Here is a 115,343-nt window from a genome sequence, read left to right as displayed (position 1 = left end):
CTACAGTTGGGCCTTACAGTGGATCATCATGGGCTTTTTTGGGCTCCTCTTCTTTGTCCCTGCCTGGTTTTGGATGCCGGCGCCAGATAGAACATCAAATAAGCATTTTGATACCGTCAAACAGCCATCAAAGCGCTGGATGAATTTGATGATTGCAGCCTATTCCTGTGCGGGGGTAGGGTATGTGATCAGCGCCACCTTTATTGTCGCGATACTTGAAAACATGCCAGAGCTTCGAGGCAAAGGCGATTGGATATGGGTAGTTTTAGGTATCGCCGCTGTGCCTTCATGCATTGTCTGGGATAAAATTTCGACACGAATAGGTGAGGTGAAAGCACTTATTTTGAGTTACGGCCTGTTATTACTTTCAATTGTAATTCCAGCTACCAGTTCGACACTAAGCCTGAATATTATTGGCGCTTTGTTGTTCGGGGCAACATTTGCTGGCATTGTCAGTATGATGTTGGTCTACATGGGCCATAAATTTCCTGCAAACCCGGCCAAAGCGATGGCAAAGCTGACGATCTGCTATGGCATTGCACAAATTATTGCGCCGGCTGTTGCCGCACAGATTTCCAAAATTACACACACGTACACTGGCGCGCTGTGGTTAGCCGCCATAACAGTATTGTTAGGTATGGTATTACTCGGGTTTATTTACAAAGAAGAAACCCAAAGAGGTGTAAGCTGACTTGTCTTCAGTAAAAGCGCTTGAATCAGTGCTTATAAGCTCCGTGTGCTTCTCGTGCTAATAATTGTCGCTTTCGTTCCATGCCCCAACGGTAACCGGAAAGTGAACCATTTTTCCTAATAACCCGATGACAGGGAATAATGGCCGCCAATTTGTTAGCCGCACAAGCATTGGCAACAGCTCTGACCGCATGCGGTGAGTCAATTTGTTGCGCTATTTCAGTGTACGTAGCGGTTTTGCCTGGTGGAATATTCTGTAAGGCTTGCCAGACATGTTGTTGGAATTTTGTCCCGTGAATATCCAGTGACAGGTCATGCTTAGTATAAGGATCTTCAATGAGACTAATGACTTCTGAGGCAATACGCTCTTGGTCTTCACCTGCAGCAATTAATTCAGCTTGGGGAAACTGACTTTTAAGCTCTAAAATCAGCGGTTCAACTTCATCGCCAAGCAGTACTGCACATATGCCTAATTTCGATTGCGCGATCAGCACATGCCCGAGAGAACATTGTTTTAGCGTGAAAAATAACGTCATTTATTATCTCCATTAAGGCCTGCCATTTTGATTATAGGCGTTATTATGCCGTCTGTAATATGTCAAAAAATATCAGTTAGCAGTGTGTCGTAATACTACATAATGGCCATGACTTTATTGAAAATTTTCGCCACGTTGACATTGGTCTGTTTGTTTATAGCTAATTCAATGTAGCATTTTTGACATTGAATTTATTGCGATAAGGATGGCGCTAGGTCATATGACCTTCACTGAACTAAGCCTGTGCGTGTCTGCCAGCAGGGCAATAGTCGGGGCCCGGCTGGTCTGTAAGTCATTTAATGTAATGTTTCTTTACGTAGCTAGTGATTATTTTTACCGCTTCTTCAACGCTTAATAAGTCAGTATCAATGATGATTTCGGCATGTTTGGGTTCTTCATATACATCGCTTATCCCAGTGAAATTAGGGTATTCACCTGCAAGCGCTTTGTCATAATTTCCGTGAGTATCTCGTTTTTTACAGGTTTCAATATCTGCCTTGATATACACAACAATGTTGTTGTGTACCATTTTTCTTAATGCTTTTCTCGACTCACGATAGGGGCTGATGAAAGAGGCAACAGTCGAAATCGAATTATTTTGTAGTGTTTGAATCAGATGTCCGACTCTTTTTAGATGACGATTTCGTTCTTCTCTGGAATAACCAATATTCGGTATTAAATCGCGTATATCTTTCGAGTCTATTCGCTCAAGTGGGATGTGTAGCTTTTCTAATTCGACAAATACTGCATCGGCGATGGTTGTTTTGCCTGATGATGGCAGTCCTGTAAACCATAAGTTAAAAGGCGAAATTCTTTTTCGTCCCCATCTTATTTTATGCCATCCACGTTCATGGGCCCAATATAATGCTACTTTCAGTACGCTCTCAAGAATACCTGCAGCAATAGCGAGATCTAATCTTCCGAAAAACACATAGACTATAATTACTGTAGTCGTAGTGGCGAGTACTCTCCATGTGATTCCTTTAACGATCGAGCGGCTGTTTGTTTCTCTGAACATGTGTTTTTTAACTTTATGAATGTTTCAAATTAAGTTTGTAATAGCGATGGGCTGATGACATTTAGCAGATTACCAGCTGATGAAAATCTTGCCGTAGTGTAAACCATCAACCTGCTGCACGAACAGATTGGCTAACCTTAACATTTATGAGTGCCATCGATAATTCGATGCAAATTTTTTATTTGTTTTGAGAAAACACTTTATTATAGTTGGCTGCAGATAAGTAAATAGATGTTTTACTTAACAAAGCTTTTTACAGCATCAGATGTCTGGAAAAATATTTTCCCCGGTGATAGGTCGCTTACAAAATTTATTTTTTCAAGTATTTCTAAAACAGGCCCTTTCACCTCTGCCAGATTAAGCGTTGTGCCTTGCTGTTTTAAATTGGATATTAATTGGCGGAAATAGCTAACAGCCGTTGTATCAATATAGCTCACAGATGAAAATATCAGCACGATTTGTTTCGGACTGTACAGTTGATATTCATGTTCAATAAATTCAGAAATATAGTTGATATTGGCAAACGTGATATTTTCATCTATCCGTATCAATAGTAAGTCTTCCCATGTCTGCACTTTATGTCGTTTGATATTACGAAAATGGTCGGTGTCGTGAATTTTGCCAACGACTGCAATATGAGGTTTACTTGTTCTTCTCATATAGCTGAAGATAGTGGCTACAACGCCAAGCACAATGCCTTCTTCAATACCGAGAATTAACACGCCAAGTAACGTAACTAACTGACTGATACCGTCCGCTTTATCCGACTTCCATGTACTTATGATGGCCTTCACCTTAATAAGGGGGGCCACCGCAATAATGATGATGGAAGCGAGCACAGCTTTAGGAATAGATTCTAAAGTTTGTGAGACGCTCAGTAAGGCTGCTGCCAGCACAATAACAGCAATCAGCATTGCCATTTGCGATTGAGCGCCCGCCGCGTAATTGACCATGGTTCGGCTAAAACCACCGGCAACGGGCATACCGCCTGTAAAAGACGAGGCCAAGTTCGCTGCACCAAGACCAACTAGCTCTTGGTTTGTATCTAGCTTTTCATTTCTGACTGAAGCAATAAATTTAGCTATTGCGACACTTTCAACATAAGCAATTAAACTGATAAAAAACGCACTGGGCAAAAGGGCCAGCATATGCGCCAGTGATACATTTAGAAATTCAATGCTCGGAGTTGGCAGCCCTTGAGGAATTTCGCCCACAATCGCCACCTGATGCTCAATATCTAATGAGAATTGTGTCACCAGAATGATGCCTAGGCTAATGGATAAAAGCGGTGCCGATTTGGTGATAGCTGTAGCAATGGTTTTTTTGACTTTCAGTTTACTTAACAAGAAGTTGAGCGGTGAGCCCATTAAAAATAGTAGGGCAACTGCTAGCAGCCCCAATCCCATGGTTGCAGTATTGATTTGTATGCTTGGATCTATAAAGCATGCCTGTAGCGATTCACAGCTCGTTAGATCCAGGCCTAGCATTTTGGGTAACTGACTAAAGACAATAATGATGGCTGCGCCCGTAGTAAATCCGGTTAAAACGGGTTGACTGATGTAGTGCACGAGTCCGCCCATTCTAAGCATCGACATAAGACAGAGGATTAGACCGCCTTCAAGCGCTAAGATCATGGCATTTTGGACTGGTGTCCCTATCGCCACTACCTCGGGTGAGGCTAATGCGCTGGCAACCATAATAGCTGCGATAGATACCGGACCGACCGAAAGTACACGGCTGGTGCCAAGAACGACATAAAGCAAGGCGGGTAAAAGACTTGAGTATATACCGACCTCTGCGGGTAAGCCTGCGAGAAAGGCATAAGCAATACCTTGAGGGATCAATAAAATCGCCGTGATAATGCCCGCAAATATATCACTGTGGAACAGTTGTAGATTATATGTCTTAATCCAGTCCAAAACAGGGAGCCCATTTTTGAGTCTCTGTAATAAGGAAAGGGCAGGTGCTTCTTTTAGCATATGTCTTTAGTCTTATTATTACGATAAAGGTAGCCACGAAGGCTCTGAACTATCCACATGAATAAGTTGGCACCTGAATTAAGTTAATGTTTAATCTACGTATTTTTTTGCATAGCTGGCCTTGCTAGGTAAATCGAGACGACGCCCTTTGAGCATGATGTCCCAATACAACCAAGGGAGACCAATACGTTTTACCAACCACCAGATATAACGATTCTTTCGTGGATCCAGCATGGGGAAAGAAGGCGTGACCTCACCACCATAGGAAAACTCAGCCAGCATCACAGTCGAAAGTGAGGTGGTCAGAGGGCAAGAGCCATAGCCGGTGTATTTAGCGCTGAGCTGGTGTTTGTCGATAAGGTTGAGAATATTGTCGACAACAACGGGCACTTGTTTTCTGACAGCAGCAGCTGTTTTTGCATTAGTGGTACCAATCACATCGCCTAAACCAAATACATTGTCGTACTGAGTATGTTGCAGGGTTTCCGGACTCACATCGAGCCAGCCAGCCTCATTACTCAAGGGGCATTGTTTAATAAAATCAGGTGCACTTTGTGGTGGTGTCACATGAATCATATCGAAGTGTTCATCAACGAGCTGTGTATTTCCTAGGGAATCCTTAACTTCAAAAGTCGCTTTTTTGGCTGGACCATCAATTTCAACTAAATTAGAGGTGAAATGCGTTTTGATTCCATAGCCTGCCACGACCTTTTCAAGCTCCTTGGCAAAAAATGGCACGCCAAACATTCCGGGGCCAGCGTTGAAAAACTCCACACTGATATTCTTAAGACAACCATTTTTCTTGAAATTATCTGCCGCCAGATACATCGCCTTCTGCGGCGCCCCAGCACATTTTATTGGCATCGGCGGTTGTGTAAACAAGGCTCTTCCTGAGGTGATTTTTTGAACCATTTGCCAAGTGTATTCGACATGCTTGGGTGAGTAATTACAGCAAACACCATTCTGGCCTAAAGTACTTTCGAGACCTTTAATTTTGTGGAAGTCTAGTTGTAGACCAGGGCAAACAACTAAATAGTCATAGCTGATTTCACACTCTGTATCTAAATAGACTTTATTTTCATCAGGTGAAAAAGAAGCAGCATAATTTTTATGCCATGTCACACCCTCAGGGAGCAGATCTTTTTGCTGACGAAGCGTATTTTCAAACTTGTAAGCACCGCCACCTACCAAAGTAAACGCAGGCTGATAATAGTGCTCACTGGAAGGTTCGATAAGCGCAATATCTAAGGATGAATTTTGTTTTTTTAAGTCATTGACGACTGACGTTCCTGCTGCGCCACCGCCAACAACGACAACGTTATAATGGTTATTTTTCATATTTATCTCTCTCCCGTTAATTGTTTATAAAGCAGGATTTGATTCTTTCCAGGCTTCATAACCGCCACTCATTGACAAAACGTTTCTGAACCCCATTTTGGTCAAACTTGCTGCGGCTAGAGCAGAACGGTTTCCCGAACGACAGTACAAGATGATTTTGTTTTGGGGGTTTAACACTTTTTCAAGCTCTAGGATTTTGAATTCAAGCACGCCACGAGGTAAAAAGTGAGCATTAGGAATAGCACTCTCCTCGTACTCATTGGGTTCACGAATATCGATAAGGATCACGTCATCCTGATTCAACATACTTTCGACGTCAGAAGGCGTGATTTCTGAGATTTCAGTTTTTATTTGTGCCACTAACTGATTTGAGGTTAATAGTCTGCCGGTGTTAATACTTAAATTCACATCAGAAGCTTGTATTGCATCGTCTTCGTCGATACCACAGTAGCGATTAGCGGGAACAGCAATATCAATCAGTCTCGGCTTCGGCAGGTCTAAATTATTCATCATGGTGATGAACTCTTCGCGTGAGTTAGTCGATAGGCGAGGGTTGAGCTGCTTTTCCTGAAGTATTGAGCTAACTCTAAAGCCTTTATAGTCGTGACCTGGGTAAACCAGTGTTTCATCTGGCAGGCTAAATAGCTTTTGTGTGATGCTGTCATACAGCGTACCGGCGTCACCACCTTGAAAGTCTGTTCGGCCACAGCCATTGATTAACAAACTATCACCGGTAAAGAGCTTGTCACGCCATATGAAAGACATGCTGCCTGCGGTATGTCCCGGAGTCGCAATGGCTGTAATGGTTTCATTGTCACCCAGCCGAAACTTGTCACACTCTCGTATTTGGATATCGGCCAGTTTGGCATCACAAGCGTGACTGACACCAGTTTGGCAGTTCAAACGTTGTCGCAGTAAACCACTCGCAGTAATATGATCCGCGTGTACATGTGTTTCTAGAGAAAACTTCAAGCTGAGTCCATATTCAGCGAGCAAGGTTATATAGGTTTCTATTTCACTTTTAACGGGGTCAATAATCGCCGCTTCTGATGATTTTAAGTCAGCAATAACATACGTTAATGTACTGCTTTCTTTATCAAATAGTTGTCTGAAAAACATATGTATATCCTAGGTTGAGCCTTCAATATTTGTGTCGTAGTTAGTTAGATATCAGTGGTTGGATATCTTCGACGTTCCATTCCCTTGGTCCCATCGCTTTGTAAACCACATTACCTTCCGGATCGACTAAGTAACTCATAGGCAGAACGGGTATATCCCAGCCTTTTAAACTGGTATCCGGATCGCTGACAATAGGGAAACTAATACCAAAGTGCTTCACAAACTGTGCTGCCTCCGAATTGTACGGGCCAGCATGAATTGCGATGATTTCAAACTGTGTTTTGTCTGATTCGTCATACAGTTTCTGCATGTCCGGAAATTCTTTGATGCAGGGTGAGCACCAATGTGCCCAGAAGTTAACCAGCACATATTTACCGGAATAATCCGATAGGCTGATAGTCGCGCCAGAAGGAGACTCAAGTGTAAAGTTCTTAGCTTGTTCATTCGGCGTTACCGCAGTCATTATCATGTCATTGGCTGCAAACACGGATGTCGAGAGTAATAAAGTTGAGAGAATAAGTTTCATCATATGAGCCTCTGACTTAGTTTTTTGAGTGATCGCCAATCGGTGTGGCAAAGGAGTCTGAAATGATTTCGGCCACATTATCGCCATTCAGTGATTTTAAAAATGCCACCAGATCTTCCATCTCAGCACTAGTCAGGTTTAGTGGTTGAATGAGTGGAGATTGGATTTCATTTTTGATGCCGCCCTCATTATAAAAAGTGACAACCTCTTCCAATGTACCTAGGGATCCATCATGCATATAGGGAGCAGTGAGAGCGACATTGCGTAAACTTGGGGTGCGGTATTTCCAACGATCTGCCGGGTCTTGCGTAACTTCATAATGACCCAGATCACCTTCTTGTTGGTTACCAACGGATTTAATAATGTCATTTTTAACATTCACATAACGACCAGGCGCCACTTGAACGCGTTGTGATTCAGGATCTTTTCTCATCGCTCTTTCCCAACCGATGCCTGTGTTATGCAGACTGTTATCGGTAAAGAGAGCATGTTTTTCGGTAACGGTATGACAGGCGATGCACTGTGCTTTGCCGGCAAACAGATCAAAACCCCGAATGGCGGATGGCGGCATCGCATCCTTTTCCTTACCGTAATACCAGCGATCGAAAGGTGAATTAGCTGAGTTTAATGTTCTCTCATACGATGCAATCGCTTTAGGAATGGTTTCAAAACTGGCTTGTTGCCCATCAAATGCCGCTTCAAATAATCCGACATAATCTTCTAGATTGCGTAGTTTTTCGATCACCACTCCAAATGAGGGGTTGGCCATTTCATTTCGCGCCAGCATGGGCTGCCATACCTGATGCTCCAATGATGTTTCACGACCATCATGAAATAACTTTTTGAAATAAGCCGTGTTATAGATAGTGGGTGCATTTCGCTTTACTGAGCGGCCTTCAAAACCTACCGCAGTCAATATTTCATGATTGGTAAAGCCTTGCTCCGGAACATGACAAATTGCACAGGAAATCGTGTTATTAAGTGACAAGCGTCGGTCAAAGAATAACTTTTTACCCAGTTTGATTTTGGCTTCGGTCACTGGGTTATCTGCCGGTACCGGCACTTCAGGTAAACCCAGAGGTGGGTTTTCTACAAATTTGAGTAGGTCGGTTTCTTTACCTTGACGGTTTTGAATGCTCAGCGAATTAGTAATGTAGTTTTTACTTTCATAACCCGCTTTGGAGTCTCCTGCACCAATACGAATATTTTGCAGGTGCTGGTTCTGAGCGTTACTTTCATCGACACCGTATTCCATCATCAAGGTTTTAAGATCATTAATGATGATGTCTGGGTGGAGAAATGACACGCTGTAAATATTGCGTATTTTCAGATCCGGATCGATTAAAAATACTCGTAAGATGTGTGAGAAATTACCGTCATCGTCACCGGCGTCATCTGACTTGGGAATCACTGATTGACCATAGTCATCCAAAATCGGGAACAGCTCTTCTTCAGAGTGTGTGGTGAGATATTTCCAGTTTACGGTGTCAGTTTCTGGCTCATGATGCATTTGGTGATCACCATGCTGCATATCATGACCGTCATGACCCGAGGAATGGTCCATATCCATATGTTGATCATGTAAACCACTCTCAAGTTTTTTTAAGTGCTCAGGAGTGTCATAGGTCGGGTCAAAACTCATGCTCAGCATTTGTAAGTTTTGAGCGACAGTAGGGTCTTGCTTGGCAAGCTCCTTAATTCGGCTGAAAACGACATGGGTCAATGGACAGCCATTTAAATCGTCACAGCGGGTATACATAAAGTTCAGTAGCGTGTATTTGCCTCTGAACATTTCGTGATAAGACACGGTTTCATTATTGGTATCAATGACTTTTGCATTTTTGGCATAGCCCAGTACAGGTAGCTTATAGCTACCTGCACGGGGTGCCTCAAAGTCTAATTCACCATAACCGGGTGCAGGCAATATGGTCTGTGGGCCTGCAGCCCCATCAAACGATTGAACATTAGTCGAGAGGCTTATACTGAAAAAAATGCCTAATGTTATTTTCTTTAGATGTGTCATGGTGAACTATCCTTGAACTACTTCTCTTGGGTCAATGCTAATTGAGCGTCAGCATCACTTTCATGTTTGGCTTGTTTGCCATACAGTGAATACGCGCCAAAACGCATTTGATGAGCTCTACCTAATTTCTCTTTATAGAAATCAATATGGAATTGCTCTTCCATTGTTTTGGTTTCTGGATCCCAATGCATCAGTTTCATGAACTGAACATCTTTTTCACCTTTATGGTCCCAGTTAGCCAAAAGCGAAGTGGTGTAGTACAAACGTTTGTTATCCCAGCTTGATGAGACCATATTGATTTGCTCACCAATATACTGCTCATGGGCCAGTTTTGGATTGTGAGGATCGGTAATGTCGTAACCGCGAGTTGTACCGTCCATGAATGTATTTACCCAAATCATGGAATCATCACTCGAGATTGAGAAATCAACTGGCAATGGTACATCTGAAGGGTTAGCTACAGTGCCAACAACCTCTGCTTTCCAGCCACCTTTGTCATCTTCTTCAATCAAGACAATTTCAGCTGTTAAGGCAGTGATAGTGAAGCAGTAGTTATTTTCTGCACCCCAAGCACATCTGATTTCCAATGGTGCGCCTTCAACATCAAGAACCTGTTTAGGCTGACGTGTGTGTAAGTCCCAAACCACCATGGTGTTACCAAAACGTTTCATGGCTTCTTTGTCTTGCAGCATTTGACCAAAGTCCATCATGTAGTTTGACCAGCCGGTGAACGACGAAGTCAGCATCATGTTACGACGTGGTAATACCTGGATGTCATAACCGTAACCATCCGCATACTGGCCTGTTTTTTCAGCACCTTGCAGGTTGTCATCGGTAGGAATCCAATAGGTATCGACGTACTCGCCTTCATTGGTGTATTCAACCAATGCGGTACGACCACCATGGTCTTGGTTGTTTGATAATGCAGTCCACAGCATACGACCAGGTAGAGCGTAAGGAGTATGTGGGCCTACAACACCACCTGTTTTACTAACAAAGTCATCGATAGTTTTGACCAATGTTGGTTTTGCAGGATCTGAGTAAACATCAAAAATAAAGATTTTATTGGTATCTAAACCGCCAGCCCACAGGTATTTACGATCATCAGTAAAACCTGAGTGATGCGCTTCGTTTCGACCACCAACTGAGGTAACGTGACGAACTTTACCGTAATCATCAGCTTCTGGGTTTACGGATACTGTCACCAATTTATCCTGGCCATCGCCCAGACCTTCAACACCTAAAGTCCAAACATAAACAAAATCTTCCTGACCGGAAATTTTAGCCATGTAAGGGGACATACAGGTTTCGTCAGCACTAACTGTCGGTGCTGCCATAAAGAGTACAGAGCTAGCTAGAATAGGACTTAATATTCGTAGTGTTGGTTTTAGCTTTTTCTTAAGAAATTGAGTAACTTTCATTTTTCTCTCCTGTTATCTAATTACGAGTTAAATAATTTTTAACAACTTCGATGAAATTGAGGGGTAAGTTAGATAGATTTTTAGATAGTTATTTTTACTGTTGATTGATGATTTAGTCTTCTGGTTGATATTGATTAAATCGATATGAAGGTTTTCAGTTTAACTATTGGAAGACCACCACATTAACCACAGCTTGATAACGGATTCTCATTAATTGCTTATGTCTTCCCTCCATTCAGATATCAGCAAAACATATAAGAAAATCTTAAATCTATATATGACTTGCGATTTCTAGTTTAGTGTTTTTGTCATTGTGAGTATTTAGGTATATATACCTATATAGTTTTATCTATATATATAAATATAGTATCGATATTATTGTTGCTGTTACGAAACCAGTTAAACTAAGCCTGCAGCACCAAAACAACCATAATATATGCATGTAGCAGGTCTTTCCCTCTTTACAGGGTTCAGTTTCAAATAAAATTATATATTAGTATAAAGGATATACATATATAAATATCTATCAATAAAAGCTTAAAGAAGTAGTCATCATCAGATTAAAAGCTGTATCGATCTAAAATTTAAGGATCAGTCGTATTTAAAGAGGCCTGCATAAGCTTCCAAAACAACCAACCAATCTGATACGAGCCATGACAAAACCTAACAGCGAAACGCCCATCAAGATCATGTCTTTCAAGTCAATAAAATTTTTAAACGCATAAACAATAAGGTGAGTAGATAATTATGAGTGAAGTGGACAACCCCGCTAAGGCGGATATTGGTTTAGTTGGCCTTGCAGTAATGGGTCAGAATTTGGTGCTTAACATGAACGATAACGGGTTTACCGTATCGGTCTTCAACCGCACAACCAGCAAAGTCGATGAGTTTCTCGACGGCCCTGCAAAAGGGACAAATATTCTCGGATTTCACGAGCTGAAAGCCTTTGTCGAGAGCTTAAAAGCCCCCCGTAGAATCATGCTGATGGTGAAAGCGGGCCCCGTTGTGGACGCGTTTATCGAACAACTCGTGCCTTACCTCGACAAAGGTGACATTATTATTGATGGCGGTAACTCGCTGTATAACGACAGTGACCGTCGCACTCATGAACTGCACAAAAAAGGCATTCTATTTATTGGTAGTGGCGTCTCCGGTGGTGAAGAAGGTGCCCGTCACGGACCATCACTGATGCCTGGTGGTAATCATGCTGCCTGGCCTCATATCAAACCCATCTTCCAATCTATTGCTGCCCATGTTGATGGTGAACCCTGTTGTGACTGGGTGGGCAATGATGGCGCCGGTCACTATGTCAAAATGGTGCACAACGGCATTGAATACGGCGATATGCAGTTGATCTGCGAAGCCTATCAAATGATGCGCGAAGGCCTGGGCATGACGGGAGATGAAATTCAGCAAGTGTTTGCTGAATGGAACGAAGGCGTGCTCGACTCTTACCTGATTGAAATTACCCGCGATATTTTGGCTGTACGTGATGACGATGGTGAATTACTGATTGACCATATCCTCGACACGGCTGGTCAAAAGGGCACCGGTAAATGGACCGGCATGAATGCCTTAGATCTGGGTATTCCTTTGACATTGATTGGCGAAGCCGTGTTTGCCCGCTGTCTGTCAGCCCGTAAAGAAGAACGTGTTCGTGCCTCAAAAGTCTTACCCGATATTTCAGCGACCTTTGACGGTGACAAAAAAGAGATGGTCGATGCCATTCGTGATGCGCTCTATGCATCAAAAATCATTTCTTACGCCCAAGGTTACATGCTGATGCGTGAAGCGGCCGAGATTTATGGTTGGGAACTCAACTATGGTGGGATTGCGTTGATGTGGCGCGGCGGTTGTATTATCCGTAGCCAGTTCTTAAGCAAAATCCGAGATGCCTTTGATGTAAACCCGACACTTGAAAACCTGCTGTTGGATGACTTCTTTATCGGCGCTATTACCCAGGCTTTACCCGGCTGGCGTAAAGCGGTGGGAACGGCAGTAGCGTTAGGTGTGCCCGCGCCGACATTCAGTAGTGCATTGTCATTTTATGATGGCTACCGTAGCGAACGTTTGCCCGCAAACTTATTGCAGGCACAACGTGATTACTTTGGTGCTCATACCTATGAGCGACTAGATAAACCTCGTGGTGAGTTCTTCCATACTAATTGGACGGGGCGGGGTGGAGATGTGTCTGCGTCGACGTATGACGTGTGAGGGAAATTATTACTACAAATAAACAATTAATAAACAATATCTTACAATAATATTGTAATGTATTTTATATAAATTATTGCTGATAAAGTTTTTAGCAGTAACAGCGTTAATATAGGGGGCGCAGCCACTTTTACCTCACCGTAGATGCGGTGCAGCCCCCTTAAATAATGTATCTAGGCTTTGTCCCGAAAAAACTGCTGATATATCGAGGCGGTTAGGCTTCACTCGTTCTCGCTTGAATGGCCGCTTGTGTTAGGTGGGGAGCAAAACACTCAATAAAAGCATAAGTATAGGCACGTAAATGACCACCTTTGCGAAAACCGAGTAGAGTTGTACTTGGTCTAAATAAATGGCTTGCATCAAGACCAACTAAAGGGGTGTCTTTTTTCGTGTTAAACGCCATGCTGGCAATAATACCGATCCCCATCCCCAGCCCCACATACGTTTTAATGACATCTGCATCCGTTGCAGTAAATATCACATTAGGTTCTAGTCCTCTTTCCTTGAATGAGGCATCTTGTAATGCTCTGCCTGTGTAATCCATCATATAGGTCAAAATCGGGTATTTTGATACCGCTTCCAGTGTCAGTATCTTTTCTTTAGTTAATGGATGATTCTTTGGCACCACAATGGTTCTGTTCCAGTCATAGCAAGGGAAAGTGTGGAGAGCTGAATTGTGTTCTAAAGCTTCAGTCGCGATGGCGATATCTATCTCGCCTTCTGCAGCTAACTCAGAGATTTCTCTTGGCGTACCTTGCAGCATATTAAGGTGTACGTTGGGATAACGCTCTGAAAAAGTTTTGATCGCAGACGGGAGTGCATATAAGGCCTGCGTCAATGTGGTGCCTATCGATAAGGTGCCGCTCGCTTCATTGTGATTATCTGATGCAAGACAATGAATATTGTTGACGTCTTTTAATATCCTCTCGGCGATTTCAACGATGGTTTCTTTAAGCGGGGTAACAGCAACCAGTCTTTTGCCGCGACGCTCAAATATTTTTAATTTGAGCTCTTGCTCTAATTGCTGAAGCTGACTGCTAACGCTCGGTTGGGATGTTTTTAATACTTTTGCGGCCTCAGAAATACTCAAATTGTTTTTTACTATTTCCCGTACATACCTTAGCTGATGAAGTTGCATTGCTGATTAGCCTCTTATTTATTTTCCTGATATAGCTATAAGTTAATTTTAGCATAAAGAATAAGCAAGTTTGTTGTGCCGGTGTACAAGAAATTCACATAAAACAAGGATTTTTTAGCTGAGGCAGATACGTATATACATCTTGTCTGTCCCTATATAGTGTAAGTATATAGTGAAGGAACTTATAACTTTATCAGGGTGGAAAATAATCATGTTTGGGCTGGAACTCATTAAGTTTAAACGAGAACTCACACAAAACTTCTCTGATTGTTTTGCGACACTCAAAGATGAATTAGGTAACGTGCCTATAGAGATACAAAACGATGCATTTATTAATGGTGCCATTGTCGGGGTATGTGATGCTTATCTTGACCAGCAGCAGGTTCACAAAAAATCATCTAGAGCCCTTATACTCGATGCCGTATTTGAAGAAATATACCGACGCGAATCTGTACAAGTTCAAACAAAAGTAGATGACTGGTTTCAACAACAAGACAGTGCTTTTTTTGAAGGGCATAAGCAAGCATCTACTGGTATAGAACATAGTGCCCGGTTGAAGTGGTTATCAGAATTTGCTCAACAAAATTTTGAGTCAGCTAATAACTTGATTTTGTAGTTTGATTTACATTACAAACCACAACAGGGAGTAGAAGCCATGTTTGGATTATCAGTCATAAAACACAAGCGGATTTTAAAGCAAGCATTTTCAGACTGTTTTTTCCCCGTCACCGATGATCTGGGAAATGTGCCCGTTAGCATGCAGACAAGCAAAGCTATTACAGCCTCAATTATTGGTGTATGTCGCGGATATGGGGAAAGTCGAATTCCCCATGAACCGGACTTTGAGCTTATTGTTGATGCTGTATTTGAAGAAATATTCCGTCGAGAATCTGTACAAGTACAAACTTTGACTGAATCATGGCTACACGCTAGCGATGATGAATTTATGAAGTATTACTATCAAGCTAAGCATAAAGCCAAAAGAAGCGGGGATCTAAAATGGCTGCAGAAATTGGCATTGGCATCTTTTAAACCAGCACAGACGGTGGCTTTCCCACTATAAGCTCGGCTTTACGGTCGAGATTAAAACACCGTATCAATCATTTCATGCAAGAGAGTTTTGGTGTCATCATCATCGGTAATGGCATCGGCGATCCCACACTTGCAGGCCATATTTGGCTCAAACCCACGGTAAATTAGTTTCGCTGTATGCACCAATAAGCGCGTACTGGCGCCTTCCTCTAAACCATTGCCGACCAGGTTACGAGTCATATTGGCTAATTTAACCAAGAGTTCACATTGCTTTAAGTCTAGTTTTGACTCTTCATGGACAATAACACTCTCAATATCTTCAGCAGGGTAGCTAAAATCAATGGAGATAAAACGCTGTCGTGTGCTGGGTTTAAGATCTTTAACGGCGCTTTGATAGCCCGGGTTGTATGACATCGTCAGACAAAAGTCAGGTGAGGCTTTCAATAGTTGTCCTAATTTCTCTAAGGGTAAAATTCGCCTATCATCACAGAGTGGATGAATCACCACTGTTGTGTCCTTGCGAGCCTCTACAATCTCATCTAAATAACAGATACAGCCATTACGCACAGCGGTAGTTAATGGGCCATCTTGCCAGACGGTACTGCTATCTTTAATTAGATAACGTCCAACCAAATCGGATGTAGTTAAGTCGTCATGACAAGAAACGGCTATCAGTGGTCGCTTATGGTACCAACTCATATACTCCATAAATCGTGTCTTGCCACAGCCTGTTGGTCCCTTAAGCAGAACGGGGATATTTTCAGCTAAAGCAGTATTAAATATTTCTATTTCATTGGAAGAGGGCTGGTAATAAGGCTCTTTTTCAATAAAATACTCGGCGTTATTAATCGTTTTATTATCAGTATTCATGGGCTTCATGTCGTTAATTGCTTATAAATAGTAGAAATCTGGACTGGCAACATAGCGATGTCGGAAATTAACCGGTAACGGTTTTTGCCAAGCATATGTGGCAGGTAGTCAATGCACGCCTGATCAAAGGTTAATACGAATGGGTTCAAATAAAGCGCCTTGGCTTCATTGAATGCACGTCGTGTATCTTCTACCCCATAGTGGCCGCGGTAACTGTCAATATCGTCCGGTCTGCCATCGGTCAGAACAAATAAAATTTTTGTTTTAGCTTCGGCCTGATTCAATATTTTGCTCAAGTGACGAATCGCCGCCCCCATACGCGTATATTGTTTGGCTGAGAGATTAGCTATTCGCTGTTTGATGGTAGGACTGTATTTTTCTTTAAACTCTTTAACTGGATAGATATCGCATTGTTCACGTCCCGAACCAGAGAAGGCATAGATCGCAAATTGATCGTCTAACTTTGACAATGTTCGCGATAACAGCCAGGTCGATTGCTGAATAATTTCATTCTTCCAGCCTGCTGTTGAGCCGCTTATATCAACAGCAAACATAATCGCCACGCTACGGCTATTTTTATTGTTCCGTACGTAAACGTTTTGAAAGTCATCAGCATGTTTTGTTTTGTTCGATTTTGCCTCGACCCACGCATCAATATCAATCTCATCGCCGTCACTTTGATAGCGAATAAAGCGCTGCGTGTTGATGATCATGTCTAGGGTCTTTTTAATTTTATACTCAGAAAACCGGAGATCGGTTTTGTCCAGCGCATGAGTAGCATTCTCGTTATCGGAGATAGCTATTTCCTCAACGCGACACCAATCCTGACGGTACTGATTGAGTGATGTGTCCCACTCAGGATAATAATAAACACGCTTATTACTTTCTTCCTCGCGGCGCTTTTCTGCTTCTTGCTGATGTTGGGCTACTGTTTCATTGAGTTGCTCCCAAATATCTTGATGTTTGTCGGGCAAATTAGCTAAAGCTTCGGCGTTTGCGTTGTGTTTTATAGAAATGCGATCTGCCAGCTTATCTTCTGTCAGCGCATCCTCACCTGCATCAATATTGTTATTCATCAGGTTCATCAATACCGACTGGTTTTCACTATTCTCCACCTGATTAAGAATGAGTTTTTCTGGTGAAAAATCACCCTGATAGGGGAGTGAGTCAGATGAAAATGATGCAAAATCTGATTGTTCCATTATTGCCAAGGTATTGAAAACTGTGGTTTTTTCATCACCTTCGAAAAGCGACTCAGGGTAGTTCTCTACCGCTAACTTTTTGTGTATATCAACGATCTTTCGCCAAACCCCTGGAAACGTATATTTCAAATAATGGTTAATTCTTACTGTTTCGATAAAGGAAAACTGCTGCAGAAAGTCATTACCGTGATCCGCGATTCCTGACTGAAGAGGCTTGATAGCTAACAGGCTTTCACATTGAAGCTGCCCCAGCAGTTGAAACGTGATGACTTTATAGAGTGAAAAATTATCAGCGTAATTGTCGAAAGAACTAATAGATGCCGGTAAATAAAGCTGTTTACCATCCGTATATGCCTGTTGTTTAGATGATATATCCAAATGGCCAATCGTTAGCGTGTCTTGTGAGATGGTCGAAATAAGCTTTTCCAGTAGCTCTGCAACCTCTGAAAGTTGAACGGTGGTTTTATCTAGATTTGAAACAAAGTCACCGTATCCATTAATGAGGATTTCAGCATGTTCAAATTTTTGCTCCGACAGTGCTTGCTTAATCGTCTCAAGCCAATAACTGTGTTCCGATGTACTCATTGCATTTAATGCTGGTGCATAGGTCAATAATAATGCGTAAGCGTGACTAGCTGATAACTCAGCTACGCTGGCCAGCTGCGTAAGAAACTCCGACTGCAAAGCATGGCTAAGTGCTGCTATGCCTGTAACGGGCTCGATAATCTGCCGAGTATCGACACCATCAAGAATCAACTCGATACGAATTTTCAATTCTGTAGTACTCATTCCACCACAAGAGCCTGTCTGCTTTGACTCGAGAGAAAGCTGCTTTGTATTCCTTTGTGGCCCCAGCCAAGTTTTTAGCAGGGTTCGAATGAAACTCATGAGAAATGTCCGCCGTATAAAACCTATATATCAAAGGATAAAGGCATGTTTGTAGCAACGTGATAGGTATTTGTACTTACAGCCATAACACGACAAACAGACCATTATCTGTGTCAGGCGATACCGAATAGGCGTTTAAACAGAGGAGGAAAGTAGCGTCACATATGCAGTAGGGATATATACGTATATCAATAACAAATATAGAAACTTAAAGTTTTAGACAGTTGGAAATTTCAACTACTGCAATATGAAGGTAGTAACCCAACAAATAGAGAGAGTTTAATAAAAGCAGAAGGTGGAGGGAGTAAAGAATGAAGAAACTATTAATCAATATTCGTTATTTTATGGCGCCGATACTCATTTTAGTGAGTATGTTTGGTGTCATTTTGGGTGGTCCATATGTTTGGGCTGGTGTCGTGTTATTTGGTGTGGGCATTCTACTTGACACACTGAGTATGCCAATGCACACCAAAGGCGCAGGTTTTGATGAAGATGGTGAAACAAATGGCATTCCTGGATTACAGAATGCGGTTATGTACATCATGCTACCTGTGTTTGCACTTTTGCAGGTTGCCATGGCATGGCGGGTTTTCCAATATGTGAATGGTGTACCGATTGAGCCAGGCATGTTTATGGGGATTCCAATTCAAATGGGGATCTCTGGAGCAGAACTGATTGGCGCAACACTATCTACAGGTATCTTTGCAGGTATCGGTATCATCTATGGTCATGAGCTTGCTCATACTAAAGGCTTTAGTTTCGTCATCTCTCGTCTGATGATGGGCTTAAGTGGTTCAGCACATTTCTGTTATGCACATGTTTACAACCATCACTTGGAACTGGCTCATCAAGATGATCCAGCAACCTCACCCCGTGGACGTAGTATCTATCGCCACTTCTGGTTGTCACACATGGGTCAATCTAAGTTCCTGTACAAAATGGAACAAGCTCGCCTGAAAAAACTCGGTAAACCGTTTATCTCTCTGGATAACCGTTGGATCCGTGGTTACTTCATGAGCTTGCCAACTATGATTTTGTTTGCCTGGGCCGGTGGTTTGGTTGGTGTGGCATGTATGTTCGTTATCTGGACAGTGTCTAACTTTGAACTTGAAGCACTTAACTACATGGAACATTACGGTCTTATCCGTGAGAAAGGTCAGCCTATTGACTACCGTCACTCATGGGACAACGACAATATGTTCACTAGCTGGTTCTTCATCGAAATCGGTCGTCAAGGTGATCACCATGATCGTGGTGAAACACACTTCTGGGAACTGGATGAAGTTGGCTCACCTAACCCTGGCTGGGGCTACTTTACTGAATTCACCATGGCATTAGTACCACCTGTGTGGCATTCGGTTTACAAGAAAAAACTGGCTACATGGGATAGAGATTTTGCTTCAGAAGGTGAACGCGCAATTGCTGCACGTATCAACGCTGAAGTGGGCTATGAGGTCGAAGACCAACCAGGCTCTTACGCAAAAATCTAAAGCAAAACAGTTTGACTGGTTGGGGCTGAAAAGCCCCAGCCAAACAAACTAAACCTCTAGGAGACAAGTTCATGAGTGATGAAAGTTTATATGACAGATTGGGTGCTCACGAAGGGATATCCGCATTAGCAAGAACGGTTTTTAACAACCACTGCAGCAACGAAGTCATTAAAAACCGCTATGTCAAAAGTGACCCAGAAAATGTTGTACAAAAAGTCACCGAGTTCATGTGTGCAGGTTTCGGCGGTAAAGAAGAATACACCGGCGAAGATATGTTGACAGCACATACAGGCATGAACATTTCTGACGAAGAGTTCAATGCAGTTGTTGAAGATGTCATGAAAGCACTCGACACGCATGAAGCCGGCCAAAGAGAGAAAGATGAGATTTTGGCAGCTTTATGGTCAATGCGCGGCGAAATCGTACACGTTTAATCAACTGAAAAAGGTTAACAAATGAAAGTTAATTGGGATCAAAACGTATGTCAGCACGCCGGAGTATGCGTCACAAAATACCCATCGCTTTACAAAATCGAGGATGGTCAGTTTGTGATTACTATCGAAAATGCTTCCGACGAGTTGATTAGAGAAAGTGTTGAAAAGTGTCCATCTGGTGCACTGACAATCGAAGACTAAAACATTTTTAAACCTAACTATATAAAAAAATAGGAGAGAGAAAATGGCAATAGGTGATCATTTAGCAGACGTAAAAGTTCTATATGGTGTAGCAGGATGTGCAAACACAAGTAAATGTTTGTTCACGGCAGCTGAAAAAGGAATCGATATCGATGGACGCTCTGTAGATATCAATTCCGAAACTGAAATGGCAGAAATCTTCAAGATGTCTCCTTTTGGCACATTACCGGTATTAAAAGATGTTGATTTCTATGTCTACGGTATTGAAGCCATTCTGTCTTATTTAGATGACAAAGGCTTTGGTAACTCGCTGGTTCCTCGTAATGGCGTTGCAAGAGCACAACAGTATCAATGGGCACATATCGCTCAACATGTCTTTTCACCAGCAGTAAAAGCAATCAGTGAAGGCAGTGCTGACTCAGCAGCACTTGAGGCTGTCAAAGATGTACTTCAGAAACTGGATGATCAACTCAGTACACGTGGGAAGCGTGGTGATTACATCGTTGGTGATCTAAGCCTGGCAGATATTCATTGGGCACCTTATATCCATAACTGCTGTTTGTATGGTCATGAAGCACTTATCGATGCCTATCCAGCTGTGAAAACCTGGTGGTCGCATATGAAAGTGAGAAAAAGTACCAGCAAAGAAAATTATGTGGCGTACACCGTATTGCCATCGATTGACGAAATTCACAGTAACAAAATGCGTTCCGTCAGTATCAATGTCTAACGCATGCACGCACAACGTTCCATTTAACTAAAAGAAGACACAATCATGTTTGGATTTTTCAAAAATAAAAAGCAAGACTACGAAGCAAAAATTAATTCCGTAGACACGCTTATTGTTCGAGCTGGCGATAATCTGCTCAAAGCAGCGTTAGAGTCAGATATCGCATGGCCTCATGATTGCCGAGTTGGTAGTTGTGGAAAGTGTAAATGCAAGCTTGTAGACGGAAAAATTAAACCACTCGCAGACTTTAGTTATGTATTGGAAGGCGAGGACATCAGGGATGGATACATCCTCGCCTGCCAAACGCAGTTAAAGTCAGATGTTTCAATTGATGTTGAATTACTCAGCGATAGTGAAAAGCAGAGTCATTGGGAAGCCGATGCCGTTATTACCAAAATCAATGAACTTACTCACGATATCAAAGAGGTCATTGTAGAGATTGATGCGGCTGATCTGCCTCAGGGTGTAGAGCTCTATAAAGCAGGTCAGTACGCAGATCTCAAGGTAGAAGAGGTTGAGTCTGGCAGAAACTATTCCTTTGCTGCTGCTCCACAACCTGGTCAGAACGAATTCCGCTTTTATATCAGAGAAGTACCTGGTGGTGAATTCACAGGTTGGTTGTTCAAGCAAGACCGCACCGGTCAATCCTTAAAAATGTCAGGTCCTTATGGTTTGTTTGGATTAAAAACAGACCCTGTACCTATGACTTGTGTGGCAGGTGGTAGCGGGATGAGTGCCATCATCAGCGTGCTTGAACAAGCATTAGAGTCGGGTGTGAAACGAGATGTGCGATTCCTGTTTGGCGCGAGAACTCAAGACGATCTTTACTGTGAAGATCTGATTCAGCAAATCGCAACAGACTGGGAAAAACAAAATCTTGGTTCATTTCAATATATTCCATGCCTATCACGAGAACCAGAAGATAGTTCATGGCAGGGAAGAAGAGGCTCCTGTATCGAGTTTATTGTCGAGGATGGCGTTGAACTCACAGGCCAAGCCTATCTTTGTGGACCCCCAGGGATGATTGATGCAGCAATAGAAGTGTTTGAAAACAATGGCATAGCGAATGATGAAATATTCTTTGATAAGTTCCTTGATAAGAGTAATACCCATCCTGTCGCGAGTGCTAAAGCGTAAGACTTAGAACAGTAACCCTTAGGAGGGATTAGATATGGCTTCATTTAAAGCAATTGTAGTTATGGCTATCTGGACTGCCTTAATTGGCTATGGTTTGTACAGTGTTGGTGCTCACGAAAATTTCCGTGAACCACTCTGGGCACTTGGTATCGGAACAGCCTTACTAGTGACACATATGGTGAATATGGCGATTTATTTCAAAGTAGCAGGAGAAAAACCGTTCCAATGGGCTAGTTAATAAAACTATTAGCTAATGCGACATCAACACTAAATAACAGATGATCATTAGCGTAAAACTACACGGAGAGAGAGAATGAATAATAAGAAATATTTAGCAACACTGATCGGAATGCTAACGACATCTTCATTTGCATTCGCCGGCACATTTGGTACAGATCTAAATAATAATATGTTGCCAGCAACAGGTGGTATGGGTGGGGCAAGTGTTGCCCGAACTGTGGAACCTGCAGCTGCCGTATTTGGTAACCCAGCAACATTGACGGAGTATAACAAAGGCACCAGTTTCACCTTCGGCGCTACATTTTTTGATCCCACTCTAGAAGCTGATCACAGCGGTGGCGTTAGGGATATACCAGGTTCCGAAGCAATCATTCCTGCTTGGAAAGGGTCATCAAATGCAGATAAGTATTTGGTACCAACAGTGGCCATCACACATGCCTTCACCCCCAAACTTGTCGCAGGCCTAGGGCTAACGGCACAATCTGGTGTTGGTTCAGACTTTAGGGGGGTACAAGGAAGTCAGAATCCAACCGGTGAACTTCTTGTATTTAATGCCAATGTAGGTCTTGGTTTTCAAGTAACAGACAATCTCTCGCTTGGCGCAATGGCAACGATAGGTAACGGTTACTTCCAGGCCAGTCTGTCCCAAGATACCGGCTCTGCACATGGTTTTGGTATCCGCGGAACCGTTGGCGCGAAATATGATATCGGTGCAACCAGTCTTGGTGCTTATTACAGAAGTGAGCTAAACATTCAATATGATGAATACATCTCCCGCGGTGACGGTACGTTTTGGGATGATGATGTGGCACAACCACAAGAATTTGCCATAGGGATTGCTAATAACTCTCTAATGGGTGGCAACCTGCAAATTAACGCCGACGTTATTCATAAAGCTTGGTCAGATGCTAATTTCTATGAAGACTTCTATCGCGATCAAACCGTGTTTGCATTAGGTGCTCAGTTGTCCACAGGAAAGGCACAGTGGCGAATTGGTTATAGCCATGCTAGGGATCCAATCAAACGAAATCTGCCATTGGGTCAAGACATAGGGATTGGTGGTAATAGCCCAATAGGATGTGCTGACTGCGGTGGCCAACTACCTGTAACTGCTGGGGTAGTAGAGTACTTCCAGGCTACTAATGCGGCCGCTATATGGGAAGACACCATCACTGCTGGTTTTGGTTATCAACTAACCCCTGAAATAAAAGTTGATATCCACGCTGCTTACACATTGGATGAAAGTCAGCAGATTGGTAACACTAAAGTCGATATTGATGCCTGGCAGGCAGGTGCCGGTCTTACATGGCACTTTGAGTAATAGTATCAGGAGAATTAATGATGAAATCTACATTTAAAACATTACTGGCATCTGCCATTTTGACAACACCTATGCTGTTTGGCTCAGTACAGGCTCATGATGCAGAAGAGGCGAGTTTATTCAACCGTCTGGGTGGCCCTGACAAGATACGAGTAATCGTTGAAGACACCTATCATAATCATGTGACTAACCCGATCATTAGAGACAGGTTTGTCGATAGTGACCATGCCGCGGTTAAACAAAAAGTCTATGAAATCTTTGCAGCCGCCACCGGTTCTGAAGAGATTGAATATACCGGCAGGGATATGAAAACGACCCACCGCACGATGAATATCAACGAAATGGAATTCAATGCGGTTGTTGATGATGTGATGGCTGCACTGGAGAAAAATGGTGTAGGTCAACAAGAAAAAAATGAAGTTCTGGCCATTCTATGGTCGGTTCGTGGCGATATTGTTAATCCAAATATCACTACGCAAGCACTGACTGATTCTGAAAGTTCTGAATAAACGAAGCGATCAATGCCTCGCTCTGACGGGGCATTGATTATTAGTCGTTAAAGCAAATAGCTGTTTGAATCTTAATTTTAATAATCAACAAATAAGAGGGTGACGATGCCTAAATTTATCATTGAAAGAGAAATACCTGGCGCTGGTGATTTAACAAAAGAAGACCTGACTGGTATCTCTCAAAAATCATGCTCAATTTTGAAAGATATGGGTCCACAAATTCAATGGGTTCATAGTTATGTCACTGAAGATAAAGTCTACTGCGTCTACAATGCACCTGATGAAAAAACCATTATGGATCACGCTGAGACGGGTGGATTTCCGGCAAATAAAATCACGCAAGTTAGAAATATGATTGATCCCACCACTGCTGAATCTTAGCCGTCATTATTTAACAACATGTTTAAAACACGGTTCACCGATCTCGTTGGAATTCAGTGGCCTATAGTACAAGCGCCTATGATTGGAGGCTTTAGTAGCCCAGAAATGGTTGCTACAGTCTCCAATCTTGGTTGCTTAGGCACCTTAGCGTTGGGTAACTCATCACCTGATGATATTGAACAACTTTATACAGCCACGCGAAAACTCACCAAGAAACCTTTTGCTGTTAATTTATTTGTTAGTAACGATATAAAACTACCGACGCATGAGGAAAAATCAAAATCGGTTAAAGCGCTTCAGCCATCCTATGATGAGCTTGGTATTGATCCGTCCTATCTGCATCACAAATCATTAACGTTACCCATCGATTTAAATACACAAATTGAAACGATTTTACGTCTCAATGTACCTATCGTCAGTTTTACCTTCGGGATTCCCAGTACTCAGATTATTAGCAAGCTGAAACAAAAAGGCATCATCATAGTTGGTACTGCTACCAACCAAACTGAAGCCATGCGTGTTCAGCAAAAAGGCTTTGATGCAGTCATCCTGCAGGGAATAGAAGCGGGGGGCCATCGCGCTTCATTTTTAAGTGATGGTACAAGTGGTCCTTCTACGACCTTATTAAATCAGCAAACGTCAGAATCGATAACGATCCCCAAAATCTTGACAGGTGGGATCATGACAGGACAGCAGATAGCAGGCCATATCGGTCAGGGCGCTGATGCGTGTCAATTAGGCAGTGCCTATTTATTCACCGATGAAGCAAAGCTCGATAAGGCTTACCTGGACACACTGCTAGCTGGTGAATCACAAACCTGCCTGAGCAAAGGTTTCACAGGAAAGTATGCACGAGTGGTCAGCAGTAAGTTTACCGATGCAATGAAAAATAAAGCAGTGTTAGCGTTTCCGTTCCAAGGGCAGTTAACTATGGATATGCGAACTAAAGCCACAGCAATAAATGAGAATGACTTTGTTCCTTTCTGGGCTGGTGAATCAGCCTCTATCGGGCAGCGCCAATCAACTGCCAGCCTGACCCATAAATTGATCAGTGATTTTCGTACTAAAGTTCCAGACATGTAATGTTTTGAAGAGTATTCAAACAGGTGTGAGGCTGTAACAACCTCATACCATTACAAAAACCTAACTCAGATTCAAAAATGACCGACTTAATACTTCATAAAAATAAACAATACATCGACGAAGATTTGGCATATTATTTTTCGGGACAGCGTGATGTTAATAATCAGATTCGTCCCCAGGAAAGTATCTATAGTCTTTCACCTGATTCGCAGCACTTTAATACCGATTTTAACGATGGCCAAGTAGGGAGCTTATTCTTCCCCATTGCTGCTTATTCGATTGATCGAATTTATATCGGAATCAGCTTCCCCTTATTTGCCAATAATTGGGGAGCTGCATTTTTACGATATCTGATGACACGCGTGAAACCTGGCGGTTGTGTCATTTTACCAGTCTATCCAGAAATGCAGGCATCAGAGAAGAACTACTGGTCGAGAAGTATCTTAGAAAATACCTTTCTCAGTCGTAGCCGCTGGAAAGGAACCAGTAATATATGGGCAGAAAATGATGGTGTGATGTCCATGCGCATTGGCAGAAAGTTTCCGGCAGAAATGAACAGCACGGCCTCATTCTTTTTTGAAGAATCTGGTAACAGTATACTCCGGCGAAGCCTACAAGCACCTTCCCACAACACGTCGAATCAGCAACAACTTTTCGAACTGGGACAGCACTATTGGAATACCGCAAACACCTATTCAATTGTCGAGAGAATTATTCTTGATTATTTTGGTATGCAACAGACGGTAACTCTCTGCGATATCAGTGATAGCAATGGCTTAATGGCCATAGAGTGTTTATTCAGTAGAGAAATCAATCTGACTCAGGCGGTGAGTTTTATGACAGATAAAACGCACATCAATGACACCTCGCTTTTGTCTAAGCGCTATCACTCTGTTATAAAAAATCGTTTCAAGTCTATTGATACCAGCATTACTGACACACTCAATGACCTCGCAAACTATAAAGTCATTTGTTTGATCAACACGACAACAAACGGCGCCACGTCAGACAAAACAAATGAAGTCATCGCCAATGCCTTAGATAAGCTCATGCCAGGCGGTATTTTGATTGTGCACGAGTCTCAGGGACTATCTGATGATGTTTTACAGTTACTCGACAACTATCCAATGACAAGCTACTACTCATCAATCGTTGCATCAAAATTACAAAATGGTGATGCCATATCACATTACAGCTCGATAATAGAAACAGAGCTAGTCAGTGAAAATAACAACCGAAAATATGCCTACATCGTTATACAAAAGCATCATTGACGCTAGTTTGTGTTTAATTTGTTTGGCTCCACAAAAGTCGACACCTTAAGTTGACTCTTTGTTTATGTTGCAAGCTACTGATAAATAGTAAATTAACAATCACGTCCTACCTATTTACCAAAAACAGTCCGTCACGCCTTTATACTTATAGTATATATACGTATTTGTAAATCTAATATAAAAGTTAAACTGTAAGCGTAAAAAGTGGTTTCAGCTTCACCACTGCCAGAGCCAATACCTTCTCTCGAAATCGTATGACGACCCCTCTCTGGCAGTGGTTTTTTTTCATTCCAAATAGCCAACCATCTATACCATTTCATGCGTATTAAGTGTCAATATTTTCCTAGCGAATCAATCAGGAAAATAGGTATACAAGGCAAAATCCAGACAGAATTTCAAAAACTATACGTAAAAATACGAGTTAGTAATTCAGGCCATATAGCGTTTACTTGAATTAAGCATCAATAAACGATTTTTTATACCAAACGGCACGGAATACGAGGCAAGAAAATGACATCCAATACCTATTACACAGCAGCACAACACGGTGAGTTTGAGGTGTATGAACTTGGTGATTTAGTATTGGAGCAAGGTGCAACGTTGAGAGGCGCACAGCTCGCCTACACCTGCTACGGTAAATTAAATGAGCAGGGGGATAACGCCATTGTGTTTCCCGTTATGTTTTCAGGTACTCACTCAGCCATGGCTCCCTATGTCGGTGAAGGTTTAGCACTGGATCCCAGCAAATACTTTATCGTCATTCCCAATCAATTAGGCGGTGGCTTATCATCATCTCCTCATAACTATGCAGCACCTTACCAAGCGAATTATTTTCCTGAACTCACCATCGGTGATGATGTAAGAGCACAACACCAACTACTAACACATCTGGGCGTTACAAAACTCAAATTGGTAACCGGCTGGTCTATGGGCGCACAACAAACCTATGAATGGGCGGTACGATACCCTGATATGGTTGAAAGAGCGGCACCGATAAGTGGAACCGCCAAAACGACGCCACATTGCATGCTCTATGTGGATGTATTCTGTGAGGCACTAACATCAGATCCCGCATGGAATAATGGCCGCTATGACAACTCAGAAGACGTTGAGCAAGGTTTACGCCGTATGGCTCATGTATTCGCGATGATGGGGGCAAGCCAAGGTTTATATAACAACGCATTGTGGCAAAACGTGGGTTTTTCTTCACAACAAGATTTCTTAAAAGGATTATGGGAAAACTGGTTTTTGCCTATGGATCCAAATAATCTGCTTTGTATGGCGCAAAAGTGGCGTTCAGGAGATGTCAGCTTACATACAGACGGTGATCTCGCTGCAGCATTAGGGAGAATTTCTGCCAAAGTATTTGTCATTTCATTTGAAAAAGATATGTTTATTTCCCCTGACGACTGTCTACACGAACAGCAAATGATTGCCGGTAGTGAACTGGTTTCTATCCCTTCCGCCTGGGGCCACTTCACGATGCTGGGCATAGCACCGGAAGATTTTCAGATGATCAATGACACGCTGAAAAAGTTATTGAATACGTCGGTATAGGACTGTTTGATTAGAAGTCAATTTTTAAGAAGCATGAGAATAAATGAAGCCTGTCATCCTAAATAAACCAATAACAACGATGAAAAGACGACATAAAGGTCAAAGATATTCTAAAGTAGTAAATAGTTTTCGGAATGTGGGTTTAGTAAATGTACTCAGAGATATCTAAGGTTTTTGAAATAACTGAAGAAGTCAGTAAATCAGTTATTGCTAAAAATACGGTACATACGGATAAGTATGCTGAATGGCCAGAGGAAGGTATTCGAGCCTTGCAACAGGCCGGACTGGGTGGACTGACAATTCCACTTGAGTTTGGTGGCATGGGACATGGCACAGAAACACTAGCAAAAGTCTGTGAAATTATTGGACAGTCTTGTGCCAGCACGTCTATTTGCTACGGCATGCATTGTGTCGGTAGTGCTGTTATCGCTTCAAAAGTCACGGATTTTCAACAGGATAATTACCTGACACCAATCTGTGAAGGTCGACATATCACCTCTCTGTCTTTAAGTGAGCTGGGTTCTGGCTCTCACTTTTACCTGCCTCGTACCAAGATGACTAATACCCATAACGGGGATTATATAATTGAAGGTGAAAAGTCATTTGCTACCAATGGTGGCAGAGCTGACTCCTACGTCGTTTCGGCAGTGACAGAAGAGACCAACCAACCTACAGGAAAATTTAACTGCATAATCGTACCAGGAAACAGTGAAGGTATAGAGTGGGGGCCTGCTTGGGCTGGATTGGGATTAAGAGGAAATAGCTCACGCAACTTATCTCTTAACAAAGTGGCAGTTTCTGAAGAGCACATTTTAGGTAATGAAGGAGATCAAATCTGGTATATCTTTAATGTCATTACCCCTTATTTTCTCACCGCCATTGCTGGGGCATACCTTGGCTTAGCCCGTGCTGTGATTGAAGAAGTCAAATCCCACATCATGAAACGCACTTTCTCCTTCAATGGCAAAAGCATTGCCTCATCATCTGTTACTCAGCACCAAGTGGGTTGTTTGTGGGCAAAATATGCCCGTACCCGAGCCCTGCTGTATTGGGCGACGCAATGTTATGACAATGGAATAGAGGGCAGTCAGCTAGATTTATTTTCCGCCAAGGCAGAAATCGCAGACACCGTCATTGATATCGTTAATGAAGGCATGACGCTGTGTGGCGGAAGCGCCTATCGAGAGGACTCTAACTTAAACAGGATGATGCGTGATGCACGGGCTGCACACATTATGTCACCCACCACTGACATGCTGAGAGTCTGGACCGGTCGCTCTATTCTTGAACAGCCTTTACTCACTGATACCTGATGAGTAGCCGAATTGCTTTATTCCTGGACGACGATGCTGAGTTATTAGATTATTTAAATTCACACCTTAGCGCCGGTGTCATGCTCGGGTACGTCACATCAGCGGACGAGCTATATACCAGGCTGGAGGACAAGCTTGGTGTCCCAGACATTCTCGTGCTGGGACTCAATGTACAAGAGCCAATTCGGATAGCAGAACACACGCTTGTTTTACATAAAGGCATAAAAGTCATCATCTTCTGCGATGACAACCAAAAAGAAACCATACGAAAGTCGATACTTTTTTCACCTTTTTTAAGCTCTGATGTTACGACCTATATCTATGACAACAAAGATAACTTTCTCGATTTGTTGCAACAAAAGGTCGACGTCATTGAAAACCAACGTAATTACGCCACTACCATGGCTGAAGTTGAGAGGGAACGCTTAGCTTCGATGACCGGACAACCGCTTGTCACGAATTACTTGGACAGGCTGCTTGATAGAGTGCCGATTGGCATCTTGAATCTGGATTCTAAAGGTAAGATTTTAAACCTCAATCCCTGTGCACAGAGACTGCTCAAATATAGTGAACGGGATCTGGTCAGCACCTATTTCTATGCGGTTTTCCCCGATACCCATGAGAGCCAAATCAAGGATATGATTGCCGCCGCGCTGAGTACTCAAGACCGTGGGCATAGTGGCAATCAGACGGTGAGTTTTTATGGCCCGAAAGGAAAGTGTTATTTTGATATGACAATTTCCTCTTTGGCGAAATCGGCATCCGAACCTATTCTTACCGTTATCTTGCAAGAGGTTACATTAAAGGTTCAAGAAGAAAATAAACGCCGCAAAATTGAGCAGGCTTTGCACCAAAGCGAGCAGCAACTACTGTTGGTCATTAATGCCATTCCTGAGTTGATAGCCTATGTGGATAAAGAGCTTCGCTATCAGTTTAATAACAAAGCATTTGAAAAGTGGTTTGGTCTGTCACGTCAGGCAATCTGTGGACGAGTAATCTGGGATGTGATTGGTGAGCCTTCATATCGGATTGTTGAAAAATATGTCAGACAGGCTATGGCTGGTAACACCGTCACTTTTGAGGAAAGACTCAGCTACCCGAACTCAGGTGTGGTTTATATTCGCAGTACCTATGTACCGAACTTCTCTGAAACCGGTGAGGTACAGGGCTTTGTGGTACTGACATCTGATATCACGCAATCGAAAAGTGATGAAGAGTTAGAAAAGAAACATTTACTTGAGTTGGCGCATACCTCACGAATGATAACCATTGGTGAAATGAGCTCGCAGCTTGCACATGAGTTATCACAACCACTCACCTCAATTGAAGCGTACAGTAGGGCATGTATAACCCTGATTCAGAAAGATAAAACGACTAAAGAAGAAATTCTCAGTGCTTTGGAAAATGTCTCTAGTCAGGCCATCCGCGCTCAGGAAATAATGCATGAGCTCAGAAATTTTGTGAAAAAGGACGATTCCAGAAAAACGGTTTGCGTCAATACGCTGATTAATTCAGCCATTAAATTACTCAGGCTGGAGTTTCAGGAGCAAGATCCTGAAGTAGAGCTAAAGTTGTCAGAAGATTTACCTCACGTATTTGCTGATCGTATATTGATTGAACAGATCCTGATTAACCTGATTAAAAATGCCATTGAAGCAATGCGGGTGCTCGTGGCAGAAGAGAGGCAGTTGATTATCGAGTCACACAACCAGAGTGAGGAAGTTTTGGTGTCTGTGCATGACAGTGGCCCCGGACTTTCTGAGTATGAAATCAACAAAATTTTTGAACCATTTTATACAACTAAACCAGAAGGCATGGGAATGGGGCTGGCAATTACTCGCTCAATTATTTATTCACACGGGGGGCGCTTGCTCGTTGAGAAAAATACATATGGCGGAACAACGTTTAAATTTACCTTACCAGTCGAAGATATCGAATTTATCGAGGCTTAAAATATGAATAACATATACATAGTTGACGATGATGATGCTGTCAGGGGCTCTTTATCAATGTTATTACGCTCTGAGGACTTTGAGGTGGTTGCCTTTGGCAATCCAGCAGAGTTCGTCGCAAATGTAGAAGAATTAGAAGAAGGATGCGTCATCCTAGATTTATGCATGCCTGAAATGTCTGGTATGGAAGTCATGGAAGAGTTACAAAAGCGAGAGTTAAAAATGCCCGTTATTTGTATCACTGGCCACGGCGATATCCCCACAGCAGTGAAGGCACTCAAGGTCGGCGCATATGACTTTCTCGAGAAACCGTTTGACTCGACCATGTTGATTGGCATCATTAAAGAATGCATTGCCGACAGAAAAGATAAACAGCAAATTGAGCTATTTGAAGCGACAGCCAAGGAAGCCGTGGCCAGTCTGACACCGAGGGAACACGAAGTACTGAAAGGCATGGTTGATGGGCTAAGAAATAAGCAGATAGCTTTTGATATGGACATCAGCATCCGAACGGTTGAGCTGCATCGAGTACATGTTATGGAAAAATTAGATGCGAAATCGCTGTCCGATGTCTTAAAAATAGCGATAGCAGCAGGTTTTGATTACGTTGATTTATCCGCATTCAAAGAGCCCTAATCCATGGAAAGCATTTATAATCAGGGATGAAATAGTAAACAAATATAATATAATCAAGTGATTATAATTATTTGTTAGTGCCAAGTGATTCTTTAATTTACAACCCCCCATCATTAAAATCTATTTTTGTAATATTCATATTTGTTATTTATATATGAATAATTACGTACATATATTTCCACAAAAATTAGTTATTGTTTTTCTAACTAAGAACTCACTTATGCGCCAGACCCGAAATGGGTCACTGTAAAGCGCATCGAAGTCGAGACGGTTTAGAGCATTACAAAGACTAATATCAACAGAGGTGGAATGATGGGCTTATTCAGTTGGAAAAAAGACAAGAGTAGTCAAGAGATAACATTGCTTGGGGTGAAAGGGCAAATTGCCACCATGAAATGTCTGCTTATGGCAGGAATCAAAGAAATTTCATTAAAAACAACATTGGCAACGCCTGAGACTGAGATAGATCACATCAACAGCTATCAATACATCGAGGGAACACAAAAAGTACCCACTTTAACGCAAGGTGACTTCTCAGTATCCGGTGCACGAGCAATTTTGACCTACCTCGATGTGCGAGGTAAGGGCACTTCATTAATCCCCAAAAAAGCCAGAACTCTAGGGCTGCAAAATTATTGGGTTGATGTTTGTTATCAAGCATTAGCTCCCGCCACAGAAGCGATGATCCACGGCAACATGACTGTGGAAGATAAAATCGCTCTAGAAAGAGTGTTATCTAGCTTGAATAAAATCTTAGCGGATAACCAATTCATTGTGGGGCAATTGAGTTTTGCCGATCCGCATGCTGCTGCTTATATCTATGTTCTTAAATGCGGTGGCTATGACATAAGCCAGCACCCCAATATAGAAAAGTGGATTACCCGTATAGAAGAAAAAATGTCTGGACCACTGAATATCGAGTACTTACCGATGCAGACTGGGTCAAGTAACAGTCAAGTGGCATAAGACAGACACACTGAATTTAGAGGAAAAAGCAATGGATATATTCGATCAAAAAGCGCCAATGGATCTAGATGGTAATTACGGCAGTACCGGCGAAATGAAAAAAGCACAATACATGCTCCAGTTACTGGGTACCCCCTGGGATGCCGATACACTCAAATGTATTATCACTGCGGCAGAGCAGGGTATGGAAATGAGAACAGGCTATCTGGACACTCTAAACGCTGAACAAAATTCGCCTGAATACCAGGACATTTTTGAGTTTGGTACATACCCCGGTTTAAAAGAAGCCGATTATAATGTCGCTGGTGCAAATGCCATCATGGCCTTTATTAATGCTAGAGGCTTGGGCTATTCGTTAGTTCCTAAAAATGTTACCGAAGCAGCGACACAAGACTTTTGGGTTGATATTGCGGTCACAGAAGCTACGCCTAATGTCGATATTTTAGTTCAAGAACAGTTGTTGAAACCAATGACTGACACCGACTACACGGCAAACGCTGAAGCATGTGAAAAAGCCAAAGCCAATCTGAATCGCGTGTTAGATCTACTTGAAAAGCAATTGACTGGTAACGCCTATATCGTCAACAAGTACTCATTTGCAGATGTCCATTGGACAGCCGTTATTCATTTGTTAATGCAGACTGAAGAAGCCAGCTTGGTGAGACAACGGCCACAGATCTCACGCTGGTATGATGCGCTGGCGACACGTAAAAGTAATTGTGGACAAGACATTGTTTCATTCTCGCTGCTGCCCAATAAAGACGATATCAAGCAACAAGAACTATCGTCAGTCGTTATTGATGATTATTAATTTGTCGAGAAAGTGAAATAAAGCAAGACTGCTTTTATTTCAAATAAATAATAAGCCGTAGTTCAGCATGAACTACGGCTTATTTTTTGATTTAAAGGCGTCTTAATGAGTGATGACAAGGTGCATGAATACATCCAAAATTTCATGCTCTTGCTAAAAAGACTTACTCCTGAGTACTGACATCAGTAGTGTCACTGGCCACTTGCCAGCCCCCTCCGAGTGCCTTATAGATTCCAATCAGATTGAGTACCGACGCAATTTCACTGTTGGCAAGTGTATCTTCCGTTTCCAGCAAAGTGCGTTCGGCATCGAGCACATCAAGAAAGTCATCATAACCCTCATCAAAACGTTGCTTTGCAAGATCACCCGAATGTTTAGCTGATTGTGCCGCTAGTTGCAAAGTGGCACGTCGTTCTTCTTCACGAGCAAAATTACTGAGTGCGGTCTGCGTTTCTTCGAGTGCAGCTAACACTGTTTTGTCATAAGTCGCCAACTGTGCTTGACTGCGCGCATCGGCTTGATCAATTCGGGCACGCACACTATCACGGTTAAATACTTGCCACTCAACTGACGGACCGAGCGAACCAGCCAGAGCCGAAGTGCCAAAGCTACTGAGATTGGTTGCTACAAAGCCTAATGAGCCTAACAGCCTGACCGTTGGGAATAAGTCAGCGGTGGCCACATTGTAAGCCGATACAGACGCTGCCAACGTTCTCTCTGCAGCGCGTATATCTGGCCGTCTTTTAAGCAACGATTCAGCATCACCTACAGCCACGGTTACCGGTAATTCTGGCAATGGTGCTTTATCAGATAACTGATTTCTCAAGGTATCAGGCACCTGTCCGGTTAGTACCGACAAACGATTGATGGCAGCGGTCATTTGCGCTTCGAGGGGAGGGATAGTGGCTGCCGTCAGTGTCATTTGTGTCTTCGCTCTGGCAACATCTAATGCCGTGGCACGACCGCCGTCTAACAAAACCTGAGTCAACTCATGCGTTTCTGCCTGATTTTTCTGATTCCGCACAGCGATATCTAAGCGGTGTTGCGCACCGCGTAACTCAACATATGTTCTGGCTACTTCAGCCGCGATAGTCACATACATATATTGCAAATTGGCCTCGGCAGACTCTGCCAGTGCCGCCTGCGTTTCAATTTGAGAAGAGACTCGGTTGAATAAATCTAATTCCCAGCTGGCATCAAAACCAGCCTGGTAATTGTTGTTCGTTCTGGGTAACGCTTGGCCACTCTCGGTTTCCTGAGAATTTAGGTTCCGTGAATAATCAGCACTGGCATCGACTGAGGGGTAACGGTCATAACCCGCTTCTCGGCTAAGTGCACGCGCTTCCTGCAGGTTACTAAAGGCAATGCGAATGTCGGGGTTCGCTGCCATTGCGGCTTCAACCAGTTGGGTCAAAGCAGGGTCCGTGAATTCTCGCCACCAGTCAGCAACGGGTTGGCTCGCCGACTTAAAGCGACTGTCATCAGACTGCTCGAACTCAATACGCTCCACAGTCTCCGGTGCACTAGGCGCTGTATAGTCTCGAAATGAAGCGCAAGCTGAGGTGGTAAGCGCAACACAGATTAACGTCGTAATCAAACGTGGTTTCATATTAAACAGTCTCCGAAGACAGGGATTGCGAGTCTTTTTTAGTTCGAATTAAAGCAAGCTTACGACACAGAACGTAGAAAACGGGTGTAAATATCAAGCCAAAGGCAGTCACACCTAACATACCGGAGAATACCGCTACACCCAGCGCTTGACGCATTTCAGCCCCAGCACCTTCGGCAATCACCATCGGCACGACACCCAGAATGAAAGCAAATGAGGTCATTAATATAGGGCGTAATCGTAAGCGGGCAGCTTCAACTGCAGCTTCCCATATATCACGTCCTTGATCTTCAAGTTCTCTGGCGAACTCCACAATCAGAATCGCATTTTTGGAGGCCAAACCTACCAGCACCACAAGACCAATCTGGGTCAGGATATTGTTATCCATGCCGGCAATATAAACGCCGGTGATCGCAGAAAGAAGACACATTGGTACGATAAGAATGATCGACAATGGCAGAGTCCAACTTTCATATTGTGCTGCTAACAGCAGAAACACGAATACCACTGCCAGCACAAACGCCAGTATCGCGGTGTCACCTGTGGATTTTTGCTGATAAGCGATTTCGGTCCACTCGTAACCAACACCATCAGGTAATATTTGGTCTGCTAGTTGTTCCATTGTGTCGAGCGCTTCACCTGAACTGAATCCGGCACTGGCACTACCCATGACACTCGCAGCAGGATACAAGTTATAACGTGGTACACGTGATGGACCAGAGGTGTTCTGTACCGTGGCAAAGGAGCCGATCGGCACCATATCACCGTTATTGTTACGCACGCGGATCCGCATCGCATCATCAATGCTCAGACGCTCTTCTGCTTCAGCCTGAGCAGTAACACGAAATGTACGCCCTAAGTAGTTGAAGTCATTAACATAAACAGAACCAATAAAGACTTCCAATGCATCAAACACATTGTCCACCGGCACACCCAAACGTTCCGCTTTATTACGATCAATATCCAGATACAACTGTGGGTTGTTCGTACTGAAGAAGGTAAAAGCAGAGGTCGTTGCTGGGTTGTCAGGACTATTCGCCGCTGCAGCCATGTCGATGGCGGCTTGTTCCAGTACTTTGGCGCCACGCCCACCTTGATCCTGCAACATCATTTTGAAACCACCAGCACTACCGATACCCGGCACTGGAGGACGCTCAAACACCGCTATTTGGGCGTTTTTAAATGAGGCGCCGACAGCTCGCATATCACTCAGAATCGTTTGATACTCAATCCCTTCTGCGATACGTTTATCAAACGACTCTAATGGTGTGAAAAGTACTGCTGAGTTTGACTGTAGTGTGCGGGTAGCACCAGAAAAACCGGTAAAGCCAACTGTGTTTGCCAAACCCGGAACCTCAAGCATTTGACGCGTGACTTCCTGCACGACTTTATCGGTTTCATTCAGTGATGCACCTTCAGGCAAGGTAATCGCAACAATGAGTGAACCCTGATCCTGTGATGGAATAAAACCCGTCGGCACCCGGTCAAACTGAAATGCCGTGAAGGTCATCAGTCCACCATAAATCAACAACATAATGGTCGTCATGCGTATCGTTTTACCGACAAACCAGCCATAGCGTTCTGACAGCCCCTCCATGCCCTTATTAAAACCATTGAAAAAGGCTTTTACTGGCGATTTGTACCATATCACCGGTTTATCGTGATTCGGGTCCACTTTCATCAAAATGGCAGCGAGGGCAGGTGATAGGGTCAGAGAAACTGCAACAGAAATGATAGTCGCAACAGCAACAGTCAAACCGAAGGCTTGGTAGAACTTGCCAGAAATACCACCAAGGAACATTGTCGGCAAGAACACTGCTACCAGTACTAGCCCCATTGCGATAAGCGCTGTACCTACTTCATCCATGGTTTTTCGGGCGGATTCACGAGGCGATAGCCCTTTACGCAGGTTACGCTCCATATTTTCAACAATAACGATCGCATCATCGACCACGATACCAATGGCCAATACCAGGCCAAACAAGGTCAAATTATTAAGCGAAAAGCCCAGTGCCGACATCACGGCAAAAGTACCAATAAGCGAGACGGGAATAGCCACGATCGGGATGATCGCTGCCCGCCAGGTTTGCAGAAACACTAGAATGACGATGACCACCAAAAACACAGCCTCGTATACGGTGAATTCGACCGCTTCAACAGACTGCTCAATAAATTCCGTCGGATTATAGGCAAACTCATATTCGATACCGGGTGGGAAGTCGGCCGCGATATCTTCCATTTCCGCCATTAATGCCTTTGTGGTCGCAATCGCATTGGAACCGGGTCGCTGGAATATAGGTAGCGCAACAGCAGGCTTTTCACCCAAGTAACCTTTTGTGACGTATTCCTGAGCACCGAGTTCGATCCTGGCAACGTCTTTCAAACGAACGATACGACCTTCACTGGCTTTTACAATGACTTCACCAAATTGTTCAGGTGTTTCCAGTCGGCCCTGAGTTTGGACAATGTACTCGTAGTAGTTTTGCTCGGTTTGTGGCGCGCTGTTAAGGGTACCACTGGCTACCTGAATGTTCTGAGAGCGTAACGCTGTAAGGATGTCGCCGGCAGCAATACCATAAGACTGAAGCAGGTCAGGCTTCAGCCAGATCCGCATTGCGTAATCTGCCGCGCCAAATACACGTACTTCACCCACACCTTCAATACGGCGCAGACGATCACGCACATTGAGTACACCATAATTCGCCAGATAATTCTGATCATAGGTACCGTCCGGAGAGGACATATTCACCACAAGCATCAGATCCGGGGTATTTTTACGTGTCGTTACACCCATGCTGCGAACCACCTCAGGAAGGCGTGGTTCAGCAATCGCAACACGGTTTTGTACCAAAACCTGAGCCGTATCCAGATCGGTCCCTAACTCGAAGGTAATGGATAAGGTCATGCTGCCATCAGATGACGCCTGCGAAAACATATAGAGCATGCCTTCAACGCCGTTCACTTCCTGCTCAATTGGTGTTGCAACGGTCTCTGCTACTGTTTCAGCGGTCGCACCCGGGTAACTTGCTGATACTTGGATGGTGGGGGGCGCGACAGAAGGGTATTGCTCAATAGGCAAGGTCAGAAATGCCATGGCCCCGACAATCACCGTGATAATCGAGATCACGGTGGCAAAAATAGGTCTGTCGATAAAAAACTTGGGAAACTGCATGGTCAGCGATCCTTATTGTTGCTCTGCGACTTGGACAGCCGCAGGTTGAGCGTTTGACTGGACTAAGGTTTCAATTTCGCGCCATTCCAGCTGTGTCATGTTAGGAGTGACGGGCTGACTAGCCTGACGAATACGCTGAATGCCATTAACCACAACACGCTCATCACCAGACAAACCGCTGCTAATTACAATAAAATCGTTATCGAGCAGGGTACCTACGCTGACATATCGACGCTGAACCTTGTCATCATCATTAACGATGTAAACAAACTTCTTGTCCTGATCCGTGTTGATAGCATTTTCAGGTACTAGCACCGCTTCATAGTTTGCACGGCCCATTAAGCGAGCACGACCAAACAGCCCCGGATAGATAAGGCCTGTATCGTTGTTTAGAATGGCTGTGGCCTCAATCGTGCCGGTAGAGTTGTCTACCGCATTATCAACGAAGTGCATTTGGCCTTGATGATAGAACTTATCTTCATCAAGTAATTTGATATAAATAGGGTTAGGTGCAGTGTCACTGCTAGGTCGCTGACCTGCACGGTCGAGTCTCAGATATTTCAATAATTCACTCTGTGACCCTTCAAAACGGAAATGGACAGGGTTGGTGCTGACAATACGCGTCAACACAGTATTGTTTTCTTCAACCATATTACCGACATCCACATAGCTATCACTGACTTTGCCATCAATAGGTGACGTCACCTCGGTAAAACGCATTTGTAAACGGGCGTCCTCAAGTGAGGCTTTAGAAATCTGCAATTCCTGGAAACGACGATCGACTTCTTCTTGTGAAATAGCCTTTGATTGACGCAGATTTTGGGCACGTTCCCACTCTTTTTGGGCGAGTTGATGCTGGGCTTCAATGCGTTGCAATTCATAGCGAAAAGGGCGCTGATCGATAATGAACAGTACATCACCTTGTTTTACAAACTGACCATCTTTAAATTTTTTCTCAACCAAATAGCCCGTTACTCTGGCACGCAGTTGAACATCGTTGATGGCTTCAAAGCGACCTGTAAACTCATCCCATTCAGTCAGAACTTGTTTAAGTGGTGCAGCCACATCCACTTCTGCTGGGGCTGCTGCTACCGTTGGACTAGTTTTTGTGTCTGTCTCGGTACAGGCGGTAGTGGCGATGGTAAGAATAAAAACGAATACAAAAAATGATGAACGCATGTTCAAACTCCATAAATAGGTCAGGCTAATGTACACACAGAAAGGTTAAAGCTCGGTTAAATAAACGGTCATAACGAAGAAAAAACACAATTCATGTCTAATAAAAAAACGAACGTTGAAACGACAATGTGCAGGTAGTTAACTATCCCGCCGCTTTCGTAATAAATTTCAGCCATGTTTTACTACGTGGCATGGTGTTATCTCTCACAACATACCCATTAAATAAACAGCCTCTCTGCCATCTCTGAAGCCATCAAAGAATAAAGGCAAACCATCTATAATAGAAATGTTATTTTAATATGGCAGCTATACACATTTCTTATAGGTCATAAGGTAATACTTAGATGGACATCAAAACTCTTAAAAGCTTCATAAGCGTGGCTGAGCATCAAAGTTTTTCAGCGGCGGCAAAACAGCTTCATACTGTGCAACCAGCCGTAAGCCGGCATATTGCTCAACTCGAAGAATCATTGGGCGTTTCGCTGTTTAATCGAAATTCACGAGAAGTTATTATCACCTCAGCTGGTAAGCAATTATTAATAGACGGTCACGCCATACTGGAACAGATAGAAGCGGCGAGCCTTCGCGTTAAACGGGCAGAGCAGGGTGAAATAGGGAGATTGAGGGTGGCACATATGCCATCCGCCTGCTTACCGTTTATGGCAAAACTCATTAATCGATACACAAATCACTACCCCGGAGTAAATATCAGCCTGTACGAAATGGCTGTGACCCAACAACTTGAAGCATTTAAAAACAAACAAATAGACATCGGCTTTTCTCGGGCCATGCCCACAGCCTTATCGCACGATTATTCAAGTCACACCATTTATAATGACCAACTAGTGGTAGTGGTGAATCAAAAACACACACTCGCAAACAGACAGTCGGTGAAGCTTGAAGAACTACAAAGTGAAGCAGTCATACTATTCAATCGCGATGAAGCGGTGGACTTGTTTGATGACATTATTGCGATGTTTAAGAAAGCAGGATTTTCACCAAATATCGTCAGTCAACCACGACATATGCAAACATTACTGACAGAGGTTGCTGCAGGCTTAGGGGTAGCGATTGCACCATACTGCATCCGTAAGCAATACTCGGCTGGCTGCCACTTTCTGACCATCGACGGCCTAAACAAAATCATTCCTACGCAGTTACATGTCAATAAAAGCAATCAAGCGGCCACTGTTGCTCCCTTTGTTGAACTCACCATCGCAATGAAGCAAGAAATCGAACAAAGCATGTCTGAGTGACCATACATAAATAGAATCCTCCAAAAAGCGTTAGCATTAAATGCAAACTGGGTTTTTTAATTAATATACGGAAGCACGTATTCTCCCAGCTCTTGTATCATTTCTTGGGCGGGGCGCTTGCCATATTTGAGATTGATCGCCACATGATTCGCACCAATGAGTTTTAAGTGATGTAAATAGTTGATTAGCGCCTTACGACCTGTGCGAATCCCCAGATGAATTGGCGAGGGTAGCGTATCTACGTCCTCAGTTAAATCCACATAAAGTGACTGAGCAAAAGGCTTAAACGCTTGATTAACATCCGCTACGGTTTGGTGCCAGCCTTTAACAAAGCGATCATGATGTGGCAGTTTTCTGGGGTAGGTGATCCAGCCATCAGCATGCTCAGCAATCCACTCAAGACTTTGCTGGCTATGGCCGGTAACCAGAAGCGGGATAATGGCTTCTGGTTTAGGCAAGCTGTCAGCCTCTCCCGCCAACGTTCCATACCGATTGTCATAACGAGGAAAGTCTTCGTAAAGCAGTTTTCGTAAGGTTTCAAAGTGTTCTTTAAACAGTTGCCCGCGGTTTTCACGATCAACACCGAAAGCCGGAAACTCAACGGGACGGTCACCTGACGCAACACCGGCGACGATACGACCGCCAGAGAGTGCATTCAATGACGCTAATGATTTTGCCAAATGAATGGGGTGGCGTAACGGTAGTATCAGTGAGCCCGTAACTAAGGTGATCTTTTGGGTATGCGCTGCAATCCAACTCATGTAAGTAATAGGGTCATAGATCTGGCCGACATCACCAAACATTGGATCACGAAGAGGCACATCTCTGAACCAAAGCGCTGAAAAACCAATGTCTTCAGCCAATTTAGCCAGCGATTCCTGATCTTTCATCGTCGGCATATCACCTTGATAGGACTCAAGAGGAAAGCTCAGTCCGAGACTAAGCTTTCCTTCAGAAAATAAGTTGTGATAACCGACGTTGAATTTATGTTTCATTACTTACCTTGAGAGCGGAGAAGCCCAGCCAAACACAGCGAAGTAACAGGATCGCTGTCGGAGTCGTCACCGTTATTTGATTTCATATTTATCATTAGTGCGAATATAGAGCGTAACTTCAGAGCTATCCGGCACAGCCAGTGTATGATTGAATTCGCCTTCGGAGCTAAAATAACTACCTGCAGTCAGGTTTTTATCGCCATCAACTTTGGCTGAGCTGTAGACTATCGATCCCTCTATCACGATGGCTCTGAACTCACTCGCTGACGATACTACCTGTCCTTGAAAACCGGCAGGCAATTTCACCAGCGATCCATTCAGCTGTCCTATATCAGTGCTTCCCCAGAGAAAAGTTGACTGAACACCAGCAGCCGTAAGTCTGTGACTATCAGTGTTATCCAGCCATACCATATTAGAGCGATGTAAGTTCAGCGGGCGTTCACCGTTATCAAAGGCTTGAACAGAGGGCTGTACTAAATAGGGACCACTGTCAATTTCAAGGTAAATCAGATTGGATTCACCCTTTGCCGCAGTAATATGATCTTCACCGGCCGGTTGTGTCCAGAACGATCCCGTCGGTAACCACATCTCAGCTGCATCCGGGTCATCATTGTGCATCTGGCCATTGATAACAATACCTTTGTAAGTGATGTTGTGAATATGTGGGGGCGATGAGAAACCAGCATTGAAGCGCACTAACATACCTGTCGCACCATCTTTTGTACGGTCACCCCAAAGATCGGCAGCACCGGGACTAGCGTCACCGCGAAGCGGGTTTAAATAGCCCCACTCAATGTCCTCGGCAGAGACAACCTCGGCAACCATTGGTTCGGCCATAGCGTGTGAAGCGAACAGGCACGTTGCGGCAAAGAGTGTAGCTTTCGTGAAAGACATCTTAAGGTTCCCATCGTTGATGATTTGATAAACCAGAAGTTTAGTCCTGATGCATCTGAAGAAAAATACGCTAATAGGGAAAACAGTTTATAGCTAATGTTGATAATAAGTATTTTCTGCTCGCAAAACTTGCCTAAAAAGGAATAAGTAGCATTGCCTGTGGAACTTGCTCGATAACACCATCTGTACCAAATTTATTTCGCGCGTAAGCATATTCGATACCGGCATAAATTTGATGATCATGTTGCCAGTAATGGCCTATATCGAGTAATAGCTGCGGTTGTGCCGATAGACTAGGTTTATTACCTGTGGCCTTTGCACTTTGCCATTCGATAAAACCTTTAAACCAAAAACGGTGTTTGCCCATATTGAACTTCATGCTCCAGACAGGTGAAACCTGAATGCCAGTAGTATTCGCATTCTCGGACTTAAACGCCATCACATCTAGGCTTAGGTTCTCCATAGCCGGCGCTTTGAACTTAACACCTAGTCCAAGTAGATATGCTTTAAAGGGATCATTGCGAGGCAGGTTGCCGATGTTGATACCAGCCACCACAGAAAAGTCATCCAATAACTTAACGGGTGAGGGCTTGCCTGTGATCGCTTTCCAGGTCATACGTGGATAAAACTCGGCATAAAACTCCGTACCTACATCGCGGCGATTAAAAATGTTCGAGAAAAAATAACTCTGCCCCATGCTCCATGAACTGGCGTGTTCAATCGTGATTGACTCACGCGTTTGTGGCCCCAATTCGTATTGATTACCATGCAGAAACTGAATATTGGTTGAACGCCAAGATGGCGATTCGGCGATAGCGGGTAGTGCAAACAAACACACTGCTGCCATCAGGAATGTTTTTAAGATGGACATACCAGACTCCCATATAGTTAGTGACTCGTATCAGAGTCGAGAAGTCTAGTGGTTGGGCAAGTGCTGAAAAAGTAGCGAACAGCGAAAACAGTTTATCGATAATGTTAATAATAAAGCATTTTAATGCAGTATTATTTATCTTTTAAATAGTCCCAGTAGGGTTCCGGTCCAAACTGCTGAATCAGGTATTCAATAAATACACTGACTTTAGGCGCAAGCAGTCGTGAGCTAGGGTAAACAGCCCAAATAGCGGTATTGCAAACTAATGGAAAGTCTTCAAGCACTTTAACCAGTTCACCTTGGCTAAGCAGTTCATAGGCACTCCAGGTTGAATTGATGGTGAGCCCCAAGCCATGAGCACAGGCATCACGAACCGCTTCACCATTATCGACACGAATTTGACTGTCAGGTTTAACCGAGACCTGACCGGTAGGCGTGTGGAAATGCCAAGTATCCAAGCCTGTTAGCGTGATGCAGTGATGGTCTTTTAAGTCATCTGGTGTGACCGGTTCGCCATATTTAGCCAGGTATTCAGGTGACGCACAGAGCACGCGACTATCCGGTGCAAGTTTGCGGGCAATCAGATTTGAATCTTTCAGCTCTGCGTTACGAATCGCCACATCAAAACCGCCTTCGACCATGTCCACAATGGTATCGGAAAGACGAAGATCCAGCTTCAGTTCAGGATAACGCTCAGTGAAATCTTTCAATACCGGAATCAGATGCATATGTGCAAATGAGGCTGGCGCAGCGATACGCAAAGTACCCGAAGGAATCGATTCACCCGCTCCCACAGATGACCGTGCGGCTTCAACGCTCTCCAGCACCTCTCGGGCATGAGGTAAAAAAGCCTTTCCCTCTTCAGTCAACGATACTTGTCTAGTAGTCCGGTGAACCAGTCGCACGCCAAGGCTTTTTTCTAACTTATTAATGTAGGAGCTCGCCACTGCCGGTGATAAGCCAATTTCATTGCCAGCAGCACTGATATTCTCGGTGACCGCAATACGGGTGAAGAGTTTGAGGTGATCGACATTCATACTATTTTCAACGAAAACTATAAACAGATTGTTCTTATTGCCTGATTATCAATCAGATTCAAAACAAATACAATCTGTCTCGTAGCTCGGCAATCGCTGAGAAGTTATTTAGATAACGCTTTTTTTCGAGGATATACCAATGAAAGCCATGATTCTTAATGCATTTGGTGGTTCAGATAAGTTTGAAACCGCTGATATTAGTAAGCCAGAAGTACAAGCCGGCCAAGTGCTGGTGCGTATCGCTGCCAGCAGTGTCAATACCGTAGATACTATGATCCGTGAAATGGGGCCTGAGTTGCCGCTTTCTCCAGCATTACCCGCTGTGTTGGGTATGGACTTCGCCGGCACCGTTGAAGCAGTAGGTGAGGGTGTCTCAGCGTATGCCGTAGGAGATGAAGTATATGGTTGCGCCGGTGGTTTGGGCGAACTACAAGGTACATTGGCAGAGTACATCGCTGCCGATATACGCTTGATTGCACACAAACCTAAAAACTTGTCCATGCGTGAAGCAGCAGCTTTACCTTTGGTGGGTATCACGGCCTATGAAGGTTTAATTCGTGCCGGTATCAAAGCAGGTCAGACTGTGTTGGTGCACGGTGGCTCCGGCGGCGTTGGTCATGTGGCACTGCAACTCGCCAATCACTTCGGTGCAAAAGTCTATGCAACAGGCGGTGGTGATAAACAGTTAGCACTAATTGAAACATTGGGTGCGAAAGGCATCAATTATAAAACCGAAACCGTCGCTGACTATGTTGAAAAATACACTGGTGGCGCAGGGTTTGATGTGGTCTTCGACTCTGTAGGCGGCGAAAACATGCTGAACTCGTTTGAAGCTGCTGCGTTAAATGGCCAGGTTGCCTCAACAGTCTCGATGGTGGAGCTTGATTTATCTGTGGCGCACTTCAAAGGTTTGTCATTGCATGTTGTGTTCATGCTGATCCCAATGATTCATAACTATAAGCGTGAACAACACGCCGACATCCTAGCGGCATTAGCCAAAATTGCTGAGCAGGGTGCACTCAAGCCGATTCTTGATGAAAAACAATTTTCCCTGGAAGAGGTTGGCCAAGCGCATGATCGTCTAGCAAGTGGTCAGGGCATGGGGAAAGTGGTTGTAGACAACGGATAGTCAACTGGAAATAACGATCTTTTAAGACCTAAGTGGCGTTTGCAACGCCAACGCTTCAACCAATATATCAATAGTCACTGTTATCGGCATTAGACAATAGCAGTCACGTAAAAATGATGGATTACCCATCAACAACCGAGGAAGAAAACAATGAAATACTATTCTGTTATATCTGTAACACCGACAAATGAAGACTGGATTCCTGCTTACCTAGAGGTTGTGGTTGGCCTAGTTGCCAAGCAAGGTGGTCAGTTCTTGGCTCGTACTCCCAACCATGAACAGTTGGAAGGTGAAAAGCAGGACGCAGCACTGCGCATCATTATTGAGTGGCCTTCAAGACAAGCCGCTTTGGACTTTAGTAACGATGCGGACTACCAGCCACATCTGGAAGCTCGACTGGCCGGATCAGTCAGCCAACATTTCCTGATTGAAGGTAAAGACCAATTAGCCTGAGATCAACATCACTGAGATCTATCTGTAATTTCTTTTATTTGGAGAAAGTTATGAAAAAATTATTTAACATTCTAGCTGTTATCGGTTTTATTGCTACTGGCGCAGCGAGTTCAGCTATGGCTGACGATACAGATGCCACTGTGGTATTGAATACCGTTAATGCAACTTGGAACGATACTTTTAATAGCGGCGACAGTAATGCTCTTGCGGCACTTTATGCCGAAGATGCGACTTTATCGCCAGGTAACGGTACGGTTTTGGAAGGGCGCGAAGCGATTGCATCATTGTTTAAAAGCTTTGTTGATAGTGGCGTTCATAATCACACTATCGAAACCATCAATGCCTATCATCAGCAGGATCAGATCGTACAAATTGGTAAATGGCAAGCTCAGGGTACTAATGAGCAGCAAGAAATCATCACGTTTGGTGGTGTGCTAATGACTGTCATTGAGAAAAATGCCGATGGTCAATGGATCACACAGTCTCATATTTGGAATATGGGCCAATAAAGCAAACGTGGTCACCATATAGAAGAAGCCGTAATGCTGAGTGCATTACGGCTTTTTTTTACAAACACCGTTATAAATAATTAAATCAGATGTTTAGTGTCGTTACTTTAGGTTTTAAGTTAACGACCTACTCAATACCTACGCATCTAATTCAAAGCGATCCGTACTATTGAATAGTCGCATTGATTACGACGCAGAGTTAAGAAACCACGATGCATGAACAGCACCGCGGTGTAAGCCGATAAAAAATTGACTGTAATCATTAAACTGAAAGCTGGGCATTAACGATATTATCTGCAAAGCTTTGGTATGCCGTCTCAAATTGTTTCGCCAGCTCGTCTGGGAATAAAAGAAATTCACCAGCTTGTAATGCCTCAATAATGCCTTCCGATACTTTCGTTGCTGCTGGTGCACCTTCAAATCCTGCTTCAGCACCCATATCGGTATCGATGGGTCCGGGATGAACACTCAGAACCGTTACCCCTTTTTCACCTAGCTTTTCTTTTAAGCCTTGTGTCAGCGCATAGGATGCTGCTTTCGATGCACAGTACGAAGAAATATCCCCAAATGTTTTGAGTGAAGCAATTGAGTTGAGTTGAACTAAAGCACCTTTATTCGTGGTTAAAATATCAGCAAAAGCATTAGCGACACGTAATAAGCCGAAGGCATTGATGTCCAATTCGTTTGCCAAAGCCGCTTCGATATCCTCACTGAGTGGTGATGCAAACCGCATGATTCCCGCGTTATTCACCACAATATCAACATCATTCGCTTTTTCAGCTAACTGTTTAATAGACTCTGTATTTGATACGTCTGCTCGCAGTGTACTGACTTTATCACCGTACTTTTCTTCAAGTTCCTTTGTAGTGGCGGGGTTACGTACTGCCAAATAGACTTTTATAACGCCGTTTTCAATAAACGACTCTACGATAGCTTTACCGATACCACGGTTTGCGCCGGTAATTAATGCAACTTTGTTTTTTACTGAAAATGACATTTTTTATCCTAAAAAAATTGACCATAACTTATGTACCATTCGGTACAGTTGATACAATTTATACCGATAGGTACAATATGTCAAAGTAAACTATTGCGTTAATAAGGTTTTGTGCTTATGAGTGGCGGAAGAAAAAAAGATTTCGATATTGAGGTGGCACTTCAATCTGCGATGCAGGTCTTTTGGGAAAAGGGCTACATCGGTGCGTCTATGGCCAACCTGACAGAACGAATGGGGATCAACAAACCCAGCCTCTACAGTACATTTGGCAATAAAGAAGCCTTATTTTTACAAGCAACAAAACAATATTGTGATAATAAAATTGAATCACTGGCTATGTTGTTAACAGCAGACGGCCTGTCATTACAGCAACGTTTGCGAAACTACATGATGGCTGTGCTATCAGTACAATGTGAGTCGGAACAAGGTAAAGGCTGCTATGTCGTGCAATGCCAATCAGAAGTGGCAAGTGGTGAAATACCGGAAAAGGCCAGCATGCTTTTAACGCAAGCGGGGGAGGCCGTTAAAGATTTACTCATTGCGACACTCACCAACGACCAAGAGGCCAAGACGTTAGGGCTAAGTGACGATGCAGAAAAAAATGCATTATGTTTATCAGCAACACTTAGAGGAACCGCAACACTGGCACGATGTGGATATTTGATGTCTGACCTGGAATCTGTCATTGAGCATAGCCTGAAAGGTATTGGTGTTGACCATCGCGAGAAAGAACGATTAGTACTTATGCAAGCGCAATTAATCGCAGAGACTGATAATGACAAACGTTGTTAATAAAGTGTTACTTTACACACGCCGACTGGCCATTAATCTGATTACATATGGGGAAGGGCATAGCGTTCCGGCCCATATTGATAATGTTGAAACAGGGCAATATTACAAACTCAATGTTGTTATTGTGAAGCCAAAAGAGGGCGGAGTCTTTCAAACTGACGGGCTCATCTTTTCGGTGATGAACCGCATATTCTTATTTCGACCTGATTTATATAGCCATAACGTGACACAAATAAAACACGGGAAACGCGTTGTACTCAGCTTCGCTTTACATTTGAATGCCTGATAATGACTGATTACTACATCATAGGCACCTCCTTAAGACAAACAATGCATGGAACTAAAAAATGCAACTAGGTAATTCGATCTATTTAGATTATCAAGCAACGACGCCTGTTGATCCCCGAGTTAAAGAAGAAATGGCGGCATATGATGACTTTTTTGCTAACCCACACTCTGTTGGACATTTTTTGGGCCAACAAGCGGCCATGGCCGTTGACTCTGCAAAAGCAGATGTAGAGTCATACATCGGTTCTGCCAAAGACGAAGTCATTTTTACTTCAGGGGCCACTGAAGCAAACAATCAGGCTATAGCAAGTGTTTTATTTGCAAACAAAACCGCCCGTACAAAAATACTTGTGGGTGCACTAGAGCATAAATGTATTAAAAATGCTGCCACCTATTTTGCAACCTATCTTGGTTATTCGGTGGAAGAGGTTCCTGTTTTACCGTCAGGGCTAATTGACCTGGAAGCCTATAAAAACATGCTCTCAGAAGAAGTTTTGTTAGTGTGTGTTATGTCAGTAAATAATGAAATTGGGACTATCCAAGATATTAAACAACTATCCGAGTTAGCCCATGAGTATGGTGCGCTATTCCATTGTGATGCAGCGCAAGCCCCTGAGGCCACAAATATTGATGTCCGAGATTGGGATGTTGATATGCTGAGTCTGTCAGCACATAAGGCATATGGCCCCAAAGGTATTGGTGCTTTGTATATTAAGAATTCATTACAAGCCCAGCTTCCACCGCTCATGCATGGTGGGGGGCAACAGTTTGGTATGCGCTCAGGCACACTGCCAACTGGTTTATGCGTCGGGTTTGCTAAGGCGCTCACTATTTCCAAAGAAGAATTAGCACAAACCAGATCGAGACTACTGTCTCTTAAACAACGCTTTCTTGAGAATCTTTCAAAATCAGATACTGAATTTTTGATTAATGGTGACTCAATACGTCGCCACCCTGGCAATATCAACCTACAATTTGTTGGTCGTAACGCCACATCCTTATTATCTTCTTTACAGCCGGAAATATCGGCATCGACGGGCTCAGCCTGTAATAGTGAAATGATTCTTGCTTCTCATGTTCTAAAGGCTATTGGACTTAGCGACGATCAGGCGATGTCTTCTCTTCGATTCAGTCTTGGTCGTTTCACGGACGAGAAACAAATTGATCAGGCAACGGAAATAATCAGACGCGAATTGCATGCGTCTGTTTGAATGAGAAAGGGCCTGAAGAAAAGGCTGGAATCTTCGGTAAGATAAATAACGTTTACCCTTGATAGCTCAGTTTCCGTTGAATCATTCCCCACCAAATTGTTGTCACTGCGACTAAAAAAATAAACGGTAACATAGCAAGGTTAAGTGCTTCCCAACCTAGCCAATAAACGAGTTGTCCCGACATCAGGGAGCCAATGGCAACGAAAGAGAAAATAATCAGATCATTTATTCCCTGAACCTTTCCACGCTCCGCCTCTGTATGAGTCGTGGAAAGCAGGGCACTGCCTCCCACAAATAAGAAATTCCAACCTACACCCAGCAAAACAAGGGCTACCAAGAAGTGAGCCAAGCTATGTCCCGAATTTGCAAAAAGTGCCGAGCCAACCATTAAAGTGCAACCTGAAAGCAGAACATAACCCGTACCAAATCGTGCAATCAAACTACCCGTGATAAAAGACGGCAGGAACATGCCCAGCACATGCCATTGCATAATGAAAGCAATCTGCTTCATATCAAAGCCAAGTGCACTCATCGCCAAAGGCGTCGCGGACATGACCAATATCATAATGGCATAGCCGACCGCCGCTGCGATAACGGCAAGTACGACACTAGGCTGTTTCATGATCTCCCGCATTGGACGGGCATAACTGCCTGGTTGTGGCTCACCACTGGCAGGTACTTTTAGCTGTGACAACAGGCCAATAACGATCAGTGACTGTATTGCCAGCATCAGGTATGGGCCGCCCATCGGAATGGCTTCAATTAAATTGCTCAGTTCGCTGGCATTCCAGGGGCCAAGGAAAGCCGCCACAACACCACCGACCATTACCAGTGAAATGGCTCGACTGCGAAACGCCGGGCTGGCAACATCAACGGCAGCAAACCTATAGTACATGGCAAATCCCTGATACAAGCCCAGTAACAAGTTTCCGCCACAGAATAGCCAAAATGCATCCAGTGCAATACCAACCATGCTAAGCAAGCCGCCACCGATGCCACCCACTAAAGCGCCACCGATAAAACCGACTCGACGACCGACTTTTGCCATGAATAACGAAGCAGGCAGTGTGGAGACAACGGTTCCCAGCATCATCAATGCGATTGGTAATGTGGCCAGAGCAGGGTTAGGACTCATCTGATAACCCACGACACCGCTTAACGTCATCACTGTAATTGCAGCAACCGTGAACAGCGACTGGCAAATCACTAGAATAAGAACATTGGTTTTCTCACGTGAAATTAATGGCACCGTAAATTCCTCAACTGATGCCAAGAACGACACCTATTAAAATTAAGTCTACATTCTAGTAACAGAAAGTGATTAGTCTTTTATCGGTGACTCTCATGAAAAAGCGTCAACGCTAGATTTTCTTAAATCTTCAACAGTGTCTATATCATGAAAAATGGCAGCATCTGGACTAGCAATTTTGTGTATCAGCTGTTTATCGTTTTGAATAATAGCCTTTGCTCCAACATCGCCCTTTAAAGACATTAAGTTATCGCCATATCTTGCTGAAAAACCTACAGGATTTCCCCTTTTATGGTTGAAAAAGGGCGCTGTAATCGAGGCGTTCTGTTCTAATGCATGTTTGGATTGAAGTAAGACGTTTTCTGATACAAAAGGCATATCAGCAAGCCCGATAAGCCATGCTGATGCCCCCAAGTTCGATTTGATGCCGGCCTTGATGGAGTTACTGACTCCTTTTTTTGCATGTAATGCTTCAATCAGAGTCACCTGCGATGAATATGGGCCCTCATTTATAAGTGACACGAGCTCAGCGTTTTCTGTGCTTACTACGAGGTTTATAGTCTCAAATACTGCAAGCCAACGCGCTATAGTGTGGATTAACAGTGGTGCATAGTTTCTATCATGCTCAAATTTATATAACAGCTTATCTGAGCCAAATCGTGTTGATTGACCTGCTGCCAATATGATTGGAGCTACTGTATTAACAGACATTAGCCTTAACTGACTGCACGAATCTTTGGATGCTGAAGTTGATGTTGTTGACTCTGCTTCAACTTCACTAACTCCGCCAAAATGGAAACAGCAATTTCTGCCGGCGTTTTGCTACCAATATCCAAACCTACCGGACCATGCAAGCGAGAAATTTGCTCTTGGGTCAAATCAAACATAGCCAATCTTTCCCGCCGCTTAGCATTAGTCCGAGATGAACCCAGGGCGCCTATGTAAAAGGCATCTGATTTCAATGCTTCCAACAGCGCCATATCGTCGAGCTTGGGATCATGAGTCAGTGTGATAATACTGGTATTAAAATCAGGCTTGATCTTGATGACGGCATCATCTGGCATCATTGCCAGCAGTTCACCATCGTCTGACTGCCAAGTTAACTGCATGTCTTCACGTGGCTCAGCCACCATGACCTGATAATCCAGTGCTGATGCCATCTTGGCGAGATAGCTTGAGGTTTCACCAGCCCCAATTAATAACAAGCGAGCGCGTGGGCCATAAACAAATGCCAGCTGATTTTGTTGCTCTTCTACCTGTTTATCAAATTGCGATACAGTCTCTATAACATTTTCTCGACTGTGAAGAGACACGCGTCGTTTAACCCGTTGTCCATGCTCTATTGCTGATAACACCTCGAGCAGCCACGTCGCATCTGTTATTTTTTCTACAGCAAGACGCAAGGTGCCACCACAAGGCAGACGAAACCGATCACGTTCTTCAACTGATTCACCGTAGGTCAGAAATACAATTTCATCATCTGTTAATGTGCCTTGCAGCGCTTTGTCTTTAAGATCGTCTTCGATGCAACCACCGGAAACGGAGCCTACCAAGGCGCCATCCTCTCGAATCGCACACATCGCCCCGGGTTGGCGTGGACTCGAGCCGTAGGTTTTCAATACAGTGCTTAACCAAACCGAATACCCCTCAGTCAACCACTGCTGCGCCTGTTTGAGCACAGTAATGTCAGTGCTTTGCATCTATGCCTCCAATTGATAGCGTATAGGGAGGTTGCGAATACGTTTCTTCGTCGCAGCAAAAATGGCATTACATAAAGCCGGCGCTATCGGTGGCATTCCTGGTTCACCGACGCCACCTAGTGGATCATCGTAGCTATTGGCTGGCATCAGATGAACATTGATTTCGGCAGGGGCTTCATTCATCCGACTGACCTGATAGCCATCAAAATTATTTTGAACAGCAACACCGTCTTTAAAGCTGATTTCTCCGAGCATCGCCAAACTAATGCCCATAATGCAGGCACCTTCAACCTGTGAGCGAATTCGCTCCGGATTTACCTGTGGGCCACAATCAACCGAAATATCAACTTTAGGCACTGATACCTCACCATCGTCACTTACTTTTACCTCTACGACAGCAGCCACATACGTCACAAAACTATAGTGGGCGGCCAAACCTTGGCCTTGGCCTTCAGGCAGGCTTTTACCCCAATTCGCTGTTTCAGTAACGTGTTCAATCACACGACGTAAGCGTCCCGTGTTAAGCGGGTACTGCTCGGGTGACTCACCATAGTTCCACTCATCACGTAACATTCGTGGATCAATTTCACGATCATCACCAATGAGTTCCAGCAACAACGCCTTGTGGTCACGGTTTTGCTGATGTGCCATCTCTGAAATAAACGATTGCACAGCAAAAGCATGAGGGATATTAGAAACCGAGCGAAACCAACCAATACGGGTGTGATTTTCAGCTGCCGGATTTTCTAATTGGATGTTAGGAATAGAGAAGGGGATATTCACAACCCCCATACCAATTTCGATCGGCATTTGATGTACAGAGCTGGCATCAAACGTTGAGGCGATTGAAGGCGCAACAGTGCGATGCAGCCAGGCCTGGGTTTTACCATTTTCGTCGAAGGCGGCTTGAAGATGTTCATAAGACACCGTATGGAAGTAGGAATGCTGAATATCATCTTCCCGCGTCCATACCAGCTTTACTGGCTTTCCGCCTAACGCTTTTGAAGTAAGTGCCGCCTCGACCAGAAAATCCGGTTTAGACTTACGCCCAAAACCACCCCCTAACAAAGTCACGTTAACCTTAACTTGCTCCGGTTTTAGTTCAAGCCACTTCGCTACTGTATCCCGGCTCGCCTGTGGCGCTTGAGTTGGCGCCCATAGCTCACAGGAATCACCCTTAAAATAAGCGGTTGCCACTGGTGGCTCCATCGGGGCTTGTGCAAGGTGTGGAATGTAGTAATCTGCGCTAATAGTTGCTTCTGCGTCCTCGAGTACCTGATAGCTGTCACCCAGTTGTCTTAAAACTTTTCCACCTTTTTGGTTTGCTGACGTTTGCATTTTTTCACGAAACGCTGCGGACTCATAATCACTATTCGGTCCAGCTTTCCATTCAATTTTTAGCTTTTCACGCCCTTGAATCGCTGCCCAAGTATTCTCAGCAACGACAACAACACCACCTAACGGGTTAAACACAGCCGGAGGAGCACTTGAGGGAAGGGTAAGCGTTTTGATAACACCGGGGACGTTAAGCGTTTCTTTATCATCATACGATGCCAGCGTGTCACCATAAGCAGGGGGATGAGCAACAACGGCATACACCATGTTTTCTAAACGAATATCCATGCCGTATTCAGTCTGGCCTGTTGCAATAACTTCACCATCAGCCAGCTTCATATCAGATTTACCGATGTATCGAAAATCACTGGCATCTTTATATATGAGTGACTCTCTCTCAGGTACAGGTAGCTTCGACGCAGACTGCGCCAGTTCACCAAAACCTACTGAGCGACCAGAAGCCTCATGCACGACCTTATGATTCATCGCTTTGACTTCTGATACTGGCACCGACCACAGAGCGGCAGCGGCCGTTTCCAGCATCATGCGTGCAGCAGCACCAACATTACGCATCGGCATAAAGAAGTGGCGAACACTGCGTGAACCATCGGTATCTTGGTTACCAAACTTTTCTTCATCACCATAGGCTTGGACAACCTTAACCTGAGCCCAGTCGGCTTCCATCTCATCTGCAACGACCATCGGAAGACTGGTGCGAACCCCCTGGCCCATTTCCGAGCGGTGGGCGACAATCGTTACCGTGCCATCTTCTGCTATGGAAACAAAGACTAAAGGATTATCCACCCAACCATGAGGCATGCCATCACGACCATATTGCTTGGCTTCTGCAGCTGTCGATAACCCGGGCAAGCCAACGGCTAACACCAGACCGCTCAGTGCAAAACCTTTAACAAAATTACGTCGACTGATATTAGCGATTTTATCCTTCATGATCGGCCTCCAGCTTGTTTGCAGCCTGCTTGATGGCATCACGAATGCGGTTGTAAGTACCACAACGACAGATATTGCCACTCATCGCATTGTTGATATCTTCATCGTTAGGCTGAGGATTAGCGTTTAATAGAGCCGTGGCAGACACGATTTGACCAGACTGACAGTAACCACATTGCGGCACATTATTTTCGATCCAGGCATTTTGAATCGCTTGCCCGGTTTTTTGTTCAGAAATGGCTTCAATTGTCGTGATCGACTTATTTTCTGCTGCTTTAACTGGCGTCACACAAGAACGAATAGGGTTTCCGTCAAGCATCACGGTGCAGGCACCACACAACGATTTACCGCAGCCAAACTTTGTACCGGTCATACCCAGCACATCACGAAGCGCCCATAAAATGGGCATTTCATCGGGTGCATTCAGCTCGTGCACTTGTTCATTAATCGTGAGTTTCATTCATAAACCCCTTACTTTGTTTATAGTAAATTTTAAATAGTTCGTTCGTAGTGATGTCAGGCGGAACGCGTATCTTTGCTTGGTGAAACACCAAACAGACGACTGTATTCGCGACTAAACTGAGATACGCTGGCGTAGCCAACCTGCAGACTGGCTGAACTAACATCCATCATTTTAGATAGCATCAAATTTTTGGCTTCATGCAAGCGTAATTCTTTCTGAAATTGCAGTGGGCTCATCGTGGTAACAGCTTTAAAGTGTTGGTGAAATGCCGACACACTCATATTCACGTGTGCTGCAAGCTGATCCACTTTCATCGGTTGTGCGTAGTGCTCTCGTACCCAGGAAATCCCTTTTGACACCTTTTGTAGATTTGAATCAGTGATACCAATTTGAGCCACTAAAGCACCGATATGACTTCTGAGAAGACGAATAAAAATTTCATCCAACACAAGCGGTATTAACAAATCAACATCGTCAGGCTCTGAAAATAACTCCAACAGCCGAATCCCGGCATCCACTATCTTAGGGTTAGTGGGGCCAATATGAATCGCTCTAGATTCTGGGACTCTGGGCAGGCCATGGGGGAAGGCCTTAGCAGTCAATTCTGCAAGTTTCTGTGGTGTAATGTCGATAATCAGGCACAAATACGGCTCATCAATACTCGCCCGGATAATGTTGGCAGAAATAGGGACTTCAGTAGAATAAACCACCATTCTGGAATTATCATATTCAAAGATGTCATTGCCCAATACAACACGCTTTGCACCCTGTGCAACAATGCACATTCCGGGTTGGCTGATATTCCGAGCGGGCTTAGCATCCTGAGATGACTCTCTGAGAACCCGAACACCGGGACAGACTTCAAACAGCCCGTCAGCTGGAGCATATTGACTAATAAGCTTTGCCAGCTTATTTCTCAGCATCAGCTCATTATTTTTATCTTGGTGATTTTGCTTGGGCATTGGTACCTGAACTCTATAGCAATCACAAATAGTGACTATGCCTTACTATATTAGTTCAGTAACACACTCGCTTGCCTAATTCTCCAAGCATTATGCTCGATTCTCGCTAGTTGGGCTTTTTAGGTAATTATAACTCCCAGTAAAAGAGGCTTGGTTCGACTATAAAACTATTTATCAGGTTTCATGTCGGATCATCTTAAAGCCACTTTTGTCATCTTCACGCCAACATTTCAGCTCTTAGATATATTTACTCCACAACTAAGATTTTCTTTCAACATCCACTGTTTTTTTTGCAGTGTTTGCGCAGCAGCTTAACTTCCTACTCACCACATTAACGTAATTGTATGTGAATACGAAAAATTCAATCCATACAATTGCTTATTTACAAGTTATTTGTATGTTTTTATTGCATACATAGTGTTTTAGGATATGATTTTTATACCTAAATTGTATGGAATTAACGAGGTGGAAAATGGCGGTATGGCATCCACGAATTATTGAAAGCGCACGAGTGAAATATATCGGTGTGGTTGAAGCACTTGAGTCTGATATTAAGACCCGTGTCGTCAAACCAGGTGATCGTCTGCCACCTCAGCGACAAATTGCTAATGATCTTGGCATCGATCTGACTACCGTGACACGAGCAATGAATGAAGCGGCAAAACGAGGACTTGTTGATGCTCAGGCTGGCAGTGGCACATTCATCGCTCAGACGGCGTTTACTAATTACAACTCTATACATATAACCGAGGGAAAACCCCTTGATTTGAGTATGAACAATCCACCCATTCCGCCGCATCTCTATATAGAGCAGGATATTGCTGCAACACTCACAGAATTAAGTGCTTCTTCGTCAAAACCACTGCACCACCTCAGCTATCAAGAAACAGCTGGTCATCCAGATGATAGAGAAGCAGGGGGATTATGGTTAGCTCAGAAGCTAGAAAAAGTCAGTGCTGATTTGATTCTAATTGCCAGTGGTGCGCATAGTGCCATTTACTCAATACTGAGTTATTTACAGAGGACGGGGGCAAAGTCTATCCTTGCCCCGGAGTTATGTTATCCGGGCCTTCGCTCAATTGCTGATCATCTTCAGCTTGATGTATTCAGCGTAGCAATGGACGAATCTGGCATCATTCCCGAAGATCTGGAACGAGTTATCAAGAAACATCAGCCAGATGCGTTCTACTTCACGCCGAATATTGATAACCCGACTACGGCGACGCTGACTCTGGAGAGACGTCTGCAACTTGCAGAACTCGCCAGAGAGCACGATCTCAAACTGATTGAAGATGACCCGTATTATCCGTTTCTGGATAAGCCATTACCTGCACTCTATAGCCTGGCTCCTGAACTTACCTGGCATATCGCCACAGTTTCTAAATGCTTATCACCCGCACTACGAGTAGCTTATGTTGTTGCACCTCAATTGGATGATGCCTTATCGCTAGCAGAAGAGATGCGTATTAGTAGCATAATGGCCCCACCTCTAATGAGTGCCGTTGTTGCACGATGGATACGCACAGGTCATATCACTCATATTGTCGATGCTATCAAAGCAGAAAATATCAAACGACAAGAGTTGGCAAACGCCATTTTAGATACACAAAAATTACTGACGAATCCTGTTGCCCCTCATTTATGGTTACAACTTCCTAAAGGCGCCAGAGCCTTGGACTTTTCTGAGCGTGCCAGCCGGATAGGCGTGTCTGTTGTTCCCTCTACAGCTTTTGTCAGTACGCGTAGCCGAGTACAGGCGGTTAGGGTTTCGCTAGGAGGTGCTAGTGATTATCCGGCGCTGCGTCATGGATTGACCTTGTTGGCTGACTTGTGCGATGCCAAACAAACACGCTCTAAATCCATTATCTAGTAATACGGCTCAGCTATTGGCTAGCTAGGAGAACACCATGTCAAAATTAATAGATATTCCAGTCAAAGTTGAAGTCTATGACACCCTCTCGGAATGGGAGGTCAATACTGGCGAGCATGGAAAAATTTTGCCTAAGAGAATGAAAGGGCGGTTCCGCACGCTCAAAAACTTTGGCATGGCAATCTGGCTAATCTATTTCATAGGTCCTTACCTAAGGTGGAATGGAAAACAGGCCGTACTTTTCGATATACCAAACCAGCAATTTCACCTATTCGGCTTATCACTTTTTCCCCAAGATATTTGGGTACTGTCACTGACATTACTATTTTTCGCAATATTATTAGCTGCTGCCACGAGCGTCGCTGGTCGCGTTTTTTGTGGGTACTTTTGCTTTCAAACGGTATGGACTGAAGTTTTCACCATTATCGAAGGCAAGTTCGAAGGTAACACACCACAAAAAAGAGCAAAATTTCAGGCAGCCCCATGGACTATAAAAAAGGTTTCAAACAAGGTTGCCAAGCATAGTATATGGCTTGTAATAGCGATGCTGACAGGCATTACATTCTCAGCCTGGTTCACTGATAGCTTCCAGTTATGGGCCGATATTTTTTCCCTAACCGCACCACTACCTGTATGGATAGTAATGGGAACCTTTACGTTCTTCACCTACTGGTTTGCTGGTTTTATGCGTGAACAGGTTTGTTTCTGGCTCTGTCCATACGCACGTTTACAAGGCGTTATGTATGACCAAGAGACTGTATTACCCGCCTATGATGCGGAACGTGGCGAGCCAAGAGGAAAATTATCTCGTCAAGAATCAAAAAACCAAGGTGCATGCATAGACTGCAAATTATGTGTAGCGGTATGTCCTACTGGAATTGATATTCGTAAAGGCCAGCAAGAGGGCTGTATTACCTGTGGGCTTTGCATTGATGCTTGTGACAGCGTTATGGATAAAATCGAACAACCACGAGGCCTAATCCGCTATGCATCCTATAAGGAATTGTATAAGGGGATACCCACAGTCCCACTGATAAAACGTCCTCGCGTAATTGTTTACAGTTTAATCATGCTGCTTTCAGTTATAGGTGTCATTTACGGTTTCTCAACCTTTTCACCAACTGAATTCAGCGTGATTCATGAAAGAAAACCGTTATTTATTCGTATGAGTAATGGTGATATTCAAAACAAATACACGCTGAAGTTACTCAATAAAACCGACTCTTCACTCGAGATCCGATATCAGATTTCTGGCTTAGAAGCTGCCTTTATAGATGGCCTAGATAAAACATACATTGTGGAGCCAGGAAAAATTGTCCCTGTCACAGCGCTCGTTCGTTTACCAATGAACCAGCAAGGTAAAGAAACACTTCATGACATCCGGTTTACTGCAACATCTGTTAATACAAATGACATTTCAGACAGCTATGACGCCGTCTTCATAACACCATAAAGAATAAGGTTGAGCATGTATCAATACGACTTTTATGACAAAGCACTCGTCAGGGAGCGAGTGGCTCAGTTTCGCGACCAGATTGAGCGGTATCAGGCAGGTAAACTAACTGAAGAAGAGTTTCTCCCGCTGAGATTACAAAATGGACTTTATCTACAAAAGCACGCCTACATGCTTAGAGTAGCTATCCCATATGGAACACTTTCTAGCAAACAACTTAGAACACTCGGTGACATAGCTACTGAGTTTGACAAAGACTATGGACACTTCACAACAAGGCAAAATATTCAGTTCAATTGGATCGAACTGGATCGGGTTCCTGAAATTATTGAACGATTAGCCGATGTAGAAATGCATTCTATCCAAACCTCTGGGAACACAGTCAGAAATGTCACCACAGAAGCCTTTGCTGGTGTTTCAGCTGATGAGTTTGTCGATCCCCGGCCATTTGCTGAAATCATCCGACAGTGGTCAACGATTAACCCTGAGTTCTTGTTTTTACCTCGTAAATTCAAAATCGCGGTCTCGTCCTCGGTAAAAGACCGGGCTGCGGTACGCACTCATGACGTTGGTATTTATATCAACCGCACTCACGGGGGATTAAGACTGGATGTCATGGTTGGAGGCGGATTGGGACGTACGCCAATTCTTAGTCAAAGATTGAAAGAGGGGCTTGAATGGCAACACATGCTCACTTATCTCGAAGCTGTACTGCGAGTATATAACCGTCACGGAAGACGTGATAACCGCTACAAAGCGCGGATTAAAATTTTAGTGAAGAGCTTAGGTATCGATGTTTTCGCAGAAGAAGTCGAGAAAGAATGGCAGCAAATCAAGAATGGGCCTAGTGAATTAACGGCAACTGAATTTCAGCGTGTTGCAGAACAATTTCAGTCAGCGTCCTTAGTCGAAGCACCAACGTATGAATATGAAGCAGCTTTAGCACGTGATCATACATTTTCGAACTGGGTTGATAAAAATACCCATGATCACAAGCATACAAGTTATCTGAGTGTTGTCATTTCAACTAAACCTGGACCTAACAATCCACCAGGTGATGTGACCGCTACCCAAATGAATATTATTGCGGATTTATCTGAACAGTTTGGAGATGGCGAAATTCGTGTCACACACGAGCAAAACTTAGTCCTGCCATCAGTTCAAAAAAGACACCTTTACGATGTCTGGTCGACACTAAAACAGGCAGATCTCGGCCATTCAAACATTGGCCTTTTAACAGATATGATTACCTGCCCAGGTGGTGACTACTGCGCACTTGCCAATGCGAAATCGATTCCAGTGGCAGCTGATATACAGCAACACTTTTCAGATCTGGATTATCTCCATGACATCGGTGAGTTAGATCTCAATATTTCTGGTTGTATGAATGCCTGTGGCCATCATCATGTAGGCAACATCGGCATTCTTGGCGTCGATAAGAATGGGAGTGAATGGTATCAGGTCACGATTGGTGGCAAGCAGGGTGAAGATGCCCGGATCGGTAAAGTGATTGGGCCCTCGTTTAAAGCAGCCGATGTTCCTCAAGTCATAGACAAGTTAGTACAAGTATTCATCACTCACCGTGAATTAGAAGAGCAGTTTAGCGATACGGTTCAAAGAATAGGTATCACCCCATTCAAAGAGCGTGTCTACGCACCCGCCATGGAGACTGCAGAATGAATAATGTTATTAGCCTAGTGAACTCATCTCAGCCAGAAATCAGTGAACACGATAATTGGCATCTCGTTGATGCGATAGAAAATAGTGAAGCGATATGGCCTAAGTCTATGTTGGTTATACCTTTTAAGGAATGGCTTGAGTCAGCTGAAGCCTATGCAACTGCCCCTAAAGCATTTTGGTTGGACAATGAGACTGACGTTCATCTTGTTGAGCCGTGGTTAGACAAAATTGAACTAATTGCACTCAACTTTCCAAAATTTACTGATGGTCGTGCATACACTCAAGCTGTTGAACTTAGAACTCAACTGCGGTGGAGAGGGGAGCTCAGGGCATTTGGCGATGTGCTGAGAGACCAACTGACACATATGCATCGTTGTGGTTTTAACAGCTTTGCAGTCAGAGAAGATAAAGACATTCTAGATGCTATGAAAGGTCTGAACGGTATTAGCACACGATACTCAGGGTCGGCAATTGAGCCTGAGCCACTGTTCAGACGTCGCGCTGTAATTTAACGTTTAGTAGGAAAAAGAAAATGGAATCCAAACCATACAATTACGATATTGTGAAATGGTTCTTAGTGATGGCGTGTGTTTACTTTGTGATCGGCACAGGTGTAGGCGTCTGGATCGCTTCCGAATTGGCTTGGCCTGTATTGAATTTTGATAACCCGTACCTGAGTTTTGGTCGTCTACGTCCAGTCCATACGAATGTAGTTATTTTCGCTTTTGGCGGCTCGACATTAATGGCCTCGGCTTACTATATTGTCCAACGAACGTGTCACACAGCGCTATGGAGTGATAAGTTAGCCTGGTTTACATTCTGGGGATGGAATTTAGTCATCATCGGAGCAATTATCACTCTACCAATGGGGTATACCCAATCTAAAGAATATGCAGAGATGGAGTGGCCTCTCGATATATTGATAACAGCAGTATGGCTGGCTTACACCTATAATTTCATCATGACCTTGGCCATAAGAAAAGTCTCACATATCTATGTGGCGAACTGGTTCTTTTTGGCTATGATGATCATGATCACCTATCTGCACGTCGTTAACAGTCTGGTTATTCCTGTTGAAATGTGGAAGTCGTACTCCATCTTTGCAGGCGTACAGGATGCCATGATTCAGTGGTGGTGGGGGCACAATGCCGTTGGTTTCTTTCTCACTGCTGGATTCTTAGGGATTATGTATTACTTTGTTCCTAAGCAAGCAAACCGTCCGGTTTATTCTTACAGGCTGTCAGTTATCCATTACTGGGCATTGATTTTTGGTTATGTCTGGTTGGGTGCTCACCACCTTCAATACACAGCATTACCTGACTGGACCGGCTCGCTTGGTGCAGCTATTTCATTAGCGATGATCATCCCATCTTGGGGTGGTGCAATCAACGGAATGTTTACCTTGAGTGGCGCCTGGGACAAGCTCCGAACGGATTATATTCTCAGGTTTCTCATCGTATCGCTGGCTTTTTATGCCATGTCGACGTTCGAAGGCCCGGTGATGTCTGCCAAAACTGTGAATGCTTTATCTCACTATACAGACTGGACGATTGGGCATGTTCATGCCGGGGCGCTGGGGTGGGTAGCAATGGTGTCAATAGGCGCTATTTATCACATGGTAGAGAAACTATGGGATACAAAGCTTTATTCAACACGTCTAGTCAATGTTCATTTCTGGATGGCGACTTTAGGTACAGCAATCTACATCACTGCTATGTGGGTCTCCGGCATTATGCAAGGCTTGATGTGGCGTGCTTACGATGATTACGGAAATCTGGCATATACCTTCGTCGAGTCTGTAGCTCAAATGCATCCATATTATGCAATGAGGGCTATTGGCGGCCTAATTTTCTTCTCTGGCGCCTGTCTGATGTTGTGGAATGTGTCGGTTACTATTTATCTAGCAACCAAAACCACAGCACGAGAAGCCGCTAATCAAGCCTCAGCTGCCTAATTCAAGGATAAGACGATGACAATTCAATTACTTGAGATTTTCTCGATGGATATTCACAACATGGCTCTGGCTGATTGGGTAGGGGTGACAGTTACCGTGATTACTTTTTTTGCTTTGACCATCGCATATAGTAAAGTCTTCCACCCTAAAAATAAGGAATCACTGGAGGCTCATCGTTATCACCTTATTGATCACGATAGGGAAGTTCCGTATTGGGGAAGAGAGAAAAAACCGACACGGATCAGACATAAATAAATTGAGAATATCAATATAAGAGTAGGTAAATCCCCTCAAAGACGTCCGGTACGTATCAAAATGCCGTCGGTTTTTCAGTAACAATAGTATCGTTTTTTGTCACAATGGCAGTACTTGAAATAATTGGTCTGAATGCCATGGGGCTAATTGTCATTAGCAGACTTCACGTATTACGTGGTTTTTCATTGGCGCACTGACAAGTTGCACCCAAAAAGCAGAATTATCATTACCCTGAATCACGAAACTTCAGGGTAATGATCGATTTCCTCATGCACAGGCCGATGAAAACTGTTCTTTGGCACTAGGGTAATCGGTATAACCTTTTTTATCGCCACCAAATAAGGTATCAGGCTGATGTGTATTAAGTACCAGGTTTTGGGCTAAGCGATGAGGTAGGTCAGGGTTTGCCACAAAGGGCCTGCCAAAGCCAATCATATCGGCCCAGCCTTCGGCTATTGCGGTTTCAGCCCGCGATTTGTCATATTTCCCAGCATAGATCATCATCCCACCAAAGCGTTGGCGTAGTGAGCGTTTAAAGTCTAGTGGCATCAGCGGTGCATCATCCCAGTCTGCTTCAGCAATATGGATATAGGCCACCTGATATTGATTCAGTAACGTTGCGATGGCCTCATAGGTTTGCTGTGGATTATCATCCACGGTGCCATTTAAGGTTGTCAGAGGTGCCAGACGAACGCCGATTTTTTCTGAGCCTATCGCATCGCTAACAGCGGCGACAACATCACTTAAAAAACGCAGGCGGTTAGTGAGGCTTCCACCATATTCATCTGTACGGGTATTACTTTGGGAGTCAATAAATTGGTTAATGAGGTAACCATTGGCGGCATGCAGTTCAATCCCATCGAACCCGGCAGACATAGCGTTGAGGGCTGCTTGTACATATTCACCGATAACCTTATCGATATCCGCTTTACTCATAGCGCGAGGCATGACGCTGTCGACAAAGCCTGTCTGACCATTGTCATCAATAAACACTTTGACGTTTTTAGCCTGAATGGCTGAAGGTGATATTGGGGTGACGCCCCCCGTATTCGCCGGATGTGACACACGACCAACATGCCACAACTGAGCAAAGATAGTCCCATCGGCAGCGTGTACCGCATCGGTAACCTGGCGCCAACCGATAATTTGCTCTGTTGAGTAAATACCTGGTGTCCAGGCATAGCCTTTGCCCAGCGGAGAAATTTGCGTTCCTTCGCTGATAATCAGACCAGCCGAGGCACGTTGACTGTAATAGGTCGCCATCAACGGGCTAGGAACATCACTAGGCTGGGTGGAGCGGGAACGCGTCATTGGTGGCATAACAATACGGTTCTTCAATATTTTTCCCACCAAGGGGAGGGTGTCAAAAAGGCTGGTCATCACATACTCCTGAATTTAGTTTGAGCATACGTTAGCAAACACGCGCTGAACGATTAACCGTAGCAATGACAAAACAGTTTTGCTGTCCTTGCTATCAAAAACAGATGAGAGGGCGAGTCGTGCAGTTTTTCTTAGGTAATGCTAATACTGACCGTAAATTGCTACGTTAAAGTGTTCCTGCTTTTGGAGTGCTGACAACCACCTCAGTGGAGTGATAAAGCTGCCGCATGAAAAGCATATTAGCTATTTATTATCATAGCTTTAAAGAATACTATTCATACTTAACTTGAGATGTGAGACGCCATATTAAGAAACCGTTTCTACGGATACTATTGCGTAATTAACAAATTGCTTTTTCGTTTTATGCGGTTTTTGTGCGCTCTCCAATTCGCCAGACTAGGCCTGTCTTAAACACAACTGACAGGTAAAAATATGGACTTAAATCTTAAAAATAAAACCGCTCTGGTGACAGCCTCATCGGGTGGTATCGGGCTGGAAATAGCACGAGCCTTAGCTGCGGAAGGTGCTCGCGTCATTATTAACGGTCGCACACAAAGTAATGTCAACAGCGCCATTGAACGCTTAGCTATGCCAGGCGCCAATCTTGTGCCACTGGTCGCTGATAACGGAACAGAGGTGGGGGTGGAAACTACTATATCGCAAGTGCCGGAAGTCGATATTCTGGTTAATAATCTGGGTATTTACGAGGTCGAAGGTTTTTTTGATGAAGACGACGCTTCTTGGCAACGCTTGTTTGACATCAACATCATGAGTGGGGTGCGTTTGGCACGTCATTACCTGAAAGGCATGCTGGATCGGGGGCAGGGCAGAGTCGTGTTTATTTCCAGTGAGTCAGCCGTGATGGCTGCACCAGAAATGCCACATTATACGGCGACTAAAACCATGCAGCTGGGCATTTCTCGTGCTCTGGCAGAACTCACCAAGGACACGGAAGTGACTGTTAATGCCGTACTTCCGGGACCGACACGTACCGACAATTTACAGAAATTTATCCAGGATGTGTTTCCGGAGCTTGAGCCGGATGAAGCAGAGAAGCAGTTTATGGCTGAAAACCGGTCATCGTCGATTATCGGCAGGCTGATCGAACCGCAGGAAATCGGCAATATCGTGGCATTTATTTGTAGTGAACGCGCAGCTATCATGAATGGTGCTAGTATCCGTGCCGAAGGCGGTAGCATCCGTAGTGTTTTTTAATTGCTTATAGCGTAAGCCTCGGTTTGATAAAATCCAGCAGTGCCGTTATCCGCGAGGAGACGGCACTGTTTTTATAGAAAACCGCCTGAACTGACTCGCGGCGGTTCGGACTTGCGATAGAGCCGGGCAGCACTTCAACGAGCTTTCCTTGATTCAAATCCTGCCTGATCATGAAATTTGAGAGCAGGGCGACACCCTGACCAGCCAGGCAAAGCTGCCTGACTGTTTCGCCACTACTGGCACCGATAGCAAACGTCAGCATGACTTTATTAATGAGCGGCCAGTCATTCAGGCTGGGTGCATCCGTAAACGCAATCAGGCGATGTGACATCAAGTCCGACTCGGTATGGGGCTCACGTTGTTTGGCCAGATAATCCGGACTGGCGACCAGACGTAACTTGCTCCGGCCTAAAAGCCGGCTATTGATATTGGAGTCTTTCGGGTCTCCGAGGCGAATGGCGACATCGGTTTTATGCTCCAGCAAATCAATAATGCTGTCGTGTGAGGTGATGTCGAGGTGGATGTCTGGATACAACGTCGTGAACTCACTGATGAGTGGTGTCAGTTGATGCAGCACGAAGGGGCTGGCTGCATCCACACGCAAGCGACCAGAAGGTTTTCCATGCATCAAACGTAGCATATCTTCGCCTTTCTCCAGTGCTGTCAAACCTTCACGGGCATAAGCGATAAACAGATGACCTTCTTCCGTTAACTCTATCCGTCGCGTGGTACGGTTGAGCAACGTACAGTTAAGCGCAGCTTCCAGTCGGGACACTGCTCGTGAGACTTTAGCCACTTGCTGATCAAGTAACAATGCAGCCGACGAAAAGCCGCCACTGTCTACCACGGCAATGAATGTTTCCAGGTCTTCCGTTTTGGCTTGAACACTCATCAATACCTTCTTTGCAGTAAATACAAAAATACTTTTCTATTTATACTGTTTTTTACTATACACCGGCAGACTTGACGCTTATCAATATTATTTGGCCGAGGATTAAAATTAAGGAGTAATTATTTCAAGTCAATAGCGCTCGTATTATCGATAGTCATGGTTTTGACAGAATAAAACTTCCAGAGAATTATCTATTAAGTGAAGTAAGAATTCATTGCTGCAATATTGAGCCAGCTCAATTTAAACCTACAATGTAATCCAACTTTTAATTTGTGTTCATGTTGTTCGAAAAAGAACATATAGATTTTAAATTCTGAACATACAGTATCTAAAGAACACGAGTATTAGACACTCTTTTGGTTTTTATATTAAGTTCGTATAATATATATTATGTTAAATTAAGTATTAACTAACAGAGCATAGGAATGATGTGGTCACTTACTAACATGATTTGTTAAAGCACTACTATTACGCCCAGAATTAAAAATCTGAGCGTAATTTGAGTACTTAGGTTGCTGAATAACGCGTTTTAAGAATTAGCGATGCGAGACTTTAACAACGGTGTGTTGCCAAACATTCTGGAGTTGTTGTTTAACATTTTCCAATGCGTTGCTTTGATCAGTTTGTTTGTGAAGTTGCAGGATAATTTCAATTCCTGAAACTAAATAGTCAGCTGCGGTTAACATCAATGAGGACAAACGGTCTTGATGATCGGCACAAGTGTTAATGCCAATTATCGAGTCTGATTGTTCATCCACCTCAAGATCGGCTTGTAAGGAATGTAATGAGCTGTGAACACTTTCACTCAATAATTGATACGTTGTGCGATATTCATTCAACAGACCTGCAAGTTCCGCTTTCATGAAGACATGAATATCTTCACGGTCGATGCTATCGGCACTGTTAATTACGTCGGTTAAATACGTCATCTCTGATGTTGTGAATGTCGGTGTTCGCTCTTGTTCGTTTAATAGCTTAATCAATACCTCACGCCGTTGGTCATCATTACCGACAATCATGGCGTTCAGTACATCTGCATTTTGATGATAAGCAACCAGGTTAATGAGCAACTCGAGCATACAGCGTGTCATCACTTCAACTTGATGCGTCATACCGCGCTCTGACATGATGACTATTGACTGAAAATGCGACAACATCCGTTGGAAATGAAGGGTTAAGTAGACTTCTTTTTCGTCATCAGGGTGAATATGACAATGATTTAAAATCTGTTGAGCAAGCTTATTAAGATCCATGCAAGCCATGTAGTGGCCGCTTTGTTTAATTTCTGTCGCAAAATCACCATGACTGCAATGTTCAGATAGAAACCCGATTTCTTTAAAGCTGGCTACATCATTCATATCCCCTCCTCCTTCTGCTTTCAAGAAAGTTATACACACTTTCATCTTACTCTTTCAACGCATTGATACAAGCCGTTTTCGGCATTAGTTCAACCTTTGACAGTCATCGTTATATATGTCTAACTGAGCGTACAATACAGTTATAAACTAAGGAGAAAAACAATGGGCTGGAGAGAAGAAAATAACGACAAAACGTATAGCGATGAAGAAGTAGAAGCCATATTAAAAGAGGAGCTTCCTCATTGGTATCTGGAAAATGGCTGGATCCGCCGTAAGTACAAAACGAGTGGTTGGAAAAGCACCTTAATGGTGGTCAATACTGTTGGACATCTCGCTGAGGCAGGATTTCATCACCCCGATCTCACTGTTTCTTACGCTTTTGTTATTGTTAAACTGATGAACCATGCGGCTAAAGGCATCACTAATAAAGACTTTGAACTGGCTAAGAAAATTGAAGAAGTCGTGATGTGGCAACCCGGTCTTGATGATGGCGCCTTACCCGGTACGCCTGATGACGCTAGGTTTAAATATCTAAAATACGATTAATTCGTAAAGGGGCAATATCATGAATGAAGACACATTCAATATGGATATTCGCAAATTCCTGAAAAAAGTCGGCATTAATGCACAGCGCGAAATTGAGCACGCTGTGCTGCGAGCTCTGGATGAGCGTCAACTATCAGGTACCGAAACTCTTAATGTCAGTATGACACTGGATGTACCTGAGTTATCAATACATGAAAAGTTGGCCGGTAAAATACACCTTAATTAGCCCTTTTTATCACGTCACGTTTCATTCAGATGAACTGCTCAAGGTGAGTAATGGATATAGATGAGTCATTGAACGTTTTTGGGGAACCACTCGAAACATGTAGTAAAGAACCGTTAACTGGTTTTTATCGTGATGGTTGTTGCAATACCAGTGACGCCGATTATGGTCAACACACAGTGTGCGTGCAGGTAAACCAAGCATTTCTTGAGTACTCGCGATTTCGCGGTAATGACCTCACCACGCCTGTATTAGAATTTGGCTTTCCTGGTCTAAAGGAAGGAGATCGCTGGTGTTTGTGCGCACAACGCTGGCTTGAGGCATATGAGCATGACATGGCACCCAAGATCTATTTGGCAGGAACACATCAACGCGCGACTGAGATCATCCCAATGGCAGTACTCAAGCAATATGCCGCCGATCTGAACTAAACAGTGGCTTTTAGTGAAAAAAACTCGGCAACATCATCAAGTTGCTGAGTTATCGGCATGGGTGGCAAGCTACGCATGAAAATCTTACCGTAAGGTTTACTTAGAAATCGCGGATCACATAACACTAAAACACCGTAATCGCGTTTATCACGGATGAGGCGGCCTATTCCCTGTTTGAGTTGGATGACTGCTGATGGAATCTGAATCGAACGAAATGGATTACCCCCCCGCTCACGTAAATGATTAATTCTGGCTTCCAAAACCGGGTCCCCCGGTGAAGCAAAAGGAATCTTATCTATCAAAACACAGGATAAGGCTTCCCCTCTGACATCGACACCTTCCCAAAAACTGTTGGTGCCTAATAACACAGCATTGCCGTGTTCTCGAAACTCAGCTAACAGCTGACTCTTCGCCCCTGCTCCCTGAACCAATATTGGATACTCCATATCCTGTAAGGCATCAGCCACTTCGTGTAACGCTCTATAACTGGTAAACAGTAGAAATATACGTCCCTGACTATATTCAATAACTGCTTTAGCTATATTCGCTATGTGACTGTTATAGCTATTATTTGAAGGCTCAACCGGTATGGATGGCATATACAAAAGACTCTGGCTGGCATAATCAAAAGGACTTTGCCAACTTTTCGTCACTGGGTCATCAATGCCTAGTTGTTGTATAAAATTATTGAATTTTCCGGCCACCGTTAAGGTGGCAGAGGTAAAGACCCATGCGCTCGGTTTGTCTGCTATCCATTGTTGGAAATGCTGACTGATTTCCTGCGGTGTCGCATGCAAAATAAAGCTAGCACCGCGAACATCAAGCCACAAAATCAGATTATCATCGGTTTCATTATCACTAAAAACATTCAGCTTTTTAATGATTTCCTGACAGCGTTGATAACATTGCTCTAGTCCTCTACCCCGCTCACTCGCTGGCTCCAAGCTTTGTTCTAATTTTTCAATAGCCATTATCAAACTATCTAAAGCATCTTGAGTCGTGGTTTGTTGCTGAACGACTTGATACCACGGGAGACGTTGCTCTTTATCGCCAAGCGTCAGTTTAAATTGATGCAATCGATTGTCGATTTTTTCTGCAGACTGGCGAATATCTTCCATATCCGTCGCATCCAGCTCCATCTCTCGGATGCTATCTCGGCTCAGTTCTTGGATTTGATGGCTGCTAACACGGTGTCCCAAAAACTGGCTGGCTATGGCAGGTAATTGATGCGCTTCATCGATGATAAATGCATCGGCATCGGGTAATACCTCACCCTGCCCTGACGCTTTTAATGCCATATCGGACATTAATAGATGATGATTAATAATAACAATGTCGGCTTCTTGTGCCTTGCGTCTAGCTTCTACAATGAAACAATCGTCATAATCAGGACATTGCTGTCCTAAACAATTATCGATTGTCGAGGTTACTTTGGGCCAAAGCGGTGATTGCTCTTCCAGCAGATCTGTCTCACTCAAGTCACCGGAAGATGTTTTCCCCATCCATTCACGTAATGTTTGCAATGTGTGTTGCTGGTAAACGGCACTTGGTTCAGACTCTGCTAAGGCTAAGCGGTGATGACATAAATAATTACTACGACCTTTTAATAATGCAGCCTTTAAAGGCACAGAAAGCACCTCACGTAATTTCGGTAAATCTTTTTTAAATAATTGATCTTGTAGATTTTTAGTGCCGGTAGAAATAAATACTTTTTGACCTGAAAGCATCGCAGGAGCGAGATAGGCAAAGGTCTTTCCGGTGCCGGTTCCTGCCTCAGCAATTAATACTTCGTTATTTGCCAGTGCTTCACTGACTTTTTCTGCCATTTCAATCTGTTGTGTTCGGGCGCTGTAGCCTTCCACATGGTTAGAAAGCAATCCACCCTCTGCAAACAGTTGTTCTATATCCGTTTGCATCACATTACCAAACGCTGATTGATGGCCCAAACTAGCATTGCTCCGAGACTCATAAAGCCGACCATCGCCAATACGGCACGGCGTTGGTAGCGTGATACCAATTTATGCTCTGGCACTGTGGACAGTATATAAGGCTGACTTTTATGAGGGCTTACTCGTAACATACTCAGTTGTTTCATTTTTGCTCGTTGGCCAATATCCCGTTTAACTGCCAGCGTGGCATCAGACTGTGCCTTTTGCCATTCCTTCGCACTGATTTCAGCATCTCGGTCGGTATCATAACGTTGTAACAGCTGATTTGGGTCATTTTTCCATTCACGTAACTTCAAACTGACTTGTTTACGTATTGTATTATCTTCAACGCTGGCTACTGTCTTAAATAATCCAAGCGCATAAACTGGCTCGCCTTCCAGTATTGTTCGTTCTGTATATCGTCGTGGCGGAGCGATAGCATGGTTATGCCAGACCCGCTTATCACGAGTAATCACTGTTGCTTCATCGGGATCAATAACACACTCAGCACTGTCATCAGCGAGTAAAAAAATCTCTTCACTAATGTGTTCTTTCACCAACCGCCAACGAGAGCGAAAATGTCCTTTTCCATCATACTCACGGACTTTTTCTTCTATTTTATATTCATACCAAGTGCAGCGTGTGCCGGACAAGGGGGACACAATCGGTGGACCATCCATCAATTTGGCTTCACCAATAAGTTCGATATAGCCTTGCGGAGCAGATCGAATACGCGCAGTGGGCGTGTTTTCTATGAGTTTACTGTGTTGAAACCAACACACCATTCGCCAAAACGCATAAGCCGCGATGACGAAAACAACCGAAAACCCTATCCAGAACTCTACGTCACTGAGTTGTTTTAATTCGCTAGCAACTCGCGCCAAGAACGTCTGCACTGTTTAGTCGAAAAGCTTACGTAAGTTAACATCAACCGTTTCCTGCTCTGTAAACTCAAGCAGGGTAAATGCTTTGAAATTGAAAAAGCGCGCGATGATAAGGTCGGGGAACTGCTCTATCCTGACATTATTGATATTCACACTTTCATTATAGAATTCACGCCGATCTGCAATCGCATTTTCAAGCCCCGAAATTCTGGCCTGTAAATGTTGAAAAGTCTCATCAGCTTTTAAATCAGGATAGGCTTCTGCTACCGCAAATAAACTGCCTAAGCCTAAACGCAATGCGCCCTCAGCTTGTCCAAGTTGGGCGATATCACCCTGTTGCTGTGCAGTAGCAACCGACGATCTGGCCTGCATTACCTTTTCTAAAGTTTCTTGTTCATATTGCATGTATTGACGGCAGGTTTCGACTAACTTGGGTAACTCGTCGTGACGCTGTTTGAGTAACACGTCGATATTAGACCATGCCTTACTGACATTATGTTTCAGACTGACCAGATTGTTGTAAAGAATAACGATATAAACCAGTAAAACAGCCACCAAACCCCAGAATATAAATCCACCCACGCTCATATCGACTCCCTTTAATTAGCTCTCTTGGTTATCCCAAACGTCCTGCTCAGGGCCATTTTCACGACTCCAGACGCGCTGACCGATGATTTTAAACTGCGCTATCGACATCGCACCACGTTTTTTGCGGTTACTGTCTCGTTTCGAATCAAGTGCATCGGCAATGGCTTCGCGACTAGCTTCAAATATTTCATCGACTTCGTAGTTCTCATCAAACAACACCAGCACAACTAAGTCCCAGTCCTGCTCAGGATTAAGTTGACCTATTCGAGGACTCGCCCGTGTTGTGTCAAATATGGCTCTGCCTTTGATGATGACCCGTTTATCTGTGCGATCGCCACTTCGACCTATCGCATCAATATGGCTATTTGCATCATCAATTAAGACTAAATCTAGGGCGCGAGCCGCGTCAAAGCGTGCAATTTCACTGGTTACGGGTAACGTACTACCCGTCGTTTGGCGGTATTTTGCCGCCAATTGTCGGGTTTCATGCATCAGTTTTTCTATGGAATAAATATCCATTTCGGCCTGGGCGGAATCAATCATGCTTTCATTATACATACCAAAAAAAACGGCCTATCTACTATTAGCAGACAGACCGTTAATATATTGAGGCTGTGAATCAATCCTCATACTGATTGACCACATTCAACTCGTTGAGTTTCCTCTTATTTTATGCCTTAGCGTCCAGTTCTTTCTGGTAGTACTTGTGAACCAGTTTTTCTTGGTTTTCCAGCAGGTAATCAATGCTTGGTTCATTGTTCATTGCTTTTTCAAGCGCGCGACGTGTTGCTTCGCGGTGAATATTGAACAAGGCTTCATGATCCAAATCTTCAACAGTTGTAATGCTTGGGTTCAACCAAACAGAAACGATGATACCGAGATCATTTACTTTTTCTTTAGGGATGGTGCCGTTACGCACTGCATCCAGAACACCGTTAGCAATAGCGCCTTGGACCGTACCCATCAGGATGTTGGTGTAGGCCGTTTTCTTAACAGTAACTTTCGATACCATCAGAGTTGCTGGGCGAACTTGCATATCTGTGTTCATCAGCGCCAAAACGCGTGAGTGACCTTGAACTTGATCACCCATCAGGTTAGCAAACGCCGTACCGAATGGACCGTCTAATTCACCAATAACAACTTCAGGTTCTGCAGCTGTAAATGCTGGACCACCGCCAACCAGTGCTTCACCGGTACGCATAATAATTTTATCACTCATAGGATTTTCTCCTCATAGGATTGCTTAAAAGACTCGACAATTATCCGTGTCTGAGTCGGCTGTCGCAACCTTGATTCACTTTATTGGTCATAACAAGCACGTTAAACTAATGCTTTTTATTCAAGATGATCCCATGGCAGAGATAGCAACACCTTATGAGCGAATTGGTGGTGAGGACGGTGTACGAACCTTGTGCGAAACCTTTTACCAAATCATGTGTGATACACCGCAAACTCAATTGATACGGGACTTACACCCTGAAGATATCAAAATCAGCGAAGAAAAATTATATCTATTTCTGACCGGTTGGTTGGGCGGTCCCCCACTCTATACCGATCTATATGGTCACCCACGCTTACGTGCCAGACATATGCCTTTCCCTATCGGCATTGAAGAACGTGATCAATGGCTTTATTGTATGGCTCAGGCGCTAAAAAAACTGAATTTGGATAATTTATTTGCAGAACAGCTGATGTCCTCTTTCGTTCAAACGGCTGATTTCATGCGTAATAGAGAGGAACAACCAGCGTAATGAAAATCGGTGCTTTGATTATTGGTGATGAAATTCTGAGCGGTAAACGCCAGGATCGACACTTTGCTTTCTTACAGTCGATTCTTGCTGACCGTGGTCTAGAACTGAGTTGGACCATCATTGTTGGTGATGATGCGCAACAACTGGAACGAGTCATACGTTTTTCAATGACATCGCCGGATCTCGTTTTCAGCTTTGGCGGCATTGGCGCTACACCTGATGATCGCACTCGCCAGACGGTTGCTTTAGTTAAGCAAGTTGGCATAGAGCCCCATCCTGATGCCGTTCGTGAAATTGAGGCGCAATATGGAGACTCAGCATATCCAAACCGTATTTTGATGGGTCATTTGCCAGAAGGCAGCCGTATAATTCCCAACCCGGTTAATCGCGTACCCGGCTTTAGTATTGATAATCATCACTTCATGCCCGGTTTCCCTGAAATGGCATGGCCGATGGTTGAGTGGATACTGGATAATAACTATCAGGATTTACGCGATTTAAGCCCGCGTTCTGAACGTATTATCACTATTACCAAAGGTCGCGAGTCGGATCTGCTTGAGATCATGAATGAGATCGTGGATGCCTTTCCTAACTTACTGCTGTCGAGCCTACCCCACTTGGGCGATGTTCCCTACATTGAGCTCAGTCTTCGGGGAGAAGACGATGATATTGAACAGGCGATGACACTGATGATAGCAGCCATCGAAAAATTAGGCTTTGAGTGGTCTGATCACACTGCCGGTAACCAATGAAACCAAAGCGTTAATGACACCACACTGATTAACGTGGTTAAAAACACGGCGGCGGCATAAATAGCACTATCTAATTGATAGCGTTCACAGATGACAATGCCAAATATCATGGTAGGCATGGCGCTTAATAACACAACAGCGGTTGTTATCTGTTCAGGCATTGCTAATCCGTAACTGGTAACAAGCGCGATAAACGGTGCGATAAGTAATGAGATCACACTCACGGGCAATAATAAAGGTAAGAAACGTAGTCTGATGGTGTCCCACCGGAGGCTCATTCCCAAAGCAATAAGCATCAACGGTACAACGCCGCCAGAGAGCGTCGCCAGGGTGTTGTGAACAATCTCGGGGCGAGGCACAGCAAGTAAATTCAATATCATGGCCACAGCCACAGCCCATAGTGGTGGCACCCGGGTCAATTCACGCAAAGGATGAACCGATCTTTCGGTTGACCCAAAATGATGTGCCATCAAAATTCCCAGCGTCATCAACACCGGCGTACAGGCGAACAAGTCATATTGCAGTACTACTGAGTTACTCCAGCTTCCTAAAACCTGATTGGTCACCGGCAAGCCCAGATAGGTCGCATTGGGAAAAATCGCCGCCATCATCAATGCACCTTTTTGTGCTTGATTGGTTGTGTAAAAACGCAGCATGAACCACATTAACAGCGCCGAGACCGCTAGCCCAGATAAGGCAACAAGGGAAATTTTCATCGACGTCACATCAATTGATGCTCCCCAGATCACATCTAACACCAGAGCCGGCAGCAGGATATAAAACACCAAATCGGTTAAGGCACGACGATGCGCCAAGGCCGGAATATGCTTCGGCGCCAACAATTGCCAAACTGAACCAAAGGCAATCAGCAGTCCCATCTGCATCATGGTCGTTAACATATAAAGGTCCTAGAGCAAGTAAATAACGATCCTAGCAATCAGCTATATAAAACAAAAGCCTTAGCGTTCTATTACGTGTTTCTTGCCTGCTTTCACAGCGCAAGGTATTGTGAGAGCGTTTAACGATAAATTACCTGAAAACAATCGCTTTAGCTGGCATACATCAGGTAACGTATTAATTTTAGGCATGGGCCTGTTTCGAGGAAATTCATTATGTCTTTGTCCAAACAACTTTTGATTCTTATCAGTCTGATTTTCCTGATTGTGTTCTCGGTTAGTTTTTTGCTGAGTATGAGCAATATTCGTAATTATCTGGAAGTTGAATCTGAGATTCATGTTCAAGACACCGCGACATCGTTAGGCTTATCACTCAGTCCCCATATGAGCGACGAGCAAGACCCTATCTTACAAACCATGATGAATGCCATTTTCGATATGGGTTACTACAAAGAAATGCGGTTAGAAAACGTCGATGGTGAAAACTTAGTCAAATTAACCAACCCTGTGCAAATGGAAGGCGTGCCCAGTTGGATCATTCAATTATTACCGATGCAACCCGCGACTGCAGTCTCAGAAATCAGCTCTGGTTGGACTATCTCAGGCACGATTCATGTCAGCAGTAACCCTGCTTATGCCTACCTGAAGCTTTACGAGCAAGCCAAAGAAACCCTGCTTTACTCTTTTCTTATCTTTCTTGCTGCTTTCGCGCTGTTAATGCTGGTATTGCGGTTTACTCTAAAACCACTAAAAGATATTCAAAAACAAGCCAACGAAATCTCAACTGGTAATTTTACAACCATCACTCAATTACCATGGACCCGTGAGGTTCGTCAGGTAGCGACATCAATGAATGGTATGTCGAAAAAAATTGGCGACACCATCGCCCGCCTCAATAGTCGTCTGGACTCACTGAATGACAGTCTGAAACGAGACCTTCTGACGGGCTTATTCAATCAACCCACCTTTGATGTTGATGTAAAAAAAGCCATGTCTGCCAGCCAAACGGGCTACGCCATCTATATCAAATTTGACGATCTTGCTGAGATTAGCAAAGACAAAGGTAATGACGTTGTTGATACTTTACTACGTGAGTTTGCCCAAACGCTGAAGCAATGCGTTGCAAACCACGGTGATGCCTATCGGTTGTATGGTTCTGAGTTTGCGCTGTTGTGTCCAGAAGCAGATGAGAAGACCATCACAGTTTTAGCCGACAAACTCAAGCAGGATGTAACACATCTGGGGCAACGCTACGATATTGAAGATATGGTACACACAGGCATCGTCTTATTTGATAGATCCAGTGAGTTTGATCGACTCATGCCAGCCATGATCGAAGCATACGAACAAGCTAGGATCATCGGCCTCAATGCTTACTTCATTAAACAAGACTCCATCAGTTCTCGATCAGAGCAAGAATGGAAAGCTATCATCCATCAAACAATTGATAACAACACGCCTGAAATCACCTTTACTGCTGAGGCATTCAACTATAGCGGTGCTGCGCCAGTAAAAGTCATGCAAGAGGCCTTTACAGTGGTGACCGACAGCGATGGTATGCAGCTTCCTATTGGCACCTTTTTCTCAATGGCTCAGGAATTCAATCAAGCTGAAATGTTGGATAGATGCATCATCAATAAGATCATTCACAAAATGGAGCAAGCTGATCAGCAAGTACCTGTCACCATCAACCTCTCTATGGTCTCGGTGGCATCAGCAGAGTTTCATGCATGGCTAAGTGCCAGACTGGAACAAACTACACTAGCGAATAATTTGCTCGCTTTTTCTGTTACGGCGTATGCGGCTGCGAAAGACCTGGCCGCTTTTGCCAGCTTCAGCAGTTTTGTCAAAAATTTAGGCGCAACCACCTTACTCAAACGTTATTCCTCAGACATTATTACGACCGATATGCTTCGTGAGTTGCACATAGACTATATTCGTCTGTCACGAAACGTGACAGAAAATATAAGAGGCAATGTCAACAAACCTGATTTTATTGAAATCATTCAGGAAGTGGCCAGCTTAGTCGAAATTAAGGTATTGGCTGAGTCAGTGAAAGCAGATGATGACTTCGAGTTTGTCAAACAGGCAGGCTTATACGGTATCAGCCGATAAAAGCATTGGACTATGCCGTTCTCACGCCGACTCCTTGTATTAATCTTTGCCAGCCTGCTGATGTTGTCTTTGCCTATTACGGCAAAGTTCAACATCACCGAGCAGCTATTGCAAAGTGTGGAGAATCAGTACAACAAGTTTGCTAGAAAGCGGCTGGAAGGTTGGCGTGATTTGCTCAATGACAGTGAGAATTACGCACTCACTGAGAGAGAGAAACTGGAACTGGTCAATACGTTTTTTAATGCCAATGTATTGTTTTTAAATGATATCGACTTGTGGAATAAAAATGACTACTGGGCAACACCACTTGAAATGCTGTCAATTGGTGCCGGCGATTGTGAAGATTATTCTATTGCTAAGTACTTTACCCTCAAAGAACTGGGTGTTCCCGAGGAAAAACTGCGTATCACTTATGTAAAAGCAACAGAAATAGGCCAAGCGCATATGGTATTAACCTACTTTGAAACTAAACGCTCAGTGCCCTTGGTTTTAGACAATCTGATTGTCGATATCAAACCCGCCAGTCAGCGCGGAGATTTAGTGCCTGTCTACAGTTTCAATGGTGGCGGCTTATGGTTAGCAAAATCACGTGGTGATGGACAACGCGTCGGTGAAGCTAGCAAACTCAGCCTTTGGAATGATCTCGAAAAAAGAATGCGTGAGCAAGCGTTAAACTAAGCTTATTAAAATTCGAACTCTGCCAACAACCGCAAAGTCGCATCCGGGGTTTGGTTATCAAGCCCCACCAATACTCCCGTCTCCCAGTGTAATCGCTTGCCTGCTGCAAACCGGATATCGCCTAAAGCCACCGGTCCGATGGCGCGTGTATTTTCACCGGCATAAATCTCAATGGCAGGCTCAAACTGGGGTGACAAACGATATCGGCTTTGAATAGCCAGCGCAGTTTCAAACTCGGTATCAACATCCTCTCCCCATTCATACTCCAGCCAGAAGTTTGCAGCACCAACCCAACGTCCCCACTGTTTTTCCATCAATAAACTGCTGGCAATTTCCCACTCATCCTCCTGGTGGGCTTTTTCAATTTCTGTGATTAGCCCCCAATCAACAGCGTACTCACCTTGTTCAGTCAGTTGCAGTTTGACTTCTAATTCATAGCCTTGCAGGTGAAAGTTGTCTCCCTCTTGTTCAGCAATTAAGTAACCCTCAATGAATACTTTATCGTTTACAGAGCGCCCCAAACCGAGTCGCTGCAGATGATCGCCGTCAGCACTGACCATGCGCCATTCCAACTCACGTTCTAATGGCTGAACATAGGGATGGTAAACCTTATCAATCGCTGAGCCATCTGCCTGAAGATGGCTAGAAACAAGCAGCAGCGACAAGGCCATGAAAACACGACGCTTAATCATCATGGGGAGGCGTCCTGAATTGATAGCTGATGACCGTGGCAACAGCGATGATGGCAATACTGCTTACATAGGCCACAACTTGTATTGGTGCAGGCGTCGCTTCATATCCTACTAGCGCATACAACAATTGACCGATAACCGAACGCTCACTGATGAGATTTGAGCTGTCCCAGAGCGGTTTTCCGGCATGAATGAAATCTGCCTGAATCAAGAACTCTACTGCCTGCGATATCATGCTTCCCGCGACTAAAAGCAGAAATAGGTAACCCAGCCACATACCATATTTAAGCCGCATATTAATAAGAAGATAATAAAAATAAATACCCACACTGATACCTATCCCGGCACCCACAATGCTGCCAATCAATACGGGCAGTAACATGTTGGGGATACTCATCGCGCCACTGAGGTAAAGAATAATTTCAGAGCCTTCGCGTGTTATTGCCACAACCACTGCTGTGATAGTGGCAATGAGCGTGACGATGCGCCAACGTTTTTTGTGCTGATGCGGTACAGAGGTCATAAAGACCAGTAAAGAGAGAAAGATCAGCAGGTGCAGCCCGGCATTCACCAGCTCCTGACCCATACCATCCCATGCCATTGAGACAGCACCGAGATTTTGACCGTAAACAAACCCGCCAACAGCGCCAACAAACATCGCTAGCAACAGCCAGCTCAGTTTGCGCTCAAGAAGCTGGCTCAAGGCCAGAAAAACACTGATAATCAGTGACGCTTCAAGCACTTCCCGTAACGTAATGATAACGGCATTTAATAACATAGTTACTCCACAATCACCTTGCCTTGTGCCGTTTTAGGAAAGAACTCACCAAAAAAGGGATAAACGCCCTTATCCAGTGGCCCGATGAAAATAATAGCCTCACTATTACCAGCGATAACTTTTTCACGATTCAACTCATAGCTCTCAAACTCTTCCGCCGTGGCATCGAGATTTTTGACGTGTAATTTCACTTTGGTATTTGCCGGAATGGTGATTTCATCGGGAAAGAACAAGTGCTCTTTGATTTCCAGCGTAAACACTGGCGGCCCGGCAAAAACTGGGGTGATAGACAGGCAAAGCGCAATAATCAGTAAGGCATAGCGCATTACTTTTTTTCCTCTAAACGAAACCGCACACTAACGCGTAAGCCCTGTTTAAACCGTGACGTACCCAACTCAATCTCAGCCTGATGCATTGCCGCGATATCTTTAACGATTGTCAGCCCAAGTCCGCAGCCAATAATATCGCTGGCATGCTGATCGCCATGTAAACGATAAAACCGCTCAAACACCCGTTCATGCATGTCTGTGGGAATACCCGGTCCGGAGTCTTCTATCTGAAGCAAGGCCTCACCTAGTTTACTACTGATGGAAACATAGATATCACCGTGTTCCGGGGTATATTTACTGGCATTACTGAGTAGATTCTGCACTAAGGTTTCCAAGGCAAATTGATTACCTTTAATAAGGATTTTCTCGCCATCAAGCTCAATGCGTTGTTGCTTACGTTCAAACTGTTCAAAATCACGAGCTACAACAGACTGCACAAGTTTAGTCAGATCAATGTCTTCAAACTTTACCGCGGCCTGGTCGGGCGATGTTCTATAGAGCGCCAGAATTTGTTCAATCAGATGCCCCATTCGCTCAACACCCGTCTTTAACAAGGCGATATCCTCGTCGGTATCACCAAACCGTTGCTTGAGATTATGTAGATGCACTTTAAGGACACTGATTGGGGTTCTGAGCTCATGGGCAGCATCGGCTGAAAAACGTTGTTCTCGAGAAAACGCATCGTGCAGTCTAATCAAGAGAGCATTTGTATTATTGACTACCGTTGTCAGCTCTTTTGGCACCCGTTCCATTTTTATCGGACTCAGATCATCGACTTTTTTATGTCTGATTTGTTGCGCAAGCACACTCAACGGTTTAAGCCCAACCCCGACGGCGAGCCAGATAATCAACGCTGAGAGCGGAATCGCCATAACAATAGGAAGCAAAGACTCTAAAACCACTTCCTCAGCCAGGCTATAACGAATATCAATTCGCTCAGCCACCACAACCCATCGATTCAGGTGGCGATCCTGATACACATAATTTCGCCAACGATAACTGGCATGGTTCACCTCATGAAAGCCTTCATCAAGTTGCCCAATAATCTCATCTGGTGCATTGCGTGAGCGCGTTAGCAACTGCTGACCACCACTTCCCCAGATTTGGAAATAGGTATTGGGTGTCTGTTGTTCGGCGATGTTCTGGTCGGCAACCTGCGCAGAGTTGGCAGAAGCAATCAGTCTGGCTGTACTTTCCAGCCTGGCATCAAACAGGTTCTGTGCTTTCTCCATACTGGCTTGGTAGCCATGTAAAAGAGAGACGAAATTAACCAGTGTAATCGTCGCAATCAGGGCAAGTAGCAGGTAAATACGGATCGATTTCATAAGGCTTTAATGGTATAGCCTACCCCGCGCACGGTTCGTATGAATTGCTCAGGTAACTTTTTCCTTAAATGATGTATATGGACTTCAATAGCATTGCTGGCAATTTCATCTCCCCAACTGTAAAGCTTTGTTTCAAGGCTATCCCGCGTTTGTACGCGACCGACGTTTTCCATCAAGGTTTTGAGCAGCATATATTCTCTTCGCGACAGTTCCAGATCGGCACCATTGACTTTGACTTGTTGCGCTTTGGTGTCCATCGCCACATTACCCACCACCAACTCGGCATGTTTGAGACTACTCAGCCGGCGTTCAAAAACGCGTAATCTAGCCAGAAGCTCATCCGTATCAAAGGGTTTTGCAAGATAATCATCAGCCCCGCCATCAAGACCATCGACCTTATCTTGTAGGGATGATCGCGCGGTCAGTATCAAAACGGGCAATTCAGCATTGATTTTTCGTATGGCTCGGAGAACATCCTGGCCATCCATATCAGGTAAACCCAGATCAAGTACCACCATGTCAGGTGCCGCTGTAGCGACACTCTCTATAGCGAGCCTGCCCAACTGCAGATGGTTGACGATAAATCCTTCACGTTTCAGTGACGTTTTCAGGCCCTGAGCCAGTGAAGGATCATCTTCAATTAATAATACCTGCATGTTTTTTAGTATTTAATTGGTTATGTAGCTGCTGCAATGTTGCCTCTATTTCCTTGTGGCGCCCCTCATCGGCCAGAGGTCTATCAGGTCTCGCCGGTGCCTGTTGTGCTTTAAGCAAATACCGCTCTGCCAGCCCATACTGGCGGTTTTCATACAAAAACTGACCATAGAAGTAATTACTATCTATGCCTTCAGGATTAATGGTCAAGGCTTTTTTTAACAAGGTTTCTGCTTTATCGTCGTCACCGAAGCCTAATGGCCAGCCCGGCACTTTGAAGTAAAGTGTGCCAAGACTGGTATAGGCCGAACCATTTAGCGCCTTGTCATTCAATATCATCGCTTGTTCGAAATCGGCTTTGGCTGCTTTAGCAAGTGACAGCGCGCCTAAGCCTCCCTTCGCCCCCGCATAACTTGATTGAATGATTCCCCGCCAAATAAATGCTTCTGCGGTATCAGGATTGCGATTAACGACACTTGTTGCTTGTTGAACAAGTGTCTTAAATGCTGTTTGTTGAGCTGTATCTGTCAGCTTGTAATTGGTCTGAGCCCAGTCTTTTTGTAACTGTTTTATATCAGTAATCGCATCAGCCAAGGCTATCGACGACGCAGAGGCAGAGATAAAAACAAAACAAGAAAAAATCACATATTTCATGATGTCCTCCACTATAGGTAGCGTTTGATGATAGGAAGCTGTTTGCGGAAAGACTTATCCACTAAGGTCGGTAATAAACTATTGATTTTGACAAATAACTTTTCTGGCCAGCCAAGATAGGTACTAACAATATCTTTTTTGATAAAAGCAATTAAAGCATCCGCGACCTTTTCAGGGCTGTCCATTGCATTCCCCAGAGCTTTATTCATTTGGTTGACACGAACATCGTTCAAAGCTGTTTGGGTGGCTCGAGGCGCGAAATAACGAACCCGAGTGCGGCTATCCATCAACTCACGGTTCAATGCTTCGCTGAAGCCTCTCAAGCCAAACTTACTGGCACAATAGACACTGTATCCTGGCATACCGATACTACCTAAAATTGAACCAACATTAATAATCACTGCACTAGGTTGGGTATTCAGTAGGGATATAAAATCACGACATAAAGCAATCTGGCTGGTTAAGTTGATCGTGACCATTCGCATAATATCGTCGTCGCTATAATCCGCTATCTTGGCGAACTGGTTTATCCCGGCGACGTTTATCAGCATTTGTGGGATGTGCATCAAGCCACTACAGTAATCGAGCAAGCTGACGCGACCTTTACAGCTGCTGATATCAGCCGCGAACTCATAATGTTTATTTCCCAGTGAGGCATTCAATGCCGACAGCCGTACGGCATCTCTGTCTGTCAAGACAAGCCTTGCGCCTTGCTCGGTCAGGCGACGAACAATCGCATGACCGATACCGCCTGCCGCGCCGGTAACAACAATCGTCGTGTCTTTTAAACTGTGCATGGTATCGGTTCCCCTGTAAGCCCTCTGAAAACATTTCCATAGAGGTAATAAAAACGTTTGGCAGCATAAATAATCAGTGCTTGTTCAGTAGGTTCTGATATCCGGTCCATGAGGCCTTCAAAAAATTTTACGTGCTCCTGATCTAAGGATCCGTGGGAACGTAAATAACTAAATGCCTTATTTGGAAGAGTTAATGCTTGCTGAATCGTATCAGCGGCTTTATCGGCTGTCGTGATGCTGGTACCTTCAAGTACATGCACCATGCCGAAAAACCCAAGTGGGTTAACCCGTCCAATCATGTCGTAGGCAAACCCCACCATCAGCTCGGTGTGAATACTAGGTAAGCCACATCGAACCACTTCTTTATCACCACCACAGGCAGCGATATCATTTAAAATCCACTCCTGATGACCTAGTTCTTCTTCTATATATTCTGCAACCGCAGTGCGAAGCCATTCTTTTTCTTCTGGCAGTTTTGCCCCAACGGCCATCAGTAAAGGCACGGTATGTTTAACGTGATGATAGGCCTGCGTTAAAAATGCAATGTAAAGTTCCAAGGTGACTTCACCCTTATTAACCATCTCGAAAATAGGCGCTTCAAAAAGCTGTTGTCGCGCATTGGCTGACTGGATCTGTAAATCGTTAAAAAATGACATTCAAGCCTGCTCCTTATACAAGTCATTAATTTGTTGCTGATAACATGATGAAATTGCTTGTCGAACCGGCCTGCCATTAGTGGTCAAGGTGCCACGGCTAACACTGAGTGGCTCACAAAAATACTGCCACGCCATGATGCGTGCATAATCAGGCAACGTTTGATTGACCTGCTTTATCCACTGATCAATCACTGACGATTCCGTTATCTGTTCACGGGGTTGAATCAGCGCCGTGCAATAAGGCATGGCGTCGCCCAAAACAATGCAGTGTGCTATCGATGGGTTGGCGAGAAGTTCACTCTCAACCCACTCAGGGCTGATATTGCGACCATAACTGGAAATCAACAGATTTTTCTTTCGGCCTCGAATACAGAGAAACCCATCGCTATCGAGATAGCCGAGATCACCTGTTGCGTACTCGGTCTGTTGCCAACTCTCAGGGTGATTCAGGTAACCCAGAAAGACATTGCCTTGAATGATGATCTCATCATTTTGTATACGGACGTCGACATGACTGAGTGGCTTGCCCACGGTGCCTGCTTTAATCATATCTATGGCATTGAGGCATACCACTGAGCCACACTCAGATAAGCCGTAGCCTTCAAAAACTGGTAACCCAGCAGCGCGGGAGCGGTTAAGTAATTCAGTAGAGACTTTACTGCCACCAACGGCTATAAATTTGATACTGGCAGGCAAGCAATACCCTTTGGTGACCGCCTCGCAGAGGATGATCAAAAGCTGAGGCAGCAAGATAATGCTTTCAGGCTTAATACGGGAAAGCGTTCGAGTAAATTGCGCCACATCAAACTGGCTACTACCATTGAAGCCAATGGTGTCGAGCGGTAACAATGTCACGCTGCCCCCACTAAACAGAGGGGCATAAACACCCGCCACGTTTTCCAATAATGTGCTCAGGGGTAAAACACAGAGATGGTTTATCGCTTGATACGCTGTTTTCTCAAGTAATGCTTGTGCCACGTCGAATTGATTTTTCTCACTAAGACACACACCTTTGGGCGATCCGGTGGATCCGGAGGTGAAGGTAATTTTACTGGTTGCCGGAGGTATAGCCGCTTTCCAGTGACTGATAAGCGCGCTGAGTTGAAGCCTGTCATTGATTGCCGTCGTCGTAGATAAGCCACTGGTAAACAGTGGTGCGTCATGCTGACTATGAATCACTGCCATGGCGTTTGCCTGCGCCAGCACCGATTGGCTTTGTTTGGTTGAAAAAAACGCCGGTAAAGGTAATAAAATAACACCGGCTTGTTGACTGGCTAAATCGGCAATGACCCAATCGATGCCATTGTCTTCATATAAGGCGACAACCTCATTTTTATACGCCTGCAGAAAAAGCGTGAGGTGATCGACTTCCGCTATAAAATCAGCCCAATTCAGTGAACGCTTATTATCTGTCAACGCTAAGGAGTCGGGCTGCAAAGCAGCAATAGCACGTAGTGCATTAACTAGAATACTCATAGCCGTAGCGCCACCACAGCACGACCAACCTGTTGCCGATAATTCTTCCGCAATGCGTCCATTAACGGATGTTGATTAAGATTCGAACAGCCTTGCTGGATGTTAGCTGCTAACACAACCGGTTTGTCGTCATAATAACTTCCCCAATTCACCGATTTGTTGCTCAGCTTTGAGGCATTTGCTTCGCCAAGAGACACGGTAGCGATGGCGAGTTTCTCGAGCCAATTTTTCACTGAGCGATTTGCCGTAAATACCACCCATTCAAAACCCGACTGATGCAGAATCTCAGCTAATAGCAAAAATAACGTTTGCGTCGCTCGCTGTCTTGCCGAGGCTAAATTGCCTATTTCAACAATGCCCGCCCTGTTTATCGGGCTTCCTGTAATGACACTCAATGCCGATTCGATAGTGACATCAAGGTATTGCTCGAGAAATAGTGGTTGTTGCTTTTGAGCTAACTGAAACCCTAAAGCAGCAGTGATGCCTGCCTCATTTTTTGCAGCGAGCAAGTTCGGCATAAAGTCTATAATTGAGGCGCCATAGTGTTGTTGAAAACGCTGATGAATAAACTGCTCGGTGAGACCACGATCCAGTGACGCGGCATCGTCCCATGCCAATGTATAGATGGGTAAAACAGTTGTTTTTTGTGGCGCTAAGTCGTGGTTTTTTGCTGATTGCAGCGTGAACAAGGCTTCCATACATCACTCCAGTGAGTTTTAAGTATGGTGCCTAGGTTAATTGCCAAAACTTAAGAGAAAATTAAGGCTAAGAAGTGCATTTAAAAAAGTCTACAAAATTACGCCTAACGCCTGATTTAACGCGGCTTTTTGCTGCTTAATTTGCACTTCAAGTTCACGTTTACGGCTCTGGCTGGTATTTGCCAATACTTGGCTGCGAAGCAAATCAATCAGGTTGAGTTCGCCCAAATCAAAAGCTCGCTTTTGAAGCTGATAATACTGCTGCGTGGTTGCATCTTGTTTGCTGACTAAGGCTAATTGTTCTTGGGTGCTCGCAAGTTGTTGCTGGCGAGTTAGCAAGCGTGTATCTAACTCACGTAATAAGGCTTGTCGTTCGACCTGTGCATCAGCTAGTTCTGCCCCCGCTTTTGCAATAGCAGGCTGACTAAAGCGGCTATCGTCAAATGCAAAACTGATACCGAGCCCCAAGCTATTATTAAAACTTTCATCAAAGTCACCGCGTTCGCGTCTGACACCCACAGCTAGATTCGGATTAACCGCGGCATCAAATTGCGCCACCCCCATCTCTGCTTGCAGGCGGGCAATGACCTGATCCTGTAATAACAATCGAGGGTGGGTTTGCTTCCAATCAACCGCTGGCGCTACCTCCTCAACAACGACAGACGGCAACGCGGTTTCACCGGTTATCAACGCATATACCTTGAGTTGTTGTTTTAATAAAGCGGCTGCATCGGCTTTTTTACTGAGTGTTTCCAGGGTATTACTGCTTGCGAGCAAACGTTCCGTCCTCGGCAAATCACCTGCTTTAACGCGGTGTTCAACATCCTGTTCGAGTTTTCGTGCTGTTTGCCAGGCAATAGTCGCCTGCTCAAGCTGGACTTCGGCAAGTTTTACTTGCCATAGTAACTGACGTACCTCTCCAGACGCCTGTAATCTCAACTGTTGTTGATAGGCAGGTAGTTCGGCAGCAATCTTATCTGATAGAGCCTGCTGCTTCTGTTTTTGACCAGGCAGCCATAGTGGCAGATCGACACCACTTTCCCACTCCTGAAAACCATCGCTACTTCCAATGGCATCGTTATAATGACTTAGATTAGCTATAGCGGGTGCAGCAAACAGCGTATTCGTCACCGCGTCATTCGCCTGGCGAAGCTGCTCATACTTTGCTTCACCGGCCTTTCCAGGTAACCGTTGATACACCTTCTCGGTCAGGCTGGCTAAGCTTAGTTGGTTTGAATACTCGGCTTCAAGCTGCTCTGCCAAGGTAACGTGAGAAAACAGACTGGCTATAAAAAACGCGGTTAGCAAATGTTTTGTCACGTACATAAATTTTCCTTTCGTCATCATCGCGGTTAGTACTAATTATCGTTTTTATTAAGACTAACTTATCAAATTTGACTGCTTTGCTGTGTTGTCGGGGTTTCCATCCGGCCTACTGCACTTTCATGAACTGACAACAGAGCCGGAATAACCAGTAAAACCAAGAGTGTTGCGAACATCAAACCGAACGAAATAGACACAGCCATAGGAATTAAGAATTGCGCCTGCAACGAGGTTTCAAACAGTAAAGGTGTGAGGCCGCCTACAGTTGTTAATGACGTTAGCAAAACAGCACGGAGACGTTTAGTGGCTGCCTCGATAATCGCCTGCTGAGTTTCCATGCCAGCCTCGCGCAGGTGCTTAAAGAATGTCACCAAAATAATCGAATCATTAACGACAATACCGGATAAACCAAAAATACCGAATAAGGACAAAATTGTTAGATCAATATTAAGTAACCAATGGCCAAAGATTGCCCCGATCAAACCAAATGGAATCGCTGTCATCACCACCAAAGGCCAACCATAGGATGCAAACACCCACGCCAACACCAAATAGATCATGACAAAGGCAAGCATCATACCCTGCATCATATCTCCGATTGTTTCAGCCTGCTCCTCTGCTCTACCCTCATAAGCGATTTTGACGCCATAGCGGGATGACAAAGCGGGTAAAAATTCCTGCTGCATATCTGCAAGTATTTCGTTGTTGTTATTGACCGTTGCATCCACAGTGGCTGTTGTATGTATCGCCAGCTGGCTATCGGTATGACGAAGTACATCAAAGCCACGCCGTGACTCAAACTCAACCACACTCGATAAAGGCGCACTGCCTCCCTGAGGTAATCGCACCATAAAGTTTTCTAATGTCGCTAGGGTGTTGCGTTCATGGTCAGGTAACATCACCCGCACTTCGACTTCATCATCACCATCTTGGAAAATCTGTACCAGTTGCCCATCAAATGCTGCACGTAGCTGGCGACCGACATTATTCACGGTCAGCCCTAATACTTCCCCCTGTCCTTTAATGCGATAAATCAATTGCTCCTGACCATAGGGCATATCATCTTCAATCGCACTAACGCCCGCATAATCTTTTAATTTTTCCGTTATGTCTTGTGATGCAGCTTTTAAGGTGTCTGCCGACGCACCCGTTAGCCGAATATCAATATCCTTACCCGGCGGGCCACCTCGGCGCTCGCTAATGGTGAAGGTTTCAATCCCAGCGGGAAGTTGGATGTTGTTTTGCCAAGCATTTATAAAGTCTTTATTTCGGATATCACGCTGGTCCGGTGAAATCATTTCTAATTGAATCGAACCAAAGCGTTCATCGACTTGGGAACCGCTACCACTGGCATTGGCGGAAGCGGCTGTCCCCATACGCGTTACAGCCATTTGCACAATATCGGTTTCCATCTCATTGGTGGTTTTTTCTAATGCTTGATTAACATGACCGAGAAAACGCTCAACATGAGAGCCAGGGGTGCCCGCTATAAATCGAGCATTTACAACGATAGTCGTGCCTTCGGGTGAAGGGAAAAAATTAAACAATATACGACCACTTGCTAATAATCCGAAGGCGACAATGAGTAAAGCAATCGTGGCGGTGATCGTCGTCCAACGATTTTTCACCGCCAGTGTCACCAGCGGTTTAAATTGGCGATCACGAAAAAAGTTAAATTTATCGTCTAAATACTTTCTAAACCGTCCTGGCTCTGCATGATGCATAGTATGAAATGAATGGCGTAAGTGACCGGGAAGTATAAGAAAACTCTCAATCAACGAAGCAATAATCACACACACAACAACAAACGGAATATCGAACAGAATATTGCCGATTACCCCACTTATCAGCATCAAAGGCAGAAATGATGAGATGGTCGTCAGTGACGATGAAATGACCGGTGCTAACATGCGTCTGGCACCACCTTCAGCCGCTGTTAATGAACGCTCACCACTTTGGTAGTGAGATAAGGCATCTTCCCCCACCACGATGGCATCATCAACGATGATCCCGAGCGACATGATCAGACCAAACAGGCTAATCATATTAATGCTACCACCCAGCAGATAGAGCACAGATAGCGCAGCCATAAACGACACCGGTATACCCACCGCAACCCAGAAGGCGACGCGACCATGCAAAAATAGGAATAAGACGCCGAGTACCAAAATCAGCCCGGTTAGTCCATTGGTTAGCAGTAGATTGATGCGCTCTTTAATTAATGCCCAGCTCGCATCATAGACTTTGATTTGAACGCCTTTTGGCAGAGTAACTCTTGTTTCATCGAGCCATTGCTCCATTATTTTAGCTGAATCAAGTGCATCGGCATTTTCGGTTCGCTGTAATTCGATTTCGACTGCAGGCTGACCTTTGTAGAACACGTTTACCTGATTTCGCATCGGTCGTCGTTCTATTTCTGCGACATCGTCGAGGGTGAGCAAACCGCCCTCAAAATCACTTTTTAACGGCAAGGTGCTAAAGGCACGAGCGTCTCGCCGCTGATCCAGACTGCGAAGCTGACGCGCCGTTTCATCATTTCCCACTTCTCCAGCGGGTAAATCTTGGCTTTGCTCGCCAATACGTTGGCCAACCTCTTCAAAACTCAAGCCCAGTGATTCCAGTTCGTGTGTGCTCAACTGAATCGCTATTTCTTCTTCGGGAAGCCCACTGATGTTTACTCGTGAAATCCCCCTATCAAGTAACTCATGTTCAATCTGATGGACCAGATCACGTAACTCACTCAACTTTCCTTCTGTTGTCACCAACAAACGCGCCACGCTGTCATAGCGAGTTACGAGAGTTACTTCGGGGGTTTCAGAATCAGTCGGTAGGTTACGCAATCGGGCAATATGATCTTTGACCTGATCCAGGGCTTTGCCCATATCAGTACCTTCTTCAAACTCCAGTGTAACCAGTGCTGAGCCATAAGATGAGGTCGATGTCATCTTATCAACGTAATCGATCGTCCTTAATTCTTGTTCAATCCGGCTGGATAAGGCATCTTCAACATCCTCCGCACTGGCGCCTCGCCACTCAACACTTACCGTGACAATGTCTAAGGCGAAGTTTGGAAAAAACTGGGTATTAAGTTTGCTCAACGCCAAGGTACCGGCAATGAGCATAATAATCATCAGAAGATTTGCAGCGACCTTATGCTGGGCAAATACACCGATAAAATCTCGACGGGGCTGGTCACTCACTCAGCGATCTCCACCTTCAAACCGGTGATAGCATTCGGGAGCTGGGTTATCGCAATCATGTCACCAGCGGCTATTTCATTGCTGCGAATTAAGACACTATTTTGACCTGATGGGCGTGCCACTTCGCCAATCCGCTCGATCGCCACGGCTTGCAAAAAACCCTCTTGAATCAAATAGACATGATCCAATCCGTACAGCGCGCTAAACGGAATTTCAATCACGTTTTCTTGCTTGGCTAACTGCAGTTGCAGTTCAACAAATGTCCCCAATGGTAACGGCTCGACGTTGTTAATCAGACGAAATAGTCCATCCAATCCACCGCTATCTTGCCTCACTTCTCCTGATAGACGAGTCAATTCCAAATGAATCGTTTGTCCATCTAACTGTGCAACAGCCTGTAACGATTTACCCTTTTGCATCATCTGGCGAACTTGATTGATGTAACGGCCGGGAATTTGTGCTCTGACTTCCAAATTATCTAAGTCATAAACCTGAACTAAGCTATCGCCGGCACGCACTCTATCCCCCAATGCGACATTGAGTTTGGCTACCCGTCCATTAAAAGGGGCTTTAATCTCAGTTCGACGCTGATTCACTTCCGTTTGTTCAAGTAATGCCTGTGCACGACTGAGTGCCGCCCGACGTTGGGCTAAGCGGGCAGGATGTTCATCAATATCAAACTGCAGTTGCTTAAGCGACAAAACTTGTTGCTCATATGCCGCCTTCGCTTCATCCAGCGCGGCTTTAGAAGCCAGCCGGGTTTGTTCCAGCTTTTGCGCCCGCACCACTGCCTTGTCAGCAAGCGCGACGAGCTGTTGCTGATTGTCGAGTAAGGCAGTATCGCGTTTAAAACGTGCTTTCTCACTGTCTATTGAGGCAAGAATTTCGTCAATATCGGCTTGCCGCTGTTGACGTTGTAATAGCACATCCGTGTCATCCAGCTTTAACAACCGTTGTCCGGAACGAACATTGTCACCTTCTAGCACGTGCACTTGTTCGACATCGGCCTCTAATGATGCTTTGAGCATGGCATCACGCGGGGTTTCCACACGACCATAGATCGTAATATCTGGCGCGATGGTGGTAAATTCAGCGGTCACCGCTTCAACCAGCCATGATTTTTCTACTGGCTCACGTACCGCTGTTTCTGGACGGGTCAATTTAAGCGCACTAAATATAACGACTGCCGCAATGATGATAATGAAAGGTAAAGCAATCTTTTTAAACAATGTGCGCTCCAAGCAGTTTGCGTTTTACATCAACCCAGACTATCCCACTTTATGATGGTTCGGTCACAATCGCGACCCTGACGGCATCCAGCCTCAACTCTGCTGATTGTATACTATCTGCCAGTTGTGCCCGACGTTGCGCCAGAAAATCAATTTCTTGCTGGCGAATAGTTGGGTTCACCTCTGCCAATGCTTGCAGTCGTTGTTGTTCTGCTTCTAACTCTGCATGCATCGCATCTAAGGCTTGCTGGCGAATCCGTTCTTGTGGTGCCACTACCGCTTTCTCAGCGTGTTCGATCAGCCCGGAGATTTGACCTCTGGCATGGCGAATCAACTCTTGCGCCGTTGCGCGTGGTATACGACCCGCTAGTTTATTAAACTCACGATCAGGCACACTCTCCTGATGTTGTCTGCCACGTTCGTCAATCACTAATCGAAGATGACTGTCTGTGATGAAACGGTTCGTCTGTAATTGTCTTCCCGACACACAATTAACCACAAACAAGGCTTCTAATAACAAAGTACCGGCGTTAAACGCACTGGTTTCAAGCGTACAGAAAGCGCTGTTCCCTAAGTCACTACTGATGACAAGATCCATCGCACCGGTGACCATTGGGTGTTCCCAACTCAGAAATGCCATATCTTCACGACTCAACGCCCGATGTCGCTGGTAAGTCGCTGTTAAACCATCCTCCGGTAAAGCGGGAAACTGCTCAAACAACATATGAGAGCCCGGTTCAACGATGATGCTGTCAGCACTATGTGTTTGTTGATCGACACCAAATGCATCGAAGACATCATCCATATAGTCAGCTAACTCTAACGCTCGCGTGGCATCTTCCAGTTCTGCAACGATTAATCCGGCATCCTGTTTGTCGAACGAGTTACGTTCCAGCAAGCGGTTTCTACCTGATTGCATCGCTGCCAGCGTTGTCGCCACAATCTCTTGAGTACTTTCAATTAATTCTGACTGTGCTTTTTTATCATTACTGTCTTGCAAACACCGCTGTAATAAAACATCGGTTTGGGCTGACACAACTTGACCCGCAGCAAACACACGTTCAAATGCGTTCATGCCCTGGTGATACCAGTTGAACAATACTTGCTGAGCACTTTTTTCATAAAAAGGTACGTGAATATTGACAGCATGGTGCTGCCCAATACGATCTAATCGACCAATACGTTGCTCCAGCAAGTCTGGATTGTTCGGTAAATCAAACAACACCAGTTGATGGCAAAACTGGAAGTTACGGCCTTCACTACCAATTTCAGAACAGACTAAGCATTGGGCGCCCTCTTCCTCTTCGGCAAAGAAAGCAGCAGCGCGATCACGGTTCACCAGACTCATATCTTCATGGAATACCGCACTGCGCACGCCATGGTGGAGCCGCAACAGGGTTTCCAAGTCCATCGCGGTATCGGCCTGGGCGCAAATAATCAGCACTTTGTCCTGACGATGTGCTTTTAAGAAATCAACTAACCACTGCACCCGTTCATCAGTTTGCAACCAAGCATCACCTAATAAGTTTTCAGGCAGCAAAACGGGTTCGTCAGAGGTTTGTAAAGCTTCTGGCAAGGTCAAAGGATAAGGGTGCAATACACGCTCGGGGAAACCGGCAACCACATCACGGGTATTTCTGAATAACACTCGGCCAGTGCCATGCCTATCCAACAACTGTCTGATGGCTATCTGACTGGCATCTAGGAATGTGTCCTCAACAAGCAATTGCGCTAGTAAATCGGCATCGAGATACTCAGCAAGCTGCTTTTGAGTTGCGGGTTTTTGTACCTGTTCTAACGCTGTATCAGCATCGAGCAAGTCAATGAGTTCACTAACGGGTTGATAGGCTTCTTCCTGCTGTTTAAATGCTGCCAAATCATGGAAACGATCCGGATCTAACAAACGCAGACGTGCAAAATGGCTATCAATACCTAATTGTTCTGGCGTTGCCGTTAATAGCAGCAGGCTCGGTATTTGGGCAGCGAGTGTTTCAATCAGGGCGTATTCGTCACTAACGTTCCCTTCCTGCCAGTAAAGATGGTGTGCCTCATCGACAATCATCATATCCCAGTCGGCAGCGGTCACATCGGCCTGCATATCCGGGTGTGCAATAAGCTCCGACAGGCCACATAGCACCAGTTGAGCACTATCAAAAGGATTGCCTTCATCCTGTTCGGTCAACGCCTCATGACGATCTTTATCAATCAGAGTAAAACGCAGGTTGAACCGTCTGAGCATTTCTACCAGCCATTGATGCAATAACGCATCAGGCACCACAATCAATGCTCTTCTCACCTGTCCGGTTAATACTTGGCGATGTAGAATCAAACCCGCTTCAATGGTCTTACCCAAGCCCACTTCATCAGCCAACAATACCCGAGGGGCAAAACGTTGCGTTACATTGCGCGCGATGTAGAGCTGATGTGGTAAGAACTGTACGCGACCACCCAACAGACCATAGACAGACGAACTCAGCAAACTGTGTTGGTGTGCCAGGGTTTTTGCACGTAATTCAAACTTACTGTTTTTATCAACCTGACCGGCAAAAAGCCGATCCTGGGGTTTGTTAAAGTGAACGCGGCTGTCCAGATCCATTTCATGAATACTGATAGCGTCACCATCACTGCTATCACCCTGATAAATATAATTACCATTGAATTCCTGAACGGTGGAAATGGTAAAGCTTTGCTGCTCTCGAGTTTTGACTTGTTCACCAACTGAATAGATCACACGGCTTAACGGGGCATTATTCGCCGCGTAAAACCGGGTTTCCTCGGTTGCTGGAAAAAACACTTCTATTTGGCGACCACTTAATTGTTTGATGATCCCCAAACCTAGTTCGGCTTCGCTATTACTGACCCATCGTTGGCCGACTACAAACTCACTGTCTGACAAAATATTCCCCGATTGTTAACCAAATTGGTAATGTTTACGTAAATCTTGTTTGATCTCCCAGCGGCAGGACAAGCCTGCTGCAAAGGTGACGAGATCACCCGCTTTGAGATGAACAATTTCCTGCCCATCAGCTGATGTCACGACGACTTCGCCATCTAAAATATAGGCTGTTTCTGTCTCATCGTAATGCCACGGAAATTCTGATTGCCCTTTTTCCCAGATAGGCCATGCATAAACGCCAAGGTCGGTAAGACGTGCCTGCTCTGCTTGATGTTCTACTGTAATGGCTTTCATCTTCTCATCCTCTGCTGGGTGATAAACACCTGCTATGGTGCGATATGTTAAATTGTTACATGTCTTTTTCCTATAGCTAGCAACAATGGCGTCCGAATTATTCACTATCACCACATCAGTTCAGGCTGAGTATGAAATCAAAAAATCTCGCTTTATTGGTGCCATCATGCCCTGTAATAACGAGCAAGAGGCGTTACATCAACTCGGCTTATTAGCGCGCCAACATCCCAATGCAAATCATCTGGCTTTCGCTTGGCGCATCAGGCAACCAGAAGGTTTTATTACTGAGCGATTTCATGATGCGGGTGAGCCCTCTGGTACAGCAGGCCGCCCTATTCTGGCACCGCTTGAAGGTGAATCATTGATCAATACAGTGGTGGGCGTGGTGCGCTATTTCGGGGGCATTAAACTCGGCACGGGTGGTTTGACCCGAGCTTATGCCACAGCGGCAAAAGAGGCGATGGCTGCGGCAACCATTATTCCCTGGGTTGAAATGGCTGAGGTCACATTAGAAATTGATTATCCGCAATTACAAATGCTGGAATATCAATTGAAGCAAGTGCGTGGACAAATTATTGATCAGCAATTCACTGATAAAGTCACCATCACTTTTACCCTGCCAGCCAAACTACGTGACGATATCGTCAAACAGTTTTCAGGGTTTAGTGGCTGAACACCACCAGTCTCCCATCTATATCTGGCTTTTTAAACCCATATTTATCAGCAATATAGCTCAATGTGTTACGGTGATACATAAATACATGTGTCGGATCGTTTTTATAATTCCAGCGGTGAAAATCAATTCCCTCATGATACAACTCCGTCATGCACAACAATTGCCCATTCGCTTTTAATAACTGATTTAACAAAGCAAAGCTTTCAGCTGGCTGGTGGAAATGTTCAATCACCTCACAACTGCAAATGTAGTCATATTGTTGATTTAGTAAGGTAGCATCATCGAAAAATAAAGGATCGTAAGGCGTAATAGCAAAGCCTGCTTGCCGCAACACATGACTAATCACTGGCGCGTGACCGGCACCAAAGTCTAAGCCTTTGTGATGTTGCATGAAATCCTTAGTAACGCGCCGCGTGATTGGCGAGACAAAGTGTTGAAACCGACCATCCTCAACATCATTCAAGTGTTCTAAATAACGTTTTTCTTCTGTGCTTCTGTCTGGCCACAAGCCCTTATCCATAAACACAGCCTGACAAAAGCCACACTGATGATAGAGACGAGCCTTAAATTGATAAAACACCGCTGCCGAATGCTGGCATAACGGGCAGGATGCTGACATCAGAGTGGAATAAAGCTGGTCGCAAGACCAATCAGACCACCAAACACGCCGCCCCAGACTACAAGCCAGCCCAGATGTTGACGAATCATGGTCTGGATTATTTGCTTCACCATCTGCGGGGTAAGTTCATTTAAACGCGATTGCACAATATGTTCGATTTGCTGATGAATATCATCAAACACAGAGACGCTGCTTAATTTATCTTTAACGCTGGCCTGAAAAGAGTCACTGTGTGCCATATCGTTCAAAGACACTTTCATCTTATCGATAAAAGGCTGTTTCAACGGTTCTAAAGCCGATTGACCACCAAACATCGATAGCATACTGCCAAACGACGACTCCATAATGGTCGTCACCAAGCTATGGTATGCGGGCTCCAGATCGGTGTGCTCAATGACATCAGTAAAATCTAACCGGCGCTTGGCATTATCAGCGACCATTTCAGCCATGAAGCGATCCACATTATCTTTGCTGAAAAACTGATCCATCACCAGTTGCTCTATGCCCGCTTTAAAATCATTAAAGCGTGCCGAAATCACACCAGAGCCATACAAGCCCGGCACTTTTTCAAACAACATATGAATGGCCAACCAGTTAGTGACTCCGCCCGCTAAGGCAAACAAACCGGTATTTAACACTGCTTCTTTAAATGGTGGCTCAAGCAGTAAGCCAGTGGCGACCAGTCCCGTGGCCACCACATTGGTTATGAGGCTTTTATTCATCGGTCCATTTAGTCAATGCAGCAATGATTTGTGACGCTTGGTCACGACTGGAAATATTAAATTTAGAGCGTTGATTGTATTCACCATTACGCTTCTGATAACGACGAATGGTGTATTTATCAGCACCAAAATCACCCGTTTTACGATCCAAATCTTGATAACGAAACATCACCGTTGCCCATGCGCCTTTTGTCAGCACAACTTTGTCGAGCTCCTTAACGGTCATTTGCTCGCCTTCGTGATATTCAACGGTTAATTCATCAACTGTTTCAGCCATAAAATGTAATGTCCTTTAGTGAGAGTTTTGATTAAAAAATGCAGTTAAAACGGTGTGTAGCATCGCAGCATCGCGACTCCCTGCCAATTCGCGAATCGAATGCATGGCAAAGGTAGGGACACCAATATCTAAGGTACGCACACCAATATTTGAAGCGGTGATCGGCCCAATCGTACTGCCACATGCCATATCTGTACGAACGACAAAGTCCTGCACAGGCACATCATTTATTTCGCATAGTTGACGAAATACAGCACTTGTCTCACTGCTTGTGGCATAGCGTTGATTGGCATTGGTTTTGATAACCGGCCCTTTATTCAGCAGTGGCCCATGTTCAGCATCATGCCGATCAGCATAATTAGGGTGCACGGCATGCGCATTATCAGCGGAGATCATCATCGAATGATCCATCATGCGCTGATAGTTTTCTGAGTTATACGACAATCGTTGCAAAACAGATTGCAGGAAATTGCCCTGCGCACCGCTGCTGGATTGACTGCCGACTTCTTCATGATCATTGCACACTAACAGAGCAGAGCGTTTGCCGTCAGCCTTTAACAGTGATTGCAAACCGACATAACAACTCAGCAAATTATCCAGTCTGGCAGCACTGATAAAATCACCGGATAGCCCCGTGACAGCGGCCTTTTGCGTGTCGTAAAAGCAGATTTCATAATCCAACACTTTGCCAATATTGAGCTCAGGATGCTGTGTTCGACACTGCTGCTCGAGTAAGGCTCTGAAATCAAGCGTTTCACCTTCATCGAGCTGAGTCAAAATAGGCGGTAAATGCTGTTGCGGGTTAACACTGCGACTTTGATTAACGTCTCTATCTAGGTGAATAGCTAAACTAGGAATCACGGCAACAGCTTGTTCAAAATCAACCAAGACGTGTTTAATCTGCTGTGATTCAGTTTGGTAACTTACTCGCCCCGCCATCGATAAATCACGGTCAAACCATGGATTAAGTAAGGCGCCTCCATAGACTTCAACACCCAACTGTAAAAGCGTTTTCTGTACTCTTTCAGGTTGTGGTTTTACTTTCAGACAAGGGCTGTCAGTATGCGCCCCGACCATATTCAAACCTTGAGAAGCCAAATCACCTTCTGCCAAATAAAATGCCACGATAGATGAATCATTGCGGGTGACATAATAACGGCCGGGGGTTAGCTGTCCCCAACTTTCACCTTCGTGTAGCTGGATAAAGCCCTCTTTCTGCAACGCCTGTTTCATCGATGCCACCGCATGGTATGGCGTGGGCGAATTATCGATGAAGGCACATAGGCCCTGATTAAATTCTGTTGTTGGTATAGCCATGTAAAGTCGCTATCAGTATGAGAAATGAGCGGTATGATACCGCTTTTATTAATTAGGTTCGATGCGCTTAGTCTTCGAGCACACGTCCCCGGTACATTCTTGGTGGCTTTTTCTTGACTGGTTCAGCAGCGGGTTTTTTCATGGTTGGCATGACTTTTTTATCTTCAATCTCAACGCCACGATAAACACGCTTGCGGCTTTCTGCGCCCAAATCGTTATGGTTCAGATGTAAACCAAGTTGTTCCAGAATATTCTGCGAATCATCTATATAGGCTCGACTGCTCAGCGGCATTTTTACCTGCTGTTTAAAGGAAAACCGTTCAATTTTCATAAACGGTAATTCAGAAACGACTTGTTCGCCTCGCTCTCTGCCGAAGGATAAAGCGGTAATACGTCCATTCTCGATAATAATGTGACACGCTTTGTTATCAGTGGTGGTAATGAAAAACGTGCCGGTTTCAGTGGCGTGACACAAATTAGCGAGATTTTTAAGAACTTCCGCATTCCTTATCATTTGGTACGAACACCTCTATGATTGATTCAACGTGAGTCTTAGATTACATCACATCGTCATCATTGTTGGTTTTTTTCCTGACTCGCTTCGACAGTCCGCCATGTAAACGACAACGATCGGCTAAAGCGCCAAGTCCCCATGCTTCGGGTGGTCTGATAGCAACAGAACGTTTGCAGCGTTTGCCCCCTGGCAGTCTGGCGCCACATTCTGGTCGATAGCGTTTTATCTTTTCCCAGCCTTCCAGTGTTTGTGAGGCTTTTCGAATAACTTTTACTTCGCGCGGTGATAACTGACTTTGATCAACAGGATGCGTTTCCTGATCGGTATGCCGCCACCAGTAACGAACAACAGGCACGGGCAGACCAAAACGCCGTGCTAAATCATCCGGTTTCCGATAAATTTCATAGTCTAATAGCAGCAATGCGGCTTGCTCTAAACGTGCTGTGAAATCCCGACTTTCTTCAGGTCTCATGCATCAGGATCGGGTTCGTGGCTCAGACCAATCACCGCCTCGGTCAAATCATCAATGTCATCTTCTGGCTGAGCAATATCTCTGACCGAAATACCCGCTTTATGAACACTGTCAGGATCGCCGGTTATCAGTGGATGCCAATCGGGTAATGGCTCGCCTTCAGCTAATAAACGATAAGCGCATGTCGATGGCAACCAATCGAAATAATGCGCATTATCAATGCTAAGTTGAATACAATCTGGAACCAGACTTTGACGATTGTCGTAATCTTTACAGCGACAAGAACCGATATCGAGCAATGAACACGCCGCTTTGGTGTAGTACATACGGCCGTCATCGTCATCTTCCAGCTTGTGAAGACAGCATCGTGCACAGCCATCGCAGAGACTTTCCCACTCTTCGTGGGTCATCTGGCTTAGTCGTTTGTGTTTCCAGAACTCAACAGATGTTTTATCCTGATTAGTCATGACAGATTCATATGCCTTATCCAGCCTGTTAGCGCCGTTCGTCAGTCAGTTCAACCCGAAATCAATATTGACTGCCGGTGAGACAGCAGCGGCTTGCCTGCAAACCGATAATGATACTAGATTGCAGCATTTGACGACACCGTTTAGCCAGCAGCAACTGTTAGAAGTATCTCCGATAGATCTCGCCCTTGTCAGTCATTTGACCGAATCACTCGATAAAGCAGCGGCGCAACAATGGCTGGGAATGATTAAAAATCGCTACGCACCCCATGTCATTTTGATTAGTCACCCAGAGCTTGCGCAACAAAAAGGCTGGCAATTTGTTGATTATTTAGCAATGGGCTTTAAACATATCGCCGGTAGCGACGATGGCCTGCAGGTGTTTAGCTACGCCATCGAAAATTACCAGCCCAAACGCGAATGGTTGAACAGCCGTTTCTGGGCAAACCCAGAAATGTATGGCAAATACCGCTGGTAACAGTCATCACGATGTCACAATAGGCGTCTATAATAGACAAAATGCTTTTTAACCAGGCACAAAGGAATCATGAAACAAGAAGTCACCGTCGATCTGAATAACCCTGCGCTCTATATCAACCGCGAACTCGGCCTGCTCGAGTTCAATTGGCGGGTTTTACAACAGGCACTGGATACCAATGTCCCGCTTCTAGAACGTCTGAATTACCTTTGCATTTCTAGCACCAACTTGGATGAGTTTTTTGAAGTCCGCGTCGCTGGCCTGATTCAACAAATCGAAATTGGTGATCCTTACCTTGAAGCCGATCAAATCACCGCTCAAGAATGCCTCAAGCTGATTAATCAGCGTGCCCATGAGCTGGTAGAAGAACAATACAAAATATTGAATGAAGTGTTACTGCCGGAGCTAGAGCAGGAAGCAATTCAGATTTTGCCTCGCTCACAATGGACTGATGAACACAATAAGTGGCTTAAGAAGTATTTCCGTGAGGAAATCCTGCCAATATTAAGCCCGATGGGATTAGATTCAGCACACCCCTTCCCCCGTCTGCTCAATAAGAGTTTGAATTTCATCGTGTCACTGGTCGGTAAGGACGCATTTGGTCGTGATCGAGGCTATGCCATTTTGCAAGCACCACGTGCTCTACCACGCGTAATTCAATTGCCAGAAGACGTCTGTAATGAAGGCGAATACAAATTTGTGTTCCTGTCATCCATTATCCATGCCTTTGCGGAAGATTTATTTTTTGGCATGAAGGTGAAAGGCTGTTATCAGTTCCGGGTAACCCGTAACAGTGATCTGGCGATTGATACTGAAGAAACCAGTGATCTTCTGGCCACCATTGCCGATGAGTTGACGCTGCGCAACTACGGCGACGAAGTTAGGTTAGAAATTGCACATAACTGCCCCGAAGATATGGTGGAATTCCTGCGCAATGAATGTGCGATGGAAAGCGATAATGTTTATCTTGTAAACGGTCCAGTCAATCTGAGCCGAATCCAGGCAGTCAGTTCGCTCGTGGATAGACCCGATCTCAAATTCAAACCGTTTTCTCAAGGTCGTCCTGCCGGTTTGAGTACAGATACAGATATCTTTGCTGCACTTCGCAAACAGGATATGTTGCTCCATCATCCATACCAGTCATTCACGCCCATCATCGAGTTACTCAAACAGGCCGCGACGGATACCAGTGTATTGGCAATCAAACAAACCTTGTATCGCACCGGTGCCAAATCTCCGATAGTCGATGCACTGGTTTCGGCTGCGCAAGCGGGTAAAGAAGTCACTGTTGTCATTGAGCTGCGCGCGCGTTTTGATGAGGAAGCCAATGTGGCTTTGGCGGCACGTTTGCAAGAAGCCGGTGCCCATGTTGTGTATGGCATTGTGGGTTATAAAACACATGCCAAAATGATGCTGGTATTGCGTCGTGAAAATGGCAAGCTACGTCGCTATGCTCACCTTGGCACAGGTAATTATCACCGCAGCACATCACGAATATACACAGACTACGGATTGCTTACATCGGACAAGCAAATTGGTGAAGATGTAAACAACTTGTTCATTCAGCTCACTAGCTTGGGCAAAATTCCGCAAATGCATAAGTTGCTTCATGCCCCGTTCACCTTACACGAAGGTTTGTTGAACAAAATCGCTCGCGAAATTGAGCATGCAGAAGCCGGTAAACCGGCCCATATCATCGTCAAAGTCAATGCGCTTGTTGAGCAGGAAATTATTCAAGCGTTTTACCGGGCATCGATGGCTGGTGTAAAAGTTGATTTGATTGTACGCGGCATTTGCTGTCTGAAACCCGGGGTTAAAGGACTGTCAGAGAACATTAAAGTACGCAGTATTATTGGCCGTTTTCTGGAGCATACTCGCGTCTTCTTCTTTGAAAACGATGGTTCACCTGAAGTCTGGGCTGGTAGTGCTGACTTAATGAAACGCAACCTACTGCGTCGCGTTGAGACCTGCTTCCCGATTGAGTCAAAAAAACTACGTGAGCGTATAATCGACGATCTGAATGTCTATTTGTCTGACAATACGCAGGCATGGCTACTCAATGAAGATGGACGCTACACGCGAACGACTCGCCCTGACAATGAAGACGTTATCTCAGCGCAGACAACCTTGTTAGAGCTAATGGCAAAGACCTACTAACCCCAATGGAAACAATTGCATTTTTTAATCTCAAAGGTGGTGTAGGTAAAACGACATCGGCGGTCAATATCGCGTGGCATGCTGCCAATGAAGGGATACCTACCCTGCTCTGGGATCTTGACCCACAAGGTGCTGCAAGCTGGTTGTTAGACAGTAAAGCCAAATCGAAAGCTCAGCCCAAGAAAATTCTGAACGGGAAAACACCCATCGGGAATCTGGTCAAACCTACCAATTATCAGCACTTGGATATTATTCCAGCGGATTTTTCTATTCGTGATCTCGAACAGCAATTACAACTGCAAAGTGAACAAGGGCAACGTAATTTAATTGCGAAGCTGATTGAACCTTTCAGTGAAAACTATGCGCTGATCATTTTGGATTGTCCGCCGAGCTTTTCTTTACTCAGTGAACAAATTTTCGATACGGCTGACGCGTTATACCTGCCTTTGATTCCGACCCACTTATCATTGCGTACCTTCGAGCAGACCCGAGATTTTTTCAAGAAAAACAAGCTGAAACCTAAACGCTTACACGCCTTCTTTACGATGGTGGATAGGCGAAGAAGTTTACATCGCTTGATGTTGGCACACCCACCTAAAATGCTCAAAAATGGATTACCGACCCCCATTCCCTATGCCGCTGTGGTGGAGAGGATGGGCGATCATCAGGCGCCACTCCCGGCATTTGATAGAAACGCACATGTCAGCAAGGCATATGCGTCTTTATGGCAGGATATAAAAGCCACGCTATCAGATTTTTAGTTTGTCACCACGTTGCCGATGACACCTTGCGGGTTTTCTTTTAACCATTGATGATAGGTTTGCGTCGGGATATTGAACTTAGGGAAATATTCGTTTCCCAAATCCGGGCCGAATTTTTTCCAATCATCTAAACTTTCAAACTGTTCGACGTATTGTGCTGATGTAGACAAGGCTGTACTCCATAGATAGCTAATACGCCAGCAATTTACAGCACAAACATGTCAGAAAGATGTCACGCTAATAGTTTTTATTCGCTACGCAGCTCGTCGAATCATCCAGCAATAATGAATTTTGTTATTACGCTCAAAATCTTTTGGCAATGTGCTTTGAGTAATATCTGAAATGTCCAGATCGCTCAATTCATCAACAGCCAGTTTAAAATCACGTCGGTTAGTTGAAAAAATTAAACACCCATCATCAGTTAATAAATGACTCGTCATTTTTAATAGCGAGACATGATCACGCTGAATATCAAACACGCCTTCCATTCGACTAGAGTTTGAAAACGTTGGTGGATCCAGAAAAATCAAACCAAACCGTTGTTGTTCTTGTTGTGCTGCTTGTAACCATTCCAGACAATTAGCACGAACAAAATGATGCTGTTCACCATTGAGCTGATTTAAACGCATATTGTCCTGCGCCCACGCCAGATAGGTATTTGACATATCCACACTGGTCGTTGATTTTGCCTGCCCTGCGGCAGCATAAACGGTGGCAGATCCGGTATACGAAAATAAGTTTAGAAAGTCTTTACCGGCTGCCTTTTGCAACAACAACTGGCGAGTATCACGGTGGTCAAGAAACAAACCTGTGTCTAAATAATCCGTTAAGTTAACCCAAAACTTCAAACCATTTTCTGCCACTTCAAAGCGCTGATTATGCGAGGACTGTACTTCGTACTGTTGAGTCCCGCGCTGTTTCTGACGTACTTTCAGCACCACTTGATTTGATGGTAAATCGAGCACTTCCGGGATCAGTTGCATCGCTTCTTTAAGACGCTCAACCGCTTTTTGTGGGTCGATCTGCTTGGGCGGCGCATATTCTTGAACGTGCACGTATTCGCCATATAGATCAATCGCAAAAGCATAATCAGGCAAGTCAGCATCGTAAACACGATAACAAGACAGTTCATTTTTACGCGCCCACTTTGCCAGATGTTTGATATTTTTCATCAAGCGGTTTGCAAACATTCTGCCCTGCTCAGTAATTGTTACTTTAGTCGCATCGGCAACCGCTTCTGAATCCTCATCGGTTAATGAAGAGGCATGTAACATTTCCGTCGAACGGACTGGTTTAGGCGCACGATAAAACAGCACATCACAAGGAATGGGCCCGTTATCAAACGGCACCGTGTCAAACATCGTTAACCCGGTGAACTTACCAAGCTGAGCGTTATCGGTAATCAACGCTGTTCGCCAGCCTGGCAAAAACTCATGAATGACATTTCCCAAACTCTCATACAAATGATGTAACTCATCACGCTGGCCTATCCGTTCACCATAAGGCGGGTTACACACCATTAAGCCTACATTGGGTAAGTCTCGACTCACTGAAGGCCAGTCAAGCAGGCTTCTTTCATGAACCTGAATACGTTCAGCCAAGCCAGCTTCAGCAATGTTTTCTCTGGCCGCTAAAACGGCTTTAGAATCATTATCACCACCCAGCATTACGGGTAAGCGTGCAAGACCTGCCTGACGGCGGCGTTCGGCATCCGCTTTGAGTCGCTTCCAGCATTCACGGTCATGTTGCTTCCAGAAACTAAAGCCAAAATAATCGCGTGCGATGCCGGGCGCAATATCGGCGGCAATCATCGCCGCTTCGATAAGAAACGTACCTGAGCCACACATCGGATCAACTAATGCCCAACCTTGTTTGGCGAGTCTCGGCCATTCGGCTTTTAGCAAGATCGCCGCAGCAAGATTTTCTTTCAGTGGCGCTGCTGTGTTGTGCGTACGATAACCACGCTTGTGCAGGCTTTCACCTGACAAATCAATGCTGACAATGGCTTGATTATGTTTTACATAAACATTGATGCGTAAGTCTGGCTGAAATAAATCAACAGAGGGACGTAAACCGGTTTGCTCACGGAAACGGTCGACAATCGCATCTTTGACTTTCTGTGCGCCATATTGGCTATGTTTGATTTTGGAACGAAAACTGTTGAAATCGACAGCCAAGGTGCTGTCTTCGGCGTTAATATGCTCTTCCCAGGCCAAGGCTTTAACACCGTCATATAACTGCTCGGGGGTTTCGGCATTCAGATGGGCTATCGGCATCAATACCCGTATCGCCACTCGTGACCACAAGCAGACTTTATAGGCGTCTTCCAGCTCACCGGTAAAACGAATATTGCCCGCTTCTTGTTTACTGTTTTTAATGCCGAGCTGTTTCAGCTCATCAGCAAGTAACGGCAACATGCCTCTGGCAGCCGTCACGGTGAACTTGTATTGTTTAGCCATATTCCGTTCCTGATATAATCTTGTATTTTAATATACAAGAGCATTTTTATGGCAGTGACTGACAAACAAAAGCGCTATCTGAGAGGATTGGCACACACACTCAAACCCGTTGTGATGATTGGAAACAGTGGTTTAACCGACGCCGTTCTGAGTGAAATTGATAATGCGCTGGAACATCACGAACTGATTAAAGTGCGAGTTAGTGGTCAGGAACGCGCAGATCGTAAAGCCATGTTAGATGAAATTTCAAACAAAACGGGCGCAGATCTGGTTCAAGTGATCGGTCATATCGGTGGTTTTTACCGCCCAGCCAAAGAGCCATCTATTCAACTTCCAAGGTAATTTATGATTCAAAAACCTGCAGATACTGAACAGCCTATTGAAAAAGTGCTAGCAGAACGCTGGAGTGGTCGGGCTTATGACGCCACGGTTCCGGTAACGGATGAACAAGTTACTGCCTTATTAGAAGCCGCTCGATGGGCACCGTCTTGTTTTGGTGATGCACCGTGGCGTTATCTTATCTGCAACAAGTTTCGTGATGAAGCTGCTTGGCAAAAAGCATTCGATGCCCTGGCTCCCGGCAACCAGGAGTGGGCACAAAACGCACCTATTTTAATTTTAGCTGCTTCTGTGCCAACCTTTTCACAAAACGACAAGGCAAACCGTTGGTCGGGTTATGACACCGGTGCGGCGAGTATCAGTTTGTGTTTGCAAGCCACAGCGATGGGGTTAATGAGCCATCAAATGGGTGGCTTTGATGCGGAAAAAATGCATCAATCTTTCGCCATACCTGACGATATCCATATGTGGTCAATGATTGCAATCGGTCATCCAGCAGCGCTTGACAGCCTGACTGAAGAACAAATGGAACGGGAACTAAAAGAACGCGCTCGTCGTCCATTACAGCAACAGTTTTTCCATAGTAACTGGCCCGCACAGGACTAAGCAGGAGACGATGATGAAAAAAGCCCTTCTATTAGCTGGACTAATTTGCACAGGTAGTGCTGCCGCATTTGAACAAATTTATGTCGACCGTTTACTAGAAACACGCCAATGTCATCACTGTAATTTGAGTGAGGCCGATCTAAGTGGCAAAGATTTTAGTGGTGCTGATATGAGCGAGTCTATCTTAAACGGTATCAATCTTAGCCAAGCCACGCTTGTCGGTGTCTGGTTTACCCACTCAAAAATGCAGGGTGCAAACCTTGAAGGTGCTGACGCGTCAAACTCCTTAATGGATTATGCTTTACTCAACGGCGCTAATCTCAAAGGTGCAAACCTCAACGGTAGTCAGTTAATTTTTGCTGATCTGACCGATGCGGATCTAACCGGTGCGAGTGTCGACAATGCTCAAATGCGCGGTGTACTTTATTGCAACACCACAATGCCCAACGGAGAGCTCAATAACAGCGGTTGCTAAACACCACATCGCTACTTAATTTTGACTAATGGCAGCACTGTTTTCAGTGCTGCCGTTTTTGTTTGGCTGTTAATTTTTTTGGATCCCTTTATGTCTTTCACTAAGATTCTTGTATCTGCTTTATGTGTCTGGCCACTCATGCTGCAAGCAGCACCCTCGACCATTGAATTAACTAACGGTGATGAACTCACCGCAGATCTCATCAAACACACCGATAGTCATATCAGCATCGTGCATCCTGTTTTAGGAAAAATGCAGTTAAGTAAATCTAAAATTAGCAGAATCAGTATTAATGATGAGGCAAATGAGGTCGTCGCTACTGCTGAAACAACGCCAGCCCATACAGAAAAAGAATCAGAAAAATCACATGATGATAATGGTCTGTTTGGCACCGGGCTACTAACCGGTTGGGAACGTCGCTTTGATTTAGGTATTGCGGGTAGCGCTGGCAAATCACAGAATCATCAAGTAAATCTTGGCTTTACCGCTGATTATGAAAGTGAATATACCCGTATCGCTCACCGCACAGCCTATTTCAGAGCTAAATCAGAAGATGAATTATCCGACCATAGTTTTTACAGCTCGGTTAATCGTGACTGGTTACGCCCCAGCACCCCCTGGTTTCAATTTGCTGGGGGGCGTTTTGATATGGATGAGTTCAAAGACTGGGATTACCGCGTAAATGGCAATGCGGGTGTGGGGTATGAATTTTCCAATACTGAGAGCTTTCTCTTACTCGGTCGTACCGGTCTTGGTTTTAATCAAACCCTGGGAGGAGAACGCGAAGAATTCACACCAGAAGGTTTGGTTGGTATTGAGTCGCAGTGGGATATGAATGACCAGCAACGCATCAAATTCGCCAATACGCTCTACCCCAGCCTGAAGGATACGACTGAATACCGTAATCTCACCTCATTTGACTGGCTGTTGGACGTAAACAGCTATGCCGGCGTTGCCCTCAAGGTGGGGCTTTTAAATGAGTATGATTCAGCAACAGAGCAAGGCATTGATAAAAATGACTTCAAATATACTGTCTCATTAGCATGGACGCTGTAGAATAAAGGCTTTTGCCTAATTGCCCGTGAACAAGCAGACACCAGAAATCAACGCCCTACTGCAAACAACCATGCTGACAGACAGGCATCGTTTGCAACGGCGTTGGCAACAACTGCAAAAACAACAGCATACGGATGCACAGTTGGAAAAGCTGGCGGGTCAGATTCAAACATCTGCTGATCGCGCTTCCCGCCGTTTGGCAAACATCCCCAAGCCAACGTTCAATGCAGAGTTACCCGTTATTGAGCGGCGTGAAGAAATTGCCAAGGCAATTCAGGACAACCAAGTCATTATTCTGTGTGGTGAAACCGGCTCAGGTAAAACCACACAATTACCTAAAATTTGTCTTGAATTAGGTCGGGGCGTCACCGGTCTGATCGGTCACACACAACCAAGGCGTATTGCAGCGCGTACCGTCGCGACGAGAATTGCTGAAGAACTAGGTTCAGAAATTGGTAAAACGGTCGGCTATAAGGTGCGTTTTCATGATCAGGTCAACGCTGAGCAAAGCTATGTAAAGTTGATGACCGATGGCATTCTGCTCGCCGAAACCCAAAACGACAAATTCCTAAATCAATACGACACGTTGATTATTGACGAGGCGCACGAACGCAGTCTCAATATCGACTTTCTACTGGGTTATATCAAACAATTATTACCGAAACGTCCCGATCTGAAAGTCATTATTACCTCAGCAACGATTGATACCGAGCGATTTTCCAAACATTTTGATAACGCTCCCGTTATCGAAGTTAGTGGTCGAACTTATCCGGTTGATGTCCGTTACCGCCCGTTGCAAACACCGGATGAAGATTCCCCCGATTACGATATGGTGCAAGGTATTGTCGCGGCTGTTGATGAACTGTGCCGTGAAGGCCCTGGCGATGTATTGATTTTCTTAGCCGGTGAACGCGATATCCGTGATGTTTCTGAAGCACTGCGAAAACATCATCCACCGCAAACTGAAATTCTACCTTTATTTGCCAGGCAGTCTGCCAGCGAACAAAACCGCGTGTTCAAAACCGGTGGTCAGCGGCGCATTATACTGGCGACTAACGTGGCTGAGACGTCATTGACCGTTCCCGGTATTCGTTATGTCGTCGACCCGGGTAACGCTCGGATAAGCCGTTACAGTGTGCGTAATAAAGTACAGCGCCTGCCCATTGAGAAAATCTCACAATCGAGTGCTAATCAGCGTGCTGGTCGCTGCGGTCGTGTTGCCGCAGGTATTTGCATTCGCCTCTATGATGAAGAGGACTTTACGGCACGTCCGGCGTTTACTGATCCGGAAATTTTACGTACCAACCTTGGCTCAGTGATATTGCAGATGTCAGCATTAAAACTGGGCGATCCGGCAAAATTTCCATTCATCAACCCGCCACCGCAAAAGATGATCAACGATGGCTATCGTTTATTGGATGAGTTGAATGCGGTAGACCGGCAGCGCCGTATTACAGAAACAGGTCGTCAGCTCGCTAAATTGCCGATTGACCCCCGCATTGCTCGCATGCTGTTAGCCGGTGCCGATCACCATAGTCTGACCGAAGTATTGATCATTGCGAGCGCGCTGAGTATTCAAGATCCACGAGAACGACCGATGGATAAGCAGCAAGCTGCTGATGAGGCGCATTCTAAATATAAAGACGAACGCTCTGATTTTGTTAGTTTTATTAAGCTATGGAACCTTTATCACGAGAAGAAAAAACATCTTAGCCAAAATAAGCTCAGAAAGTATTGCAAAGAAAACTTTCTGTCTTTTTTACGCTTACGTGAATGGCATGATATCCATCAACAGCTACATATTCAGTTAGGTGAACTAGGGCTGAAATTCAATCAGCAAGAGGCCAGCTACGACGCTATTCATCAAGCATTATTATGTGGTTTGTTAAGTCACATCGCCTTTAAAAGTGATAAATACGAGTACACCGGTGCCCGTAATTTGAAATTACAGATCTTCCCCGGTTCTGCATTACACAAAAAAGGCCCGAAGTGGCTAATGGCTGCAGAACTGGTAGAAACCGGCCGCTTATACGCCCGTATTGTGGCTAAGATCGATCCTACTTGGATAGAACCCTTGGCGGGTAGCCTTATCAAACGTCAATACAGTGACCCACACTGGGAAAAGAAACCGGCTCAGGTGGTCGCATTTGAATCCGCATCATTGTATGGCCTTCCTATTGTCACCCGTAGACGGGTTCACTATGGCCCGATTGATCCCGAGCTTTCCAATGAAATTTTTATTCGCGAAGCGCTCGTCAATGGTGATTGGCACTGCCGGGCCCCCTTTTTCAAACAAAATCAGACACTCATCGCAGATATTGAACTGTTGGAACAAAAGTCGCGTCGCCGTGATGTACTGGTCGATGAAGATATTCTGTTTACGTTTTATCGTGAACGCATCCCACACAATATTATCAACGGTGCCGGTTTCGAAAAATGGCGTAAAGAAGCTGAAAAGGAATCACCTAATCTTTTGTTTCTGAGCCGTGACCAACTGATGCAACATGATGCCGAGCAAGTCACAGCAGATTATTACCCGGATCAGATGCTGATAAACCGAGTGCCCCTGCCCTTAGAATATCATTTCGAACCGGGTAAACAGCACGATGGTATTACCCAAACTATTCCTCTTTCTCTACTCAACCAGACCAGTCCCGAACGTTATGACTGGTTAGTACCGGGACTACTGCGCGATAAAGTTATTTTCCTAATCAAAGCCTTGCCAAAATCGTTGCGTCGCCACTTTATCCCTGTGCCAAATTATGCCGATCAATGTCTTAAGCAACTCTCACCAGAGTCTGGTGCATTATTACCCGCATTAAGTGAAAGTCTTAGAAAACTGAGCGGTGTTGAAATCGATGCATCTGACTGGCGTACGGATGATTTACCTCTCTATCTGCAAATGAACTTCAAGTTGGTCGATGATGACGGTAAATTACTGGACGAAAGTCGCGATTTAGCGACCTTAAAAGAAAACTGGGCACGCGAAGCGGCAGCCAGTTTCCGTCAAATTCCAGATAGCGAGTATGAACAGCAAGGTCTGACCAGCTGGCAGTTTAATGATTTACCTGAACAGGTCACGCTTGAGCAGAATGGACTGGAAATGACTGCCTACCCGACTCTCGTCGATAAAGGTGATTGTGTAGATTTAACCCTCATGGACACCGCTTCTCAAGCAAAAGAACTGACGCATTCAGGACTACGTCGTTTATTTATGCTGGTACAAGCTGATGCGGTGAAGTACCTCAGCAAAAATCTGCCTAACCTCAAGCAAATGTGTCTACATTATGCCAATGTGCCACCATCACCCTATGAGGCAAAACACAATAGTCAGCACACACCCTGTGAACAACTGAAAACAGATTTGATTCATGTTGCGTTTGATCGCTGTTTCCTTATTGCGCAACCGGCAATACGTACAGCTGATGATTTCCAGCGTCGTTTAGATGAAAGACGTAGCGACCTTATCAAAATTGCTGCTGACCTGGCTCAAAGTATCGCCGGACCGCTTGCTGAATATCATGCTATCGCCAAACGGCTTGGCAATAATATGCCTTTAAACGCCATCCATGCCGTTAATGATATTCGTGAGCAATTAGGTTATTTAATTTATCAGGGGTTTGTTCACAATACGCCAGATGAGGCCTTAAAACGCTTACCGGTCTATTGCCAGGCGGCAGGTAGCAGACTGGATAAATTGCTTACCGATCCGGCCAAAGATAAACAACGAATGGCCGAAGTGATGCCGCACTGGCAGAAATTTACCCAAAAAGTGAATAAAATTGAGACCCCTGAGTTTTGGGTATACCGCTGGATGTTAGAAGAGTTCAGAGTCTCGATATTTGCTCAGGAGTTAAAAACGGCTTATCCGATATCAGCTAAACGCTTGCAAAAGCAGTGGCAAGACTGTTAATTACAACTGCCAAAGCTGTGGTTTGCCGATTTCATAGCCCTGTACGTAATCTACCCCAAGTTGTTGCAGAACCTTTAATGTCGCTTTATCTTCAACAAATTCAGCCACAGTTTGTAAACCTAGAGCCTGCCCAATACCATTAATTGAATTAACAATTTCCATGTTGACATGATTGGTAGCAGCATCACGCACAAACATGCCATCAATTTTTAAATAATCGACGGGTAGCTGCTTGAGGTAAGCAAATGAAGACAAGCCACTGCCGAAGTCATCAAGAGCAAATAGACAGCCAACCTGACGTAATCTATCGATAAACCCGACTGCCGTTTGAATATTGGTAATGGCTGCTGTTTCAGTAATTTCGAAACATATCACAGCCCCTGTTTGCATCAATTCAGCCGACATAATCAACGCAATAATTTTTTCGTTAAAACGGGCGTCCCCCAAGGATTGACCTGAAAGGTTTATCGCGTAAATACCCGTTATGTCCTGCCCCCGTGCCGCTGCTTGCGATAAGCGTGTCACCACATGCTCAATCGTCCACATATCAATAGCAGCAGCGAGATTATAACGTTCAGCTGCAGGTAAAAACTTACCTGGCGAAATCACTGAACCATCATCAGCAACCATCCGAATTAATAACTCCCAGTGGGTGTGATGCTGTGTTGTTGTGACAGCCTGAATGGGCTGGCTATATAACACCAGCTTTTGCTGACTCAACGCTGATTGAATTCTACTCACCCAACGCATTTCATCACTACGTTGCGCTAGTTGACTATCATCATCACTGAAGAGATGAAGGCGATCCCTACCTGCTTCTTTTGCAGCATAACAAGCACTGTCAGCCTGCTTGAGTAATTCCACTAAGCTACTGGTTTTATTTATTTCAACGAGGCCAATACTGGCAGTCATCGTAAAGCTGTAGCCGTCGTAACTGAACTTCAGTTGCCGTATTTCTTGCAATATTTCATGCAGTTTTTGCTGTGCCTGCTGTAGGCTACAATCCACCATCAGCAGTGCAAATTCGTCGCCACCAAAGCGTGCGAGTAAATCTGCTTCATACAATGATTTTTGGATCAGAGAACTGACTTGTTTCAATAATGT

Annotated in this window: 111 protein-coding genes (2 of these 111 only partly in view); 51 read left to right on the top strand and 60 right to left on the bottom strand. The window is 44.6% G+C overall.

What is annotated here, in order from left to right:
* On the top strand, nt 1–691 hold the 3' portion of the coding sequence (locus tag MDMS009_RS01520; protein WP_008289870.1) for a YbfB/YjiJ family MFS transporter. It extends 476 nt beyond the left edge of the window; only the last 691 of its 1,167 coding nucleotides appear in the window; its start codon lies off the left edge, out of view; the stop codon is at nt 689–691.
* Nucleotides 692–716: 25 nt separating this feature from the next.
* On the opposite strand, the gene MDMS009_RS01515 is transcribed toward MDMS009_RS01520, so the two are convergent.
* The 8 genes from MDMS009_RS01515 to mtoX form a co-directional block, all read right to left on the bottom strand.
* A complete protein-coding gene (locus MDMS009_RS01515; RefSeq protein ID WP_008289883.1) occupies nt 717–1,226 on the bottom strand; it encodes a methylated-DNA--[protein]-cysteine S-methyltransferase in 510 nt (169 codons plus the stop codon).
* 292 nt (nt 1,227–1,518) lie between these two features.
* Entirely contained in the window at nt 1,519–2,244 is a 726-nt protein-coding gene (gene cysC / locus MDMS009_RS01510; protein ID WP_008289993.1) for an adenylyl-sulfate kinase, read from the bottom strand.
* Nucleotides 2,245–2,480: 236 nt separating this feature from the next.
* Nucleotides 2,481–4,223 (bottom strand): SulP family inorganic anion transporter, encoded by a 1,743-nt coding sequence (locus MDMS009_RS01505; RefSeq protein WP_043887722.1) that lies wholly within the window; start codon nt 4,221–4,223, stop codon nt 2,481–2,483.
* 90 nt (nt 4,224–4,313) lie between these two features.
* Nucleotides 4,314–5,561 carry an NAD(P)/FAD-dependent oxidoreductase gene (locus tag MDMS009_RS01500; protein WP_008290066.1) on the bottom strand — a complete coding sequence of 416 codons (1,248 nt, stop codon included), beginning with the start codon at nt 5,559–5,561 and terminating at the stop codon, nt 4,314–4,316.
* A gap of 24 nt (nt 5,562–5,585) precedes the next feature.
* On the bottom strand, nt 5,586–6,680 hold the full coding sequence (locus MDMS009_RS01495) for an MBL fold metallo-hydrolase (RefSeq protein WP_008290076.1): 1,095 nt from the start codon (nt 6,678–6,680) through the stop codon (nt 5,586–5,588).
* Nucleotides 6,681–6,720: 40 nt separating this feature from the next.
* Nucleotides 6,721–7,209 (bottom strand): TlpA disulfide reductase family protein, encoded by a 489-nt coding sequence (locus tag MDMS009_RS01490; RefSeq protein WP_008289928.1) that lies wholly within the window; start codon nt 7,207–7,209, stop codon nt 6,721–6,723.
* Nucleotides 7,210–7,222: 13 nt separating this feature from the next.
* On the bottom strand, nt 7,223–9,229 hold the full coding sequence (locus MDMS009_RS01485) for a cytochrome c peroxidase (protein WP_008289834.1): 2,007 nt from the start codon (nt 9,227–9,229) through the stop codon (nt 7,223–7,225).
* Between the two features lie 17 nt (nt 9,230–9,246).
* The gene (gene mtoX / locus MDMS009_RS01480) at nt 9,247–10,566 is read right to left on the bottom strand and encodes a methanethiol oxidase (RefSeq protein WP_237700448.1); all 1,320 of its coding nucleotides are present in this window, start codon (nt 10,564–10,566) and stop codon (nt 9,247–9,249) included.
* An 831-nt stretch (nt 10,567–11,397) separates the two neighbouring features.
* On the opposite strand from mtoX, the gene gnd reads away from it, so the two are divergent.
* Nucleotides 11,398–12,864: a decarboxylating NADP(+)-dependent phosphogluconate dehydrogenase gene (gene gnd, locus MDMS009_RS01475; protein WP_008289984.1), complete on the top strand. Its 1,467-nt coding sequence runs from the start codon at nt 11,398–11,400 to the stop codon at nt 12,862–12,864.
* 214 nt (nt 12,865–13,078) lie between these two features.
* Here the strand turns inward: gnd and MDMS009_RS01470 are convergent, their stop codons facing one another.
* Complete coding sequence (locus tag MDMS009_RS01470; protein WP_008289908.1) at nt 13,079–14,002, bottom strand: CysB family HTH-type transcriptional regulator; 924 nt, start codon at nt 14,000–14,002, stop codon at nt 13,079–13,081.
* 211 nt (nt 14,003–14,213) lie between these two features.
* On the opposite strand from MDMS009_RS01470, the gene MDMS009_RS01465 reads away from it, so the two are divergent.
* Together MDMS009_RS01465 and MDMS009_RS01460 are read left to right on the top strand one after the other, a co-directional pair.
* Nucleotides 14,214–14,618, top strand: a complete 405-nt coding sequence (locus MDMS009_RS01465; RefSeq protein WP_008289947.1) for a hypothetical protein — start codon at nt 14,214–14,216, stop codon at nt 14,616–14,618.
* Nucleotides 14,619–14,657: 39 nt separating this feature from the next.
* Nucleotides 14,658–15,065 carry a hypothetical protein gene (locus MDMS009_RS01460; protein WP_008289881.1) on the top strand — a complete coding sequence of 136 codons (408 nt, stop codon included), beginning with the start codon at nt 14,658–14,660 and terminating at the stop codon, nt 15,063–15,065.
* 20 nt (nt 15,066–15,085) lie between these two features.
* Here the strand turns inward: MDMS009_RS01460 and MDMS009_RS01455 are convergent, their stop codons facing one another.
* Both MDMS009_RS01455 and MDMS009_RS15710 read right to left on the bottom strand, forming a co-directional pair.
* The gene (locus MDMS009_RS01455; RefSeq protein ID WP_008289952.1) at nt 15,086–15,904 is read right to left on the bottom strand and encodes a CbbQ/NirQ/NorQ/GpvN family protein; all 819 of its coding nucleotides are present in this window, start codon (nt 15,902–15,904) and stop codon (nt 15,086–15,088) included.
* A gap of 5 nt (nt 15,905–15,909) precedes the next feature.
* Complete coding sequence (locus MDMS009_RS15710; RefSeq protein ID WP_008290037.1) at nt 15,910–17,895, bottom strand: nitric oxide reductase activation protein NorD; 1,986 nt, start codon at nt 17,893–17,895, stop codon at nt 15,910–15,912.
* 410 nt (nt 17,896–18,305) lie between these two features.
* Between MDMS009_RS15710 and MDMS009_RS01445 the strand changes: the two genes are divergently transcribed.
* The 11 genes from MDMS009_RS01445 (at nt 18,306) to MDMS009_RS01395 (ending at nt 26,794) form a co-directional block, all read left to right on the top strand.
* Nucleotides 18,306–19,484: a fatty acid desaturase gene (locus MDMS009_RS01445; RefSeq protein WP_008290017.1), complete on the top strand. Its 1,179-nt coding sequence runs from the start codon at nt 18,306–18,308 to the stop codon at nt 19,482–19,484.
* A gap of 71 nt (nt 19,485–19,555) precedes the next feature.
* Nucleotides 19,556–19,918: a group I truncated hemoglobin gene (locus tag MDMS009_RS01440; protein ID WP_008290005.1), complete on the top strand. Its 363-nt coding sequence runs from the start codon at nt 19,556–19,558 to the stop codon at nt 19,916–19,918.
* A 21-nt stretch (nt 19,919–19,939) separates the two neighbouring features.
* The gene (locus MDMS009_RS01435; RefSeq protein WP_036313217.1) at nt 19,940–20,119 is read left to right on the top strand and encodes a (4Fe-4S)-binding protein; all 180 of its coding nucleotides are present in this window, start codon (nt 19,940–19,942) and stop codon (nt 20,117–20,119) included.
* 43 nt (nt 20,120–20,162) lie between these two features.
* Nucleotides 20,163–20,849, top strand: a complete 687-nt coding sequence (locus MDMS009_RS15705; RefSeq protein WP_008289999.1) for a glutathione S-transferase family protein — start codon at nt 20,163–20,165, stop codon at nt 20,847–20,849.
* Nucleotides 20,850–20,894: 45 nt separating this feature from the next.
* A complete protein-coding gene (locus MDMS009_RS01425) occupies nt 20,895–21,986 on the top strand; it encodes a 2Fe-2S iron-sulfur cluster-binding protein (protein ID WP_008289844.1) in 1,092 nt (363 codons plus the stop codon).
* Between the two features lie 34 nt (nt 21,987–22,020).
* Nucleotides 22,021–22,224: a hypothetical protein gene (locus MDMS009_RS01420; RefSeq protein ID WP_008290098.1), complete on the top strand. Its 204-nt coding sequence runs from the start codon at nt 22,021–22,023 to the stop codon at nt 22,222–22,224.
* Nucleotides 22,225–22,299: 75 nt separating this feature from the next.
* Nucleotides 22,300–23,547, top strand: coding sequence for an OmpP1/FadL family transporter (locus tag MDMS009_RS01415; RefSeq protein WP_043887720.1), 1,248 nt, complete (start codon nt 22,300–22,302; stop codon nt 23,545–23,547).
* Between the two features lie 17 nt (nt 23,548–23,564).
* Nucleotides 23,565–24,056: a group I truncated hemoglobin gene (locus MDMS009_RS01410; RefSeq protein ID WP_008289989.1), complete on the top strand. Its 492-nt coding sequence runs from the start codon at nt 23,565–23,567 to the stop codon at nt 24,054–24,056.
* Nucleotides 24,057–24,161: 105 nt separating this feature from the next.
* Nucleotides 24,162–24,437: a DUF4242 domain-containing protein gene (locus MDMS009_RS01405; protein WP_008289865.1), complete on the top strand. Its 276-nt coding sequence runs from the start codon at nt 24,162–24,164 to the stop codon at nt 24,435–24,437.
* Between the two features lie 18 nt (nt 24,438–24,455).
* Nucleotides 24,456–25,520: an NAD(P)H-dependent flavin oxidoreductase gene (locus tag MDMS009_RS01400; protein ID WP_081443574.1), complete on the top strand. Its 1,065-nt coding sequence runs from the start codon at nt 24,456–24,458 to the stop codon at nt 25,518–25,520.
* Between the two features lie 77 nt (nt 25,521–25,597).
* Nucleotides 25,598–26,794, top strand: a complete 1,197-nt coding sequence (locus tag MDMS009_RS01395; RefSeq protein WP_008289835.1) for a hypothetical protein — start codon at nt 25,598–25,600, stop codon at nt 26,792–26,794.
* Nucleotides 26,795–26,925: 131 nt separating this feature from the next.
* On the opposite strand, the gene MDMS009_RS16450 is transcribed toward MDMS009_RS01395, so the two are convergent.
* Complete coding sequence (locus MDMS009_RS16450; protein ID WP_237700447.1) at nt 26,926–27,114, bottom strand: hypothetical protein; 189 nt, start codon at nt 27,112–27,114, stop codon at nt 26,926–26,928.
* A 190-nt stretch (nt 27,115–27,304) separates the two neighbouring features.
* Here MDMS009_RS16450 and MDMS009_RS01390 point away from each other — a divergent pair, with 190 nt between their 5' ends.
* The 6 genes from MDMS009_RS01390 (at nt 27,305) to MDMS009_RS01365 (ending at nt 34,029) form a co-directional block, all read left to right on the top strand.
* A complete protein-coding gene (locus tag MDMS009_RS01390) occupies nt 27,305–28,351 on the top strand; it encodes an alpha/beta fold hydrolase (protein WP_008289858.1) in 1,047 nt (348 codons plus the stop codon).
* A gap of 149 nt (nt 28,352–28,500) precedes the next feature.
* Nucleotides 28,501–29,664, top strand: a complete 1,164-nt coding sequence (locus MDMS009_RS01385; protein WP_008289902.1) for an acyl-CoA dehydrogenase family protein — start codon at nt 28,501–28,503, stop codon at nt 29,662–29,664.
* A complete protein-coding gene (locus tag MDMS009_RS01380; protein ID WP_008289955.1) occupies nt 29,664–31,616 on the top strand; it encodes a PAS domain-containing sensor histidine kinase in 1,953 nt (650 codons plus the stop codon). Before MDMS009_RS01385 ends, MDMS009_RS01380 begins: the two co-directional genes overlap by 1 nt.
* A 3-nt stretch (nt 31,617–31,619) precedes the next feature.
* Nucleotides 31,620–32,252: a response regulator transcription factor gene (locus MDMS009_RS01375; protein WP_043887718.1), complete on the top strand. Its 633-nt coding sequence runs from the start codon at nt 31,620–31,622 to the stop codon at nt 32,250–32,252.
* Between the two features lie 309 nt (nt 32,253–32,561).
* Nucleotides 32,562–33,218 (top strand): glutathione S-transferase family protein, encoded by a 657-nt coding sequence (locus MDMS009_RS01370; RefSeq protein ID WP_008289921.1) that lies wholly within the window; start codon nt 32,562–32,564, stop codon nt 33,216–33,218.
* Nucleotides 33,219–33,249: 31 nt separating this feature from the next.
* The gene (locus MDMS009_RS01365) at nt 33,250–34,029 is read left to right on the top strand and encodes a glutathione binding-like protein (RefSeq protein WP_008289971.1); all 780 of its coding nucleotides are present in this window, start codon (nt 33,250–33,252) and stop codon (nt 34,027–34,029) included.
* 163 nt (nt 34,030–34,192) lie between these two features.
* On the opposite strand, the gene MDMS009_RS01360 is transcribed toward MDMS009_RS01365, so the two are convergent.
* Genes MDMS009_RS01360 through MDMS009_RS01350 form a run of 3 tightly spaced genes read right to left on the bottom strand, consistent with a single transcriptional unit; the run spans nt 34,193 to nt 39,989 of the window.
* The gene (locus tag MDMS009_RS01360) at nt 34,193–35,638 is read right to left on the bottom strand and encodes an efflux transporter outer membrane subunit (RefSeq protein ID WP_008289897.1); all 1,446 of its coding nucleotides are present in this window, start codon (nt 35,636–35,638) and stop codon (nt 34,193–34,195) included.
* A gap of 1 nt (nt 35,639) precedes the next feature.
* Entirely contained in the window at nt 35,640–38,810 is a 3,171-nt protein-coding gene (locus MDMS009_RS01355; RefSeq protein WP_008289920.1) for an efflux RND transporter permease subunit, read from the bottom strand.
* A 12-nt stretch (nt 38,811–38,822) separates the two neighbouring features.
* Nucleotides 38,823–39,989, bottom strand: a complete 1,167-nt coding sequence (locus tag MDMS009_RS01350; RefSeq protein WP_008289857.1) for an efflux RND transporter periplasmic adaptor subunit — start codon at nt 39,987–39,989, stop codon at nt 38,823–38,825.
* Nucleotides 39,990–40,333: 344 nt separating this feature from the next.
* Here MDMS009_RS01350 and MDMS009_RS01345 point away from each other — a divergent pair, with 344 nt between their 5' ends.
* Nucleotides 40,334–41,245, top strand: coding sequence for a LysR family transcriptional regulator (locus MDMS009_RS01345; protein WP_008289898.1), 912 nt, complete (start codon nt 40,334–40,336; stop codon nt 41,243–41,245).
* A gap of 56 nt (nt 41,246–41,301) precedes the next feature.
* On the opposite strand, the gene MDMS009_RS01340 is transcribed toward MDMS009_RS01345, so the two are convergent.
* From MDMS009_RS01340 to MDMS009_RS01325, 4 genes are all read right to left on the bottom strand, one after another.
* Nucleotides 41,302–42,240, bottom strand: coding sequence for an LLM class oxidoreductase (locus MDMS009_RS01340; RefSeq protein WP_008289936.1), 939 nt, complete (start codon nt 42,238–42,240; stop codon nt 41,302–41,304).
* A gap of 72 nt (nt 42,241–42,312) precedes the next feature.
* Nucleotides 42,313–43,077: a DUF4437 domain-containing protein gene (locus tag MDMS009_RS01335; RefSeq protein WP_008289981.1), complete on the bottom strand. Its 765-nt coding sequence runs from the start codon at nt 43,075–43,077 to the stop codon at nt 42,313–42,315.
* 190 nt (nt 43,078–43,267) lie between these two features.
* The gene (locus MDMS009_RS01330) at nt 43,268–44,005 is read right to left on the bottom strand and encodes an outer membrane protein OmpK (RefSeq protein WP_008290094.1); all 738 of its coding nucleotides are present in this window, start codon (nt 44,003–44,005) and stop codon (nt 43,268–43,270) included.
* A gap of 131 nt (nt 44,006–44,136) precedes the next feature.
* Nucleotides 44,137–45,042: a LysR family transcriptional regulator gene (locus MDMS009_RS01325; protein ID WP_008289887.1), complete on the bottom strand. Its 906-nt coding sequence runs from the start codon at nt 45,040–45,042 to the stop codon at nt 44,137–44,139.
* Between the two features lie 139 nt (nt 45,043–45,181).
* Between MDMS009_RS01325 and MDMS009_RS01320 the strand changes: the two genes are divergently transcribed.
* The 3 genes from MDMS009_RS01320 to MDMS009_RS01310 all read left to right on the top strand — a co-directional run bounded on the left by MDMS009_RS01320 (nt 45,182) and on the right by MDMS009_RS01310 (nt 47,133).
* Complete coding sequence (locus MDMS009_RS01320; protein WP_008290028.1) at nt 45,182–46,171, top strand: zinc-dependent alcohol dehydrogenase family protein; 990 nt, start codon at nt 45,182–45,184, stop codon at nt 46,169–46,171.
* 150 nt (nt 46,172–46,321) lie between these two features.
* Nucleotides 46,322–46,624 carry a DUF1330 domain-containing protein gene (locus MDMS009_RS01315; RefSeq protein ID WP_008290071.1) on the top strand — a complete coding sequence of 101 codons (303 nt, stop codon included), beginning with the start codon at nt 46,322–46,324 and terminating at the stop codon, nt 46,622–46,624.
* A gap of 50 nt (nt 46,625–46,674) precedes the next feature.
* Entirely contained in the window at nt 46,675–47,133 is a 459-nt protein-coding gene (locus MDMS009_RS01310) for a YybH family protein (protein ID WP_008289943.1), read from the top strand.
* Nucleotides 47,134–47,395: 262 nt separating this feature from the next.
* Here the strand turns inward: MDMS009_RS01310 and MDMS009_RS01305 are convergent, their stop codons facing one another.
* Nucleotides 47,396–48,130 (bottom strand): SDR family oxidoreductase, encoded by a 735-nt coding sequence (locus MDMS009_RS01305; protein ID WP_008290075.1) that lies wholly within the window; start codon nt 48,128–48,130, stop codon nt 47,396–47,398.
* A gap of 117 nt (nt 48,131–48,247) precedes the next feature.
* Between MDMS009_RS01305 and MDMS009_RS01300 the strand changes: the two genes are divergently transcribed.
* The 3 genes from MDMS009_RS01300 (at nt 48,248) to MDMS009_RS01290 (ending at nt 50,421) form a co-directional block, all read left to right on the top strand.
* Entirely contained in the window at nt 48,248–48,922 is a 675-nt protein-coding gene (locus tag MDMS009_RS01300) for a TetR/AcrR family transcriptional regulator (RefSeq protein ID WP_008290044.1), read from the top strand.
* Nucleotides 48,906–49,208 (top strand): 2OG-Fe(II) oxygenase family protein, encoded by a 303-nt coding sequence (locus MDMS009_RS01295; protein ID WP_008290015.1) that lies wholly within the window; start codon nt 48,906–48,908, stop codon nt 49,206–49,208. The genes MDMS009_RS01300 and MDMS009_RS01295 overlap by 17 nt, the downstream gene beginning before the upstream one ends.
* A gap of 61 nt (nt 49,209–49,269) precedes the next feature.
* Nucleotides 49,270–50,421, top strand: a complete 1,152-nt coding sequence (locus tag MDMS009_RS01290; protein ID WP_008289851.1) for a cysteine desulfurase family protein — start codon at nt 49,270–49,272, stop codon at nt 50,419–50,421.
* A gap of 52 nt (nt 50,422–50,473) precedes the next feature.
* On the opposite strand, the gene MDMS009_RS01285 is transcribed toward MDMS009_RS01290, so the two are convergent.
* The 6 genes from MDMS009_RS01285 to MDMS009_RS01260 form a co-directional block, all read right to left on the bottom strand.
* The gene (locus MDMS009_RS01285) at nt 50,474–51,670 is read right to left on the bottom strand and encodes an MFS transporter (RefSeq protein ID WP_043887715.1); all 1,197 of its coding nucleotides are present in this window, start codon (nt 51,668–51,670) and stop codon (nt 50,474–50,476) included.
* Nucleotides 51,671–51,763: 93 nt separating this feature from the next.
* On the bottom strand, nt 51,764–52,381 hold the full coding sequence (locus MDMS009_RS01280; protein WP_008290110.1) for a nucleotidyltransferase family protein: 618 nt from the start codon (nt 52,379–52,381) through the stop codon (nt 51,764–51,766).
* A gap of 5 nt (nt 52,382–52,386) precedes the next feature.
* Nucleotides 52,387–53,370 (bottom strand): XdhC family protein, encoded by a 984-nt coding sequence (locus tag MDMS009_RS01275; RefSeq protein ID WP_043887714.1) that lies wholly within the window; start codon nt 53,368–53,370, stop codon nt 52,387–52,389.
* Entirely contained in the window at nt 53,371–55,656 is a 2,286-nt protein-coding gene (locus MDMS009_RS01270; RefSeq protein ID WP_008290096.1) for a xanthine dehydrogenase family protein molybdopterin-binding subunit, read from the bottom strand.
* Complete coding sequence (locus tag MDMS009_RS01265) at nt 55,646–56,116, bottom strand: (2Fe-2S)-binding protein (protein ID WP_008290043.1); 471 nt, start codon at nt 56,114–56,116, stop codon at nt 55,646–55,648. Before MDMS009_RS01265 ends, MDMS009_RS01270 begins: the two co-directional genes overlap by 11 nt.
* 56 nt (nt 56,117–56,172) lie before the next feature.
* Entirely contained in the window at nt 56,173–57,081 is a 909-nt protein-coding gene (locus tag MDMS009_RS01260; protein WP_008289853.1) for an AraC family transcriptional regulator, read from the bottom strand.
* A gap of 451 nt (nt 57,082–57,532) precedes the next feature.
* On the opposite strand from MDMS009_RS01260, the gene MDMS009_RS01255 reads away from it, so the two are divergent.
* From MDMS009_RS01255 to MDMS009_RS01230, 6 genes are read left to right on the top strand one after another with little or no spacing between them, the layout of a single operon-like run.
* Entirely contained in the window at nt 57,533–58,951 is a 1,419-nt protein-coding gene (locus tag MDMS009_RS01255) for an aminotransferase-like domain-containing protein (RefSeq protein ID WP_237700446.1), read from the top strand.
* A gap of 37 nt (nt 58,952–58,988) precedes the next feature.
* Nucleotides 58,989–60,404: a cytochrome c oxidase accessory protein CcoG gene (ccoG, locus tag MDMS009_RS01250; RefSeq protein ID WP_008289939.1), complete on the top strand. Its 1,416-nt coding sequence runs from the start codon at nt 58,989–58,991 to the stop codon at nt 60,402–60,404.
* Nucleotides 60,405–60,419: 15 nt separating this feature from the next.
* Entirely contained in the window at nt 60,420–62,084 is a 1,665-nt protein-coding gene (locus MDMS009_RS01245) for a nitrite/sulfite reductase (RefSeq protein WP_008289925.1), read from the top strand.
* A complete protein-coding gene (locus MDMS009_RS01240; protein WP_008290056.1) occupies nt 62,081–62,596 on the top strand; it encodes a DUF934 domain-containing protein in 516 nt (171 codons plus the stop codon). The genes MDMS009_RS01245 and MDMS009_RS01240 overlap by 4 nt, the downstream gene beginning before the upstream one ends.
* A 20-nt stretch (nt 62,597–62,616) precedes the next feature.
* Nucleotides 62,617–64,038, top strand: coding sequence for a cytochrome-c oxidase, cbb3-type subunit I (gene ccoN / locus MDMS009_RS01235; RefSeq protein WP_043887711.1), 1,422 nt, complete (start codon nt 62,617–62,619; stop codon nt 64,036–64,038).
* Nucleotides 64,039–64,053: 15 nt separating this feature from the next.
* Nucleotides 64,054–64,293: a hypothetical protein gene (locus MDMS009_RS01230; RefSeq protein WP_043887710.1), complete on the top strand. Its 240-nt coding sequence runs from the start codon at nt 64,054–64,056 to the stop codon at nt 64,291–64,293.
* A gap of 267 nt (nt 64,294–64,560) precedes the next feature.
* Here the strand turns inward: MDMS009_RS01230 and MDMS009_RS01225 are convergent, their stop codons facing one another.
* Nucleotides 64,561–65,673, bottom strand: coding sequence for an alkene reductase (locus tag MDMS009_RS01225; RefSeq protein WP_043887709.1), 1,113 nt, complete (start codon nt 65,671–65,673; stop codon nt 64,561–64,563).
* Between the two features lie 432 nt (nt 65,674–66,105).
* Here MDMS009_RS01225 and MDMS009_RS01220 point away from each other — a divergent pair, with 432 nt between their 5' ends.
* On the top strand, nt 66,106–66,888 hold the full coding sequence (locus MDMS009_RS01220) for an SDR family NAD(P)-dependent oxidoreductase (protein ID WP_008289890.1): 783 nt from the start codon (nt 66,106–66,108) through the stop codon (nt 66,886–66,888).
* Between the two features lie 4 nt (nt 66,889–66,892).
* On the opposite strand, the gene MDMS009_RS01215 is transcribed toward MDMS009_RS01220, so the two are convergent.
* A complete protein-coding gene (locus MDMS009_RS01215) occupies nt 66,893–67,780 on the bottom strand; it encodes a LysR family transcriptional regulator (RefSeq protein WP_008290008.1) in 888 nt (295 codons plus the stop codon).
* Nucleotides 67,781–68,316: 536 nt separating this feature from the next.
* Nucleotides 68,317–69,138, bottom strand: a complete 822-nt coding sequence (locus MDMS009_RS01210) for a DUF5677 domain-containing protein (protein WP_154646938.1) — start codon at nt 69,136–69,138, stop codon at nt 68,317–68,319.
* A 162-nt stretch (nt 69,139–69,300) separates the two neighbouring features.
* Here MDMS009_RS01210 and MDMS009_RS01205 point away from each other — a divergent pair, with 162 nt between their 5' ends.
* From MDMS009_RS01205 to MDMS009_RS01195, 3 genes are read left to right on the top strand one after another with little or no spacing between them, the layout of a single operon-like run.
* The gene (locus MDMS009_RS01205) at nt 69,301–69,684 is read left to right on the top strand and encodes a 4a-hydroxytetrahydrobiopterin dehydratase (RefSeq protein ID WP_008290051.1); all 384 of its coding nucleotides are present in this window, start codon (nt 69,301–69,303) and stop codon (nt 69,682–69,684) included.
* 19 nt (nt 69,685–69,703) lie between these two features.
* Nucleotides 69,704–69,910, top strand: coding sequence for a DUF6494 family protein (locus tag MDMS009_RS01200; RefSeq protein WP_008289931.1), 207 nt, complete (start codon nt 69,704–69,706; stop codon nt 69,908–69,910).
* Nucleotides 69,911–69,966: 56 nt separating this feature from the next.
* Nucleotides 69,967–70,338, top strand: a complete 372-nt coding sequence (locus MDMS009_RS01195; protein ID WP_272941064.1) for a DUF2237 domain-containing protein — start codon at nt 69,967–69,969, stop codon at nt 70,336–70,338.
* Here the strand turns inward: MDMS009_RS01195 and MDMS009_RS01190 are convergent.
* The 5 genes from MDMS009_RS01190 to fae all read right to left on the bottom strand — a co-directional run bounded on the left by MDMS009_RS01190 (nt 70,335) and on the right by fae (nt 74,957).
* Nucleotides 70,335–72,284 carry an ATP-dependent DNA helicase gene (locus MDMS009_RS01190; protein ID WP_237700445.1) on the bottom strand — a complete coding sequence of 650 codons (1,950 nt, stop codon included), beginning with the start codon at nt 72,282–72,284 and terminating at the stop codon, nt 70,335–70,337. The two genes, MDMS009_RS01195 and MDMS009_RS01190, sit on opposite strands and share 4 nt — an antisense overlap.
* Entirely contained in the window at nt 72,254–73,162 is a 909-nt protein-coding gene (locus MDMS009_RS01185; RefSeq protein ID WP_154646937.1) for a hypothetical protein, read from the bottom strand. The genes MDMS009_RS01190 and MDMS009_RS01185 overlap by 31 nt, the downstream gene beginning before the upstream one ends.
* Before the next feature lie 3 nt (nt 73,163–73,165).
* Nucleotides 73,166–73,738: a LemA family protein gene (locus MDMS009_RS01180; RefSeq protein WP_008289849.1), complete on the bottom strand. Its 573-nt coding sequence runs from the start codon at nt 73,736–73,738 to the stop codon at nt 73,166–73,168.
* A gap of 15 nt (nt 73,739–73,753) precedes the next feature.
* Nucleotides 73,754–74,281, bottom strand: a complete 528-nt coding sequence (locus tag MDMS009_RS01175; RefSeq protein ID WP_237700444.1) for a hypothetical protein — start codon at nt 74,279–74,281, stop codon at nt 73,754–73,756.
* 127 nt (nt 74,282–74,408) lie between these two features.
* Nucleotides 74,409–74,957: a formaldehyde-activating enzyme gene (fae, locus tag MDMS009_RS01170; protein WP_036313335.1), complete on the bottom strand. Its 549-nt coding sequence runs from the start codon at nt 74,955–74,957 to the stop codon at nt 74,409–74,411.
* 133 nt (nt 74,958–75,090) lie between these two features.
* On the opposite strand from fae, the gene MDMS009_RS01165 reads away from it, so the two are divergent.
* The gene (locus tag MDMS009_RS01165; RefSeq protein ID WP_043887753.1) at nt 75,091–75,489 is read left to right on the top strand and encodes a group II truncated hemoglobin; all 399 of its coding nucleotides are present in this window, start codon (nt 75,091–75,093) and stop codon (nt 75,487–75,489) included.
* On the top strand, nt 75,489–76,241 hold the full coding sequence (locus MDMS009_RS01160) for a competence/damage-inducible protein A (RefSeq protein ID WP_008289945.1): 753 nt from the start codon (nt 75,489–75,491) through the stop codon (nt 76,239–76,241). Before MDMS009_RS01165 ends, MDMS009_RS01160 begins: the two co-directional genes overlap by 1 nt.
* Here MDMS009_RS01160 and MDMS009_RS01155 read toward each other — a convergent pair.
* Nucleotides 76,220–77,140 (bottom strand): AEC family transporter, encoded by a 921-nt coding sequence (locus MDMS009_RS01155; RefSeq protein WP_008289974.1) that lies wholly within the window; start codon nt 77,138–77,140, stop codon nt 76,220–76,222. The two genes, MDMS009_RS01160 and MDMS009_RS01155, sit on opposite strands and share 22 nt — an antisense overlap.
* A 213-nt stretch (nt 77,141–77,353) precedes the next feature.
* Here MDMS009_RS01155 and MDMS009_RS01150 point away from each other — a divergent pair, with 213 nt between their 5' ends.
* Together MDMS009_RS01150 and MDMS009_RS01145 are read left to right on the top strand one after the other, a co-directional pair.
* Nucleotides 77,354–79,252, top strand: coding sequence for a bifunctional diguanylate cyclase/phosphodiesterase (locus tag MDMS009_RS01150; protein ID WP_008290095.1), 1,899 nt, complete (start codon nt 77,354–77,356; stop codon nt 79,250–79,252).
* 12 nt (nt 79,253–79,264) lie between these two features.
* Nucleotides 79,265–79,930 carry a transglutaminase-like cysteine peptidase gene (locus tag MDMS009_RS01145; protein ID WP_008289978.1) on the top strand — a complete coding sequence of 222 codons (666 nt, stop codon included), beginning with the start codon at nt 79,265–79,267 and terminating at the stop codon, nt 79,928–79,930.
* Nucleotides 79,931–79,935: 5 nt separating this feature from the next.
* Here the strand turns inward: MDMS009_RS01145 and MDMS009_RS01140 are convergent, their stop codons facing one another.
* The 15 genes from MDMS009_RS01140 to MDMS009_RS01070 all read right to left on the bottom strand — a co-directional run bounded on the left by MDMS009_RS01140 (nt 79,936) and on the right by MDMS009_RS01070 (nt 96,931).
* Nucleotides 79,936–80,625, bottom strand: coding sequence for a hypothetical protein (locus MDMS009_RS01140; protein WP_043887705.1), 690 nt, complete (start codon nt 80,623–80,625; stop codon nt 79,936–79,938).
* On the bottom strand, nt 80,615–81,400 hold the full coding sequence (locus MDMS009_RS01135; protein ID WP_008290113.1) for an FTR1 family protein: 786 nt from the start codon (nt 81,398–81,400) through the stop codon (nt 80,615–80,617). The genes MDMS009_RS01140 and MDMS009_RS01135 overlap by 11 nt, the downstream gene beginning before the upstream one ends.
* A gap of 2 nt (nt 81,401–81,402) precedes the next feature.
* Nucleotides 81,403–81,726 (bottom strand): cupredoxin domain-containing protein, encoded by a 324-nt coding sequence (locus MDMS009_RS01130; protein ID WP_008290086.1) that lies wholly within the window; start codon nt 81,724–81,726, stop codon nt 81,403–81,405.
* Entirely contained in the window at nt 81,726–83,054 is a 1,329-nt protein-coding gene (locus MDMS009_RS01125; RefSeq protein WP_008290025.1) for an ATP-binding protein, read from the bottom strand. The genes MDMS009_RS01130 and MDMS009_RS01125 overlap by 1 nt, the downstream gene beginning before the upstream one ends.
* Entirely contained in the window at nt 83,051–83,710 is a 660-nt protein-coding gene (locus tag MDMS009_RS01120) for a response regulator (protein ID WP_008289949.1), read from the bottom strand. Before MDMS009_RS01120 ends, MDMS009_RS01125 begins: the two co-directional genes overlap by 4 nt.
* Nucleotides 83,691–84,362, bottom strand: coding sequence for a tetratricopeptide repeat protein (locus MDMS009_RS01115; protein ID WP_008289840.1), 672 nt, complete (start codon nt 84,360–84,362; stop codon nt 83,691–83,693). The genes MDMS009_RS01120 and MDMS009_RS01115 overlap by 20 nt, the downstream gene beginning before the upstream one ends.
* An 11-nt stretch (nt 84,363–84,373) precedes the next feature.
* A complete protein-coding gene (locus tag MDMS009_RS01110) occupies nt 84,374–85,159 on the bottom strand; it encodes an SDR family oxidoreductase (protein WP_008289910.1) in 786 nt (261 codons plus the stop codon).
* Nucleotides 85,147–85,815, bottom strand: coding sequence for a TenA family transcriptional regulator (locus MDMS009_RS01105; protein ID WP_043887703.1), 669 nt, complete (start codon nt 85,813–85,815; stop codon nt 85,147–85,149). The genes MDMS009_RS01110 and MDMS009_RS01105 overlap by 13 nt, the downstream gene beginning before the upstream one ends.
* A complete protein-coding gene (locus MDMS009_RS01100; protein WP_008290026.1) occupies nt 85,816–87,291 on the bottom strand; it encodes an AMP-binding protein in 1,476 nt (491 codons plus the stop codon).
* On the bottom strand, nt 87,288–87,989 hold the full coding sequence (locus tag MDMS009_RS01095; protein ID WP_008290024.1) for a thermostable hemolysin: 702 nt from the start codon (nt 87,987–87,989) through the stop codon (nt 87,288–87,290). The genes MDMS009_RS01100 and MDMS009_RS01095 overlap by 4 nt, the downstream gene beginning before the upstream one ends.
* A gap of 90 nt (nt 87,990–88,079) precedes the next feature.
* The gene (locus MDMS009_RS01090) at nt 88,080–89,315 is read right to left on the bottom strand and encodes a TolC family protein (RefSeq protein ID WP_008289915.1); all 1,236 of its coding nucleotides are present in this window, start codon (nt 89,313–89,315) and stop codon (nt 88,080–88,082) included.
* 62 nt (nt 89,316–89,377) lie between these two features.
* The gene (locus MDMS009_RS01085) at nt 89,378–92,512 is read right to left on the bottom strand and encodes an efflux RND transporter permease subunit (protein WP_052298134.1); all 3,135 of its coding nucleotides are present in this window, start codon (nt 92,510–92,512) and stop codon (nt 89,378–89,380) included.
* On the bottom strand, nt 92,509–93,741 hold the full coding sequence (locus tag MDMS009_RS01080; protein ID WP_008290007.1) for an efflux RND transporter periplasmic adaptor subunit: 1,233 nt from the start codon (nt 93,739–93,741) through the stop codon (nt 92,509–92,511). Before MDMS009_RS01080 ends, MDMS009_RS01085 begins: the two co-directional genes overlap by 4 nt.
* A gap of 49 nt (nt 93,742–93,790) precedes the next feature.
* The gene (gene rapA / locus MDMS009_RS01075) at nt 93,791–96,637 is read right to left on the bottom strand and encodes an RNA polymerase-associated protein RapA (protein ID WP_008289841.1); all 2,847 of its coding nucleotides are present in this window, start codon (nt 96,635–96,637) and stop codon (nt 93,791–93,793) included.
* 15 nt (nt 96,638–96,652) lie between these two features.
* Nucleotides 96,653–96,931, bottom strand: a complete 279-nt coding sequence (locus MDMS009_RS01070; protein ID WP_008290109.1) for a cupin domain-containing protein — start codon at nt 96,929–96,931, stop codon at nt 96,653–96,655.
* Between the two features lie 85 nt (nt 96,932–97,016).
* On the opposite strand from MDMS009_RS01070, the gene MDMS009_RS01065 reads away from it, so the two are divergent.
* Nucleotides 97,017–97,604 (top strand): IMPACT family protein, encoded by a 588-nt coding sequence (locus MDMS009_RS01065; protein WP_008289954.1) that lies wholly within the window; start codon nt 97,017–97,019, stop codon nt 97,602–97,604.
* Here the strand turns inward: MDMS009_RS01065 and MDMS009_RS01060 are convergent.
* The 7 genes from MDMS009_RS01060 to MDMS009_RS01030 form a co-directional block, all read right to left on the bottom strand.
* A complete protein-coding gene (locus MDMS009_RS01060) occupies nt 97,594–98,226 on the bottom strand; it encodes a class I SAM-dependent methyltransferase (protein ID WP_008290009.1) in 633 nt (210 codons plus the stop codon). The two genes, MDMS009_RS01065 and MDMS009_RS01060, sit on opposite strands and share 11 nt — an antisense overlap.
* Nucleotides 98,226–98,948, bottom strand: coding sequence for a DUF445 family protein (locus MDMS009_RS01055; RefSeq protein WP_008289901.1), 723 nt, complete (start codon nt 98,946–98,948; stop codon nt 98,226–98,228). Before MDMS009_RS01055 ends, MDMS009_RS01060 begins: the two co-directional genes overlap by 1 nt.
* Nucleotides 98,941–99,225 carry a hypothetical protein gene (locus MDMS009_RS01050; protein ID WP_008289919.1) on the bottom strand — a complete coding sequence of 95 codons (285 nt, stop codon included), beginning with the start codon at nt 99,223–99,225 and terminating at the stop codon, nt 98,941–98,943. The genes MDMS009_RS01055 and MDMS009_RS01050 overlap by 8 nt, the downstream gene beginning before the upstream one ends.
* Nucleotides 99,226–99,240: 15 nt before the next feature.
* Complete coding sequence (locus MDMS009_RS01045; protein WP_043887701.1) at nt 99,241–100,542, bottom strand: M18 family aminopeptidase; 1,302 nt, start codon at nt 100,540–100,542, stop codon at nt 99,241–99,243.
* 67 nt (nt 100,543–100,609) lie between these two features.
* Nucleotides 100,610–101,056: a hypothetical protein gene (locus MDMS009_RS01040; RefSeq protein WP_008289882.1), complete on the bottom strand. Its 447-nt coding sequence runs from the start codon at nt 101,054–101,056 to the stop codon at nt 100,610–100,612.
* Nucleotides 101,057–101,099: 43 nt separating this feature from the next.
* Nucleotides 101,100–101,528, bottom strand: a complete 429-nt coding sequence (locus MDMS009_RS01035) for a hypothetical protein (RefSeq protein WP_008289942.1) — start codon at nt 101,526–101,528, stop codon at nt 101,100–101,102.
* On the bottom strand, nt 101,525–101,995 hold the full coding sequence (locus MDMS009_RS01030) for a YcgN family cysteine cluster protein (protein WP_008289994.1): 471 nt from the start codon (nt 101,993–101,995) through the stop codon (nt 101,525–101,527). Before MDMS009_RS01030 ends, MDMS009_RS01035 begins: the two co-directional genes overlap by 4 nt.
* Between MDMS009_RS01030 and MDMS009_RS01025 the strand changes: the two genes are divergently transcribed.
* From MDMS009_RS01025 to MDMS009_RS01015, 3 genes are all read left to right on the top strand, one after another.
* Nucleotides 101,994–102,473 carry a DUF6231 family protein gene (locus MDMS009_RS01025; RefSeq protein ID WP_036313385.1) on the top strand — a complete coding sequence of 160 codons (480 nt, stop codon included), beginning with the start codon at nt 101,994–101,996 and terminating at the stop codon, nt 102,471–102,473. The genes MDMS009_RS01030 and MDMS009_RS01025 overlap by 2 nt on opposite strands.
* A 69-nt stretch (nt 102,474–102,542) precedes the next feature.
* Nucleotides 102,543–104,630, top strand: a complete 2,088-nt coding sequence (gene ppk1, locus MDMS009_RS01020) for a polyphosphate kinase 1 (protein WP_008289973.1) — start codon at nt 102,543–102,545, stop codon at nt 104,628–104,630.
* A gap of 5 nt (nt 104,631–104,635) precedes the next feature.
* Nucleotides 104,636–105,391 carry a ParA family protein gene (locus MDMS009_RS01015; protein ID WP_008290052.1) on the top strand — a complete coding sequence of 252 codons (756 nt, stop codon included), beginning with the start codon at nt 104,636–104,638 and terminating at the stop codon, nt 105,389–105,391.
* Here MDMS009_RS01015 and MDMS009_RS16190 read toward each other — a convergent pair.
* Both MDMS009_RS16190 and rlmKL read right to left on the bottom strand, forming a co-directional pair.
* Nucleotides 105,388–105,561: a hypothetical protein gene (locus tag MDMS009_RS16190; protein ID WP_154646936.1), complete on the bottom strand. Its 174-nt coding sequence runs from the start codon at nt 105,559–105,561 to the stop codon at nt 105,388–105,390. The genes MDMS009_RS01015 and MDMS009_RS16190 overlap by 4 nt on opposite strands.
* Before the next feature lie 84 nt (nt 105,562–105,645).
* Nucleotides 105,646–107,850 (bottom strand): bifunctional 23S rRNA (guanine(2069)-N(7))-methyltransferase RlmK/23S rRNA (guanine(2445)-N(2))-methyltransferase RlmL, encoded by a 2,205-nt coding sequence (rlmKL, locus tag MDMS009_RS01010; RefSeq protein WP_008289934.1) that lies wholly within the window; start codon nt 107,848–107,850, stop codon nt 105,646–105,648.
* Nucleotides 107,851–107,898: 48 nt separating this feature from the next.
* Here rlmKL and yhbY point away from each other — a divergent pair, with 48 nt between their 5' ends.
* The 5 genes from yhbY to hrpA all read left to right on the top strand — a co-directional run bounded on the left by yhbY (nt 107,899) and on the right by hrpA (nt 114,239).
* Entirely contained in the window at nt 107,899–108,192 is a 294-nt protein-coding gene (gene yhbY, locus MDMS009_RS01005; RefSeq protein ID WP_008290092.1) for a ribosome assembly RNA-binding protein YhbY, read from the top strand.
* 3 nt (nt 108,193–108,195) lie between these two features.
* The gene (locus MDMS009_RS01000; RefSeq protein WP_008290023.1) at nt 108,196–108,795 is read left to right on the top strand and encodes a nitroreductase family protein; all 600 of its coding nucleotides are present in this window, start codon (nt 108,196–108,198) and stop codon (nt 108,793–108,795) included.
* Between the two features lie 10 nt (nt 108,796–108,805).
* Nucleotides 108,806–109,270 carry a pentapeptide repeat-containing protein gene (locus tag MDMS009_RS00995; RefSeq protein WP_008289932.1) on the top strand — a complete coding sequence of 155 codons (465 nt, stop codon included), beginning with the start codon at nt 108,806–108,808 and terminating at the stop codon, nt 109,268–109,270.
* A 90-nt stretch (nt 109,271–109,360) separates the two neighbouring features.
* Nucleotides 109,361–110,326 carry a DUF481 domain-containing protein gene (locus MDMS009_RS00990; RefSeq protein WP_043887699.1) on the top strand — a complete coding sequence of 322 codons (966 nt, stop codon included), beginning with the start codon at nt 109,361–109,363 and terminating at the stop codon, nt 110,324–110,326.
* Nucleotides 110,327–110,345: 19 nt separating this feature from the next.
* Nucleotides 110,346–114,239 (top strand): ATP-dependent RNA helicase HrpA, encoded by a 3,894-nt coding sequence (hrpA, locus tag MDMS009_RS00985; RefSeq protein ID WP_008289946.1) that lies wholly within the window; start codon nt 110,346–110,348, stop codon nt 114,237–114,239.
* Here hrpA and MDMS009_RS00980 read toward each other — a convergent pair whose 3' ends face one another.
* On the bottom strand, nt 114,240–115,343 hold the 3' end of the coding sequence (locus tag MDMS009_RS00980) for an EAL domain-containing protein (protein WP_154646935.1). The gene runs 1,233 nt beyond the window's last position; 1,104 of the gene's 2,337 nt are visible here — the last part of the coding sequence; its start codon lies beyond the right edge, outside the window; it ends in the stop codon at nt 114,240–114,242.

It is taken from the genome of Methylophaga thiooxydans DMS010 (genome assembly GCF_000156355.1).
In the GTDB taxonomy this organism is placed as follows: domain Bacteria; phylum Pseudomonadota; class Gammaproteobacteria; order Nitrosococcales; family Methylophagaceae; genus Methylophaga; species Methylophaga thiooxydans.
This window is presented reverse-complemented; position numbering and strand designations above follow the sequence as displayed.

Coding starts and splice junctions, on each gene's coding strand:
- MDMS009_RS01420 (WP_008290098.1), top strand. CDS start 22,021: ATGGCTTCATTTAAAGCAATTGTAGTTATGGCTATCTGGACTGCCTTA.
- MDMS009_RS01355 (WP_008289920.1), bottom strand. CDS start 38,810: ATGCAGTTTCCCAAGTTTTTTATCGACAGACCTATTTTTGCCACCGTG.
- MDMS009_RS01265 (WP_008290043.1), bottom strand. CDS start 56,116: ATGAAACTCACGATTAATGAACAAGTGCACGAGCTGAATGCACCCGAT.
- MDMS009_RS01465 (WP_008289947.1), top strand. CDS start 14,214: ATGTTTGGGCTGGAACTCATTAAGTTTAAACGAGAACTCACACAAAAC.
- MDMS009_RS15705 (WP_008289999.1), top strand. CDS start 20,163: ATGGCAATAGGTGATCATTTAGCAGACGTAAAAGTTCTATATGGTGTA.
- MDMS009_RS01375 (WP_043887718.1), top strand. CDS start 31,620: ATGAATAACATATACATAGTTGACGATGATGATGCTGTCAGGGGCTCT.
- MDMS009_RS01290 (WP_008289851.1), top strand. CDS start 49,270: ATGCAACTAGGTAATTCGATCTATTTAGATTATCAAGCAACGACGCCT.
- MDMS009_RS01385 (WP_008289902.1), top strand. CDS start 28,501: ATGTACTCAGAGATATCTAAGGTTTTTGAAATAACTGAAGAAGTCAGT.
- MDMS009_RS01270 (WP_008290096.1), bottom strand. CDS start 55,656: ATGAAGGATAAAATCGCTAATATCAGTCGACGTAATTTTGTTAAAGGT.
- MDMS009_RS01305 (WP_008290075.1), bottom strand. CDS start 48,130: ATGTCATTTTCAGTAAAAAACAAAGTTGCATTAATTACCGGCGCAAAC.
- MDMS009_RS01425 (WP_008289844.1), top strand. CDS start 20,895: ATGTTTGGATTTTTCAAAAATAAAAAGCAAGACTACGAAGCAAAAATT.
- MDMS009_RS01495 (WP_008290076.1), bottom strand. CDS start 6,680: ATGTTTTTCAGACAACTATTTGATAAAGAAAGCAGTACATTAACGTAT.
- MDMS009_RS01120 (WP_008289949.1), bottom strand. CDS start 83,710: ATGCAGGTATTATTAATTGAAGATGATCCTTCACTGGCTCAGGGCCTG.
- MDMS009_RS01015 (WP_008290052.1), top strand. CDS start 104,636: ATGGAAACAATTGCATTTTTTAATCTCAAAGGTGGTGTAGGTAAAACG.
- gnd (WP_008289984.1), top strand. CDS start 11,398: ATGAGTGAAGTGGACAACCCCGCTAAGGCGGATATTGGTTTAGTTGGC.
- MDMS009_RS01215 (WP_008290008.1), bottom strand. CDS start 67,780: ATGAGTGTTCAAGCCAAAACGGAAGACCTGGAAACATTCATTGCCGTG.
- yhbY (WP_008290092.1), top strand. CDS start 107,899: ATGGCAGTGACTGACAAACAAAAGCGCTATCTGAGAGGATTGGCACAC.
- ccoN (WP_043887711.1), top strand. CDS start 62,617: ATGGAATCCAAACCATACAATTACGATATTGTGAAATGGTTCTTAGTG.
- MDMS009_RS01175 (WP_237700444.1), bottom strand. CDS start 74,281: ATGATTGATTCCGCCCAGGCCGAAATGGATATTTATTCCATAGAAAAA.
- ppk1 (WP_008289973.1), top strand. CDS start 102,543: ATGAAACAAGAAGTCACCGTCGATCTGAATAACCCTGCGCTCTATATC.
- MDMS009_RS01210 (WP_154646938.1), bottom strand. CDS start 69,138: ATGAATGATGTAGCCAGCTTTAAAGAAATCGGGTTTCTATCTGAACAT.
- MDMS009_RS01395 (WP_008289835.1), top strand. CDS start 25,598: ATGACCGACTTAATACTTCATAAAAATAAACAATACATCGACGAAGAT.
- MDMS009_RS01050 (WP_008289919.1), bottom strand. CDS start 99,225: ATGGCTGAAACAGTTGATGAATTAACCGTTGAATATCACGAAGGCGAG.
- MDMS009_RS01335 (WP_008289981.1), bottom strand. CDS start 43,077: ATGGCCGAACCAATGGTTGCCGAGGTTGTCTCTGCCGAGGACATTGAG.
- MDMS009_RS00995 (WP_008289932.1), top strand. CDS start 108,806: ATGATGAAAAAAGCCCTTCTATTAGCTGGACTAATTTGCACAGGTAGT.
- MDMS009_RS01435 (WP_036313217.1), top strand. CDS start 19,940: ATGAAAGTTAATTGGGATCAAAACGTATGTCAGCACGCCGGAGTATGC.
- MDMS009_RS01035 (WP_008289942.1), bottom strand. CDS start 101,528: ATGAGACCTGAAGAAAGTCGGGATTTCACAGCACGTTTAGAGCAAGCC.
- MDMS009_RS01090 (WP_008289915.1), bottom strand. CDS start 89,315: ATGTACGTGACAAAACATTTGCTAACCGCGTTTTTTATAGCCAGTCTG.
- MDMS009_RS01440 (WP_008290005.1), top strand. CDS start 19,556: ATGAGTGATGAAAGTTTATATGACAGATTGGGTGCTCACGAAGGGATA.
- MDMS009_RS01155 (WP_008289974.1), bottom strand. CDS start 77,140: ATGTTAACGACCATGATGCAGATGGGACTGCTGATTGCCTTTGGTTCA.
- MDMS009_RS01225 (WP_043887709.1), bottom strand. CDS start 65,673: ATGACCAGCCTTTTTGACACCCTCCCCTTGGTGGGAAAAATATTGAAG.
- MDMS009_RS01150 (WP_008290095.1), top strand. CDS start 77,354: ATGTCTTTGTCCAAACAACTTTTGATTCTTATCAGTCTGATTTTCCTG.
- MDMS009_RS01295 (WP_008290015.1), top strand. CDS start 48,906: ATGACAAACGTTGTTAATAAAGTGTTACTTTACACACGCCGACTGGCC.
- MDMS009_RS01255 (WP_237700446.1), top strand. CDS start 57,533: ATGGAATTAACGAGGTGGAAAATGGCGGTATGGCATCCACGAATTATT.
- MDMS009_RS01360 (WP_008289897.1), bottom strand. CDS start 35,638: ATGAAACCACGTTTGATTACGACGTTAATCTGTGTTGCGCTTACCACC.
- MDMS009_RS01180 (WP_008289849.1), bottom strand. CDS start 73,738: ATGAGCGTGGGTGGATTTATATTCTGGGGTTTGGTGGCTGTTTTACTG.
- MDMS009_RS01415 (WP_043887720.1), top strand. CDS start 22,300: ATGAATAATAAGAAATATTTAGCAACACTGATCGGAATGCTAACGACA.
- MDMS009_RS01390 (WP_008289858.1), top strand. CDS start 27,305: ATGACATCCAATACCTATTACACAGCAGCACAACACGGTGAGTTTGAG.
- MDMS009_RS16450 (WP_237700447.1), bottom strand. CDS start 27,114: ATGAAATGGTATAGATGGTTGGCTATTTGGAATGAAAAAAAACCACTG.
- MDMS009_RS15710 (WP_008290037.1), bottom strand. CDS start 17,895: ATGAGTACTACAGAATTGAAAATTCGTATCGAGTTGATTCTTGATGGT.
- MDMS009_RS01410 (WP_008289989.1), top strand. CDS start 23,565: ATGATGAAATCTACATTTAAAACATTACTGGCATCTGCCATTTTGACA.
- MDMS009_RS01095 (WP_008290024.1), bottom strand. CDS start 87,989: ATGGAAGCCTTGTTCACGCTGCAATCAGCAAAAAACCACGACTTAGCG.
- MDMS009_RS01380 (WP_008289955.1), top strand. CDS start 29,664: ATGAGTAGCCGAATTGCTTTATTCCTGGACGACGATGCTGAGTTATTA.
- MDMS009_RS01345 (WP_008289898.1), top strand. CDS start 40,334: ATGGACATCAAAACTCTTAAAAGCTTCATAAGCGTGGCTGAGCATCAA.
- MDMS009_RS01130 (WP_008290086.1), bottom strand. CDS start 81,726: ATGCGCTATGCCTTACTGATTATTGCGCTTTGCCTGTCTATCACCCCA.
- MDMS009_RS01370 (WP_008289921.1), top strand. CDS start 32,562: ATGATGGGCTTATTCAGTTGGAAAAAAGACAAGAGTAGTCAAGAGATA.
- MDMS009_RS01400 (WP_081443574.1), top strand. CDS start 24,456: ATGTTTAAAACACGGTTCACCGATCTCGTTGGAATTCAGTGGCCTATA.
- MDMS009_RS01260 (WP_008289853.1), bottom strand. CDS start 57,081: ATGCCCAAGCAAAATCACCAAGATAAAAATAATGAGCTGATGCTGAGA.
- MDMS009_RS01200 (WP_008289931.1), top strand. CDS start 69,704: ATGAATGAAGACACATTCAATATGGATATTCGCAAATTCCTGAAAAAA.
- MDMS009_RS01165 (WP_043887753.1), top strand. CDS start 75,091: ATGGCAGAGATAGCAACACCTTATGAGCGAATTGGTGGTGAGGACGGT.
- MDMS009_RS01145 (WP_008289978.1), top strand. CDS start 79,265: ATGCCGTTCTCACGCCGACTCCTTGTATTAATCTTTGCCAGCCTGCTG.
- MDMS009_RS01115 (WP_008289840.1), bottom strand. CDS start 84,362: ATGAAATATGTGATTTTTTCTTGTTTTGTTTTTATCTCTGCCTCTGCG.
- ccoG (WP_008289939.1), top strand. CDS start 58,989: ATGTCAAAATTAATAGATATTCCAGTCAAAGTTGAAGTCTATGACACC.
- MDMS009_RS01060 (WP_008290009.1), bottom strand. CDS start 98,226: ATGTCAGCATCCTGCCCGTTATGCCAGCATTCGGCAGCGGTGTTTTAT.
- MDMS009_RS01455 (WP_008289952.1), bottom strand. CDS start 15,904: ATGAATACTGATAATAAAACGATTAATAACGCCGAGTATTTTATTGAA.
- MDMS009_RS01045 (WP_043887701.1), bottom strand. CDS start 100,542: ATGGCTATACCAACAACAGAATTTAATCAGGGCCTATGTGCCTTCATC.
- MDMS009_RS01230 (WP_043887710.1), top strand. CDS start 64,054: ATGACAATTCAATTACTTGAGATTTTCTCGATGGATATTCACAACATG.
- MDMS009_RS01505 (WP_043887722.1), bottom strand. CDS start 4,223: ATGCTAAAAGAAGCACCTGCCCTTTCCTTATTACAGAGACTCAAAAAT.
- MDMS009_RS01280 (WP_008290110.1), bottom strand. CDS start 52,381: ATGTCTGTTAATACAGTAGCTCCAATCATATTGGCAGCAGGTCAATCA.
- MDMS009_RS01110 (WP_008289910.1), bottom strand. CDS start 85,159: ATGCACAGTTTAAAAGACACGACGATTGTTGTTACCGGCGCGGCAGGC.
- MDMS009_RS01445 (WP_008290017.1), top strand. CDS start 18,306: ATGAAGAAACTATTAATCAATATTCGTTATTTTATGGCGCCGATACTC.
- cysC (WP_008289993.1), bottom strand. CDS start 2,244: ATGTTCAGAGAAACAAACAGCCGCTCGATCGTTAAAGGAATCACATGG.
- MDMS009_RS01125 (WP_008290025.1), bottom strand. CDS start 83,054: ATGAAATCGATCCGTATTTACCTGCTACTTGCCCTGATTGCGACGATT.
- MDMS009_RS01025 (WP_036313385.1), top strand. CDS start 101,994: ATGACAGATTCATATGCCTTATCCAGCCTGTTAGCGCCGTTCGTCAGT.
- MDMS009_RS01105 (WP_043887703.1), bottom strand. CDS start 85,815: ATGTCATTTTTTAACGATTTACAGATCCAGTCAGCCAATGCGCGACAA.
- MDMS009_RS01365 (WP_008289971.1), top strand. CDS start 33,250: ATGGATATATTCGATCAAAAAGCGCCAATGGATCTAGATGGTAATTAC.
- MDMS009_RS01515 (WP_008289883.1), bottom strand. CDS start 1,226: ATGACGTTATTTTTCACGCTAAAACAATGTTCTCTCGGGCATGTGCTG.
- MDMS009_RS01140 (WP_043887705.1), bottom strand. CDS start 80,625: ATGATGATTAAGCGTCGTGTTTTCATGGCCTTGTCGCTGCTGCTTGTT.
- MDMS009_RS01245 (WP_008289925.1), top strand. CDS start 60,420: ATGTATCAATACGACTTTTATGACAAAGCACTCGTCAGGGAGCGAGTG.
- MDMS009_RS01485 (WP_008289834.1), bottom strand. CDS start 9,229: ATGACACATCTAAAGAAAATAACATTAGGCATTTTTTTCAGTATAAGC.
- fae (WP_036313335.1), bottom strand. CDS start 74,957: ATGAGTGATAAAATTATTATGCGTACCGGTGAAGCACTGGTTGGCGGT.
- MDMS009_RS01065 (WP_008289954.1), top strand. CDS start 97,017: ATGGCGTCCGAATTATTCACTATCACCACATCAGTTCAGGCTGAGTAT.
- MDMS009_RS01100 (WP_008290026.1), bottom strand. CDS start 87,291: ATGAGTATTCTAGTTAATGCACTACGTGCTATTGCTGCTTTGCAGCCC.
- MDMS009_RS01030 (WP_008289994.1), bottom strand. CDS start 101,995: ATGACTAATCAGGATAAAACATCTGTTGAGTTCTGGAAACACAAACGA.
- MDMS009_RS01160 (WP_008289945.1), top strand. CDS start 75,489: ATGAAAATCGGTGCTTTGATTATTGGTGATGAAATTCTGAGCGGTAAA.
- MDMS009_RS01135 (WP_008290113.1), bottom strand. CDS start 81,400: ATGTTATTAAATGCCGTTATCATTACGTTACGGGAAGTGCTTGAAGCG.
- MDMS009_RS01460 (WP_008289881.1), top strand. CDS start 14,658: ATGTTTGGATTATCAGTCATAAAACACAAGCGGATTTTAAAGCAAGCA.
- MDMS009_RS01205 (WP_008290051.1), top strand. CDS start 69,301: ATGGGCTGGAGAGAAGAAAATAACGACAAAACGTATAGCGATGAAGAA.
- MDMS009_RS01320 (WP_008290028.1), top strand. CDS start 45,182: ATGAAAGCCATGATTCTTAATGCATTTGGTGGTTCAGATAAGTTTGAA.
- MDMS009_RS01470 (WP_008289908.1), bottom strand. CDS start 14,002: ATGCAACTTCATCAGCTAAGGTATGTACGGGAAATAGTAAAAAACAAT.
- MDMS009_RS01325 (WP_008289887.1), bottom strand. CDS start 45,042: ATGAATGTCGATCACCTCAAACTCTTCACCCGTATTGCGGTCACCGAG.
- mtoX (WP_237700448.1), bottom strand. CDS start 10,566: ATGGCAGCACCGACAGTTAGTGCTGACGAAACCTGTATGTCCCCTTAC.
- MDMS009_RS01315 (WP_008290071.1), top strand. CDS start 46,322: ATGAAATACTATTCTGTTATATCTGTAACACCGACAAATGAAGACTGG.
- MDMS009_RS01040 (WP_008289882.1), bottom strand. CDS start 101,056: ATGATAAGGAATGCGGAAGTTCTTAAAAATCTCGCTAATTTGTGTCAC.
- MDMS009_RS01330 (WP_008290094.1), bottom strand. CDS start 44,005: ATGTCCATCTTAAAAACATTCCTGATGGCAGCAGTGTGTTTGTTTGCA.
- MDMS009_RS01240 (WP_008290056.1), top strand. CDS start 62,081: ATGAATAATGTTATTAGCCTAGTGAACTCATCTCAGCCAGAAATCAGT.
- MDMS009_RS01220 (WP_008289890.1), top strand. CDS start 66,106: ATGGACTTAAATCTTAAAAATAAAACCGCTCTGGTGACAGCCTCATCG.
- MDMS009_RS01490 (WP_008289928.1), bottom strand. CDS start 7,209: ATGATGAAACTTATTCTCTCAACTTTATTACTCTCGACATCCGTGTTT.
- MDMS009_RS01055 (WP_008289901.1), bottom strand. CDS start 98,948: ATGAATAAAAGCCTCATAACCAATGTGGTGGCCACGGGACTGGTCGCC.
- MDMS009_RS01070 (WP_008290109.1), bottom strand. CDS start 96,931: ATGAAAGCCATTACAGTAGAACATCAAGCAGAGCAGGCACGTCTTACC.
- MDMS009_RS01350 (WP_008289857.1), bottom strand. CDS start 39,989: ATGCGTTCATCATTTTTTGTATTCGTTTTTATTCTTACCATCGCCACT.
- MDMS009_RS01310 (WP_008289943.1), top strand. CDS start 46,675: ATGAAAAAATTATTTAACATTCTAGCTGTTATCGGTTTTATTGCTACT.
- MDMS009_RS01275 (WP_043887714.1), bottom strand. CDS start 53,370: ATGCAAAGCACTGACATTACTGTGCTCAAACAGGCGCAGCAGTGGTTG.
- MDMS009_RS00990 (WP_043887699.1), top strand. CDS start 109,361: ATGTCTTTCACTAAGATTCTTGTATCTGCTTTATGTGTCTGGCCACTC.
- MDMS009_RS01500 (WP_008290066.1), bottom strand. CDS start 5,561: ATGAAAAATAACCATTATAACGTTGTCGTTGTTGGCGGTGGCGCAGCA.
- MDMS009_RS01405 (WP_008289865.1), top strand. CDS start 24,162: ATGCCTAAATTTATCATTGAAAGAGAAATACCTGGCGCTGGTGATTTA.
- MDMS009_RS01000 (WP_008290023.1), top strand. CDS start 108,196: ATGATTCAAAAACCTGCAGATACTGAACAGCCTATTGAAAAAGTGCTA.
- rlmKL (WP_008289934.1), bottom strand. CDS start 107,850: ATGGCTAAACAATACAAGTTCACCGTGACGGCTGCCAGAGGCATGTTG.
- MDMS009_RS01340 (WP_008289936.1), bottom strand. CDS start 42,240: ATGAAACATAAATTCAACGTCGGTTATCACAACTTATTTTCTGAAGGA.
- MDMS009_RS01300 (WP_008290044.1), top strand. CDS start 48,248: ATGAGTGGCGGAAGAAAAAAAGATTTCGATATTGAGGTGGCACTTCAA.